This window comes from Faecalimonas umbilicata (genome assembly GCF_004346095.1).
GTDB lineage: Bacteria > Bacillota > Clostridia > Lachnospirales > Lachnospiraceae > Faecalimonas > Faecalimonas umbilicata.
The window spans coordinates 57672-173014 of record NZ_SLZV01000002.1 but is presented as its reverse complement, the minus strand read 5'-3'; the positions used below and the strand labels follow the sequence as shown (position 1 = coordinate 173014).

At 41.9% G+C, this 115343-nt stretch carries 97 protein-coding genes, 3 tRNA genes, 1 pseudogene and 3 riboswitches (1 of these 104 only partly in view); of the genes and pseudogenes, 80 read left to right on the top strand and 21 right to left on the bottom strand.

The genetic code is table 11. The features are described from left to right. The first annotated feature begins 46 nt into the window (after positions 1–46). Together EDD74_RS01680 and EDD74_RS01675 are read left to right on the top strand one after the other, a co-directional pair. On the top strand, positions 47–700 hold the full coding sequence (locus tag EDD74_RS01680) for an HAD family hydrolase (RefSeq protein ID WP_116441742.1): 654 nt from the start codon (positions 47–49) through the stop codon (positions 698–700). Between the two features lie 51 nt (positions 701–751). Continuing rightward, positions 752–1015, top strand: a complete 264-nt coding sequence (locus tag EDD74_RS01675) for a glyoxalase (protein ID WP_008976455.1) — start codon at positions 752–754, stop codon at positions 1013–1015. Positions 1016–1110: 95 nt separating this feature from the next. Here EDD74_RS01675 and EDD74_RS01670 read toward each other — a convergent pair whose 3' ends face one another. Further along, positions 1111–1542, bottom strand: coding sequence for a hypothetical protein (locus EDD74_RS01670; protein WP_008976454.1), 432 nt, complete (start codon positions 1540–1542; stop codon positions 1111–1113). Between the two features lie 135 nt (positions 1543–1677). Here EDD74_RS01670 and pth point away from each other — a divergent pair, with 135 nt between their 5' ends. From pth to aspS, 17 genes are all read left to right on the top strand, one after another. Further along, positions 1678–2256, top strand: coding sequence for an aminoacyl-tRNA hydrolase (pth, locus tag EDD74_RS01665; RefSeq protein ID WP_008976453.1), 579 nt, complete (start codon positions 1678–1680; stop codon positions 2254–2256). A 21-nt stretch (positions 2257–2277) separates the two neighbouring features. Further along, positions 2278–5619: a transcription-repair coupling factor gene (gene mfd, locus EDD74_RS01660; protein WP_116441743.1), complete on the top strand. Its 3342-nt coding sequence runs from the start codon at positions 2278–2280 to the stop codon at positions 5617–5619. 45 nt (positions 5620–5664) lie between these two features. Then, positions 5665–6726: a peptidyl-prolyl cis-trans isomerase gene (locus EDD74_RS01655; protein WP_016439355.1), complete on the top strand. Its 1062-nt coding sequence runs from the start codon at positions 5665–5667 to the stop codon at positions 6724–6726. A gap of 28 nt (positions 6727–6754) precedes the next feature. Then, on the top strand, positions 6755–7201 hold the full coding sequence (locus EDD74_RS01650; RefSeq protein ID WP_116441744.1) for a GatB/YqeY domain-containing protein: 447 nt from the start codon (positions 6755–6757) through the stop codon (positions 7199–7201). Between the two features lie 143 nt (positions 7202–7344). After that, positions 7345–7770 carry an NfeD family protein gene (locus EDD74_RS01645; protein WP_016439353.1) on the top strand — a complete coding sequence of 142 codons (426 nt, stop codon included), beginning with the start codon at positions 7345–7347 and terminating at the stop codon, positions 7768–7770. 51 nt (positions 7771–7821) lie between these two features. Then, positions 7822–7923: riboswitch (TPP riboswitch) on the top strand. A gap of 35 nt (positions 7924–7958) precedes the next feature. Continuing rightward, a complete protein-coding gene (thiT, locus tag EDD74_RS01640; RefSeq protein ID WP_016439352.1) occupies positions 7959–8624 on the top strand; it encodes an energy-coupled thiamine transporter ThiT in 666 nt (221 codons plus the stop codon). Between the two features lie 101 nt (positions 8625–8725). Then, complete coding sequence (locus tag EDD74_RS01635; RefSeq protein WP_008976447.1) at positions 8726–9274, top strand: stage V sporulation T C-terminal domain-containing protein; 549 nt, start codon at positions 8726–8728, stop codon at positions 9272–9274. Between the two features lie 87 nt (positions 9275–9361). After that, entirely contained in the window at positions 9362–9736 is a 375-nt protein-coding gene (locus EDD74_RS01630; RefSeq protein WP_116441745.1) for a TIGR04086 family membrane protein, read from the top strand. 74 nt (positions 9737–9810) lie between these two features. Continuing rightward, complete coding sequence (gene scfA, locus EDD74_RS01625; RefSeq protein WP_008976445.1) at positions 9811–9954, top strand: six-cysteine ranthipeptide SCIFF; 144 nt, start codon at positions 9811–9813, stop codon at positions 9952–9954. A gap of 83 nt (positions 9955–10037) precedes the next feature. Continuing rightward, a complete protein-coding gene (scfB, locus tag EDD74_RS01620) occupies positions 10038–11438 on the top strand; it encodes a thioether cross-link-forming SCIFF peptide maturase (RefSeq protein WP_009262924.1) in 1401 nt (466 codons plus the stop codon). 20 nt (positions 11439–11458) lie between these two features. Next, positions 11459–13600, top strand: coding sequence for a protein translocase subunit SecDF (locus tag EDD74_RS01615; protein WP_008976443.1), 2142 nt, complete (start codon positions 11459–11461; stop codon positions 13598–13600). A 62-nt stretch (positions 13601–13662) separates the two neighbouring features. Continuing rightward, on the top strand, positions 13663–15378 hold the full coding sequence (recJ, locus tag EDD74_RS01610) for a single-stranded-DNA-specific exonuclease RecJ (protein WP_008976442.1): 1716 nt from the start codon (positions 13663–13665) through the stop codon (positions 15376–15378). 87 nt (positions 15379–15465) lie between these two features. After that, positions 15466–17769 (top strand): RelA/SpoT family protein, encoded by a 2304-nt coding sequence (locus tag EDD74_RS01605; RefSeq protein ID WP_008976441.1) that lies wholly within the window; start codon positions 15466–15468, stop codon positions 17767–17769. Positions 17770–17778: 9 nt separating this feature from the next. After that, positions 17779–18402 (top strand): MBL fold metallo-hydrolase, encoded by a 624-nt coding sequence (locus EDD74_RS01600; RefSeq protein WP_008976440.1) that lies wholly within the window; start codon positions 17779–17781, stop codon positions 18400–18402. Positions 18403–18596: 194 nt separating this feature from the next. Beyond that, entirely contained in the window at positions 18597–20075 is a 1479-nt protein-coding gene (gene hemZ / locus EDD74_RS01595) for a coproporphyrinogen dehydrogenase HemZ (RefSeq protein ID WP_008976439.1), read from the top strand. Then, on the top strand, positions 20066–21313 hold the full coding sequence (hisS, locus tag EDD74_RS01590) for a histidine--tRNA ligase (protein ID WP_008976438.1): 1248 nt from the start codon (positions 20066–20068) through the stop codon (positions 21311–21313). The genes hemZ and hisS overlap by 10 nt, the downstream gene beginning before the upstream one ends. A 17-nt stretch (positions 21314–21330) precedes the next feature. Further along, positions 21331–23121 carry an aspartate--tRNA ligase gene (gene aspS, locus EDD74_RS01585; protein ID WP_008976437.1) on the top strand — a complete coding sequence of 597 codons (1791 nt, stop codon included), beginning with the start codon at positions 21331–21333 and terminating at the stop codon, positions 23119–23121. Between the two features lie 102 nt (positions 23122–23223). Here the strand turns inward: aspS and EDD74_RS01580 are convergent, their stop codons facing one another. Further along, entirely contained in the window at positions 23224–24030 is an 807-nt protein-coding gene (locus EDD74_RS01580) for an IclR family transcriptional regulator (RefSeq protein WP_008976436.1), read from the bottom strand. Positions 24031–24293: 263 nt separating this feature from the next. Between EDD74_RS01580 and EDD74_RS01575 the strand changes: the two genes are divergently transcribed. The 6 genes from EDD74_RS01575 (at position 24294) to EDD74_RS01550 (ending at position 32513) form a co-directional block, all read left to right on the top strand. After that, positions 24294–25256, top strand: coding sequence for a bifunctional 4-hydroxy-2-oxoglutarate aldolase/2-dehydro-3-deoxy-phosphogluconate aldolase (locus EDD74_RS01575; protein ID WP_008976435.1), 963 nt, complete (start codon positions 24294–24296; stop codon positions 25254–25256). A 102-nt stretch (positions 25257–25358) separates the two neighbouring features. Then, positions 25359–26384, top strand: coding sequence for a sugar kinase (locus tag EDD74_RS01570; protein WP_008976434.1), 1026 nt, complete (start codon positions 25359–25361; stop codon positions 26382–26384). A 199-nt stretch (positions 26385–26583) separates the two neighbouring features. Continuing rightward, positions 26584–27612, top strand: coding sequence for a sugar kinase (locus EDD74_RS01565; protein ID WP_008976433.1), 1029 nt, complete (start codon positions 26584–26586; stop codon positions 27610–27612). A 171-nt stretch (positions 27613–27783) separates the two neighbouring features. Beyond that, positions 27784–28767 carry an AraC family transcriptional regulator gene (locus EDD74_RS01560; RefSeq protein ID WP_008976432.1) on the top strand — a complete coding sequence of 328 codons (984 nt, stop codon included), beginning with the start codon at positions 27784–27786 and terminating at the stop codon, positions 28765–28767. A 77-nt stretch (positions 28768–28844) separates the two neighbouring features. Beyond that, the gene (locus tag EDD74_RS01555; protein ID WP_008976431.1) at positions 28845–30248 is read left to right on the top strand and encodes an MFS transporter; all 1404 of its coding nucleotides are present in this window, start codon (positions 28845–28847) and stop codon (positions 30246–30248) included. A gap of 12 nt (positions 30249–30260) precedes the next feature. Continuing rightward, positions 30261–32513 (top strand): glycoside hydrolase family 2 protein, encoded by a 2253-nt coding sequence (locus tag EDD74_RS01550; protein ID WP_116441746.1) that lies wholly within the window; start codon positions 30261–30263, stop codon positions 32511–32513. Between the two features lie 194 nt (positions 32514–32707). On the opposite strand, the gene EDD74_RS01545 is transcribed toward EDD74_RS01550, so the two are convergent. Next, positions 32708–33331, bottom strand: a complete 624-nt coding sequence (locus EDD74_RS01545) for a DUF2975 domain-containing protein (protein ID WP_116441747.1) — start codon at positions 33329–33331, stop codon at positions 32708–32710. A gap of 272 nt (positions 33332–33603) precedes the next feature. Next, on the bottom strand, positions 33604–34257 hold the full coding sequence (locus EDD74_RS01540) for a lactate utilization protein (RefSeq protein WP_016440051.1): 654 nt from the start codon (positions 34255–34257) through the stop codon (positions 33604–33606). Positions 34258–34651: 394 nt separating this feature from the next. Between EDD74_RS01540 and EDD74_RS01535 the strand changes: the two genes are divergently transcribed. Then, positions 34652–36325: a sortase B protein-sorting domain-containing protein gene (locus tag EDD74_RS01535; RefSeq protein ID WP_116441748.1), complete on the top strand. Its 1674-nt coding sequence runs from the start codon at positions 34652–34654 to the stop codon at positions 36323–36325. Between the two features lie 181 nt (positions 36326–36506). Here the strand turns inward: EDD74_RS01535 and EDD74_RS01530 are convergent. Beyond that, a tRNA-Gly gene (locus tag EDD74_RS01530) sits at positions 36507–36578 on the bottom strand. 548 nt (positions 36579–37126) lie between these two features. On the opposite strand from EDD74_RS01530, the gene EDD74_RS01525 reads away from it, so the two are divergent. Further along, positions 37127–37387 (top strand): helix-turn-helix domain-containing protein, encoded by a 261-nt coding sequence (locus EDD74_RS01525; protein WP_008976426.1) that lies wholly within the window; start codon positions 37127–37129, stop codon positions 37385–37387. 164 nt (positions 37388–37551) lie between these two features. On the opposite strand, the gene EDD74_RS01520 is transcribed toward EDD74_RS01525, so the two are convergent. Then, a complete protein-coding gene (locus EDD74_RS01520) occupies positions 37552–38958 on the bottom strand; it encodes an alanine/glycine:cation symporter family protein (protein ID WP_008976425.1) in 1407 nt (468 codons plus the stop codon). 267 nt (positions 38959–39225) lie between these two features. Then, positions 39226–39327, top strand: a riboswitch (THF riboswitch). A 69-nt stretch (positions 39328–39396) separates the two neighbouring features. On the opposite strand from EDD74_RS01520, the gene EDD74_RS01515 reads away from it, so the two are divergent. The 4 genes from EDD74_RS01515 to EDD74_RS01500 all read left to right on the top strand — a co-directional run bounded on the left by EDD74_RS01515 (position 39397) and on the right by EDD74_RS01500 (position 42264). Next, positions 39397–39954 (top strand): folate family ECF transporter S component, encoded by a 558-nt coding sequence (locus EDD74_RS01515; protein ID WP_016439341.1) that lies wholly within the window; start codon positions 39397–39399, stop codon positions 39952–39954. Positions 39955–40120: 166 nt separating this feature from the next. Beyond that, complete coding sequence (locus EDD74_RS01510) at positions 40121–40705, top strand: DUF3793 family protein (protein ID WP_008976423.1); 585 nt, start codon at positions 40121–40123, stop codon at positions 40703–40705. A 154-nt stretch (positions 40706–40859) separates the two neighbouring features. Continuing rightward, positions 40860–41708: a thymidylate synthase gene (gene thyA / locus EDD74_RS01505; RefSeq protein WP_009262905.1), complete on the top strand. Its 849-nt coding sequence runs from the start codon at positions 40860–40862 to the stop codon at positions 41706–41708. A gap of 67 nt (positions 41709–41775) precedes the next feature. Continuing rightward, on the top strand, positions 41776–42264 hold the full coding sequence (locus EDD74_RS01500) for a dihydrofolate reductase (protein ID WP_009262904.1): 489 nt from the start codon (positions 41776–41778) through the stop codon (positions 42262–42264). 93 nt (positions 42265–42357) lie between these two features. Here EDD74_RS01500 and EDD74_RS01495 read toward each other — a convergent pair whose 3' ends face one another. After that, a complete protein-coding gene (locus EDD74_RS01495) occupies positions 42358–43209 on the bottom strand; it encodes an AraC family transcriptional regulator (RefSeq protein ID WP_008976420.1) in 852 nt (283 codons plus the stop codon). 217 nt (positions 43210–43426) lie between these two features. On the opposite strand from EDD74_RS01495, the gene EDD74_RS01490 reads away from it, so the two are divergent. From EDD74_RS01490 to bilR, 3 genes are read left to right on the top strand one after another with little or no spacing between them, the layout of a single operon-like run. Further along, positions 43427–44794, top strand: coding sequence for an MFS transporter (locus tag EDD74_RS01490; RefSeq protein ID WP_116441749.1), 1368 nt, complete (start codon positions 43427–43429; stop codon positions 44792–44794). Further along, positions 44795–45547 (top strand): alpha/beta hydrolase family protein, encoded by a 753-nt coding sequence (locus tag EDD74_RS01485; RefSeq protein ID WP_016440054.1) that lies wholly within the window; start codon positions 44795–44797, stop codon positions 45545–45547. Between the two features lie 23 nt (positions 45548–45570). Then, entirely contained in the window at positions 45571–47496 is a 1926-nt protein-coding gene (gene bilR / locus EDD74_RS01480; RefSeq protein ID WP_116441750.1) for a bilirubin reductase, long form, read from the top strand. 111 nt (positions 47497–47607) lie between these two features. Here bilR and EDD74_RS01475 read toward each other — a convergent pair whose 3' ends face one another. Then, positions 47608–49773, bottom strand: coding sequence for an extracellular solute-binding protein (locus tag EDD74_RS01475; protein ID WP_116441751.1), 2166 nt, complete (start codon positions 49771–49773; stop codon positions 47608–47610). A 313-nt stretch (positions 49774–50086) separates the two neighbouring features. Here EDD74_RS01475 and EDD74_RS01470 point away from each other — a divergent pair, with 313 nt between their 5' ends. From EDD74_RS01470 to EDD74_RS01440, 7 genes are all read left to right on the top strand, one after another. Continuing rightward, positions 50087–51154 carry an extracellular solute-binding protein gene (locus tag EDD74_RS01470; protein ID WP_116441752.1) on the top strand — a complete coding sequence of 356 codons (1068 nt, stop codon included), beginning with the start codon at positions 50087–50089 and terminating at the stop codon, positions 51152–51154. Positions 51155–51183: 29 nt separating this feature from the next. Next, positions 51184–52200, top strand: a complete 1017-nt coding sequence (locus EDD74_RS01465) for an ABC transporter ATP-binding protein (protein WP_116441753.1) — start codon at positions 51184–51186, stop codon at positions 52198–52200. 12 nt (positions 52201–52212) lie between these two features. Next, complete coding sequence (locus EDD74_RS01460; protein ID WP_242990133.1) at positions 52213–53928, top strand: ABC transporter permease; 1716 nt, start codon at positions 52213–52215, stop codon at positions 53926–53928. 17 nt (positions 53929–53945) lie between these two features. Then, complete coding sequence (locus EDD74_RS01455) at positions 53946–54806, top strand: glycerophosphodiester phosphodiesterase family protein (protein WP_165851590.1); 861 nt, start codon at positions 53946–53948, stop codon at positions 54804–54806. A 145-nt stretch (positions 54807–54951) separates the two neighbouring features. Continuing rightward, positions 54952–55632 carry an MgtC/SapB family protein gene (locus EDD74_RS01450; RefSeq protein ID WP_116441756.1) on the top strand — a complete coding sequence of 227 codons (681 nt, stop codon included), beginning with the start codon at positions 54952–54954 and terminating at the stop codon, positions 55630–55632. 12 nt (positions 55633–55644) lie between these two features. Continuing rightward, entirely contained in the window at positions 55645–56739 is a 1095-nt protein-coding gene (locus EDD74_RS01445) for an ElyC/SanA/YdcF family protein (RefSeq protein ID WP_116441757.1), read from the top strand. A gap of 143 nt (positions 56740–56882) precedes the next feature. Further along, positions 56883–58250, top strand: a complete 1368-nt coding sequence (locus EDD74_RS01440; protein WP_116441758.1) for an MATE family efflux transporter — start codon at positions 56883–56885, stop codon at positions 58248–58250. Positions 58251–58312: 62 nt separating this feature from the next. Here the strand turns inward: EDD74_RS01440 and mgtE are convergent, their stop codons facing one another. Then, positions 58313–59647 carry a magnesium transporter gene (gene mgtE, locus EDD74_RS01435; RefSeq protein WP_008976415.1) on the bottom strand — a complete coding sequence of 445 codons (1335 nt, stop codon included), beginning with the start codon at positions 59645–59647 and terminating at the stop codon, positions 58313–58315. Between the two features lie 128 nt (positions 59648–59775). Beyond that, positions 59776–59945: riboswitch (M-box (ykoK) riboswitch) on the bottom strand. A 167-nt stretch (positions 59946–60112) separates the two neighbouring features. Between mgtE and EDD74_RS01430 the strand changes: the two genes are divergently transcribed. The 4 genes from EDD74_RS01430 to EDD74_RS01415 are packed head-to-tail and all read left to right on the top strand — an operon-like array spanning position 60113 to position 64509. Further along, complete coding sequence (locus EDD74_RS01430) at positions 60113–60886, top strand: hypothetical protein (RefSeq protein WP_016440058.1); 774 nt, start codon at positions 60113–60115, stop codon at positions 60884–60886. Continuing rightward, on the top strand, positions 60887–61648 hold the full coding sequence (locus EDD74_RS01425) for a class I SAM-dependent DNA methyltransferase (protein ID WP_016440059.1): 762 nt from the start codon (positions 60887–60889) through the stop codon (positions 61646–61648). It begins immediately after the preceding gene. Between the two features lie 47 nt (positions 61649–61695). Beyond that, positions 61696–62577 (top strand): Hsp33 family molecular chaperone HslO, encoded by an 882-nt coding sequence (gene hslO / locus EDD74_RS01420; RefSeq protein ID WP_008976412.1) that lies wholly within the window; start codon positions 61696–61698, stop codon positions 62575–62577. A gap of 18 nt (positions 62578–62595) precedes the next feature. Beyond that, positions 62596–64509, top strand: coding sequence for an NAD(+) synthase (locus tag EDD74_RS01415; protein WP_116441759.1), 1914 nt, complete (start codon positions 62596–62598; stop codon positions 64507–64509). Positions 64510–64625: 116 nt separating this feature from the next. Here EDD74_RS01415 and rd read toward each other — a convergent pair whose 3' ends face one another. Further along, complete coding sequence (gene rd / locus EDD74_RS01410) at positions 64626–64784, bottom strand: rubredoxin (protein ID WP_008976410.1); 159 nt, start codon at positions 64782–64784, stop codon at positions 64626–64628. A 144-nt stretch (positions 64785–64928) separates the two neighbouring features. Next, positions 64929–65261 carry a helix-turn-helix domain-containing protein gene (locus tag EDD74_RS01405; protein ID WP_008976409.1) on the bottom strand — a complete coding sequence of 111 codons (333 nt, stop codon included), beginning with the start codon at positions 65259–65261 and terminating at the stop codon, positions 64929–64931. A gap of 301 nt (positions 65262–65562) precedes the next feature. On the opposite strand from EDD74_RS01405, the gene EDD74_RS01400 reads away from it, so the two are divergent. From EDD74_RS01400 to EDD74_RS01390, 3 genes are all read left to right on the top strand, one after another. Next, positions 65563–68367, top strand: a complete 2805-nt coding sequence (locus tag EDD74_RS01400; protein WP_116441760.1) for an Ig-like domain-containing protein — start codon at positions 65563–65565, stop codon at positions 68365–68367. Positions 68368–68479: 112 nt separating this feature from the next. Continuing rightward, positions 68480–69034: a hypothetical protein gene (locus tag EDD74_RS01395; protein ID WP_242990135.1), complete on the top strand. Its 555-nt coding sequence runs from the start codon at positions 68480–68482 to the stop codon at positions 69032–69034. A gap of 125 nt (positions 69035–69159) precedes the next feature. After that, the gene (locus EDD74_RS01390) at positions 69160–69921 is read left to right on the top strand and encodes a polysaccharide deacetylase family protein (RefSeq protein WP_116441762.1); all 762 of its coding nucleotides are present in this window, start codon (positions 69160–69162) and stop codon (positions 69919–69921) included. On the opposite strand, the gene EDD74_RS01385 is transcribed toward EDD74_RS01390, so the two are convergent. Continuing rightward, entirely contained in the window at positions 69922–70500 is a 579-nt protein-coding gene (locus tag EDD74_RS01385) for a cupin domain-containing protein (protein WP_116441763.1), read from the bottom strand. It lies immediately after the preceding gene. A gap of 264 nt (positions 70501–70764) precedes the next feature. On the opposite strand from EDD74_RS01385, the gene EDD74_RS01380 reads away from it, so the two are divergent. The 14 genes from EDD74_RS01380 (at position 70765) to EDD74_RS01315 (ending at position 84067) form a co-directional block, all read left to right on the top strand. Beyond that, a complete protein-coding gene (locus EDD74_RS01380) occupies positions 70765–71676 on the top strand; it encodes a trans-4-hydroxy-L-proline dehydratase activase (RefSeq protein ID WP_116441764.1) in 912 nt (303 codons plus the stop codon). Between the two features lie 2 nt (positions 71677–71678). Beyond that, entirely contained in the window at positions 71679–74051 is a 2373-nt protein-coding gene (gene hypD / locus EDD74_RS01375; RefSeq protein ID WP_008976402.1) for a trans-4-hydroxy-L-proline dehydratase, read from the top strand. 42 nt (positions 74052–74093) lie between these two features. Next, on the top strand, positions 74094–74903 hold the full coding sequence (proC, locus tag EDD74_RS01370; protein WP_016439328.1) for a pyrroline-5-carboxylate reductase: 810 nt from the start codon (positions 74094–74096) through the stop codon (positions 74901–74903). Positions 74904–74941: 38 nt separating this feature from the next. Then, positions 74942–75946, top strand: coding sequence for an L-glyceraldehyde 3-phosphate reductase (mgrA, locus tag EDD74_RS01365; protein ID WP_116441765.1), 1005 nt, complete (start codon positions 74942–74944; stop codon positions 75944–75946). A 136-nt stretch (positions 75947–76082) separates the two neighbouring features. Continuing rightward, on the top strand, positions 76083–77408 hold the full coding sequence (gene glnA, locus EDD74_RS01360) for a type I glutamate--ammonia ligase (protein ID WP_116441766.1): 1326 nt from the start codon (positions 76083–76085) through the stop codon (positions 77406–77408). Positions 77409–77450: 42 nt separating this feature from the next. Next, positions 77451–78011, top strand: a complete 561-nt coding sequence (locus EDD74_RS01355; RefSeq protein ID WP_016440071.1) for an ANTAR domain-containing response regulator — start codon at positions 77451–77453, stop codon at positions 78009–78011. Between the two features lie 23 nt (positions 78012–78034). Then, on the top strand, positions 78035–78868 hold the full coding sequence (dapF, locus tag EDD74_RS01350; protein ID WP_016440072.1) for a diaminopimelate epimerase: 834 nt from the start codon (positions 78035–78037) through the stop codon (positions 78866–78868). A gap of 233 nt (positions 78869–79101) precedes the next feature. Then, positions 79102–79172 (top strand) — tRNA-Gln (locus EDD74_RS01345). 36 nt (positions 79173–79208) lie between these two features. After that, positions 79209–79282: transfer RNA gene (locus tag EDD74_RS01340), tRNA-Pro, on the top strand. Positions 79283–79429: 147 nt separating this feature from the next. Continuing rightward, the gene (locus tag EDD74_RS01335) at positions 79430–80278 is read left to right on the top strand and encodes a radical SAM protein (RefSeq protein ID WP_116441767.1); all 849 of its coding nucleotides are present in this window, start codon (positions 79430–79432) and stop codon (positions 80276–80278) included. Between the two features lie 37 nt (positions 80279–80315). Beyond that, positions 80316–81386, top strand: coding sequence for a hypothetical protein (locus tag EDD74_RS01330; protein ID WP_116441768.1), 1071 nt, complete (start codon positions 80316–80318; stop codon positions 81384–81386). 180 nt (positions 81387–81566) lie between these two features. Further along, entirely contained in the window at positions 81567–82589 is a 1023-nt protein-coding gene (locus tag EDD74_RS01325) for a methionine ABC transporter ATP-binding protein (RefSeq protein ID WP_008976394.1), read from the top strand. Then, on the top strand, positions 82567–83232 hold the full coding sequence (locus tag EDD74_RS01320; protein WP_008976393.1) for a methionine ABC transporter permease: 666 nt from the start codon (positions 82567–82569) through the stop codon (positions 83230–83232). Before EDD74_RS01325 ends, EDD74_RS01320 begins: the two co-directional genes overlap by 23 nt. A 4-nt stretch (positions 83233–83236) precedes the next feature. Then, positions 83237–84067, top strand: coding sequence for a MetQ/NlpA family ABC transporter substrate-binding protein (locus EDD74_RS01315; protein ID WP_116441769.1), 831 nt, complete (start codon positions 83237–83239; stop codon positions 84065–84067). Between the two features lie 125 nt (positions 84068–84192). On the opposite strand, the gene EDD74_RS01310 is transcribed toward EDD74_RS01315, so the two are convergent. Together EDD74_RS01310 and EDD74_RS01305 are read right to left on the bottom strand one after the other, a co-directional pair. Next, a complete protein-coding gene (locus EDD74_RS01310; RefSeq protein WP_116441770.1) occupies positions 84193–84693 on the bottom strand; it encodes a GNAT family N-acetyltransferase in 501 nt (166 codons plus the stop codon). A gap of 80 nt (positions 84694–84773) precedes the next feature. Next, entirely contained in the window at positions 84774–85094 is a 321-nt protein-coding gene (locus tag EDD74_RS01305; protein WP_008976390.1) for a helix-turn-helix domain-containing protein, read from the bottom strand. Positions 85095–85457: 363 nt separating this feature from the next. Here EDD74_RS01305 and EDD74_RS01300 point away from each other — a divergent pair, with 363 nt between their 5' ends. Genes EDD74_RS01300 through EDD74_RS01285 form a run of 4 tightly spaced genes read left to right on the top strand, consistent with a single transcriptional unit; the run spans position 85458 to position 89019 of the window. Further along, positions 85458–86279, top strand: coding sequence for a MetQ/NlpA family ABC transporter substrate-binding protein (locus EDD74_RS01300; protein WP_008976389.1), 822 nt, complete (start codon positions 85458–85460; stop codon positions 86277–86279). Between the two features lie 18 nt (positions 86280–86297). Continuing rightward, positions 86298–87263 carry a methionine ABC transporter ATP-binding protein gene (locus tag EDD74_RS01295; RefSeq protein WP_116441771.1) on the top strand — a complete coding sequence of 322 codons (966 nt, stop codon included), beginning with the start codon at positions 86298–86300 and terminating at the stop codon, positions 87261–87263. Further along, a complete protein-coding gene (locus EDD74_RS01290; protein WP_008976387.1) occupies positions 87253–87912 on the top strand; it encodes a methionine ABC transporter permease in 660 nt (219 codons plus the stop codon). The genes EDD74_RS01295 and EDD74_RS01290 overlap by 11 nt, the downstream gene beginning before the upstream one ends. 12 nt (positions 87913–87924) lie before the next feature. Beyond that, complete coding sequence (locus tag EDD74_RS01285; protein WP_116441772.1) at positions 87925–89019, top strand: uroporphyrinogen decarboxylase family protein; 1095 nt, start codon at positions 87925–87927, stop codon at positions 89017–89019. 92 nt (positions 89020–89111) lie between these two features. Here the strand turns inward: EDD74_RS01285 and htpG are convergent, their stop codons facing one another. The 3 genes from htpG to EDD74_RS01270 form a co-directional block, all read right to left on the bottom strand. Then, positions 89112–91202: a molecular chaperone HtpG gene (htpG, locus tag EDD74_RS01280; RefSeq protein WP_116441773.1), complete on the bottom strand. Its 2091-nt coding sequence runs from the start codon at positions 91200–91202 to the stop codon at positions 89112–89114. A gap of 215 nt (positions 91203–91417) precedes the next feature. Further along, positions 91418–91918 (bottom strand): DUF5721 family protein, encoded by a 501-nt coding sequence (locus tag EDD74_RS01275; RefSeq protein ID WP_008976384.1) that lies wholly within the window; start codon positions 91916–91918, stop codon positions 91418–91420. A gap of 66 nt (positions 91919–91984) precedes the next feature. Beyond that, complete coding sequence (locus EDD74_RS01270) at positions 91985–93313, bottom strand: MATE family efflux transporter (protein WP_008976383.1); 1329 nt, start codon at positions 93311–93313, stop codon at positions 91985–91987. Positions 93314–93549: 236 nt separating this feature from the next. Here EDD74_RS01270 and EDD74_RS01265 point away from each other — a divergent pair, with 236 nt between their 5' ends. From EDD74_RS01265 to EDD74_RS01210, 12 genes are all read left to right on the top strand, one after another. Then, entirely contained in the window at positions 93550–94845 is a 1296-nt protein-coding gene (locus tag EDD74_RS01265; protein WP_116441774.1) for a M18 family aminopeptidase, read from the top strand. Positions 94846–95079: 234 nt separating this feature from the next. Next, positions 95080–95835: an SGNH/GDSL hydrolase family protein gene (locus EDD74_RS01260; RefSeq protein WP_116441775.1), complete on the top strand. Its 756-nt coding sequence runs from the start codon at positions 95080–95082 to the stop codon at positions 95833–95835. After that, positions 95832–96341, top strand: a complete 510-nt coding sequence (locus EDD74_RS01255) for a DUF4358 domain-containing protein (RefSeq protein ID WP_008976380.1) — start codon at positions 95832–95834, stop codon at positions 96339–96341. Before EDD74_RS01260 ends, EDD74_RS01255 begins: the two co-directional genes overlap by 4 nt. 97 nt (positions 96342–96438) lie before the next feature. After that, entirely contained in the window at positions 96439–97845 is a 1407-nt protein-coding gene (locus tag EDD74_RS01250; RefSeq protein ID WP_116441776.1) for an MBOAT family O-acyltransferase, read from the top strand. A 10-nt stretch (positions 97846–97855) separates the two neighbouring features. Next, positions 97856–99016 (top strand): DHHW family protein, encoded by a 1161-nt coding sequence (locus EDD74_RS01245; protein WP_242990136.1) that lies wholly within the window; start codon positions 97856–97858, stop codon positions 99014–99016. Continuing rightward, entirely contained in the window at positions 99009–99776 is a 768-nt protein-coding gene (gene rluF / locus EDD74_RS01240; protein WP_008976376.1) for a 23S rRNA pseudouridine(2604) synthase RluF, read from the top strand. The genes EDD74_RS01245 and rluF overlap by 8 nt, the downstream gene beginning before the upstream one ends. 3 nt (positions 99777–99779) lie before the next feature. Beyond that, positions 99780–101741, top strand: coding sequence for an NAD-dependent DNA ligase LigA (gene ligA / locus EDD74_RS01235; protein ID WP_116441777.1), 1962 nt, complete (start codon positions 99780–99782; stop codon positions 101739–101741). An 83-nt stretch (positions 101742–101824) separates the two neighbouring features. Beyond that, positions 101825–103279 (top strand): ATP-dependent Clp protease ATP-binding subunit ClpX, encoded by a 1455-nt coding sequence (clpX, locus tag EDD74_RS01230; RefSeq protein ID WP_008976373.1) that lies wholly within the window; start codon positions 101825–101827, stop codon positions 103277–103279. Positions 103280–103355: 76 nt separating this feature from the next. Continuing rightward, complete coding sequence (locus EDD74_RS01225) at positions 103356–105065, top strand: S8 family peptidase (RefSeq protein ID WP_116441778.1); 1710 nt, start codon at positions 103356–103358, stop codon at positions 105063–105065. A 79-nt stretch (positions 105066–105144) separates the two neighbouring features. Continuing rightward, a complete protein-coding gene (locus EDD74_RS01220) occupies positions 105145–105747 on the top strand; it encodes a zinc ribbon domain-containing protein (protein ID WP_016440085.1) in 603 nt (200 codons plus the stop codon). Then, the gene (lspA, locus tag EDD74_RS01215) at positions 105734–106225 is read left to right on the top strand and encodes a signal peptidase II (protein WP_320885775.1); all 492 of its coding nucleotides are present in this window, start codon (positions 105734–105736) and stop codon (positions 106223–106225) included. Before EDD74_RS01220 ends, lspA begins: the two co-directional genes overlap by 14 nt. A gap of 158 nt (positions 106226–106383) precedes the next feature. Next, positions 106384–107238 (top strand): YitT family protein, encoded by an 855-nt coding sequence (locus EDD74_RS01210; RefSeq protein ID WP_116441780.1) that lies wholly within the window; start codon positions 106384–106386, stop codon positions 107236–107238. Positions 107239–107351: 113 nt separating this feature from the next. On the opposite strand, the gene pepT is transcribed toward EDD74_RS01210, so the two are convergent. From pepT to EDD74_RS15590, 3 genes and pseudogenes are all read right to left on the bottom strand, one after another. Next, positions 107352–108569: a peptidase T gene (gene pepT / locus EDD74_RS01205; RefSeq protein WP_116441781.1), complete on the bottom strand. Its 1218-nt coding sequence runs from the start codon at positions 108567–108569 to the stop codon at positions 107352–107354. 129 nt (positions 108570–108698) lie between these two features. Continuing rightward, positions 108699–110393, bottom strand: coding sequence for an FAD-dependent oxidoreductase (locus tag EDD74_RS01200; protein WP_116441782.1), 1695 nt, complete (start codon positions 110391–110393; stop codon positions 108699–108701). A gap of 1 nt (position 110394) precedes the next feature. Continuing rightward, positions 110395–110493 (bottom strand): annotated as a pseudogene (locus tag EDD74_RS15590) (rhodanese-like domain-containing protein); the annotation flags it as partial. Positions 110494–110663: 170 nt separating this feature from the next. Here EDD74_RS15590 and clpB point away from each other — a divergent pair. Beyond that, positions 110664–113261 (top strand): ATP-dependent chaperone ClpB, encoded by a 2598-nt coding sequence (gene clpB / locus EDD74_RS01190; protein ID WP_116441783.1) that lies wholly within the window; start codon positions 110664–110666, stop codon positions 113259–113261. A 208-nt stretch (positions 113262–113469) separates the two neighbouring features. Then, positions 113470–114702 (top strand): DNA polymerase Y family protein, encoded by a 1233-nt coding sequence (locus tag EDD74_RS01185; RefSeq protein ID WP_116441784.1) that lies wholly within the window; start codon positions 113470–113472, stop codon positions 114700–114702. Between the two features lie 21 nt (positions 114703–114723). Here the strand turns inward: EDD74_RS01185 and EDD74_RS01180 are convergent, their stop codons facing one another. Continuing rightward, a protein-coding gene (locus EDD74_RS01180) for a VanZ family protein (protein WP_116441785.1) crosses the window boundary here: on the bottom strand, positions 114724–115343 show its 3' portion. Its footprint extends 256 nt past the window's final position; only the last 620 of its 876 coding nucleotides appear in the window; the start codon falls outside the window, past its right edge; it ends in the stop codon at positions 114724–114726.

Genomic DNA, 115343 nt, shown 5'->3' with positions numbered 1-115343 from the left:
ATTTGAGCCTATTCATACTATTATATGGATATAAAGGAGAGAGACAATGTATAAAGCGTGCATATTTGACTTAGATGGAACATTGACAAATACGCTGGATTCCCTTGTAAGATCCGTGAATCTGACGTTGTGTGAGATGGGACTGCCAGAGATTACAAGAGATCAGTGCAGGCAGTTTGTAGGAAATGGAGCAAGAGTGCTGATGGAGAAAGCATTGATGGCTTCCGGGGCAAGAGATCTTTCAAGAATAGAAGAGGCGATGGAGATTTATGGAAGAATATTTCATGAGAACTGTATGTATCATGTAGAACCATATGCGAAGATCCGAGAGCTTCTGGAAGGATTAACGGAACATCAGATTGAGAGGGCGGTTTTATCGAATAAACCGCATGTCCAGACGGTTCAGGTAGTGCAGGATGTATTTGGGAAAGAGTTATTTTCCTACGTGCAGGGGCAATGTGAAGGGTATCCGAAGAAACCGGATCCGACGATGGTATTTGCGATTGCCAGAAAGCTGGGAAGGAAGATAGAAGAATGTGTCTATATCGGAGATTCCGAGGTAGATATCAGAACCGGAAGTGCAGCGGGAATGCGGACGATCGGAGTTACATGGGGATTTCGTTCTAAGGAAGAATTGCTGGAAGCAGGAGCCGTGGAGACGGTGGATGATCCGCTGGAAATATTGGAACTCATATCATAAGAAAAACATGCATAGAAATACAAAAAGAGGAAATGAAGGAGGATATATGCGATGTACGAATATGATGAGGATTGTTTAAAGGTGTTTTTAAAGAACCAGTCACAATTATTTGATGAGCCGGTGGCAGAGACACTGGAGGAAGCAGAAGCGTTTTTAGAGGACTGTATGGCAGTAATCGTAGACTCTTTGCAGGAAGTAAGAGAGTATTTTGAAGAGAATGGTGCAGACGTTGATGGAATGTCAGACGAAGAGCTTGAGGAGGCTTCTGAAGTGTTTGCATTGCCGGGCGGACAATATCTTGTCGTAGAAGGGTAGCATATTGGTCTGTTTATATGGAAAAATAACTGCTTTGTTGATTGATAAGATCGTACAAGACCAACTAAGAGGGCAGAACATTATAAAAGCCGCAGTCATTTGACTGTGGCTTTTTTGAGTGCTTCTTCGATGGTATCTAAGATGACTTGGGAAGTATAGGGATTCTCTTGCGGCAGAGAAATATTTTCAAGAGACTGTGTGTCGTATACTTGCTCTGCAATATCTTCGATCGCCGGTTGGATCAAAGGAAACATAGTAGTTACCGTGTCATCTAGATTTGAGAAACGGATAGAATTGATGTGGGAGGCGTCGACGGCGACTTCCACTTCCAGATCGGTGTTGTTCAGTGTCAGTGTGGAAGTGTATATGCCGGGTTGATATTGCTTAGCTCCAGGACTGCCCTCTTTCTTTTCAGGAAGAAACATAAAAAAGAGAAGGAGCAGAAGCAGGATGCCAAGTACAATGAAAATAGTAGTGTAGATGATTTCCTTCATGTGAAGGACGACGATTTTTGTTTTCGAACTCATATATGCCTCCTGTGAATGTATGCTTGAAAAAGAACTATGAAATAATTGTTTTAATATACTTTATGATACGGCAGAAGGAAATATGCGTGACAAACAGGGGCGTATCCTGTAAAATGGGAACGGAGGTGACAATGTATGTATATTATTATTGGATTAGGAAATCCGACAGCACAGTACGAAGGAACAAGACATAATGTCGGATTTGATGTGATAGACCGACTGGGAGAGAAATATAATATAGCTGTGGATACAAAGAAACACAAGGCATATATCGGGAAAGGTATGATCGATGGTCAGAAAGTGATCCTCGTAAAACCGCAGACCTATATGAATCTGAGTGGAGAGAGTGTGAGGGAACTTGTAGACTATTACAAAGTGGATGCAGAAGAGGAAGTTCTTGTGATTTACGATGACATCAGCCTGGATGTCGGACAACTTCGAATTCGGAAGAAAGGAAGTGCGGGAGGACACAACGGAATTAAGAATATTATCGCACATCTCGGCACACAGGTATTTCCGAGGATCAAAGTAGGAGTTGGGGAGAAGCCAAAGAATTACGATCTGGCAGATTATGTGCTGGGACACTTTTCCAAGGCAGAGAGAGCGCAGATGGAAGAAGGGTATGATCGTGCGACAGAGGCTGTCCGTCTGATTCTTGCAGGAGAAATTGATGCTGCGATGAACCAGTATAACAAAAAGCAGACGACGGTATAAAAATGAAAGGAGTAGGTGTGTATGGAAGCTCTTTTGGAGCCTTTGAGGGAACTGGCAGAGATTGAAGAGATTCAGAACGAAAAGAAAAAAGAAGTAGGATTGATTCAGATTACAGGATGTGTCGGTTCACAGAAGACACATCTGACCTGTGCACTTGGCAGCGACTGCAAGTATAAGTTGATTGTAACTTCCGGAGAATCAAAAGCAAAGCAGATGTATGAGGAGTATCGTTTCTTAAAGGAGACTGTATATTTATATCCCGCAAAAGATTTGCTGTTTTATCATGCAGATTTGCGAGGAAAACAGCTTGTCAGCAGCAGGATGGAAACAATTCAGGCACTTCTCCTTGGGGAAGGGTGTACAGTCATCACAACATTTGATGCGTTTATGGATTCTCTTTTGCCGATTGAGACGATCCGGGAGAGAATTTTTTCTCTGAAGGTAGGAGATATTATTGATTTTGAGAAAGTTCAGAAAGATCTGGCGCTTCTTGGATATGAAAGGGAAGTGCAGATTGAAGGGCCGGGACAGTTTGCGGTGCGTGGGGGAATCTTAGATGTCTACCCGCTCACTGAGGAGGTTCCGGTCCGCATAGAACTTTGGGATGATGAGATTGATTCGATCCGCACATTTGACGTGGAGAGTCAGAGATCGATTGAAAATCTAGAAGAGATTACAATCTATCCGGCGTCCGAGTTCATGGATGAGAAGACAAAGCGCGTTTCATTTCTAGACTACTTTCCGCGAGAAGATACTCTTTTATTTTTGGAGGAGCCGGCACGGCTGATAGAGCAGGGGGAAGCAGTCGAAGCAGAATTTATCGAGAGTATGAAGAAGCGTGTGGAGACCGGGTGTGAAGTGTCAGACGAAGAAGTGAAGCTGTTTGCACCGAAGGAGATTGCATCGAAGATGAATCAGTATCCGGGAATCGGGCTGTCGATTCTGGAAGGAAAAAGAAATTTGTTTCATGTAAAGAAAAGTATTCACCTTCAGGTAAAGGGAGTGAATCCGTACAACAATAGTTTTGAGACACTTACGAGGGATCTGGCGCGGCTGAAACGGAGCGGCTACAGAGTGATCCTTCTATCTGGATCCAGGACGAGAGCAAAGCGTCTGGCAGAAGACTTGAGAGATTATAGTTTGAGCAGCTTTTACAGTGAAGAGATGGATCGGGAAGTGCAGCCGGGAGAGATCATGGTCGCCTATGGGCATGTAGATGAGGGATACGAGTATCCACTGTTAAAGTTTATTGTAATCTCGGAGACAGATATTTTTGGAAAGAAAAAGAAGAAAAAGAAACGGAAAACTTATGAAGGACAGAAAATCCAGAGCTTCTCGGATCTGAAGGTCGGAGATTATGTCGTTCATGAGAATCACGGACTTGGAATCTATCAGGGAATTGAGAAGATTGAAGTCGATAAAGTTGCAAAAGATTATATGAAGATTTCTTATGCAGATGGAGGGAATCTTTACATTCTTGCGACACAGCTGGAACTGATCCAGAAATATGCAAGTGCCGATGCAAAAAGACCTAAGCTGAATAAGCTCGGGGGACAGGAATGGGCGAAGACGAAGACGAGAGTCCGCGGGGCAGTCAAAGAAATCGCAAAGGAACTTGTGGAATTGTACGCAGCAAGACAGAAGGAAGAAGGGTATGTCTACGGAGAAGATACTATTTGGCAGCGTGAGTTTGAGGAAATGTTTCCGTTTGAGGAGACCGATGATCAGTTAAATGCGATCGAGGCAACTAAAAAAGATATGGAAAGCAAGAAGATCATGGACCGCTTAATCTGCGGGGATGTCGGATATGGGAAGACAGAAGTGGCAGTCCGCGCCGCGTTTAAGGCAGTGCAGGAAAGTAAGCAGGTGGTGTACCTCGTTCCGACGACGGTGCTTGCCCAGCAGCATTATAATACGTTTGTACAGCGGATGAAGGATTTTCCGGTGAGAGTAGACCTGCTGTGCAGATTCCGTACTCCGGCACAGCAAAGAAAGACAATCGATGATGTGAGGAAAGGTCTTGTAGATATTGTGATCGGGACGCACCGCGTACTTTCGGATGATCTGAAATTTAAGGATCTTGGCCTGTTGATCATCGATGAGGAGCAGCGGTTTGGGGTACAGCACAAAGAGAAAATCAAGCAGATGAAAGAAAATGTAGATGTGCTGACACTGACAGCAACTCCGATTCCGAGAACGCTTCACATGAGTCTGATCGGAATCCGTGATATGAGTGTGTTAGAAGAGCCTCCGATGGACCGAATGCCGATCCAGACATATGTCATGGAGTACAATGACGAGATGGTACGTGAGGCGATCGAGCGGGAACTCGCAAGAGATGGACAGGTGTATTATGTGTACAACCGGGTGCAGGACATCGATGAAGTCGCAGACCGGATTCAGAAACTTGTGCCTGAGGCAAATGTGGCATTTGCACATGGACAGATGAGGGAACATCAGCTGGAGCGGATCATGTATGATTTTATCAACGGAGAGATCGATGTATTGATCTCGACGACGATCATTGAGACCGGGCTTGATATTTCCAACGCAAATACGATGATCATACACGATGCAGACCGGCTTGGACTTTCTCAGCTGTACCAGCTTCGCGGGCGTGTCGGGCGGTCAAACCGGATGGCATATGCTTTTTTGCTCTATAAGAGAGATAAGCTGTTAAAAGAAGTGGCAGAAAAAAGGTTGTCCGCGATCCGTGAATTTACAGACCTCGGTTCTGGATTTAAGATTGCCATGAGAGATTTGGAAATACGAGGAGCGGGAAATCTTCTTGGGGCAGAGCAACATGGACATATGGAAGCGGTTGGATACGATCTGTACTGTAAAATGTTAAATGAGGCAGTGAAGCATCTGAAGGGCGAAGTAGAGGAAGAACCATATACGACAACGGTTGACCTAAATGTGGATGCATATATTCCTGCATCGTATATTCCGAATGAATATCAGAAGCTGGATATCTATAAGCGGATCGCAGGAATTGAGACAGAGGAAGAGATGGATGATATGATCGAGGAACTGATCGATCGCTTTGGAGATATTCCAAGAAAAGTTCAAAAGCTTCTGGCGATTGCGAACCTGAAAGCGATGGCACACCGACTGTATATTACAGCAGTAGAACAAAAGGGAGAAGAGTATCGATTTACCATGTTTGAGCATGCCAGAATTCGGACAGAAAAAATTCCGAAGCTTTTGGAACTGTACAAAGAAGAGTTGCATTTCAAAATGGATACGCCCCCATATTTCCTCTATCATAAGAAGAACAGAAACCGAAAAGGCAAAGAGGAAGATCCAATTGAAGTTGTGAAAAAAGTGTTAATTGATATGAAAACATTGCTAGAATCATAGTCAGAGAGTATAATGAGAGAGTTAGAAACACGAAGGAGGGCAATTATGAGAAGGACAGGAAAAAAAGCGGCAGCGCTTGCTGTGACAGCAGCACTGGCAGTTTCCGCTGCCGGCTGCGGGTCTGTCAAAGACAGCGATGTGGTAGTTACGATTGGTGGAGAAAAAGTGACTGTAGGTGTTGCCAATTTTTTTGCGCGCTATCAGCAGGCAGAATATGAAACATACTACTCAGGAGTGATGGGAGAGGACATGTGGTCTACAGAGATTTCCAAAGGGAAATCCTATGAGGAGACGGTGAAAAATCAGATCTTAGAGACACTGGAAAATATGTATGTACTCGAAGACCATATGGGCGATTACAAAGTCGAGATCACCGAGGAGGAAAAGAAGAAGATCAGTGAGGCAGCAAAAGCGTTTGATGAGGCAAACGGACTGGAAGAAAAGGAAGCTGTTTCCGGAACAACAGAAAATGTAGAGCGGATGCTGACACTTGTGACGATTCAAGAGAAGATGCAGAAGGCGATGGTCGCAGATGTGGATACAGAAGTGTCTGATGAAGAGGCGGCACAAAAGAGTATGCAGTATGTCAACCTTTCTCTGACAAAGACAAAAGAAGACGGAAGCACAGAGCAGATGACCGAGGAAGAAAAGGCAGAGGCAAAGAAAAAGGCAGAAGCATTCCAGAAAGCAGTTAAGGAAGGGGCTGACTTTGCAAAGACTGCAAAGGAGAAGGAACTGGAAGTAAAGACAATGACTTTTGACGAAGAGACGACAACTCCGGACGAGGGATTGATGACGAAGGCGAATAAACTTGGCGAAGGGGAAGTCTCAGAAGTGATCGAGACGGACAGTGGCTACTATGTGTTGAAAGTGACAAGCCTTCTTGACCGGGAAGCGACCGATGCAGAAAAAGAATCTATCGCAGAAGAGCGAAAGGAAAAACAGTACAAAGATCTGTGCGAAGAGTGGAAAAAAGATGTAAAGATTGAAGTCAATGAAAAGGTATGGGATAAGATCAGTTTCGAGAAAAAAGGGATTAAGATGAAACAGCAGGAAGAGATTCCATATGCAGAAGGATCTGACACAGATAAAAGTGACCAGGAATAATCGAAAATAGGAGAATGGAGGAGATTTGATGAGTAAGATTGAAGAAGTAAGAAGTGCGATGGTAAGTGCGATGAAGGCAGGGGACAAGGAGACGAAGGAGTCCTTATCACTGCTTTTATCTGCGCTGAAGAATAAGGCGATTGACAAAAAAGGAGATCTGACACCGGAAGAAGAGACACAGGTTATCCTAAAAGAGATCAAGCAGACAAAAGAGACGTTGGAACTTGCACCGGCAGACCGAAGTGACATTGTGGAAGAATGCCAGAAGAGAATTGCAGTGTTGGAACAGTTTGCACCAAAGATGATGTCAGAAGAAGAAATCCGCGGAGTGATCAAAGAGGTGCTTGCTTCTCTGGCGCTGGAGACACCGACAGTAAAAGACAAAGGAAAGATTATGAAAGAACTGATGCCGAAAGTAAAAGGAAAGGCAGATGGAAAGCTTGTAAATGACATCGTACTGTCTTTTCTGAACTAGTTCGGGAAAACGGAAGATCTCCCGAAAAAGCGATGAGAGAATGTGCTAAAAAAGTTCTGAAAAAGATGTAAAAAAAGATTGTTTAATTGCAACGGCTGATATAGTATAGAGGTAACAAAAAGGAGAAAGGGCGGAGGTATATGATGAGCATTGTATGGTTGGCGTTGATTGTGATTTTTCTGATCGTTGAGATCGCCACAGTAGGACTGACTTCCATCTGGCTTGCAGGAGGTGCACTGGCGGCACTGGTGGTAGAACTTCTTGGACTTGGAATCGTATGGCAGATCGCAGCTTTTCTAATCGTGACTTTTATACTGTTATATTTTACGAGACCTTGGGCGCAGAAATATTTGAATGCGAAATCAGTGAAGACAAACTATGAGAGTCTGATCGGACAGAAGATTAAGATGACAGAGCGGGTAGATAATTTGAGTCAGACGGGGAAAGCAGTCGTCAACGGACAGGAATGGACGGTCAGAGCGGAAGCAGATGGAGACATTCTGGAACCGGGCGATTTCGGAGAGGTACTCAGGGTCGAGGGTGTAAAGCTGATCGTAAAGAAAATTTGACAAAAAAAGAAAGTATGGTACAATGCTATATGAAATGACAAATTTCATATAGCATTTTGCTAGGGGAGCCCAGGGCTGAGAAATCACATTGCGTGATGACCCTCACTACTTGAACCGGTTAGTACCGGCGGAAGGAAGCAGTACCAGAATGGTTCCTCCTGTAAAAAAATAATAAAGGAGGTTTTTTTATGTCATTTTTTGTAACAAAAGCAGATGGGGCATACAGTCTGACAACGGCAGGTTATGTGGCAGTTGCTGTGATTCTTGTGGCGTTGATCGTTGTAGCTGCGCTGTTTGCAAAACGGGAGAAGAAAGAAAAAAAGAAAATTGGAACAAAACAGCTTGTCGTATGTGCGATGGCAGTTGCACTTGCGATGGTGACATCGATGTTAAAGATTTATTCTTTTCCATTTGGTGGATCGGTAACATTATTCAGCATGTTGTTTATCTGTTTTGTTGGCTATTTATATGGACCGGCGACGGGGATGCTGACTGGGGCGGCATACGGGGTACTTCAGCTTCTGATCGAACCATATATTTATTTCCCGCTTCAAGTACTTGTAGATTATCCGCTCGCATTCGGGGCACTCGGACTTTCAGGATGTTTCAGCAAATCCAAACATGGTCTTGTAAAAGGATACTTGTGTGGCGTTCTTGCAAGATATGTATTTGCGGTAATTTCCGGATGGCTCTTTTTTGGAGAATATGCGTGGGACGGTTGGGCGGCGCTTCCATATTCGCTTGTATATAACGGATGTTATATTTTTGCGGAGGCAGCGCTTACAGTTCTCGTTTTATCGATTCCGGCAGTCTCCAAAGCGATGAAGAAAGTGAAGATAACAGCGGTCAACTAATCAATCGGATAGAATTAAAAATAAAAATGTCATAAATTCCTTCATTTTACAGATACTATTTCCAGAAATGGAAAACAAAGTAAAATGGAGGAATTTTTTATATGAAAGCAACAGGAGTCGTAAGAAGAATTGATGATCTCGGGAGGGTTGTAATCCCAAAGGAAATCCGACGGACACTCAGGATTCATGAAGGAGATCCACTTGAAATCTTTACCGATCGAGAGGGAGGTGTCATTTTAAAAAAGTATTCTCCAGTCGGAGAAATGACACCGCTTGCCATACAGTATGCGGAAAGTCTTGCCCAGGTAGCAAAATGTACTGTCTGCATCACCGATCATGAGACGGTAGTCGCAGCGGCGGGAAATGGGAAAAAAGAATTTGCGGGGAAACGAGTCAGTGAGGCATTTCAGACCTGTCTAAGTGACAGAAAGGAGAGATGTGCAGCCAGAGGGGAGAAAGGATTTGTTTTATTAACAGAAGGACAGAGCGCAGTCTTTACGGAGGAAATCATCAGTCCGATTGTGGCGGAGGGAGATGTGATCGGTGCGGTTGTACTTTTGATGAAAGAGGAAACAAAGAGGACGGAAGATGGAGCAGAAAAGCTTGCACTTGCAGCGGCAGCTTTTCTCGGGAAACAGATGGAATTTTAAGATGGTCATAAAACATTGTGGACGGGCATAGATTAGAGTGTACTTATTATTTGGTGCAAATACGCTTGAAATCTGGGAGGGACGACAATGGAGAAGACAATCAGACAGGAAATGAAAGTCACATGGGTGTTAAAGGCGCTGATGGCAGCTTACGTTGTGACCGGCTTACTTCTTTTGCTGCTGACGCTGCTTGTATACAAGATGGAGTTCAGTGAGGAAAAGGTGACGGCGGGGATTACAGCGATCTATGTGCTGTCCACATTTGTGGGCGGACTTGTGATCGGGAAGCTTTCCAAAATGAGAAAATTTTTGTGGGGACTTGTGGTCGGAATTTTATATTTCGGGTTATTGCTTTTGATTTCCTTTGGGATTTATCGTACCTTACAAGGAAATGGGACGAATATTTTGACGTCGTTCCTGCTCTGTGCGGCAGGTGGAATGGCGGGTGGAATGATTTCTTAAAAGAAAGTCTTTTAAATCTTACATGCATGTGATATAATAAGCTAAGTTAATGCTAATTTAAGGAGGAATGTAAGATGAAGCACATTAAAACATTAAATACTCAGACATTAAACAATACAATGAAAAAAGGCGGATGTGGAGAATGCCAGACATCTTGTCAGTCAGCATGTAAGACATCTTGCACAGTTGGAAATCAAACTTGCGAACAAAAGAAATAAGCTAACATCGCACAGATTGAGATCAGGCAGCGGCTTCGGTCGCTGCTTTGTCTTTGCGTTAAGAAGAAAGGAGCAGAACACAAGTGATTCATCAGTATGTAAATAATGGGTATCACATCGTGCTGGATGTCAACAGCGGTTCCGTTCATGTTGTGGATGAACTTTGCTATGATGTCATTCAGGCGCTGGATACAATGGGAATAGATCAGGCAGAAAATCCTGTGGAAGAATTAAAAAAAGAAGAAACAGCAGCAGGGCTTTTGGAGAAGCTTTCAGCAAAATATGCAGAGAGTGATCTGAAAGATGCCTATGGAGATATCGTGGAACTGACAGAAGCAGGTCAGTTGTTTACAAAAGATATTTATGAACAGTATATCGGGGAAGTGAAGCAGAGAAAGACAGTGGTAAAGGCGCTCTGTATGCACATCGCACATGACTGTAATCTTGCCTGCAAATATTGTTTTGCAGAAGAAGGAGAATATCATGGAAGAAGAGCGCTGATGTCCTATGAAGTTGGAAAGAAAGCGCTGGATTTCCTGATCGCAAACTCTGGAAACAGAAGAAATCTGGAAGTAGACTTCTTTGGAGGAGAGCCTTTGATGAACTGGCAGGTTGTCAAAGACCTGGTGGCATACGGACGTGAGCAGGAAAAGATACATAACAAAAATTTCCGTTTTACGATCACAACAAACGGTGTACTTTTAAATGATGAGGTACAGGAATTTGTCAACAAAGAGATGGACAATGTTGTCTTAAGTCTTGATGGAAGAAAGGAAGTCAACGATAAGATGCGTCCGTTCCGCAATGGAAAGGGAAGTTATGATCTGATCGTGCCGAAATTCCAGAAGCTTGCAGATAGCAGAAATCAAGAGAAATACTATGTGCGTGGGACATTTACAAGAGATAACCTTGATTTTTCTAAAGATGTGCTGCATTTTGCAGATCTTGGTTTCAAGCAGATCTCTATTGAACCGGTCGTAGGGGAAGATTCAGATTTCTATTCTATTAAAAAAGAGGACCTTCCAAAGATCTTTGAAGAGTACGATGCACTTGCAAAAGCACTTGTAGAGAGAGAGAAGGAAGGAAAAGGAGTGAATTTCTTCCACTTCATGATCGATCTCGACGGTGGTCCGTGCGTTGCAAAGAGATTGTCCGGATGTGGTTCAGGCACAGAGTATCTTGCAGTGACGCCTTGGGGAGATCTTTACCCTTGTCATCAGTTTGTAGGAGAAGAAGAGTTCCTAATGGGAAATGTAGATGACGGAATTGTGAAGCCGGAGATCGCAGAGGAATTCCGGGGATGTAGTGTATACTCCAAGGAAAAATGTAAGAATTGTTTTGCGAAGTTCTACTGCAGCGGTGGTTGTATGGCGAACTCTCAGAAGTTCCACGGATCGATCCATGACACATATGACATCGGATGCGAGATGGAAAGAAAGCGTGTAGAATGCGCGATCATGATGAAGGCAGCATTGGCAGAGTAAGGGAAAGAAGGTAACAGGACATGAAAAAATCAAGAGGAGTATGGAGCCTGATTGCGACTACACTTCTGATCGTTTTGCTCGGATTTACGACAATCGTCGGATTCGGAAAGGGAAAGATTGGTTCTGCAAAGAACATCACACTGGGGCTGGACCTTGCCGGTGGTGTGAGTATTACCTATCAGGCGAAGGATAAAAATCCTACTTCAGAGCAGATGAGTGATACAATCTACAAGCTTCAAAAGCGTGTGGAGCAGTATAGCACAGAGGCGACAGTTTACCAGGAAGGTGACGATCGGATCAACATTGAGATTCCGGGTGTGACAGATGCAAATAAGATTCTCGATGAGCTTGGAAAACCGGGGTCATTGGTATTCCAGGATTCAGAAGGAAACGTTGTCTTAGAAGGAACGGATGTGAAAACAGCTTCTGCAAAGACAACGCAGGATGAGATGAACAATAAAGAATATATCGTGGAACTGATCCTCACAAAGGACGGTACAGATAAATTTGCCAAGGCGACAGCGGAAAATCTTGGAAAACAGATTGCGATCGTCTATGATGGAAAGACGATCAGCAATCCGGTTGTACAGTCTGAGATTGATGGCGGACAGGCCTATATAGACGGAATGGCTTCCTATGAAGAGGCAGAAAATCTGGCATCTACAATCCGTATCGGAGGACTTCAGCTGGAACTGGAAGAACTTCGCTCTAATGTAGTCGGAGCGCAGCTCGGAGAAGAGGCAATCAGCACAAGTCTTCTTGCAGGAGCGATCGGACTTGCGATCGTGCTTGTATTTATGTGTATTGTCTATCTGCTTCCGGGATTTGCATCCAGCATTGCTCTGATCATTTACACAGGACTGACACTGGTACTTTTAAATGCATTTAATATCACATTGACTCTGCCGGGTATCGCTGGTATCGTGCTGTCTATCGGTATGGCGGTCGATGCAAATGTCATTATTTTTGCGAGAGTCAGAGAAGAACTGGCAGCAGGAAGGGCTGTGAAATCAGCGCTTCGCATCGGATTTCAGAAAGCATTGTCTGCAATCATTGATGGAAATATCACAACATTGATCGCAGCACTGGTACTTGGATTAAAAGGAACAGGAAGTGTCAAAGGTTTTGCACAGACACTTGCACTTGGTGTAGTTGTGTCCATGTTTACGGCACTGTTCATTACAAGAATCATTATCTTCTCGCTGTATGCGATTGGTTTCCGAGATGTGAAGTTTTATGGAGCGAAGAAGACAACGAAAGTTCGTAACTTCCTCGGAAAGAAAGCAGTCTGCTTTGCTATCTCCGGAGTGATCATCCTCGGCGGACTTGGAATCATGGGATACCATGCAGCAAAAGGGCAGGGGGCATTTAAGTACAGCCTGGAATTTATGGGCGGTACTTCCACAAATGTGACATTCAATGAGGATTACTCAATCAAAGAGATTGATTCCAAAGTGGTTCCGGTTGTTGAGAAGATTACAAAAGATGCAAATGTGCAGACACAAAAAGTTGATGGTTCCAATGCGGTCATTATCAAAACGAGAAGTCTTGACTTAGAGGAGCGTGAAGCATTTAATAAAGCAATGGTAGACAATTTTGATGTGGACGAAAGTCTGATCACTTCTGAGAATATCAGCTCTACCGTAAGTTCCGAGATGAGAAGCGACGCAGTTGTTGCGCTTTTAATCGCGACAGCCTGCATGCTTCTGTATATTTGGTTCCGCTTTAAAGATGTGCGCTTTGCAACAAGTGCAGTCATCGCATTGTTAAATGACGTACTGTTTGTTGTAGTTTTCTATGGAGTGGCAAGAATTTCTGTCGGAAATACATTTATCGCATGTATTTTGACAATGGTCGGATATTCGATCAACTCGACGATCGTTATCTTCGACCGTATCCGTGAGGAATTGAAAGTGCAAAAACGTAATGAAGATTTGGCGACACTTGTCAACCGCTGTATTTCTGAGACACTGACAAGAAGTATCTATACGAACTTTACAACTTTTGTTATGGTTGTAATTCTCTTTATTCTCGGAGTAAGCTCTGTGAAAGAATTTGCGGCACCACTGATGGTTGGAATCGTAGGAGGAACTTTCTCTTCAATTACGATCACAGGTGCACTTTGGTACATTATGAGGACAAAGATTCAGAAGAAAAAATAGAAAAAGACAGGGGCGGGAGAACGAGGAGGTTCTTCTGCCCCTGTTTTTCGATGAGGTATATGATGGAAAAATGGTTTATTATGCGGAAGGGTGCACCGTTTCAGGAAATTGCACAGAAATTTCACATCAGCCCCATTCTCGCAAGACTGATCCGGAACCGGGAGATCACGGATGAGGAAGAGATCAGACTTTATTTAAACGGAACGATCGCAGAACTCCACGATGGAATTCTGATGAAAGATATGGACCGTGCAGTGGAAATTTTAAGTGAGAAGATCCGGGAGAAAAAGCCGATCCGGGTGATTGGGGATTATGATATTGACGGGGTGAATGCAACATATATCCTTTTGGAAGGAATAGAAAAGCTTGGTGGAGTTGTGGACAGCGACATCCCGGATCGTATGAAAGATGGATATGGACTGAATCAGGAATTGATCAACCGTGCGCTGGAGGCGGGGATCGACACAATCATCACTTGTGACAATGGAATTGCGGCGGCAGAAGAGATTGCCTATGCGAAGAAGATGGGGATGACGATCATTGTCACGGACCATCATGAAATCCCATATGAAGAAAAAAATGGGGAAAAAGTGTATGAACTTCCACCGGCAGATGCGGTCGTTGATCCGAAGCGGATCGACTGTGAATATCCGTTCTCTTCCCTATGTGGTGCGGCAGTGGCTTATAAGCTGGTAGAAACACTCTTCAATGTGATGGGGCAGGACGTGGAAGACGTAGATTATCTGATGGAAAATGTGGCGATTGCGACGGTAGGGGATGTGATGGATCTTGTCGGAGAAAACCGCATTTTTGTAAAGCAAGGACTGGAGATGCTAAAGTGTACAAAAAACTATGGACTGGATGCGTTGATCGAATGCACCGGCGTTGACCGGGCACATTTGTCTGCATATCATATTGGATTTGTCATCGGACCATGCCTGAATGCGGGAGGAAGGCTTGACACGGCGAAACGGGCATTGGAACTTTTGCGAGCCTCTAGCCGGAGGGAGGCAGATCTGCTTGCGGGGGATCTAAAAGCATTGAATGACAGCCGAAAAGAAATGACACAGGCAGGGGTCGAGGAGGCGGTGAAGATGGTAGAGACAACAGCGCTTCAGGAAGACAAAGTGCTTGTGATTTTTCTTCCGGACTGCCATGAAAGTCTGGCCGGAATCATTGCCGGACGGATCAGAGAACGGTATCACAAGCCGGTATTTATTCTTACAAAAGCAGAACAGGGAGCAAAGGGCTCTGGCAGGTCGATCGAGAATTATGATATGTACGAGGAGATGAGTAAGTGCAAAGCTTTGTTTACCAAGTTTGGAGGACATAAGATGGCAGCAGGATTATCGCTTCCGGAAGAGAATATCGAAGTATTTCGCAGACAACTGAATGAGAAAACAGTGCTGACAGAAGAAGATTTCTGTGAGAAAGTATCGATCGACATGCAGATGCCACTCCGATATGTGACAGAGGAACTGGTAGAGGAACTGGAACTTCTGGAACCGTTTGGAAAAGGAAATACGAAACCGGTTTTTGTAGAAAAAGATATGCTTGTCCTAAATAGCCGGATCCTAGGAAAAAATCAGAATGTGCTGAAGATGCAAGTGAAAGACTTGGGAGGAACGGTGATGGATGCGATTTATTTTGGAGAGGCACAGGAATGTCTGGAAAAAATCAGGAGAGCAGGGGGAAAAATCACAGCGACGTATTATCCATCGGTCAATGAATTCCGTGGACAGAAGACACTTCAGATCGTGATACAAAATTACAGGTGATTCGATATGATATAAATGTTGTTTCAAAGCAAAAAAAGTGATATACTAAACAATATCGTTTGAAGCAAAGGAGAAGGAGGGATCGAGATGTCAGAAACACTGGAAATCAGACCAAAAGAATTTAAAATGGTGGACGGCCACGCAGTTAAGGAGCCGGAAGACTATCAAGATCCCGAACTGTTGTACCAGTCATTAATCAAGAGGATAAGAGAGTATCATCCATCGGCAGATATCTCTATGATCGAGAAGGCATACCGGATTGCAAAGCAGGCTCACGAAGGACAGAAGAGGAAGTCCGGAGAGCCTTACATCATCCATCCACTTTGGGTAGGAATCATTCTGGCAGAGCTTGAGATGGATAAAGAGACGATCGTTGCAGGAATTTTGCATGATGCTGTGGAAGATACGATCATGACGAGGGATGATATTGAGAGGGAATTCGGCGCGGAGGTAGCACTTCTTGTGGAGGGGGTCACAAAGCTTGGACAGTTATCTTATTCAAAAGATGTCGATAAGATGGAACTTCAGGCAGAGAACTTAAGGAAGATGTTTCTTGCGATGTCCAAGGATATCCGTGTGATCATCGTGAAGCTGGCAGACCGTCTGCATAATATGCGTACGGCACAGTTCTGGCCACCGCACAAGCAGAAGGAGAAGGCGAGAGAGACGATGGATATCTACGCTCCGATCGCACAGAGACTTGGAATTTCTAAAATCAAGAAAGAACTGGACGATCTGGCGCTGAAGTACTATCAGCCGGAAGTGTTCTATGATCTTGTGAAGCAGATTAATGACCGGAAGACAGAGCGGGAGGAATTTGTACAGCAGATTGTAGATGAGGTGGCAAGCCATATGAAGAATGCGGACATTCAGGCAGAAGTCTATGGCAGAGTGAAGCATTTCTTCAGTATCTATAAAAAGATGGTCAATCAGGATAAGACAGTAGATCAGGTCTATGATCTGTTTGCGGTCCGCATCATCGTAGATACGGTGAAGGATTGTTATGCCGCGCTTGGTGTGATACATGAGATGTACACACCGATTCCGGGAAGATTTAAAGATTATATTGCGATGCCAAAGGCAAATATGTACCAGTCTTTACATACAACGCTGATGGGACCTGCAGGACAGCCGTTTGAGATCCAGATCCGAACGAAGGAGATGCACAAGACGGCCGAGTATGGTATTGCAGCACACTGGAAGTACAAAGAGAGCGGGGATGGCAAGAAGAATATTGCCATGCAGGAAGAGGAGAAGTTAAGCTGGCTCAGGCAGATTCTCGAGTGGCAGCAGAATACGGACAATCGTGAATTTTTAAGTCTGTTAAAGGGCGGTCTGGATCTGTTTGCCGAAGATGTTTACTGCTTTACGCCGAACGGAGACGTGAAAAATCTTCCAAATGGTTCGACACCGATTGATTTCGCCTATGCGATCCACTCGGCAGTCGGCAACAAGATGGTCGGGGCGAGAGTCAACGGAAAGCTTGTGACGATTGATTACAAGATTCAGAACGGAGACCGCATTGAGATACTGACATCACAGAATTCTAAGGGGCCGAGCCGTGACTGGTTGTCGATCGTCAAGAGTACGCAGGCAAAGAATAAGATCAATCAGTGGTTTAAGAAGGAGTTCAAAGAGGAGAATATCATCCGCGGAAAAGAGATGCTTCAGGCTTATTGCAAGGCAAAATCTCTCGTGTTGAGTGACCTGACAAAGCCAAAATATATGCAAGTTGTGCAGAAGAAATATGGATTCCGAGACTGGGATGCAGTGCTTGCGGCGTTGGGACATGGAGGACTCAAGGAGGGACAGATTGTCAATCGCCTTGCTGAGGAATATCAGAAGGATCACAAGGAAGAGATCACGGATGAGACGATTCTTGAGAAAGTGTCAGAGGCGTCCAAACATAAAGTGCACATCGCAAAATCAAAGAGCGGAATTGTCGTAAAAGGAATCGATGATATTGCAGTCCGTTTTTCAAGGTGCTGCAATCCGGTGCCGGGAGATGAGATCGTGGGATTTGTGACAAGAGGAAGAGGAATGTCGATTCATCGCACAGACTGTGTCAATATTCTTCACTTGTCTAATGCAGAGCGTGCACGGCTGATCGATGCAGAGTGGGAACAGACAGAAAGCGATGCATCCAATGGACAGTATATGGCAGAGATTAAGATGTATGCGACAGATCGGCAGGGAATGCTGATGGAGATTTCCAAGATCTTTACGGAGAATAAGATTGATGTCAAGTCCATGAATGTGCGTACTAGTAAGCAGGGAACTGCGACCATTGAGATGGGATTTATTGTGCGCGGTCGTGAGGAATTGGCAAGACTGATTGAAAAGATGCGTCAGTTAGAAGGCGTGATCGATATAGAACGTAGTGTGGGGTAACAAAAAGAGATGAAAGTAGAACGTTTTTTAACTGGAATATTAAGTACGAACTGTTATGTTGCATGGAATGAACAGACGAAGGAAGCCGTAATTGTAGATCCGGCGGCATATTCCAAGAAGTTGGCAGAATTTCTCCGAGAAGAGGGATTAAAGCCGCAGGCAGTGCTTCTGACACATGGACATTTTGACCATATTATGGGGCTGGATGCATTGCTTGAGGAGTATCCGGTTCCGGTATATGTCCATGAAGCAGAGAAAGGACTGATCGCAGATCCGAAGACAAATCTTTCTTTGACTTATACAAACGGGTACGTCTTTGAGGATGCAACCTATGTGACGGATGGTCAGAAGATTGCGGCTGCAGGAGTGACATTTGAAGTATTATTTACACCTGGACATACATCAGGCGGATGTTGTTATTACGCGGAGACAGAGAATATGTTGTTCAGCGGGGATACACTGTTTCGGTGTTCCGTCGGAAGGAGTGATCTGCCGACGGGGGATGAGACGACATTGATTCGTTCTATCAAGGAGAAGCTTCTTGTTCTGCCGGAAAATACAGTGGTATATCCAGGGCATATGGCAGCGACGACTATTCAGACAGAGAAGACAGCAAATCCATTTCTGGCGTAAGTGGTGAAAAGATAAAACCAATTCTGTTCAGAAAAATGTCAGAATCATACAAGGATCAGAAAAGGTGTTTTGTGTAAGGTAACTGAGGGCGGGGAAGCATTTTCCCGTCCTTCCTTCGTAAGAGAGAAGAGGAGTGCTGTCTGTGGCAGTGGTGTAAAAAACACAGTGAGAGAATAAATGAGGAAGAGAAGAGAATGATTCGATTACGGATAAAAGACAAAAGTTATATCTATGATGTATTTCATATTGTAAAAGCATTTTTCCCAAATGAGACAGTAGAGCAGGAAATCGATGAGGATCAGGGAATGTTTCTAGAGCTGGAGGTGTGTGTACAGGAGCGCATTTGCAGAATCTGTGCGGAGATAAAGGAACTGGATGCATATGAGACAAAAAAAGAGAAAAAGCAGTATCTGGACCGAAAGATTTACCGGGCGCTTGCAGAATATTCCGGGAAAACGCTGGCATGGGGAATCCTAACGGGGATCCGCCCGACAAAAATCGCAATGAAGATGTTAGAGGAGCAGATGGAGGAAGCAGAGATTCAGAGAACTCTTATGGAACAATATCTGATGAGTGAGGAGAAAGCACGCCTTGGAATCGAGATTGCAAAGCGCGAGAAGGCCCAGCTGGAGCAGCTTGATTATGAAGATGGATATAGTCTCTATGTGGGAATCCCATTCTGTCCGACCACCTGTGCGTACTGTTCGTTTACCTCATACCCGATCGAAGCATGGAAGACGAGGGTGGAGGAATATCTCGATGCACTCTGCAAGGAAATCAGCTATGTCGGGGATATTTCAAAAGAGAAGAAATTAAATACCATCTACATTGGTGGAGGAACCCCGACCACATTGGAAGCAGATCAGTTAGATCGTCTGCTCACACATTTGGAAGAGACATTTTCTTATGAGGAGATAAAGGAGATTACCGTGGAGGCAGGACGGCCTGACAGTATTACAAGAGAAAAGCTGGAAGTGCTGAAGCGCCACAAGATTCCGCGGATTTCGATTAACCCGCAGACGATGCAGCAGAAGACTTTGGATCTCATCGGGAGAAAGCATACCGTGGAGGATATTCTCCGCGTGTATGGGATGGCGAGAGAATTGGAGTTTGAAAATATCAACATGGATCTGATTGCCGGACTTCCGGGAGAGACGGTGAAAGATGTCAAAGACACGTTAAGGCAGATTGAGGAACTTTCTCCTGACAGTATTACGGTGCACTCGCTGGCAGTTAAGCGTGCGTCGAGGCTGGCACAGATGCCGGAATTGAAAGAGGCTGCGCTCCAGGAGGAAAGAGGACGGCAGATGGAAGCGATGATAGATCTCGCAGCGGAGAGTGCTGCGCGGATGGGAATGAAACCGTATTATCTGTATCGCCAGAAAAATATTGCCGGAAATTTTGAAAATGTTGGCTATGCAAAGGTTGACAAAGCAGGAATATACAATATACTTATTATGGAGGAAAAACAGTCTATCGTAGCAGTGGGAGCAGGAGCCTCCACAAAGGCTGTGTTTTCGGCGGCAGAAGACCAGTTAAAGAACGGTCAGCCGGGAAAAGAAGTAAAATTAGAAAAAAGGATTGAGCGTGTGGAAAATGTCAAAGATGTGGGACAGTATATCGCACGGATCGATGAGATGATAGAGCGAAAGGGAGAACTATTATGGCATTAAAGAAAAAGCCCGTAACCGGGATGAAAGATATGTTACCGAGAGAGATGCAGATCCGGGATTATGTGATCCGTCTGATCAAGGAGACATATGGAACATTTGGATTCTCTTCGATTGAGACACCATGTGTGGAGCATATCGAGAACCTGTCGAGCAAGCAGGGGGGAGAGAATGAAAAGTTGATCTTTAAAATTTTAAAACGTGGAGAGAAGTTAAAGCTGGACACAGCAGAATGTGAGGCAGATCTCGTGGATGGTGGACTCAGATATGATCTGACTGTTCCGTTATCCCGTTATTATTCCAACAATGTCAGTGAGCTTCCATCTCCGTTTAAAGCGCTGCAGATGGGAAATGTGTGGAGAGCTGACCGTCCGCAGAGAGGGCGCTTCCGTCAGTTCATGCAGTGCGATATTGACATCTTAGGAGAACCAAATAATCTTGCGGAGATCGAATTGATCCTTGCGACGACGACACTGCTTGGGAAACTGGATTTTAAAAACTTTACTGTTCGTATCAATGACCGGAAAATCTTAAAGGCGATGGCAGCTTACAGCGGATTCGAAGAGAAAGACTATGATGATGTATTTATCATCCTGGACAAGATGGATAAGATTGGTCTGGACGGTGTAGAAAAAGAACTGCAGGAGCATGGATATCCGAAAGAAGCGGTTGAAAAATATCTTCAGTTATTCAAGGAGATTACAAATGATATCGAGGGAGTACGCTACTGCAAAGAGAAATTAGAGGGATACCTTGAGGAAGCGACTGCAGATGGGCTGGAGATGATCATCGCAAGTGTGGACAGTGTGAAAGAAGCAGATTTTAAGTTAAGCTTTGACCCGACACTGGTGCGGGGAATGTCTTACTATACCGGAACAATCTTTGAGATTGCGATGGATGAGTTCGGCGGCTCTGTCGGAGGCGGCGGAAGATATGATGAGATGATCGGAAAATTTACCGGACAGCCGACACCGGCATGCGGATTTTCAATCGGATTTGAGCGGATCGTCATGCTGCTTTTAGAGAGAGGATATGAGATTCCGGACAACAAAGAGAAGCTGGCGCTCTTGATCGAGAAAGGAATGCCGCAGGAGAAGATGCTGGAAGTGCTGGCATTTGCAAAAGAGCAGCGCGCTGTAGGGAAGCAAGTAATGCTCTCGATCATGAAGAAAAACAAGAAATTCCAGAAAGAACAACTTTCTCAGGAAGGTTACACAGAAATTAAGGAATTTTTTAAATAAATATGGAGGAAAAGAACATGGCAGAATCAATGCAGGGCTTAAAGAGAAGCCACAGATGTGCAGAGTTAAGCAAAGCAAATATCGGCGAGACTGTGACCGTGATGGGATGGGTGCAGAAGAACCGTAATAAAGGAGGAATCGTTTTCGTAGATTTAAGAGACCGCTCCGGTCTGCTACAGATCATTTTTGAAAATGGTTCCATCGATGAAGCCGGATTTGAAAAGGCAGGAAAATTAAGAAGTGAATTTGTAATCGCAGTAGTGGGAACTGTGGAGGCACGTTCTGGTGCAGTCAATGAGAATCTTGCAACAGGAGAGATCGAGATTCGCGCAAGAGAGATCCGAATCTTATCCGAGTCAGAGACACCGCCGTTTCCAATCGAGGAGAACAGTAAGACAAAGGAAGAACTTCGTCTGAAATATCGTTTCCTTGACCTGAGAAGACCGGATCTTCAGAGAAATCTGATGATGAGAAGTAAGGCTGCTACACTGACACGTCAGTTCCTTGCAGAAGAAGGATTCCTTGAGATCGAGACACCGATGCTGATCAAGAGTACACCGGAAGGCGCGAGAGACTACCTTGTACCAAGCCGTGTACACCCAGGGAATTTCTACGCACTGCCGCAGTCACCACAGATTTTCAAACAGCTTCTGATGTGTTCCGGATATGATCGTTACTTTCAGATTGTAAAATGTTTCCGTGACGAGGACCTTCGTGCAGATCGTCAGCCGGAATTTACACAGATCGATATGGAGCTTTCTTTCGTAGACGTAGATGATGTCATCGATGTCAATGAAAGATTGCTGGCAAAATTATTTAAAGAAATCTTAGGTGTAGAAGTAAGCCTTCCGATTCCGCGCATGACATGGCAGGAGGCGATGGATCGCTTTGGTTCCGATAAGCCGGATATCCGCTTTGGAATGGAACTTGTGGACGTATCTGAAGTCGTAAAAGACTGTGAGTTCGTTGTATTTAAAAATGCACTGGAAAACGGAGGAAGTGTCAGAGGTATCAATGCCAAAGGGCAGGGAGCGATGCCGCGTAAGAAGATTGATAAACTGGTAGATTTCGCCAAAGATTTTGGTGCAAAAGGGCTTGCTTACATTGCAATCCAGGAAGACGGTACGGTGAAATCTTCCTTTGCAAAATTTATGAGCGAAGAAGAGATGCATGCATTGATCGAGGCGATGGGTGGAGAGAACGGAGACTTACTTCTCTTTGCTGCTGATAAGAATAAAGTTGTATGGGATGTGTTAGGAAATCTGCGTCTGGAGATCGCACGTCAGTTAGAGATCCTTGACAAAGGAGATTACAGATTCCTCTGGGTAACAGAATTCCCGTTATTAGAGTGGAACGAGGAAGCCGGAAGATATACAGCAATGCATCATCCATTTACAATGCCGATGGAAGAAGACCTTGACCTTCTTGATACAGATCCGGGAAAAGTCCGTGCAAAAGCATACGATATCGTATTAAACGGAACGGAACTCGGAGGCGGAAGTGTCCGTATCTTCAATCAGGAGATCCAGAACAAGATGTTTGAAGTGCTTGGATTTACAAGAGAGCAGGCAGAAGAACAGTTTGGATTCCTGTTAAGTGCATTCAAATATGGAGTGCCGCCGCACGCAGGATTAGCATACGGACTTGACCGTCTGATCATGTTGATGGCAAAAGAAGACAGCATCCGTGACGTGATCGCGTTCCCGAAAGTCAAAGATGCCTCCGATCTGATGACAGAAGCGCCGGCAGCAGTTGACAGAAAACAGTTAGAAGAACTTGGACTTGAGATTGCAAAGATAGAAGAGTAGATCGTATTTAAAATTGCAAAGAAAAGAGAGCGCTGTGAAATAGGGAGAGGATTCCTTATTTCGCAGCGCTCTTTTTTGAGTACAAATCAGATTTATGTGGGCCTATGAATGATAACCAAGCTCTTCTTCCAGTTTTTTCTTTGTCTGTAGCATCAGCTTGGAGAGTTCCAGGATACGCTCATCTGTCATGCGGACAGTCGGGCCGGAGATACTGAAAGCATATTTTGGCTTGCCGCTGTAATCCATGATCGAGGAGGCAATGCAGCGAACGCCGTTTTCATTTTCTTCATTGTCAAGTGCATAACCATTTTCCCGCGCTTCTTCCAAAATAATAAATAGTTCATCCAGATCGGTGACGGTATACTCTGTCAGTGCCTCGATCTTACTGTCGCCCCAGATTGTACGCACTTCCTCTGGACGCATCATGGCGAGCAGTGCTTTTCCGACACCGGAACGATACATTGGTGTGCGGCTTCCGACACGGGATACCATTCGCACAGAGTTAGAGCTGGATTCTACCTTGTCGATGTACACGACGTCCAGTCCGTCACGTTTGACAAGATGGACGGTCTCTCCGCTGATATCTGCGAGCTCCTTTAAATAAGGGTGAATGGTAGATAACACATCAATATGCCCTAAAATCCGGCTGGAAATTTCAAGCAGTTTAAAAGAAAGGGAATATTTTCCACTCTCTTCATCTTGACGCACATAATCCATATACATGAGTGAGGTTAGAAGTCGGTGGGTCGTGCTTTTATGTAAACCAAGCGTATTGCTCAGTTCAATCAGTCCGGTCGGACCGGACTTGGAAAGTTCTTCAATGACTGCAAACAGTCTGTCTGCGACCTGAATCGGATTTTTTTGTTCTGCAGTCTGAGTTGTAGTTTGGTTCTCTTTTTTATCGTACACAATCATTTCCTCCTAGAATCTGTGGACTATTGTAACATTTTATGAAAAGAGAAGCAATCCCCTTTCCAGATTCAGGGAGAATGGAAGGAGGTTTCGGGTGATCGGAGAATAAATCCTGCATTTGTTGGAGAAAATCGAAAGAAACATCTTGACTTTCTTACAAGAAGTAGTATAATGCAAATAAAGAGTATTGCATTATGAAACTGAGTTTCACAATGTGAAACAAAATGAAACGTAGAGAGATCCAGTCAGGAGGAAGTTAAATGAACGAAGTATTAGAGAAAATCCAGAAGATCGGAATCGTTCCGGTTGTTGTATTAAACGATGCGAAAGATGCAGCACCACTTGCAAAAGCACTTTGTGATGGTGGACTTCCATGTGCAGAAGTAACATTCCGTACAGATGCAGCAGAAGAGTCTATCAGAATTATGGCAGAGCAGTTCCCGAACATGCTTGTAGGAGCAGGAACCGTTCTTACAACAGATCAGGTAGACCGCGCAGTGGCAGCAGGAGCAAAATTTATTGTCAGCCCTGGATTGAATCCAAAGATTGTAAGATACTGTGTAGAGAAGAATATCCCGATCACACCGGGTACAACAAACCCAAGTGATATCGAGCAGGCAATTGAGTGCGGACTGGAAGTTGTAAAATTCTTCCCGGCAGAACCAGCAGGCGGAATCAACATGATCAAAGCGATGGCAGCTCCATACACAAACATGAAATTCATGCCGACAGGTGGAATTAACGCGTCTAACTTAAAATCTTACTTAGACTTCCCGAAGATCATCGCATGCGGCGGAAGCTGGATGGTAAAAGGAGATCTTGTAGCAGCAGGTAAATTTGATGAGATCGAAAAACTGACAAGAGAAGCAGTACAGTCTATGTTAGGATTTGAACTTGCACATGTAGGAATCAATGCAAATAGCGATGATGAAGCTGGAAATACAGCAAGTGCATTTGAAAAGATGTTCGGATTCACATCCAAAGAAGGAAACTCTTCATACTTTGCAGGAACTGGTGTAGAAGTAATGAAGACTCCATACAAAGGAACAAACGGACACATCGCAGTTTCCACAAACTACATCGACAGAGCAGTGAGCTATCTGGAAATGTTGGGATATGAATTCGATATGTCCACAGCAAAATACGATGCAAAGAACAATTTAAAAGCAGTTTACTTCACAGGAGAAGTTGGCGGATTTGCAGTGCATTTAGTACAGAAATAAGAAATGCTTACAGCTGCACGACATTGCAGCGTATCCGTTAGAAGTTTGTAATATTGATTATAGAAGATAAAATTACAATTTATGATTAAGAGGAGATTAAACATGGCAAAGAAAGTAATTACATTTGGAGAGATTATGTTAAGACTTGCACCGGAAGGATACTACCGTTTCGTACAGGCAGATACATTCGGAGCAACATACGGCGGAGGAGAGGCAAACGTAGCTGTTTCTCTTGCAAACTATGGATTTGATGCAAAATTTGTAACAAAATTACCGGCACACGAGATTGGACAGGCTGCTGTAAACTCTCTTAGAAAATATGGAGTAGACACATCTTACATCACACGTGGTGGAGACAGAGTAGGTATCTACTTCTTAGAGAAGGGTGCTTCCCAGAGACCTTCTAAAGTAATCTACGACAGAGCAGGATCTTCTATCGCAACAGCTACAAAAGAAGATTTCAACTGGAAAGAGATCTTTGACGGAGCAGAATGGTTCCACTTTACAGGAATTACTCCAGCATTAAATGATGAAGTAGCAGCAATCTGCTTAGAAGCTTGTAAAGCAGCAAAAGAGAATGGAGTGACAATCTCTTGTGACTTAAACTACAGAAATAAACTTTGGTCAAAAGAAAAAGCCGGAGAAGTGATGGGAGAATTATGTAAATACGTTGACGTATGTATCGCAAACGAAGAAGATGCAGCAGACGTATTCGGAATTCACGCAGCAAACACAGATGTTACAACTGGTACAGTAAACCACGAAGGATACAAAGATGTAGCAAAACAGTTAGCAGATAGATTTGGATTCAGCAAAGTAGCAATCACATTAAGAGAGTCTATCTCAGCAAACGACAACAACTGGTCTGCAATGTTATATGATGGAAATGACTACTTCTTCAGCAAAAAATATAAAATGCACATCGTTGACCGTGTAGGTGGCGGAGATAGCTTCGGAGGCGGACTGATCGCAGCTTCCTTAAACGGATTTGACTCACAGGCAACAATCGAATTTGCAGTTGCAGCTTCCTGCCTGAAACACTCTATCGAAGGAGATATGAACTTAGTATCTATGGATGAAGTGTTAAAACTTGCAGGTGGAGACGGTTCAGGCCGTGTACAAAGATAGTATATAATTTATTTTTAATTATATAAACCTGTATTTGCCAGTACAGGAAACGTCCAAACAGCTTATACCCATTTGAGCTGTACCTAAAATTATTTATATATTTTTTACCGTAGGGAATACAGGCAGAGGTGCATTGTATTCCCTATTTTCAAATCAGAGAGAATCATAATTGCAAAATGAATTAAAAGAGGTGTACCTTATGGAAACAAAAAAAGAATTTGATCTGCTTGCACTTGGAGAATTACTGCTTCGGCTGTCCCCGCCGAACAATGAGAGGATTGTGCGCGGAGAGACCCTTCAGAAACAGGCGGGCGGCGCAGAATTAAATGTGGTATCTGGTGTTTCCCTTCTTGGGTTACGTACCGGAATCATTTCCAAGCTTCCGGCAAATGACATTGGAACTTATATCAAAAATCGAGTGCGTTTCTGTGGCGTCAGCGATGACTATTTAGTATATGACAGCGAGAAAGATGCACGCCTCGGGGTATACTATTATGAAAACGGAGCATATCCGCGAAAACCGGGAATCGTCTATGACCGGATGTATACGTCTATGACAAAGATTGATGTGGAGGATTTTGATGAGAGTCTGTTTTCGTCAGCAAGATGTTTCCACACGACCGGAATCACACTGGCACTTAGTGAGAAGACACGTGAAACTGCAATAGAGATGATCAAACGGTTCAAGCAGGCAGGAGCAATGATCTCCTTTGATGTCAACTTCCGTGGAAACTTGTGGACAGGAGAAGAAGCGCGGGCGTGCATCGAGAGAATTCTCCCATATGTGGATGTATTTTTCTGTTCTGAGGAGACGGCGCGGCTTACGTTTGGAAAAGAAGGGGATGTCCGGACGATTATGAAGAGCTTTACGGAGGATTACCCGATTTCCATCGTAGCCTCTACACAGAGGATCGTCCACAGCCCGAAACGCCACACATTCGGTTCAGTAATCTACAATGCGAAGACGAATGTTTACTATGAGGAAGAGCCTTACCGAGATATCGAAGTCGTTGACCGGATCGGAAGCGGGGACGCCTACATTTCGGGTGTGCTGTACGGATTGCTTGCACACAATGGTGATTGCCAGAAAGCGCTGGAATATGGAAATGCTACAAGTTCGGTGAAAAACACGATACCGGGAGATCTGCCATCCTCCGACTTAAGAGAGATTGAACGTATTATCCGAGCACATAAGAGTACGGGAAGACAAAGTGAGATGGATCGATAAGAAAGAAAAAATAGAACATATCGTTTTATGCAGGTGAAAAGCATGAAACGATATGTTTTATTGCTTATATGAAAAAATATTGCAAGGGACTATACTTTTGGAAAATAATCTTGTAATATAGTGTCATACACGCAAATGGAAGCAAATGAGACATCAGAACGTGGAGGCAGCATGGAAAAGAATTACGAAGTGTTGAAGCATTATCTTCAAAGTGAAAAGCAAGCAGGAAATATGAAGAAGCGTCATAGTGTGCCGCAAATGCATAGAGATGAAGACCAGATTGTCATTTCGTATCCGAATGAAGAGGTATGCAAAGAGAGGGTTGTAATCCGTCAAAAATATAAAAATGTTCCGATTCCTAATCACAGACATGAGTATATCGAACTTTCTTTTATGATGGAGGGAGAACTTTCGGTGCAGATAGAAGGAAAGGAAATTCGAATGAAATCGGGAGATATCTGTCTGATGAATCGAAATGTAAGTCATTCTTCAGAGCGGGCAACAGATGATATTTGGATGTTTAATATATTAATGACGGCTGATTTTTTTGATACCATTTTTATGTATTTGTTTTCAGAAGATAAATACATTTCTAACTATATCATTAATAGTCTGTATTCGGAAAGTAAAAAGAAAAATTACATTTTTTATCATCTTCCGGAGGGAAGCTTTGAAGAAAAGGTTATGGAACAACTTATTTGTGAGTATTTTCTGGAAGAACAAAAGAATATTGGAAAGATTACCGCATGTCTGCTCTTACTTTTTACGGAAATATCGAGAGCGGTTGGAGCAGAAGATGAGGCAGTCATTACACAGAAAAGCATCAAGATCCAAAAAGAGGTAATTGAATACTTAAAGAAAAATTATCGAAATGCAACTTTGAATTCAGTGGCAAAAGAGTTGTGCTTCCACCCCAATTATCTTAGTGCGCTGTTGAAAATGGATGGGAACCGGGGATTTAAAGATATTTTGTTTGACATACGTATGGCAGAAGCATCTAATTTATTATGCAAAACAGATAGGAAGATAGAGGAGATTTCATCTGAAATCGGATATGCGAATGAAGGGTATTTTTATAAATGCTTTAAACAAAAGTATGGCGAGTCTCCGGACAATTACCGAAAAAAGCATAAAAATCTTAATAAAAGACAGTAAAAGCTTTATTTTCTATATGAAAGGAAGGGAGGAAAAGAGATATAATTTTTACCTGAGAAAAGTATTTGGAGGGTAAGATGAGTACAAAAGTAAAAAATTCAAAAATGGAAGCCACACGTGTTATTATGACACCACTTGGTTCCGCGGCATCGAATGTATTCAATATGTTGAATATGTCGTTTTTCCTTGTGTTTAGTACAGAAGCACTTGGATTAAATATTATGATCATGGGGCTTGTAATGACTGCGATGAGAATCTTTGATGGGATTACAGACCCTGTTATTGGTTCGATCATTGATAGAACAGAGACAAGATTTGGTAAGTTCAGACCATTCTTAGTGATCGGATCTCTGATTATGCTTCTGGCAAGCTTTATGATCTATCTGTTTTCATTTGATATTCCACAGTCCTATCGTATGGTATGGGTAATTCTGTGGTATGCGGTATGGGTAGTTGGATATACCTTTATGACAACGGTAAATAAATGTGTATTGTCCATCGTAACAAAAAATCCAAAATATCGTCCGCTTTCAGGCGTGGCAGGAGGATGCTATTCTACGCTGCTTAGCTTGATCATGACAACGGCTATTATTCCGATTTTACAGAAAAATGGTGGACTCGGATCGCAAAAAGGGTGGATGCTTATTATCATCAGTGCGTTTATCTTACATGCAATTCTTTTAGTAGGTTGTTTGTTTGCGATTTCAAGTTCTGATAAGCCAGAGTTTTACAGACAAGATCCTAACAAAAAGGAAGAGAAGATCACAATCAAAGACAGTATCAATGTGCTTCGTCTGAATCAGCCGCTGCGAATGTTGATCTTAGCTGCATCCACAGATAAGATTGCGTCAACAATCCAGACTTCAGTCATGACATACTTTTATATTTATGCGGTAGGAAACATTGATTTACAGCCGATCGTAGGGGGAATCTCTACGCCGATGTCCCTTGTAGGTGCATTTGTTGCAGGTTCTGTTGCAGTAAAATTTGGATGTAAGAAAGCATCTCTGATCGGAGCTGTGGCAAACTTGACTTTAGAGGCTATTTTAATTATTTTCCGTCCTTTTGGAGAGGGAACACTGTTTGTCTTTGTGGCATTGATGGCATTGAATATGCTCTTTAGAAGATTCTCTGCTCAAAATGTAGATCCAATGATCGCAGAGATCATCGACTATCACAAATTAAAAACAGGAAAGTTTATGCCGGGATTCATCGGTGCTACATTTTCACTGGTAGATAAGGTGATCAGTGCATTTGGTTCTTCGATTGTAGGTATCCTTATGGGACTTGCAGGATACAGCGCAGGAGCAGAACCGACAACTACATTGTATATCGCAACAATCGCAATGTACCTTGGAGCTCCGCTGTTGGGAGATTTGGCGAGTGTGATCGCTCTGAAGCGGTATCATATTACGGCAGAAGAGTACAAAGAAATGTATGGAGATAAAGCAATTTTAAGTAAAAAAGAAGCTAACAAATAAGAGGTGAATAGGTTGAAAGAAATTTTATTGAATGACAACTGGCTTTTTCACAAAGAAAATGAAGTGGAAAGCTGTGTGACATTGCCTCACACATACAATGCTGTCGATGGTCAATCAGGAATTTCGATGTGGAGAGGAAAAGGCTTTTACAAAAAAGAAGTTCTTTTTTCAGAAGAGGACTTAAAAGAAAAGATTTTCCTGGAAATCGGCGCATCTGCGATGAAGAGTACTGTGTATATGAATGGAAAAACTATTTGTCACAATACTTGTCCATACGCAATGTACAGAATTGCGTTGAATGAGCACATCATTGTTGGAAAAAACTTGTTAGAAATTGTAACAGACAATACGGCGACGGATGAAGTGTATCCGCAGATGGCAGATTTCTCGTTCTATGGAGGCGTCTATCGGGATGTAAAATTAGTGTTCGTGCCACAACAGCTTCATTTTGACTACTTAGATGGCAGCAGAGATGGTGTGCAAGTCAGAACACAGAAGTTGGATGGACAAAAGTGGGAAGTCACAGTAACCGGTTGTGTGATCAACGAAGGAAAAGATTGCGAAGGAGAAGTCAAAGTATCTGTTTTAGATAGACAGGGAGTAGTCCTTGAAAAGACTCTTAGCATGTATTTCTCTGAGAAACAGGCATTTACGATCCGGACAGAAATAGATCACCCACATTTATGGATGGGAGTAGAAGATCCGTATTTATATCAAGTACAGGTTGAAATCTGCACAAAAGATGGAGTGGAAGAAACACGCAGTATTGCAACAGGATTCCGTGAAATCAAGATTGATCCGGAGAAAGGAATGTTTTTAAACGGAAAACACATCAAGATTCGAGGAGTTGCTCGTCATCAAGATTTTGGCGGTGTGGGAAATGCAGTTTCCAAAGAGCAAATGGAAGAAGATCTTTCTCTTGTAAAAGAAGTGGGAGCAAATTCCGTTCGTCTTTCACATTATCAGCACGATGATTATTTTTATCGCCGCTGCGATGAAGAAGGAATTCTTGTATGGGCAGAAGTACCATTCATCAGTATTTTATCAGAAAGCGAAAAAGCAGATGAAAATATCAGACAGCAGATGGAACGTTTGATCAAACAGCGTGGAAATCACATCTCGATTTATTGCTGGGGTGTGCAAAACGAGATTACAATTGCAGGAGAGACGGCAGAGATCCACGAAAAGGTAAAAGCGATGGCAGCGTATACAAAGCAGTTAGATCCGAGCAGGTATACAGCAGAGGCAAATATCTATTCCGTGACAAATGAAAGTCCTTTGAATCGAATGGCAGATTTAGTTGGGTATAATCTGTACTATGGATGGTATTATGATAAGATGACAGGACTGCAGCAGCGTCTGGATGAGTTCCATATGGCCTGTCCGGATGTTCCGCTGCTTGTGACAGAATATGGTGTAGATACCAATCCAGACTATCACTCTTATGAACCGAAGACGAAAGATTATTCGGAAGAGTATCAGTTGTTGTTCTCGGAAAATGCGCTGAAAGCTTTTGAAGAGCGGGATTACTTTGTCGGAAGTTATGTTTGGAATCTGTGTGATTTTGGAAGCGCCAACCGTGATGAAGGCGGAAAGCAGGGACAAAATCAGAAGGGACTTGTGACGATTGACCGAAAGATCAAGAAAGATGCATATTACTTATACAAAGCAAACTGGTCAAAAGAAAGCTTTGTAAAATTAGCTGGCAGCAGATTTGTAAATCGTCATCAGGAAGAGAACACAATTACAGTATTGTCCAATCTTAAAAAGCTTGAAGTATATGTCAATGGAAAGCTTGCTGGTGTGAAAGAACAGCCAGAACCAATGACGAATTTCACGGTAGTACTTCCGATGGGAGAAAACAAAATTACTGTAAAAGGGTTTGACCAAGCAGAGACAGTATATGAAGATGAGATGGTGCTTCATCGAGTGACAGAGCCGGATAAGAGCTATGAATATGTACAGAAAGATCAAGGCGGAAATGTCATTAACTGGTTTGAAAAGTTTGACTTGGAAGATGCCGGTACAGAGGAGATTGCATTGGATCCGGAGTGCTATTCTAGTATGGATAAGCTTGGAGAGATCATGAAGCATCCAAAAGGTGAAGCGATTATTTTGAAATATTTTGGAGAAATGGTAGATCACCCTAAATTTGCAATGATGAAAGTAATGACATTAGATGCGATGAGCAAATTAAAGAATTTGGGAATTCCGAAAGAATTAATTCTTGTCATTAACCGCGAATTGCAGCAGATAAAAAAATAAGTAAAAAAGAAAAATAGAAAATGCCAGACAGAAAGTCTTTATGAGGGAATCTCATTTGGAATTACTGTCTGGCATTTTTGGATCTTTGTTAAGAGGTGGAGTGAAATATTTTTGGAAATATAGGAGGCTTATCCTGTAAGGAGAAATTGGGAAGATTCCTCTTGAAAAGCTAGGTAGCCAATCGTGATGAAATTCTATAAAGTTTCATCTGATTCTTTCTGAAGCATACAGCCGTGTCTGAAAATGTTTGCAAGAATCAGTGCGATACATCCGGCAAGAATCCATGAAAATCGTAATGGATTGTTGAAATAAAATGTTTGATACGCGATTCGAAATACAATCATCTGTAACAGAAACTGGCTGAAAATACCGAGAAATAGCATACTGTATGCAATCCGGTTGATATAGAATATAATTTCAGGAAAGAAAGGGGTTGAAGTTATCTTTAATTTCCGGAAAATTTTCTGAAACTGTACACAGATCAGAAGTTTGGGCAGGTATTCTAGAAGAATATCCAGGATGGTCAGAGGGATACCAAGTAACTGTGCAGAAGTATTCATATAATTTGGTGGAAGATAGCTTTCAGAAAGCCTCAAAAAACCGAAAAGAAGCTGAATCTTTATGCCGTTTCCGGTATCAATCACGGAGATACTGTCTGCTGGTGAACCGCAGAGGAAAATAGTATTACAGACAGAACATGCAATCATAAAAAATAAGTAAAGCGTATAGAGGAAGAGAATCCACTTGCAAAGAGCAAGGGGCTGCTGAACCTGATCATTTGACCGTGGGTGAGAAAGGGAATCCGATATTGCCTTCATAGAAAGACCTCCTTTAATAAGGTAAAAAAGTACCGTTTGCTAGTATTATCTTTGTAAAAATATTATAGCAAGGGTATATACATATATCAATAATAAATTAATGATAAACATTAAAAATGCAGTCGTAAAGAAAAAGACAACAGAATAGGAAAATACCAGGGAGGACATCTTAGTGAGAGGAATTCAGTTCGATGTCCCGGTATTTTCTGGTTACGTCTTATTGTATAGAAAATTCCTTTTTAGGGGAAATTTTTGTGGATATTTCTTATTGTTTAATATCCTAAATCTTCTCCAATCAAAATGACCTTGATACGACCGGTATGTCTGGAGTGCCTTGTGACAACGACCTGACAGCACATACAGTCCGCAGAATGGCAGTCTGCACATGTGCCTGTTACTTTACAAGGTGTGTTTGTCTGAAGTCTTGCAGCATTTGCAGGAGTAGCAATATTTTGAACGCGTGCGATTCCAGATGGAACATCTGTGACAATTTTATTCATTCCTGCAAGGATGATAACATGCTCTGGTCCGTGAATCAGACAGGCAAGTCGATTTCCGTTTCCGTCGATATTGATCAGCTCACCGTCAATGGTAATGGCATTGGAACTCATAAAGAAGAAATCAGAAGCTGCACTTTTTAAGTAAACTTCTTTTCGCTCTTGCGGAGTGCGGGCGAGCCCTCGGTCAATGAGTGTGATATCTGCTTCGCGGAGCGCCTGGAGCATACCGCTCTCTTCCAGTGTGACAGACCCGCCAAAGCTTACTGAAGATTTTGCTGGGATAAAAGAAAGAGCTTGCTGAACGGCTTCAGAAGCAGTCGGACAGTAGTACCCCTCCATATTTCGTTTTGCCAGTTTTTGAATGATCGTATTGGCCAACGCTGCGCGTGCCTGTTGTTTTGGTGTTGTATCAGTTGCCTGTGTCATAAAGAATACCCCCTTATAAAAGTGTGTGGTCAGAGTACTGCAAAATGAAAGCTGTTATTTCTTTTGCAGCAGCCTTATTTTTTGTATTATCATACCGCAGTTTTTTTGCATGGGCAAGAGAAAATCGAAAAGCAAACTAGTTTAGTGAGCGTGCACGCTTAAAAAATTTGTGCATGCAATACGAAAAAGCTCTCGCATAGGTGATGGTAGAATAAGAAAATTGTGAATAATAACGAAAAAATACAGAATATTAATTAAAAGTAGATAAAAAAACTGAAATATAGTATGATAAAAAAAAGAATACCTAAATCTCAAGTGCAAGCGAGTATTCACTTCTATGTAATTGCAACATCTGGAAGTGATGCGGTACATGGATTCGGAAGGAGGGGATTTTATGAAGACAATCAAAAAATGGATGGCATATTTTGTGGCAGTTCTGATGTTATGCAGTATGTCTCAGGTGAGAGTATTAGCGGAAGATGCCTTGCCGACAGCGGACACTCCTAAGATTACAGAATTTAAGATTCAGGGAGTAAAAGGAACGGTGGATGATCAACAGCAGAAAATTAATGTGGAAGGGCTTCCGTGTAATACAGATCTTACAAGTCTTACCGCAGAGGTTACCTGTGATCCGGCAGATGCTATAGTACGGTTTGATCCGTTGAAGCCGTCAGCAGATGATGGGCAGAAGAAGCTGGAGCAGGGAAATGCATTGCAAACAGAAGACTTTTCAGTACCGAGAATATGTAACGTAGAGTATCAGGGACAAATAAATTCTTATACAGTGACAGTGAGTACCCTTTCGCATGCGGGAGATCCAGCGACTTGTACAAACGATTCCGTATGTAAAACATGTGGAATGTTACTGGAAGAAAAATGGGGGCATGATCTTTTAGCGGCAACTTGTACCGAAAAAGCAAAATGTCAGAGGAGTGGTTGTAGTTATACAGAACCTGCCCTTGGACATGATCTCTCTAAGGCGACTTGTACGGAACCAGCAAGATGTCAGAGAGAAGGCTGTGACTATACAGAAGGCGAGGCGCTTGGACATGATCTTTCAAAGGCAACCTGTGCGGAACCAGCAAGATGCCAGAGAGAAGGTTGTGATTATACAGAAGGCGAAGCGCTTGGACATGATCTCTCTAAGGCAACCTGTACGGAGCCTGCAAGATGCCAGAAAGAAGGCTGTGACTATACAGAAGGCGAGGCTCTTGGTCATGATCTTTCCAAAGCGACTTGTACGGAACCAGCAAGATGTCAGAGGGAAGGCTGTGACTATACGGAAGGCGAGGCTCTCGGACATGATCTCTCTAAGGCAACCTGTACGGAACCTGCAAGATGCCGGAGAGAAGGCTGCGACTACACAGAAGGAAAAGCCCTTGGACATGATCTTTCCAAGGCAACTTGTACAGAGGCAACAAAATGTCAGAGGGAAGGTTGTGATTATACAGAAGGAAAGCCGCTTGGACATGAGATGAATGGCTGGACTGTTACAAAGAAAAGTACAACGACAGAGAAGGGAGAACGGGCACGAAATTGTAAGCGCTGCGACTATCGAGAGACTGAACTTATAGAACGACTGAGCCGGAAGGCAGATGCCGGGAAAAATCAGATTGCAGATTTAAGGACAGATATCAATTATCCTTTGGATGAGACGATCACATTTCATCTTTACGGAGCTGGACAGGATAATACAGAACCAGTAGACGGCGATACCAGATACGTTCCGGAGAGCTGGAAAATTGAAAATCAGTTTGATTGGAGAGAGACCGATGGAGAATCTGGATTTCAAATACACAAAGCAGGATTTTATAAGGTGATGGCATCTTTCCGGCAACAGAAGTTTGAAAGTGGAACGTGGCAGAATACAGATCAGACAGATATAAAAGAAGTGACGATCAAAGCGGGAACAGAGGCGCAGCGGGAAGAACAGGCGAGAAAGGATGCAGCAAAGAAAGCAGCGAAGACGGGAGATACGAGCCAGATGTTTGTTTATATTCTTCTTCTGCTTGTGGCAGCAGGACTTGCAGTATTTGTGATTGTTCGAAATAAGAAGAAACAACAATAAGCCATTGGATATAGAATTGTTGAAAACAGATAATATTTGAAATTTTAAAAGGGAGGCTGTTTGTAACAGTCTCTCGTTTTGAATGTGGGAATTTTAATAGATGGGATACAAAAGAAATTTGCATGTACCTATATTATATAGATAATAAAAAGCTTTACAGTAATCTGTAAAGCTTCTGAAGAGCACGAGACGGGATTCGAACCCGCGACCCTCGCCTTGGCAAGGCGATACTCCACCACTGAGCCACTCGTGCATGTCATTTAGTTGTTTGTGTTCCCTTGAACAATACATACTATACAGGATAAAAAAGGATTTGTCAACAGAAAAATTAAAAAAATTTATTTTTTTTAATTTTTCTGTAATTTACCATCAATTACGAACAAAGTATTCTCGCAATGGAATGGAAGGTGAGTTGGACAAATAGAATCGAATATGGTAAATATCGGTGTGAAGGTCATAATTGATTTCTTTTTGTTTGGAAAGAATGGAGTTTTTTAAAAGAGCGAGTCTTTGTTCCGAATAGTCTTTGGGGATAGAGACATCGATTGTAAGCTCAGAAAGATTATAGCACTCTGAACGATGTTGTCTGATGATATGATAGGTTGGATGAAGATAATTCCAAATGATTCCGAAAAGAACCAGAAGGAGAAGAAGTCGCAATGATTTTTTGCCTTTCAAAGATTTACACCCCCTGCATATATAATATATCCTACAAATAACACACCTGTCAAATCTATAGCTTATTTATTTAGGATTACTTGGATATAATAACAGTCAGATAAGTACAGGGAGTGAATCGAAATGGGAGATGTAGGATATTTAAAAGTCAAAATTGAGGAGTTGCTGAAAGAGAGAAATATTTCTAAAAATAAAATCTGTTTTGATCTGCGGATACAGAGAACACAGTTGAACCGTTACTGTAAAGGAGATGTACAGAGGCTGGATGTAAATCTTTTATGCAGAATCTGTGATTATACGAATTGTAGGATTCAGGATGTGATCGAATATATTCCAAGGACAGAGAAGGTGCTGGAGGAAGATGGAGAAGATACAGTACACTAGAAGGAATTGTGAAATGGCAGGTGAGTAGAGGGGAAAATTTTTCTGAACAGATGCCAAATAGAAGAGAAAGCTGGTAGGAAGCAATAGCAAAACAGAAGTTTTGCAATATTGTGTCTCTACCAGCTTTCCTTTTTATCAGATAAGAAATTTATTTGAAACCATTCTTAGTTCCAAGCATCTGTGTCAGTCAGATTGAGACTAGATGCTTGAAAGACAGGGTCTTTGCCCTGCTTTTTTTGTGCACGGTAATCGTCAAGCACGCGGAATGCAATATTTCCAAGAAGCAGGATAGCAAAAATATTGACGAGAGCCATAAGTCCCATCAGAACATCGGCGAGATTCCACACAGTTGAAAAATTTGCCTGTGCGCCGAAAAAGATGGCAATGAGGCAGGTGATACGAAAAAGATTCAAAAGAACAGGACTGTTTTTGATAAACAGAATGTTGGCTTCTGCATAATAGTAGTTTCCGACAAGGCTTGTGAATGCGAAAGCAAAAATGGAGAAGGTAATAAAGTGGATTCCCCATGTTCCTACACTGCTCTGCAGGGCTGCCTGTACATATGGAATGCCGTCTAATGTTCCCGGAACTCCTTTGACATTGGAAAGCAGCAGGATGAAAGCAGTTGTGGTGCAGATCAGAAGTGTGTCGATAAACACAGATAAGATCTGTACGAGTCCCTGCTTGACTGGGTGGGAAACAGCGGCAGAAGCAGAAGCATTTGGCGCACTTCCCATTCCGGCTTCATTTGAGAATAATCCCCGTTTAATACCGATCAACACAGTGCTGCCAGCAAAACCTCCGATGATTGACTCGATATCAAAAGCTTCGGAAAGAATCGTTTGAAACATTTCCGGAACGGACGACAGGTTTGTTACAGTTACATAAACTCCTACAAGAATATAAATTCCCGCCATGATTGGAACAAGCACAGAAGTAATGAAACTGATCCGGTGAACTCCACCGAAAATGACAACTGCCGTAAGCAGGGCAAGAACTGCTCCGACAACTGCCGGAAGCATTGTGTTGGAATAGTCTTTGACATAGTATTCGAGGGAGGAAGAAATATTATAAGCCTGGAGTCCATTGAATCCATAGGCAAAGCAACAGATCAAAAGGACAGAAAAGAGGACGCCCAGCCAGCGCTTTTTTAATGCGCGCTCAATGTAATAGGAAGGTCCTCCGCGGAAAGAATCTCCGTCTTTTACTTTATATACCTGTGCAAGCGTACTTTCCACAAATGCGGAAGCTCCGCCGATCACTGCCATGATCCACATCCAGAAAATGGCTCCGGGACCGCCTGCTGCAAGTGCAGTTGCGATTCCGGCAATATTTCCGGTTCCGACTCTCGAGGCCGTAGAAATCATCAGAGCCTGAAAGGAAGATACTGGTTTTCCGGAGGCATTTTCTCCGTCAGAAGATTTTTCTTTCAGTGCAAGGAATGCATCTTTTAAAAGTGTGAGCTGGACAAACCGTGTCCGGATAGAAAAATAGATTCCGGCGCCCACTAACAGAAAAATTAGAATATAGCTGTACAGAAAATCATTTACATGTGATAAAAAATTGTTCATAGTCATCTCCTTTGTTCTAGAATGTCGTAGAGTACTGCGTATCAAAGTATGGACATTCTTTTATAAAATAGCATTTCCAGTAAAAAAATATTTAGTAATATTGCTTGGAAGGCAATGATCTGAAAAATAAGAAATACGCTTTAGAAGTTTAATATAAAAATTTTTCAAAGTCAATATAAGAATCAGAATCCTGGAAAAAGAAAACAAAGAAAGTATTGCATCAGGAAAATGGATATGGTAGAATTGGGGCGAAAATAAATATAGAAAAGCAGAGTAGAGATGTGTGCGTTAAGTGCCAGACGGACGGGGAGTTGCCGGCTGGACGAAGAGCAGAAGTAGCTTGCGGTACATATTTCGCATCCCGCTGCTGCACATAGAAATGATATGTGAATACCTTCTATGCGTGGCTTCTGGACTACTGCAAAGGAGGTATTTTTTATGAAACAAATGAAACAACAGTTTGTAGACTCCTGGCATGAGTTAAGACACTTGAAGACAGTTGTTGTGACAGCGATGCTGATTGCGGTTGGAATTATTCTGGGATATTTTTCTATCACAGTGACCCCGTATCTGAGAATCGGATTTTCGTTTATTGCAAACGAATTGACAGCACTTCTTTTTGGGCCGGTGGTCGGTGGTGTCATGGGCGGAATTGCAGATATTATCAAATATCTCATCAAGCCAGACGGGCCATATTTTTTTGGATTTACACTGAGTGCAATTTTAGGTCCTGTGATCTATGGAATCATGCTCTATAAGAAACCGCTGAGTTTTCCGAGGATTTTTATAGCTAAAGTGCTTGTCGCAGTTTTCGTGAATCTTCTTCTTGGAACTTACTGGCTGTCTATGCTTTATGGAAAAGGATTTCTTGCATTGCTTCCGGCAAGAGCGCTCAAGCAGGTGTGTTCGGTTCCGGTAGAAGCGGCATTGTTTTATATCATCGTAAAGACATTGGGGAAAGCACACTTTTTCTCTGAGGTTCGTGCAAAGCGATAACGTATAGTATTAGAAAAGCAGTCAGTCATTGCGGCGGGCTGCTTTTCCTGTTCCATATTTTGGGAGACTAAATCCAATCCAAAAGGGATAAAACTGTGAAAAGGGATAGAGACTAAAAAAGATATCAACAAGTATTTTTGGGAAAAGGTGCAAAAGGGGAGAAATCATGGAGGCGGAAGTAGTTCAATATCTTCTGAAAGAGGAGAAAGGAAAACGTGCAGTACTTGCGAGACTGGTATTGTACTGTGCGCCATTTTTAAAGCGATTGAAGATTTCAGCCATGATCTGGATGCCGGAAGAACTTTTAGAAGAACTGGAAACGCTTATAGACGAGATGGGGATTTTGTGTGAGAGGATGGATCAAAAGTCGGGGAAAATTTTGATCTTTCTTTATCGGGAAGAAACACTTTGCAGATATCTGATGCGGGAAAGTCAGGAAGCATTTCTTTTGAATTGTGGTTATCAAAAAGGAAATCTGAAAGGGAAGATCAGGCGGTTTGCGGAGCGTATTTCTATTGAAAAAGAGAAGGGGAGATTTCCGCAGGAGGCGGGGATTTTTCTTGGCTACTCTTTTGAGGATGTGGAAGGATTTGCCGGCATTTCCGGAAAAGAATGCATGATGACTGGGTATTGGAAAGTGTATGGGCACAGAGCAGAAAAAGAAATGCTGTTCATGATTTATGATCAGGTGAAAGTGTGGGCTGTCAATGAATTTCTGGCAGGAAAAACAGCGGGAGAAATCTGTCGCTAAAGCGGATCAGGAGCAAAGCGCAGGACAGAAAGTGTTGGATTTCGTTTCAATTCATGTTACAATACGAAAGAGGTTCTGAAAGAAGATTTCAGGCGGTCGAAAGTGAAAAATAGATTCTAACATAGAAGAAAAAGAGAAAGAAGAAGGTGGAAATATGAGTTATGCAGATAAAGTGTTTATAGAAATGTGCCGTGATATTATTGATAATGGAACAAGCACAGAAGGAGAAAAAGTGCGACCAAAGTGGGAAGACGGGAGTTATGCGTATACGATCAAGAAGTTTGGAGTAGTAAATCGCTATGATCTGTCAAAGGAATTCCCGGCACTGACACTCCGCCGGACAGGAATCAAGAGTTGTGTAGATGAGATGCTCTGGATTTGGCAGAAAAAATCAAATAATATCCATGACTTGAATTCTCACATATGGGATAGTTGGGCAGATGAGGATGGTTCGATCGGGAAAGCTTATGGGTATCAGATGCAGGTAAAGCATCAGTACCGGGAAGGAATGATGGATCAAGTAGATCGTGTAATCTATGATCTGAAAAATAATCCTTACAGCAGAAGAATTATGACAAATATTTATGTACATCAAGATCTTCATGAGATGAATCTTTATCCATGTGCATACAGCATGACTTTTAATGTGACGAAGCGAGAAGACAGTGAGAAACTTGTGCTAAATGGAATTTTAAATCAGCGATCCCAGGATGTATTGGCGGCAAACAACTGGAATGTCTGCCAGTATGCAGTACTTCTGCATATGTTGGCTCAGGTATGTGATATGCAAGTGGGAGAGTTTGTTCATGTAATTGCAGATGCACATATCTATGACAGACACATTCCTTTGATTGAGGAACTGATCAAACGAGAACCACTTCCGGCTCCGAAATTTTGGCTGAATCCGGACATTAAGGATTTCTATGCATTTACACCGGAGGATGTGCGTTTAGATGATTATCAGACCGGACCACAGGTCAAAAATATCCCGATCGCTGTGTAGAGAGTTAAAGTCATACAGTATATGGATCATGTAGTCAGAGAAAAAACAGAGTTTTGGAGGAAGAAAGATGAATATTATTGTTGCAGTAGACAAAAACTGGGCAATCGGAAAAGATAACAAGCTTCTTGTCAGCATTCCATCTGATATGAAGTTTTTCCGGGAGACGACAACCGGGAAAGTGGTTGTCATGGGAAGAAAGACATTAGAAAGTTTTCCGGGCGGACAGCCGTTGAAGAAGCGGACGAATATTGTGCTGACTTCTGATAGAAATTATAAGGTAAAAGATGCGATTGTCGTGCACACTGTGGAAGAGTTGCTGCAGACACTGAAAGCATATAAACAGGAAGATATCTATGTGATTGGTGGAGAGAGTGTGTACAGACAACTGCTGCCTTACTGTGATACAGCACATATCACAAAAATTGATCATGTCTATGAGGCAGACACTTATTTTCCGAATCTGGATACGGATGAGGAATGGGAGATTACAGGAATTAGCGAAGAACAGACTTATTTTGATCTGGAATATGAATTTGTAAAATACGAGAGAAAATAAAAAATAAAATCGGTTGCCGTGGATGGCACAGAAGTAAATCTGTGAAAATCTACGGCAGCCTTTTTGTTCAGGAGAAAGGAGTGTAAGTGACTGTCAGGATCTATCGGAAATTTCCGAAGTGTGTTCCTGGATTTGTCTGACATATTCTTTTGGAGTCATTCCGAATTCTTTTTTGAATGCACGGAACAAGTGATTGTAGTTTCCGAGTCCGCAGATTTTGTAAATCTCGATCATCGGGTAGCCTTTTTCCAGCAGCCGTTTACAAAGATCCAGTTTGGATTTGACGATGTAGCGGTGGACAGTCATCCCGGTCTGCCGTTTGAATTCCCGGCAGATGTGGTATTTACTGATGTAAAATTCCTTTTCCAGTCGGTCAAGGGAGATTTCTTCGTGCAGATGATGCTTGATGAAAATGAAAATATCATCGAGAGAAAGGCGGGGGCGCACTTTTGTGTTTGTCTGGAATTCTGTACGGATGCAGGCGCGCAGGACAAGCACGATCAGCATTGTGAGAATGCTGTCTTCAAAGAGCCGGTGGCCGAAATCTGTCTGTTCCTGAGGGAGAGTCAGGAGCTTTTTGGATAGATTTTTGATCAACATAGTAATCTCTGAAGAAGAGTGGACACAAGTACACTCATACGGTACGACATGAAAACAGGATTCCAGATCAGTATTCTCATCGGAGAGACGGGTGAGCAGTTCACTTGTAAATCCGACTTGAAGAAATTTCAGAGGGATTTTCGATGGTGTATATTCTAAGAGAAAAGTAGTGTTTGGGTTTACAAGCAGGATGTCTTCGGTGGCACATAAAAAAGTCTGGTGATCATAGGTGTAGCTGCATTTTCCGGATGTGACAAATAAAATCATATAAAAATTACCGGAGGAAAAGGTTTTCTTTTTCGCATTGGTGTATACATATTCTTTTGCAAAGTATTCTTCACGCATCAGTTATCTCCTAAAATTTGTATTCAAAATACACAAAAAATAAAACTTATTTTTATCTATAATGACTAATATAGATAATATATCAATTTTTGAATATTTTCAAGCAAAAAACGGATATGTTTTCTTATTTCAGAAAGCTATAATACTTTCTAACGACAGCGTTCTGTCAAAGAAATAACAAAGATACAATAAGAAAACATGCGAGGAGGAAATTATTGTGAGAGAGTTTTCCATGAAAGACAAAATTGGCTACACCCTCGGGGATTTGGGGTGCTGCTGTACGGAGCAGTTCAGAGCAATGTTTTTGACAGTGTTCTACACGCTTGTACTGAAAGTAAATCCTGTCCATGTCGGAATCATCCTGCTGATTACAAAAATCTGGGATGCAATCAATGACCCGATCATCGGTGCGATCATCGACTCAAGAAAGTCGACAAAGGGCGGAAGATTTATTCCGTGGATCAAAGCATTCTGTGTTCCGATGGGTGTGCTGTGTGTGATCGGATTTTTAGATGTCAGCAGCTGGGACTATAAATTCAAGTTGGCATATATTTTGATCACCTATATTTTTTATGAGGCGATGTATACTTGTGTAAATGTTCCGTTTGGTTCACTTTCCAGTGTCATGACAGATGATGTCAATCACCGGACAGATTTATCCCGTTACAGAAGCCTTGGCGGAACGATTTTTATGACCGTGATCGTAATTGTAGGGCCGCTTGTACTTTATAAGGACAATAAGCCAGTTGCGTCCAGATTCACTCTGATGGCACTTCTCTGTGCGACAATCGGTGTGTTCTGCCTGATCGTGACAAGCTCCTGGTGTAAGGAACGTATCGAATGGAAGGTGCAGGAAGGCAAGAAATTCAACTATTTAGATGCGCTGAAAAATGTTATCAAGAACAGAGCATTGCTTGGACTGATCTTTTCAAGCCTTGCAGGAATGATTGCAGCAAGTGTTGTAAATGGATTGAATACTTACTTATTTAAAGACTATTTCGGGGATGTGAAAGTAATGTCAATCTCTGGTATGTTAAATACTGTGTATGCAATCATCACATTTATCGGAACAAAATATGTTTCCAAGAAGCTTGGAAAAAAAGAATGGTGTATGTACGGAGCGGGATTTGCAGCACTTGTCTTTGGTATTTTATTCTTTGTACCGGTGAAAAATCCACTTGTATTTATTGCGATCAACGGAATCTGTTATCTCGGAGCAAGTGGTTTTCAGGTGCTGATCTGGGCAATGGTAAATGACGCGATCGATTATCAGGAGTTGATGACAGGAGAAAGAAATGAAGGTATGGTATACTCTACTTACTCTTTCTTCCGGAAGCTGTCATCGGCAGTCAGTGCAAGTCTTAGCAGCTTTACACTTGCAATGATCGGATATAATGTAAATGAAGTAGTACAGACAGCGGCAGTAAAAGCAAATATATGGAAATCTTACACCGCAATCTATGCAGTGGGATATTTGATCGCAGTATTGATTTTATTCTTTGTATATCCATTGTCAAAGAAAAAGACAGAACAAATGTTAGAAGAGCTTGCAAAAAGAAGAGCAAAGGGAAAAGGAGGCAGATAAATGGTCCGTTATATTGAAGTTGAAAATAGAAAAGGAAAAATTCTCCGTGGATTTTTAAATCTTCCGGACGGAGTAGCGCATCCGCCGGTTGTCTTAAATCTACATGGATTTGGAGGAAGTCTGTCCGGGTACAAATATGCACATACACATTTGGCTAGAACACTGGAGGCGGAGGGAATCGCATGTATGCGATTTGACTTCTACGGATGTGGGGAAAGTGACGGAGAGTTTGATGAGATGACATTTACCGGACTGCTTGAGGATGCGGAGGATGCCTATGCATGGCTGAAAAGTCAGTCATGCGTAGACGGGGAGAAAATTATTTTATCCGGTCAGAGTATGGGGGGATTTGTGGCGGCAAGTGCGGCTCCACGTATTCAGCCGTACGGTTTGGTTCTGATGTGTCCGGGAGCAGGAATGTGGTATGGATGCAAAGAGCGCGCAGATTACTTTAAGAATCTCGGAATGACTTTCGCAGATATGGAAGGACTGAGATTCGGTCTGGAGTTTAACTATGACCTTGCAAAGTATTCACCATTTGAAGACGCAAAAGGATATGAGGGCAGTGTGCTGATCCTGCGCGGAACAAAAGATGAACTTGTCGATGATAAAACTTGTGAAACATATATGGAATGTTATACCGGAGCGAAAAAATTCGTGAAGATTGAAGGCGGCAATCATAATTTTGCAAGTATTCCGGCAAGAGAAGCGTGTGAGGCAGAAATTGTAAATTATGTAAAAGAGATTATCTGATTTCAGAAAGGCAGGAGAACAAGATGAAATTATTAGAGAGCATTCAAGTAGGGAATACAACACTGAAAAACAGAATTATGTTTCCACCTCTGACGACAGGATATGAGGCAAAGGATGGAAGTATTACTCCGCAGAGTCAGGCGTTTTATGAGAGACTTGCGGAGGGCGGAGTATCGTATATCGTTCTCGGAGATGTGGCGCCGATCAAGACGTTTACACCGGTTCCAAAGTTATGTGAGGACAGTCAGATCGAAAGTTTCCGTAAGCTGGCAGATGCAGTGCATAAACATGGTGCCAAGATCGGAGTACAGATTTTCCATCCAGAATATGATACAGCAAGCATTACAGAACTGTTCTTAAAAGGAGATTTTGAAGGACTCCGCGCAAAAATGAAACATGATATGATGCATTTCATCGATGAGGTATCAGAAGAAAGCCTGCAGGAGATCATTAAAAAAATGTGTGAATGTGCAAAGCGGGCACAGACAGCCGGAATCGATGCCATCCAGGTGCATGGAGACCGTCTGGTCGGAGCACTTTCCAGCACAATTTTAAACCACAGAACAGATAAGTATGGTGGAAGTCTTGAGAACCGTACAAGATTTGCCATCGAGCTTGTGACAGCGCTCAGAAAAGCAGTTCCAGATATGATCATTGATTACAAGTTGGCTGTTGTTACTCCACAGAGAGGAAAGGGCGGAGTGATCGCAGAGGAAGCGGTTATATTTGCAAAATGGCTTGAGGAAGCCGGAGTAGATATGCTCCATGTGGCACAGGCAAATCATACTGGGAATATGGCAGATACCATTCCACCGATGGGTGTTCAGCCATATGCATTCTTTGCTGACATTGCAGGAAAAGTGAAAGAACAGGTCAACATTCCAGTCAGCACTGTTGGAAGAATCGTAAGTCCGGCGCTTGCAGAGAGTATCCTGGAAAGTGGAAAGGCAGATATTATCGGACTGGGTAGACCGCTTCTTGCAGATCCGGATTGGGGCAAAAAGCTGGAAGAAGGTAATGGAGATCAGATCCGCCAGTGCATCATGTGCAACAAAGGATGTACAGACCGGATCCAGAACAGACAATTCTTAAGCTGTATTTTAAATGCAGAAAACGGATATGAATTAGAGAGAAAGATCACACCTGCAGAGACACCAAAGAAAGTTGTTGTAGTCGGCGGAGGCCCGGCAGGACTGGAAGCTGCGAGAGTTGCGGCATTAAAAGGACATCAGGTGACCCTGTTTGAAGAGAAGACAGTTCTCGGAGGACAGATTCAGATCGCTAAAGTTCCGCCGAGAAAAGAAGAGCTGGAACGTGCGCTTGTTTACCTGACAAATGCAGTAAAAGAGGCCGGTGTGGAAATTTTCTGTGGAAAGAAAGTGACAGAGGATGATCTGCTTGCTTATGGAGCAGATGCAGTGATCGTTGCGACCGGAGCTTCTAACATGATGCTCCCAATCCCAGGGGCAGACCGCACACGCGTATGCAGTGCATGGGATGTGCTGGAAGGAACTGCACAGGTATATGGAAGAGCAGCTGTGATCGGTGGTGGAATGGTAGGATGTGAAACCGCAGAATATCTGGCAGAGAGAGGGTGTGAAGTAAGTATCATCGAAATGCTGGATAAGATTGCAAACGGAGAGAGCAGTACAATTCTTCCTACTTTGATGGAAAATTTTGAAAAAAATCACGTTGCTCAGTATGTATCTCATAAAGTAGAGAGTATCGGAGAGAAGTCAGTCGTATGTAAGACAGGAGATGATGAGACGAAAGAAATCCCTTATGATTTTGTTGTGATGGCAGTAGGAGCAAAAGCAAATGCATTTGAGACGGAGAAATTAGAGAAAGCAGGCATTGCAGTGACAAAGATCGGAGACTGCAAAGACCGTGCATCGGATATCGAAAATGCAATAAAATCAGGATACGATGCGGCAAATGCGATTGCATAGAAGAAAATAGAAAATTATTCAAAGACGAAAGATCAGAAGTTGATAAAATGAGAATAAAAAAGCCAGTGATAGTGGACAGAGAAAAAATCTCTGCCCGCCATTACTGGCTTTTTAAAATGTATTCTGAATCCATTCGCATGCTTCATTTGGAGAAATATTTCCTAAGAGAAGATTTCGGATGGAAGTACCTATAGAAAATTCAAACTGCTGGATGGAACAACTAGATTGTTTTCCACAGCCTCTAGAGCCCAGGTCGAAACTTTTTTTGACGGCATGGAGCCATGGAAAGAGGTCAAGATTTCGCAAACCAGTGTAAGAAGTGGTGAGCGGGGAAGTACCTCCCAGCTTCATCATAAGAGAGGACACTTCTTCGGAATAGTACCATTGGAAGAATTGACGGCAGGCATCTATTTTTTTTGAGTATTTAGAGATTCCGATGACACCTCCACCAATTAAAGGATGTTTTCCGGGAACAATAGAAGCACCGACTTTTCCTACTACATCTGAATGTTTGGAATTGATGATGTATGGGGCATAATTCGAATAGATGATAGTAGTTGCTGCGTTTCCGTTGATAAATTGTGAAACACTGTCAAGCCACCATGGCTGCTGGGTGGCATAGTGAGTCATTTGGAGATATTGTGTCATTGCCGAGAGCAAATGTTCTTTATTCTGACATAAGTTTGTGAGAGTTTCTCTGGTATTTTCTGAAAAAAGGTAGGGCATGAAATCACTGGCAATGATGGATGCGGCGCCGGAAGTCATGGTTGTCCCGTATAAGGTTGGTGACAGCGTGTTGTATGATTTTGTAAAAAATTCAGCGATTTTCAGAAAATCCCTGCAGTTAGAAGGAACAGTAAGTTTTTCGTGAAAATGTTCATAAAAAGCCCGGCAGATCGTAGCATCTTCAAATAAGTCCTTTCGATATAAGAAGATTTGTGTACTTAGATCGAAAGGAAGTGTGTAAGAGGCATAGTTTGGAAAGCCGTTGTCTGTATAACCAGTTGAGATCAGCGAAGAAAAATCAATATCAGAAGGTGAAAGACAACTTGTCAATGGAAGGTAAGTGCTTTCGCCAAGTGTGTCCAGCATTGCAATATCAATTCGGATTAAATCATAGTGATGCTGCTCTGTCATCAGAGAAATCTGCTGATGAAGGTCATTGTAAGGCATACTGACTACTTTCAGATGAACTCCACTGATGGCTTCAAACAGAGGAGATAATTTTTTTAAAGCCTCTGTGGAAGGAGCATCTAAAGTGAGGATAGAAAGAGTTTCTTTCTCGGCCTTTTTTATATTGGTGAATAAAAAAGGGAGCCCTTTGGGCTTTAAAATATGATTGGAAGCAGTTCTCTCGCTTTGAGAAGAAGGGGAAGAGAGAAGTTCATAAATTTTCATTCCAATTTTAGTATAATCCAATTCGTACACATGAAAATGACCATGCGGAATCCTGGCAAGGGATGCAAATGTCATAATATGCGGCATGTTGCAATGCGTTAGAGAAACCGCATTGATTACAGCGTCGGCACGCAAAATACTTGTGGTAATCACTAAATCATAAGGAACTTCCTCCTGAAGGAGATCAAAAGCTTTTGTCAGTGACAAGTTCATATCAGAAGAGAAGTGCTCCAGTGTGACGGAAGTGTTTGAAAGAGCATTCCGCAGGTGATCAAAAAGCTGTGTTTCACAATGATTAATGCCAGAAGCGGAAAAAAAGGCAATCCTTTCAAAGTGATTATGAGAAATATAATTAGCAAGGTCAGCGCTGATCTGCTTTTTGTCGAAAGAAATGTAATGGTCTATATCTCTGAGTTCAGCAGGGGAGCGGTCTATATAAAAAACAGGACAAGGAAGTGACTGATACGGATTTCTGGAAAGAGAAATTCCTTTTAAGGAGGAAACAGTCACTACTAATAAAATGTTGGAAACAGGAAGCCTATCTAAGATGGAAAGTTCGTGTTCACAAATATCATCAGTTGTATAAACATGTACACTATAATCAGCAGTCTTTTTGGAAGAGGCAAAGGCAATTTGAAGAGAGGTATAGAGATCCATATATAGGTCTTCGCGGAGTGACGGTACGATCAAGGCGATGACCGTAGCATTTCCCTGCCGGAGAAGCTGAGCCTGGGCATTTGGAACATATCCAAGCTTTTTGGCAGCAGCTTCTACTAATTTTATTTTTTCAATACTGACCTTCCCTGTCTTGTTTAGCACATTGGAAACCGTTCCGTGGGAAACGCCAGCTTCTTTTGCGATGTCTTTCATTGTTGGCATAATAATGTACTCCTAAAATTTAAATCTTTCAATATAGTATTAGATTAGCAAAAGACTATAAATAATTCAAGAGAGAAAAAGAAGAGAATGATACGTTCCAATATTGATCACCTGAAAAAGGTTAAAACAAAACTAAAAAGGTAAAAACTAACAAAAATCAACATCTTCTTTTGTTAAAAATGTGTAAAATGACGTTAAAACAAGTTTGAAATATTGACACGTTCCAATTTATCAAATATAATGAGGACACGATACAAGAGAAGTGTAAAAAACTTCCTAAGACAATAATTTAGAAAAAGTGGAGGATTTTCTGATGAAAAAGAAACTGATTAGCATTTTGCTGTGTGCAGGTATGGTGATTTCATTAGCTGGATGTGGTGAGACAGGAAAAGAAGAGAAGGCAGAAAATGAAGCAAAAAAAGGAGAAACATTGACAATTTATACAAATTCAGGTTCGGATGGTCGAGGAGAATGGCTGGAAGAGAAAGCGAAAGAGGCTGGATTTGATATTCAATTTATCGATGCAGGGGCTGCAGAGACACAGAGTCGTCTGATTGCAGAGAAAAATGCTCCTGTGGCAGATGTAGTGTTTGGATTGAATTCCATCATCTGGTCTTCTTTGAAAAGCGAGGATATTTTGACGGAATATGTCCCGAAGTGGGCAGGAGAAGTTGAATCAGAATTAAATGATTCGGATGGATTTTATCATGCTACAGTAAAACAGGCAATTTTACTTTGTTATGATGAAAACCAGATATCAGAGGAGGAAGCGCCGAAGGATTGGCCGGATCTGTGGCAAAAAGAAGAATTCCATGGCAAATATGAATATCTGACAGGACTTTCAGGCGGAACAGTAAGAAATGTATTGGCAGGTATTTTGACAAGATATGCGGATCCGGAAGGAGAGCTTGGAATTTCTGATGAAGGTTGGAAAGAGATTGAATCTTATTATAAAAATGGATCACCAAATGAGTCCGGAGTTGATCTCTATGCGAGAATCGCAGATACGAATAATCCAATTGTTTGTGGACAGATGTGGTCAAGTGGAATTGAGTCACGTGACGAGCAGTATGGAACAAAAACGGCATATGTTGTGCCGGAAGTTGGAGTGCCGTATGCAGTGGAAGCAATCGGAATTGTAAATGGAACGAAAAAATTAGATGAAGCAAAAGAATTTGTAGATTGGTTTGGAAGTGCGGAAGTGCAGGGAGAATGGGCAGAAGAATTCTCTACATTACCAGCAAATGAAAAAGCAGTAGACAAGGCAAATGAATTTAATCAGGAAATTGCAAAAATTCCGGCACAGGATATCGACTGGGATCTTGTGGCAGAAAATATAGATGCATGGTGTGAGAAAATTATTCTTGAATATATGCCATAGGAAGTGAATTGAGCAAAGGAGAAAAAGCCATGATTAAGCTTGAAAATATTGATGTATGCTTTGGAGATTTTAAAGCATTAAAAAATATTAATATCCATGTGAAGGAAGGGGAATTTTTTACTTTTCTCGGACCTTCAGGGTGTGGGAAGACAACGACGCTTCGTACGATTACAGGATTTATCAATCCGGTCAATGGAACGGTCAGTGTCCGTGGGAAAGACATTACCAATACTCCTGTTGAGAAAAGAAATATTGGAATGGTATTTCAAAGTTATGCGTTGTTTCCGACGATGACAGTATATGAGAATATTGCATTTGGTTTAAAAGTACAAAAGATGAGCAAAGAAGATATTCGCCAAAAAGTATATTCTATGGCAGAAAAAGTAGATTTGAGTGAGGAGCAGCTTCAAAAGAAGGTTTCAGAATTGTCAGGAGGGCAACAGCAGAGAGTCGCGATAGCGAGGGCGCTTGTAACATCTCCGGAGATCATCTGTTTGGATGAACCATTGTCAAACTTAGATGCAAAGCTCCGAGTGCAGCTTAGAAATGAATTAAAAGATCTGCAGAGAAGATTTGGGATTACAAGTGTTTATGTCACCCATGATCAGGAAGAAGCTTTGACGCTATCTGATAAAATTGCAGTATTTAATGAAGGAGTCATTGAACAGATTGGTACACCGGATGAAATTTATAATCACTCTGCAACGGAGTTTGTATGTAATTTTATCGGGGATATCAATCGTCTTGAAAAGGAGTTTTTGATTGCATCAGGGCTGGATGCTTCCAATAAATCCATTGTGGATGTAGATAAAAAGTGTTATATCCGTCTGGAGCGAATCCATGTGAATGATGTTTTGGATGGGGACACGCTTAAAATCGGAGCGGAAGTAGAAAGTGCGGAGTTTTATGGACTTTATATTAAATATATTTTGAAAGCCGGAAATGAGTCGCTTAAAGTGATCGAAAAAAATAGTGGACGTCCGCTTTATAAAAAGGGAGAAAAAGTAACATTAAGCTTTAATCCGAAGGATATTATGCAGTATTAGAGGAGAAGGATGATGAAAAAGAAAAAGATGAAATTTGATTCCGGTCAATTGCCTAAATATTTGATTTATGCATTTTTTGTGTGGTTTATTTTATCCTGTCTTGTAATACCGAATATCAATACGATTTTTACTGTGTTTTTTGAAAATGGAGAGTTTACACTGGAACCGCTTCAGAAACTTTTGAGTTCGGAAAAAGCAATGAAAAGTCTTAGAAATAGTTGTATTCTTGCACCGGCACTTTCGGTGACGGTAGGATTTGTTGGAATCAGCCTTGTACTTATCACGGAATATTTTGATATTCGGGGAGCGAGAATGTTACGCATTGGTTATATGACAACACTGATTTATGGTGGAATCATTCTGGTGTCAGGATACAAATTTATTTACGGAAACAATGGATTTCTTACAAATATTTTTGCAAAGGTAATTCCAAATTTCCCAACAGACTGGTTTCAGGGGTTTTGGGCAGTTTTGTTTGTCATGACGTTTGCATGCACATCAAATCATATGATTTTTTTGAGGAATGCAATGCGTGCAGTTGATTTTCAGACAGTGGAAGCGGCGCAAAATATGGGGGCATCCCAGATTCGGATTTTGTTGCGAGTAGTTCTGCCGGTTTTGACACCATCACTTCTGGCGGTTACCATTTTAACATTTATTACTGGGTTGTCAGCGACTTCTGCTCCGCTTTTGATTGGTGGAAATGATTTTCAGACAATTACACCGATGATTTTGACTTTTTCTAAAACAGTAAATTCAAGACCATTGGCAGCTTTGCTCGCATTGTTTTTAGGAATTGCGACAATTTTACTGCTTACAGTGATGATGAAGATTGAAAAGCGCGGGCATTATATGTCGATTTCAAAAGTAAAGACGACTATTAGAAAGCAGAAGATCAGAAATCCAATTATCAATGTGCTTGTACATATTTATGCGTATATCCTGTTTTTGATCTATGTACTGCCGGTTGTTTTAATCGTGCTGTTCTCATTTACAGATGCAAAAACAATTGCGACAAGAAAGTTAAGTTTGTCAGCATTTACTTTGGATAATTATAAGACGATTTTAACAGAGGCTTCAGCGTACAGACCGTTTATTGTCAGTGTTATTTATTCATTGCTATCTGCAGTGGCAGTTGCAATCCTTGTATTAATGGCATGCCGCATTATTCAAAAGAATAAGAATAAGGCATCGGCAGCATTGGAATATGGGCTTTTAATCCCGTGGCTGCTTCCGACAACATTGATTGCGATCGGATTGATCACTACATATAACACTCCAAGATTCTGGATGTTTAACAAAATATTGACAGGGACATCTGTTATTATGTTCATCGGATATGTGATCATTAAAATCCCATTTACACTTCGTATGACAAAGGCGGCATTTTTCTCATTGGATGATTCGCTGGAGGATGCAGCAAGAAGTCTTGGGGCCAAAGGGTTTTACACTTTCAGAAGAGTGATCCTGCCAATCGTTCTGCCGACAGTTCTTGCAATTTTTGCACTGAATTTTAATGGTCTGCTTGGAGATTATGATATGTCTGTATTTATGTATCATCCTTTGAATCAACCGCTTGGAGTTTATATCAAATCATTGACAGATGCACAAACAAATGCGGATAATTCGGCATTGTCATTTGTCTATGCGGTGCTTATGATGATAATCTCCGGGACAGTTGTTTACTTTGTCTATGGAAGAGGAGATAAAACAAAAGTAAAAAAATAGTAGTAATGAGGGAAAATATGGTAGGTAAGGAAAAGTTTAAAGAAATAAATAGGCTTTTAAATCAGAAACTAGAAGAAAAAAAGGTGTTAATTGCTGTTCATAGAGGGTGTGGCTGTGGCAATATTATAGAAAATACGATTCCGGCGTACCGGGCAGCATTGCAAATGCATGCGGATATGTTTGAATGTGATTTGATTTCATCTACGGACGGAGTTGTCTATGCATTTCATGACGGATATGAGATGCGTCTTCTGCGGAAGAGACGAAATATTAAAACTTATACTTCTAAAGAGATTGACGCATTTAAATACAAAAATATTATTGAAGAGCCAGCTGAATATGGTGTTGAAAAGTTCGAAGATATTTTGCAGTCTTTTCAGTCAGGAGAATTGTTTAATATTGACAGGGCATGGGATATTCTTCCGGAAGTGATAAGTCTGTTAGAAAAATATCCACAGGCAATTCATCAGGCAATTATCAAAACTCCCGTAAAAAAGAAATATTTAGACTATCTGGAAGAATGCAAGATGAAAGTGATGTATATGCCAATTGCATATAATTTGGAGGAAATCAAGACGGTGTTGGCTTATGAGAATATTAATATCGTAGGAGTTGAAATGATTGCAAAAAATTCCGAAGAAGAACTTTTTCAAGATTGTAATATTCAATGGGTCAAGGAACAGGGACTATTTTGCTGGGCGAATGCAATTACACTTGGAGGATCTCAGAAATATGACCTTTTTGGAGGCCTTGACGATGATATGGCAATTAAAGAGTCCCCTAAAAAGGCATGGGGAAAGCTGATTGATAAGGGAATCAATGTGATGCAGACAGATTGGCCTGGGATTATGAGTGATTTCATTGAGAAGTATATTTGATCTGAAATGATGAGAAAATTATAAAAAGAGCTGTTGCAAATGTGGTGATATGCAAAGGGGGAAAAGATCCTATAGAAATGCATCTTGCTGCAAAAGCAGCAGCTTTCTCTAACTAAGAAATGTTGCAGGAGAAAGGAAAGAGAAGATGTTGGCAGGTTTTCGGGAAGTCACATTACAGGCGGTAGTTTTCAGGCTTGTACTTTCGGTTCTGATCGGAGGAATTTTAGGGTTTGAGCGTGGCTTAAAGAATCGGCCGGCAGGGTTGAGAACCTATGTCCTTGTATGTGTTGGAGCAACAATTGTGATGCTGACCAATCAGTATATTTATCAAAATGCCGGGACAGGCGACCCTGTAAGGATGGGAGCTCAGGTGATAAGCGGGATTGGTTTTTTGGGAGCGGGGACAATTATGGTTACACCCCACAATCAGATCAAGGGGCTGACAACAGCAGCGGGATTATGGGCATCGGCGTGTGTTGGACTGGCGCTTGGAATTGGCGCTTATGAAATTGCAATGATTGGTGGTGTAACTATTTTTATTGTTCTTACATTGCTTCAGCACTGGGATTTTTTAATGAGAAACCGACTTCATATTTTGGACGTTTATGTAGAACTTGACAAGAAGATTCCGATTGGAGAATTTATCAGAAATTTGCGTGACAGAGATATGGAATTAAGTAACCTACAGATAGAGCGTGACAGTTATATGGGGAATGATGTGATTTGCTTTACGGTAACGCTTGCGGGGAAAAAGGCCCTATCAAGGGAAGTATTACTTCGGACGGTGACAAAGCTGGAAGGAGTACGTTTTGCAGAAGAAATATAGAGGTGAGGTAAGATGAAAGAGAGAAAGACAAGAAAATATTTGATCATCCTGCTGAGTATTGTGATGATATTGATCGGCGTGGGGAGTTATTTCTATATGAAAAAGATGCCGAAAGTGACATTGACAGAGAAAGTGGATATGCCGATTCCTGAAAAGTCGGGAAGAGGGAAAGAGATGGAAGATCTTGTTCCGATGTATGCTGAAGAATATGTGGATGATCCGATATTAAAACAGGCAGTAACGTATTTTCGGAGATGGGAATGGACTCAGCTTTACAGAGAGTTGGATGAAATTGTCACAGAAGATCCAGACTATCTGGATGCATACCGACTTCAGGCGGAAGCTTATATGATCAATAAAGATTATGAGGCAGCGTTGTCACAACTGGATAGAATATTGGAAAGAGACAGAACAGATGTGCATGCACTGGGAGTTACGACAGTATTGATGCATATTTTAGAGAATGAAGAAGGAGAGAAAGAGCGACTGTTAGCTTTGGAGAAGGTATCCGGACAGGCGGCGGATGCTGTAAGAAATGTTCTGGAAGAAACAGATGAACTTTTAAAGCAGCCATATGGAAGTGAACCGCAAACGGATATGATTCCGCAGGCCATTGCAGTATTTGGACAGACACCAAAGGAAAATGGAAAGCCGTCCGCAGGACTTTTGAGCAGATTGGAGTGTGCATTAGAGTTGGCGGAGCGGTTTCCAGACGCAAAAATCATTTTGAGCGGAGGCGATGTCAAGACAAAATTTACAGAGGCATCGGTGATGAAAGAATGGCTTCTAGAACAGGGGGTAGCAGAAGACAGAATATTGTTGGATGAGAGGGCAAGAGATACCTATGGGAATGCAATCGGAATCCTCTCTATTTGCAAAGAAATAAAAGTACATAAAGTCATGGTGGTTGGAACGATTTTACATTTACCGCGCGCGGTGACAACTTTGACACTTTATGCCAAAGCAGAAGGATATGACATGAAGATTGATTCGGCAGGAGGCGGGGAACATGAAGCATCAGATGAGGGAGAAAGACTTTATACTTATGTAAATGCTTCTAGAGCAGCTGGAATATTTTCTAAACAGGATTATGAAAAATTTCAGTAAAAATGGGGATGTATAAAAATGGAAGAATGATTCAAACAGGAAAAAGTTATAAGCATAAAAACAGTTGCTTTCTTGTGTGAGTATGGTAAAATTGTGACGGTATTGTTATAACACAGAAAAGAGAACAGGAAGGAACAAAAGAGATGAAAAAGAGTGTAAATTTGTTAGAGGGATCGATTTTCCCATCACTGACCAAGCTTGCTCTTCCAATCATGGCGACATCTCTTGTACAGATGGCGTATAATATGACGGATATGATCTGGATTGGAAGGATCAGCAGTGATGCGGTGGCAGCGGTCGGCGCAGCAGGAATGTATATGTGGCTCGCCAATGGGCTTGCAACACTTGCGAAAATGGGCGGGCAGGTAAAGGTTGCACACGCAATCGGAGCAAAAGATTATGAGGAAGCGACGGTATTTACAAAGAGCGCACTGCAGCTTGGAATTTTATTTGGAATCATTTATGGGTTGGCAGCGGTACTTTTTGCAAGACCTTTGATCAGTTTTTTCCATTTGAATAGTCCGCAGGTCATTGCGGATGCGAGGATTTATCTCCAAGTGACTTGCGGGGGAGTGATCTTTTCCTTTTTAAATCAGATATTTACCGGGATCATGACTGCTATGGGAAATAGCAGGATTTCTTTTATGGCAACTGCAGTAGGACTTTTGATCAACATTGTTTTAGATCCACTGTTGATTTTTGGAGCCGGACCGATTCCTAAAATGGGGGTGCTCGGAGCCGCTGTGGCTACGGTTCTTGCCCAGACAGTTGTAACAGCAATGTTTATGTGGGCAGCATTTCATGAGGAGACCGTCTTTCAGAAAGTGAGGATTTTATCCGGGATCCATAGAGAGCATATGCTGCTTTTGATCAAAATTGGTCTGCCAAGTGCAGTACAGAGCATGATATTTACAGGGATCTCGATGATCATTGCACGTTTGATTGCAGGATTTGGGGATTCCGCTGTGGCAGTGCAGAAAGTCGGATCGCAGATTGAGTCCATCTCCTGGATGACTGCAGAAGGATTTGCAGCTGCAGTCAATTCGTTTGTAGCGCAGAACTATGGAGCAGACAACATCAAACGTGTAAAGAAGGGATACCGGATTGCAATGGGAGTTGTCACTGTTTGGGGGATTTTCTGTACGATTCTTCTGATTGGATGTCCAGAGGTGATCTTCCGAATTTTTATCCCAGATGACAAGATTTTGCCGATGGGAGTTGATTATCTAAGAATTTTAGGGTATTCACAGTTGTTTATGTGTGCGGAAATTACGACTGGGGGCGCTTTTGCGGGGCTTGGGAAGACATTGCCGCCGTCTATTGTCAGTGTAATCCTGACTACTGCAAGAATTCCGATGGCGATGCTCTTGACTGCAACTGCACTTGGATTAAATGGAATCTGGTGGAGCATTACAATCTCAAGTATTCTAAAAGGAATTTGTCTGTTGGTAGGGTTCCTTATTTATATGAAGAGATTGAAACCACGAAAAACGTTATTGGAAAGTCAATAGTAAAGAGGTGTAAAATGCCATCATGAAATGCAGCGGCAGATCATGATGGCAAATAAGAAACATTAATTCAGATGGAATACCTGTGTGGCAATCGAAAAATAGATAATGATCGAGCAGGTATCTACAAGTGTTGTGATCAGAGGTGCAGCCATGATTGCTGGATCCAAGTGAACTTTTTTAGCAGCAAGCGGAAGCACACAGCCGATCAATTTGGATAAAATCACGGTTGCAATCAGGGAAAGGCCGATGACAACAGCAAGTTTCATGTCGTGGTAGACAAGGAAAATCCGAAGTCCATTTGCAAAGGCGAGGACGACACTGACGATCAGTGCAATCCGGAATTCTTTGAAGATGACTTTGAAAATGTCCCGGAAACGTATTTCATTCAGCGCCAGACCGCGGATGATCAGTGTAGAACTCTGGGAACCACAGTTTCCGCCGGTATCCATCAGCATTGGAATGAAGGAGACAAGGAGCGGGATTGCGGAGAAGGCATCCTCGTATCTTGTGATGATGGCGCCTGTAATGGAGGCGGAGAGCATCAGGACAAGGAGCCACACGATACGGTTTTTGGCGTGAGAAAATACGGAAGTTTCAAAGTAAGATTTCTCACTTGGGTTCATTGCCGCCATGATCGTGATATCTTCGGTAGCCTCTTCCACCATGACATCCATCGCATCATCGACTGTGACAATCCCCACCATCAGACCGCCGGTGTCAAGAATCGGAATTGCAAGCAGTCCATATTTGGAAAACAGTTGGGCAACTTCCTCCTGGTCTGTGTGAGTGGTAGCGGAAATAATCTCGGTCTCCATGATTTCGGAGATGACAGTATCGTCATTCATCGTCATCAAGTCTTTCGCAGAGACGATTCCAATCAACTTTCTGCGCTCCAGAACATAGCAGGTATAGATGGTTTCTTTGTGGATGCCGACCTGTTTGATGTGTGCCATAGCCTCTTTGACAGTCATGGACTGGTGGAGGGAGACATATTCGGTTGTCATAATGCTGCCGGCGCTGTCCTCAGGATAATTCAACAGAAGATTAATGCTGTTTCTCTTGCTGCTGTCCACTGCATTGAGAATGCGGGTAACAAGATTGGCCGGAAGCTCTTCGAGAAGATCCACAGTATCATCCATATATAGATCGTCGAGGATTTCTTTCAATTCTTTTTCGGTAAACATTTCTACAAGGTTTGTCTGCATTGTATTAGACATATTGGAAAATACATCAGCAGCCTTGTCTTTTGGGATCAGACGAAAGGCAATCGCAAGTTCTTTTTCGTTGAGCTCTTCTAATAAAAGAGCGATATCGACCACATTCATTACATCTAAAATACTATGGACGGCTTTGAAATCACCTTTGATTAGAAGTTCTGTAAAAATTTTAGCATTCATAAATATACACCCCTTTCTGGAAGTTGATAGAAATTCAGTAAAAACAAGAAAGTATATGAAATAAAAAAATCTCCGACATGCCTGAAAGATGTCGAAGATGGAAATACAAATATACCCTATATTTCTGTCTGAAAAGACAATCGTTCAAGCTTTAGCATCATAGGGCGTAAAAATTGCATTAGGTTATGCCTTATTACGACATAGCCTGCTAACCAACTAATTGTGTCTCCACAATTTTGCGGCAGCAATCTTAGGAAAATCCAAATCCCTATGGTAGCCTCACCTACCGAATTTCTCATATTTTTTGTTCGGTTTCATTGTAGTTGATTATGATTATAATGTCAAGAAAAAAATATTGAGAAAATCTTTCTGGAAATTTTTGAAATGGAGCTGCTTTTTTTCGTGTATTTAAAACCGAGATATGATATGATATTTGTAGTAATGAATTTTAGAAAGGAGCATGTTATGTATCACTATATGTATCATTATGGAAGTCCGGCAGGGATGGTTTTGCCAACTGTTTATTTGCTTATATTCGCAGGGGCCCTTTTTGTGGCGGCAGTAGAATACATTTTTCTTGGAATGGGTTTGTATCGTATGGCGGCAAATAGAAACCATCCTTCTCCGTGGATGGCATTTGTTCCATTTGCAAGAACTTATTTAAGAGGTGAATTGTCAGGAGATATTTATCTGAAGAAACGCTCTGTGAAAAATCCGGGACTCTTGCTTGTGCTTATGCCGATCGCTTACAGCGTCATTGTCAGCTGCCTGCTTCTGGTGTGTTTTATGTTCGCGATATTTGGTGCGAGCGTGATGATAAACGGAGGAGTTGAGACAGTCGTTTCGGTTCTGTTATTTGCCTTCGCTATACCGGTCCTGGTCATTTCGATTGTTTATCAAGCGGTGATGAGTGTATTGAATGTACTGGTGGATTATCAGATTTACAGCCGGTATATGCCGCTGCATCTTGCAGTAATCCATGCGGTTTTAGGCATTTTTGTGCCGCTTTACAGAGGAATCTACCTGTTTTATATCAGAAAAACACCGTGTTATGGAATGGGGCAGCAGAGAACGGACAGGCAGGAACGCGCACAGACAGTTGTAAAGGATGCTGTGCAAAAAGAGGCGCAGGCAAATGCGGATGTGCCTGCGGGAAATACAGAGGTCCCTTCAGAAGAGCAGTCTGTCGAAAAAAATGAGGCTGCTTGTGGCGAAGGTGCTGGAAAGGAAGAAAAGTAATTGGAAGCGTATACAAGTTTTGCGTCAGTCTATGATACCTTTATGGATAATATTCCATATGAAGAGTGGGCAGAATATCTGTCAGGGTTGTTGGCCGAGTATGAAGTGACAGATGGAATTGTATTAGATCTTGGATGTGGAACCGGAACTCTGACAGAACTGATGGCTGCGCGTGGATTTGACATGATCGGTGTGGATTATTCGGAGGAGATGCTGGAAATCGCGATGGAGAAGCGGGCAGAATCTGGAAGGGATATTTTGTATCTGCTTCAGGATATGAGGGAGTTTGAACTGTATGGGACTGTCCGTGCAGTGATCAGTATCTGTGATTCTCTTAACTATATTACAGAGGAAGAGGAGTTGGAAGAAGTTTTCAGGCTTGTCAATAATTATCTAGATCCGGAAGGTGTATTTATATTTGATTTTAATACGGTATATAAATACCGGGAGATCCTGGGAGATCAGACAATCGCGGAGAGCCGGGAAGACTGTAGCTTTATCTGGGACAATTATTATTATGAAGAGGAGCAGATCAATGAATATGAGTTGAGTCTGTTTCTTCAGGAAGAGGGAAATTTATATCGAAAATATGTCGAGACACATTACCAGAAAGGGTATGAGCTGGAGACAATAAAAAGCCTGCTGGAGAAGTCCGGCATGAAATTTGTCACTGCATACGATGCATTTACGAGGAATCCACCGACAAAAGAAAGCGAGCGAGTCTATGTGATCGCAAGGGAATCTGGAAAGTGCAGGGAATAGATCAGAGACAGATCGGAAACAGAAAAAAATGAAAGAGGAAGAAATTTATGACAGATTATATTGTAAGAGCAACAGCAGCAAATAATCAGATTCGTGCATTTGCTGCAACGACAAAAGAGACTGTGGAGGCAGCGAGACAGGCACATAATACAAGCCCGGTCGCAACGGCTGCGCTTGGAAGACTTTTGACGGGCGGCGCGATGATGGGAAGCATGATGAAAAATGACAGCGATATGTTAACGATCCAGATCAAAGGAGATGGCCCGATCGGAGGGCTTACGGTCACTGCCGACAGTAAAGGAAATGTAAAGGGATATGTGGAACACCCGGAGGTCATGCTTCCACCGAATGCACAGGGGAAACTCGATGTGGCAGGAGCGCTTGGGATTGGTTTGATTTCTGTGATCAAAGATATGGGATTGAAAGAGCCATATGTAGGGCAGACAATTCTTCAGACGAGTGAGATCGCGGAAGATCTGACTTATTATTTTGCAACTTCTGAGCAGGTGCCATCTTCGGTAGGACTTGGTGTGCTGATGGAACACGACAATACCGTGAAGCAGGCAGGGGGATTTATTGTACAGCTGATGCCATTTGTAGATGACGATGTCGTAGACAGACTGGAGGCAAATATTAATAAAATTTCTTCTGTGACCTCTATGTTGGACAGAGGAATGACACCGGAGGAGATTTTAGAAGAAGTGCTGGATGGATTTGAAGTAGAAGTAAAAGATACAATGCCGGCACAGTTTTACTGTAACTGCACAAAAGAACGTGTAGAGAAGGCAATCATCAGCATTGGGAAGAAAGATATTCAGGAGATGATCGAAGATGGAAAGCCGATTGAGGTCAACTGCCATTTCTGTGGGAAGAGTTATGAATTTTCTGTGGAAGAATTAAAGACATTGATCAAAAAAGCAACTAGATAATCAGAAGGAGCAGAGGGTATGAAGCAGGGATTTGTAAAAGTGGCAGCTGTCACACCGAATATGCGTGTGGCAGATGTTGAATATAATGTAAATGAAATCTGCAGAATGATTGATGAGACGACAGAGCAGGGAGCAAAGGTCATTGCGTTTCCAGAGTTATGTATCACCGGATATACGTGTGGAGACCTGTTCTCGCAGGAAATTCTTCTGCGTGAGGCAAAACAAGGATTATATCGGATTGCAGAGTATACAAAGGAGAAAGATGCACTTATTTTTGTGGGAGTCCCTTATGAAGTCGCGGGAAAGCTTTATAATACAGCAGCGGCACTAAACCATGGAAAGGTTTTAGGATTGGTGACGAAGACATTTCTTCCTAATTATGGAGAATTTTATGAAATGCGCCAGTTTCAGGCAGGACCGCAGTCTGTACAGATGATTGAGACGGAAGGACACAGGATCCCGTTTGGTCCGAGGCTGCTTTTTCAGGCGGAGACGATGAAGCATCTCATTGTATCTGCGGAAATTTGTGAGGATGTGTGGTCTGCCGTACCGCCAAGTATCGAGGCAGCGGTTGAGGGTGCGACATTGATCGTCAATTGTTCAGCGAGCAATGAGATTGCGGGAAAAGAAGAGTATAGAAGGAGTCTGATCGCGGGGCAGTCTGCACGTCTTCTTGCCGGATATGTATATGCAAATGCGGGAGAAGGGGAGTCTACGACGGATCTTGTGTTTGGAGGACATAATATTATTGCAGAAAATGGAGCGATTTTAAAAGAATCCAAGCGTTTTACGAGTGGTGCAATTTATTCGGAGATCGATGTGGAGATGCTTCTTGGAGAGCGTAGAAAGAATACTACTTTCCAGAGAAAGGGAGAGTATTCGATTCCTTATATTCCATTTGAGATTGAGAAGGAAGAGACTATGTTGACAAGGAAGATTCCGATGTCTCCGTTTGTTCCGGAGAATAAGGTTACGCGCAGCAGACAGTGTGAGGAAATTTTGATGATCCAGGCAGTCGGTCTGAAAAAGCGGATGCTGCACACGAACTGTCAGCGTGCAGTAGTTGGAATTTCAGGGGGGCTCGATTCTACTCTGGCATTGCTTGTTACTGCAAAAACGTTTGATCTTCTCGGAATTGACAGAAGTCAGATTCTGTCAGTGACGATGCCTTGTTTTGGGACAACAGACAGGACTTATCAAAATGCATGCAGATTGACGGAAAAGCTTGGAGCTACGTTGAGAGAAATTCCGATTCAGAATGCAGTTAGGGTACATTTTGAAGACATCGGGCAGTCCGAGGAAGAGCATGATGTCACCTACGAGAATGCGCAGGCGAGAGAGCGGACACAGATTCTCATGGATCTGGCGAACAAGACAAATGGGATGGTCATTGGAACCGGGGATATGTCAGAACTTGCACTTGGATGGGCAACTTACAGTGGGGATCACATGTCTATGTATGGAGTCAATGCCTCTGTGCCGAAGACGTTGGTATATCATCTTGTAAGGTATTATGCTGAAGAATGTGAAGATCCAGAATTAAAGGGACTACTCTTTGATATTTTGGATACGCCGGTAAGCCCAGAGCTTTTGCCGCCTAAGGATGGGGAAATCGTGCAGAAGACAGAAGAAACTGTGGGACCGTATGAACTACACGATTTCTATCTCTATTATGTTTTGAGATTCGGTTATGAACCGTCGAAGATATATCGTTTGGCAAAATATGCGTTTGGTGGGATTTATGAAGATGAGATAATTTTGAAGTGGCTGAAAAAATTTTATTGGAGATTTTTCTCTCAGCAGTTTAAACGATCTTGTCTTCCGGATGGACCGAAGACAGGAACAGTGTCGCTTTCGCCAAGAGGCGACTGGCGGATGCCGAGTGATGCATGTGTGACACTTTGGCAGAAAGATTTGGATGCACTAGAATAGACTAAGAAGAGGATTTTACAGAGATTTCTCATTTGGAATAAAATAGTTTCCCCTAAGTCTTGATAAAGAGTATAAAAATAGGATGGAGAGTAGTCAAACTCACCATCCTTATTTTTTTACGCTTCTACAAAAACATCTTTTCCAAGACCGCAGAGTGGGCATACCCAATCTTCTGGAAGATCTTCGAATGCTGTTCCAGGTGCGATTCCGTTATCTGGATCACCGATTTCTGGATCATATTCATATCCGCATGGTTCGCAAATATATTTTTTCATAAAGTCACCTCCTAACTGAATGGTTATAAAAATATAAAACACATATCAGGAAATCCTGAATATATTATGATCATATTTCTGCAAGTTATTCTAGCAGAAAATCAGGAAAAATACAATAAAAAAACGGTGAAAAATGTATAAAGCTTATTGGGTGCCGAGATATTTGGACAAGGCTTCTAGTTGGACAAGGAATTCTCGCTGCCTTTCTTCGGACAACGAATGAAATACTAATAACATCCGGGTTTCCAGACGGGAAAGGGATAATGAAGCATGTCCGGGCTTAATTTCTAATACCTCATCGGCAGAAAGATCGTATAATCTTGCCAAGGTTGCAAAGGTATTCAAATCTGGTTCTGCAACATTGTTCTCATATCCCGACAAAGATTTTCGATTAATTCCAGTTAATTCCATGACACGTTTTTGTGTATAGTCTTTATTTTCCCGCGCATTTTTAAGGGTAAGTCCAATATTTTTCATGAAATTCTCCTTTTTTGATTAATATAAACCAGGGCTCTATGAAAATTCATGAAAGTCCGATAAAAATGGCGTTTCACGGTTGACGTCTTAAAAACTAAGACTTATAATGAAAATGCAATAAGTATCAGAACGGACTGACTGAGAATGGGAAATGACAATGATTAAGTTTCTGATAAAGGAAAAGTGTGTCAAATTTTAATGAGTTGTCACAAAAACAGGTAAAATGTCTGGGAGATAAAAAATACCTGATTATCTTTTGGGCTTTTACAATAAAATTCAAACCGGTGAGAGGAGAAAGAGCATGAAGAATAAGTATGTAATGAGCAGATTGCTTGCATTAGGTATGGCTGCTACTTTGACTGCAGGCAATCTTCCGATGGTTGCAAATGCAGCAGATGAAACTGTAAAGGTTTCAGAAGCAACAGAGCAAAAAGCAGAAGACACAGAAGTTGAAACACAGGAAACAGAAAATCCACAGGCAGAGAATGTGGAACAAGTAGAAACTCCAGAGACAGAGACACCTGAACAAACAGAAAATCAAGGAACAGTAGAGAAAACTGAACAGACAGAAGCGGAAAACGTTCAGAATGCTGCAGTGCCACAGTTGAATACAGGTCTGATGCAGGCAGGAAAATATGACGCGTCAGGAAATTGGGTTGCGATGTCAGGAACAGAACTGTTGACAAATGATCAGATTATTTTCAACTTGAGAACAATGGTACCGGAGGGATTTAACTACAATTCTGCAAATATTTTAGTGGATGGTGAGTGGATCAGAGCTGATGAAGGTGGTTATGCGGTTGTAAATAAGACTTCAACAGTAACAAAAGTAGGAATGTGGTTGGAACAAAATGGTCAAGTAGTGCAAGAACCAGTGATGGCAGATGTAAATTATCACATTACAGTGGACCAGACAAAGCCGACAATTGATGAATTCCATATGTGGACAATGGAAGCAAATGGAAAGTATGAAGATTTTGAAAGTGGCGTAACAAACAAAGATGTTATGGTAGATGTTGTTGCAAATGATGATGTGGAAGTAGATTACGTCTTTTATACATCGTCAACTGGATCCACACCAGTTTTTGAAAAGATTCCAAATACAAATGAAAATGCATATCGTTACATTTTTAAAGAAGACGGAGTATATAATGGTGTAATCAGTGTAAAAGATAAAGCAGGAAACTATACAGAAAAAGCAGTGTCATTTACTATTGATAAAACAGCTCCGACTCTGGATGAACTCCATATGTATGCAATAAATGAAGATGGAACATTTGCAGATCTTGCAGATGGTGGAAAAACAGATAAAAAGGTTATGGTGGACGTTGTTGCAAATGATAATGTAGAAGTAGATTATGTTTTCTATACATCAGAGGCAGGGGCTACTCCAGTATTTGAAAAAGTTCCAAATACAACAGAAAATGCATATCGTCATGTATTTGAGAAGCCGGGCACATACAATGGTGTGATTAGTGTAAAAGACAAAGCAGGAAACTACACAGAAAAAAATGTATCTTTTACAATTCAGGAAAAAAGAGATACATTGATGGTAATTAGCTTTGAAACACGTGATGGCAAAAAAGTTGGACAAGAAGTTGTAAAGAAACAAGGAATTGACGGAGAAGATGTTAATTTTGAACTGGGAAAAGATTTTCAACTTCCAACGGGTTATAAACTAGCAGAAGAAAATAAGGTAGAAACTATTACAGTACCAGCAGGAACAACTGGGGGACATGTAGTTCTTGTAGATAAAGGTGGTAATTCTTCTATTGCAAATGTTCAGTTTGTAGATGCAGAAACAAATGAAGTGATAGGTGGAGGAGACTACTTTGTAGATGGAGATGGCGATGGAATCTTCACACACAGGGAAGTAGTAGAATATGTACCGGAAGGATATGTATTGACAGAGGTTGGAGATTTCCAGGTATCAGAATCACCATTACAGCTCAGCGTAGTGAAAAAAGAGAAAGAGTCAGTTGTAAAGATCCAGTTTGTAGACTCTATCACAAATGAAGTGGTAGCAGGAGGAGACTATTTCGTAGACAAAGACCGTGACGGAATCTTTAATCACAGTGAAGTAGAGCAATGGGTGCCGGAAGAGTACAGATTAGTAGAGTTTGGAGATTTCCAGGTATCAGAATGTAAGGAAACACCATTACAGCTTACAGTAGAAAAGGTAAATAAATCTTCTATTGTAAATGTTCAGTTTGTAGATGCAGAAACAAATGAAGTGATAGGTGGAGGAGACTACTTTGTAGATGGAGATGGCGATGGAATCTTCACACACAGGGAAGTAGTAGAATATGTACCGGAAGGATATGTATTGACAGAGGTTGGAGATTTCCAGGTATCAGAATCACCATTACAGCTCAGCGTAGTGAAAAAAGAGAAAGAGTCAGTTGTAAAGATCCAGTTTGTAGATTCTATCACAAATGAAGTGGTAGCAGGAGGAGACTATTTCGTAGACAAAGACCGTGACGGAATCTTTAATCACAGTGAAGTAGAGCAATGGGTGCCGGAAGAGTACAGATTAGTAGAGTTTGGAGATTTCCAGGTATCAGAATGTAAGGAAACACCATTACAGCTTACAGTAGAAAAGGTAAATAAATCTTCTATCGTAAAGATTCAGTTTGTAGATGCAGAAACAAATGAAGTGAGGGGTGGAGGAGACTACTTTGTAGATGGAGATGGCGATGGAATCTTCACACACAGAGAAGTAGTAGAATATGTACCGGAAGGATATGAATTGGCAGAATTTGGAGATTTTCAGGTAGCTGAGTGTAAAGATACACCGTTACAGCTTAGTGTAGTAAAAATAAAAAATGATGTCAAACCAGATCCGGAGAATCCAGATAAACCAAATCCAGAAAAACCAGATTCAGAAAAACCGGGTAAACCAGATCAGGAAAAACCGAATAACCCACATCCGGAAAAACCGAATAAGCCAGATACACAAAAACCAAATAAATCAAATAAGAATAACACAAATGCAGATAAGAAGACACCGAAGACAGGTGATGATCTTCAAGCAGCAGGAGCATTTTCTGTTTTAGGAGCAGGAGCGCTTGCAGCTATTGCAGCGTTGCTGAAGAAAAGAAAATAATTCTCAACAATCTGTATAAAATAACATGTAACTTGTATTGCCAAAAATGCGGAGACTGCTTCTGCGTTTTTGGCAATCTTTTTGAAAAGAAAGAAGAGTGGATCAGGAAATTATGAGGAGAATCGTTCGAAAAATAGGAATTGTAATGGTGCTTTTTTGTTTGACTGTAATGTCAATGGCAGGGTGTAAGAAAGGAGAAATGAAAGAGGAAAATCAAGAAGTGGATAAATTCTTTTATAGTAAACTCCCAAAGACAAATCAGAAAGTATCTGAAGAGGAAGAAAAGAAAATTCAGAAAGGAATTGAAAACTGGGCAAAAACAGTTCTGTTGGCGGATAGTTCTGTTGGGAAACAAAATCAAAAATTGATTGAAAAGAGTTTTTATCAAAGTATTGCAGATGAGAAACAGAGGGAACAGGTTAAAAAGGATCGAGATAAATTTTATAAGGGAAACGATGTAAAAGTGCAAAGTGCAGAGGCGAAAATTGAAAATGCTTATGCAACCGAGTATGACGGGAAAAGTATTGGAGATGTAACCTGTGATGTTGTTATCAAAGGGAAGAAAGATGGAAAGCCATTTTCTCGTACCTATCATTTAAAGCTTGCGGTGAGTTATGTGAATGAAGTGGTATCGGTATATGAAGTGGGAAGTATTTCATGGAAATAAATGAAAGCAGGAGCAAGGAAAGAGAACGTGCTGAATGACGAATGGTACATTTGATAGGAGAGCTTAAGAGAAATAACAGGAGTAGAATAGACATATAGTATAGTAAGAAAAAATAAGGAGCCAGTATGAGAAAAAATAGAACATATAGTTTACTGGTTGCGGGAAGTTTATTGTTGTTTATTGGTGGGCTATTTTGCCTTCCGGGAGAAATTACTGTAAGCAACAATGTTTACGGAAAAGAATTACCGATTCAGTCGGTGGAAACAGAAGAGAAGAAGGCAGTGCTGACATTTGAGTGTGCATGGGATCACAGTAGTATAAAGGACATACTGGAGATTCTTGAGGATCATAATGTTCGTGCTGCTTTTTTTGTCACTGGGGACTGGGTGAAACAGTATCCGGAAGATGTTCGGAGGATCGTTCAAGGAGGGCATGATATCGGGAACCATTCGGCGACACATCGGAACATGGTACAGCTTGAAAAAGAGGAGATAGAGAAAGAATTAAAAGAGACACATCAGGCAGTAAAAGAATTGACAGGGAAAGAGATGAAGTTCTTCCGACCACCTTATGGTGCATTTAATGATACAGTGATTTTGACAGCAAAAGAAGGAGGCTATCTTACTGTGATGGGAAATATAGACTCCATGGACTGGAAAGATTATGGAGCGAAGACAATCTTACGGACAGTGATGGAAGATAAAGAACTGCAAGGGGGCTCAATCATCCGGCTAAACAGTGAGGCAAAATATACGAAAGAGGCATTGCCAAAGCTCATTGAAAGTCTGGAGAGAGAAGGGTTCCGGCTGGTGCCGCTTTCACAGCTGCTGTATCAGGAAGCATATCATTTAGATGTGAAAGGAAGGCAGATCCCAGATGACAGGTGATCAGCCTTCTTTTTTGAGAGGATTTGGACTGTGGACAGTCAGGATTTTTGTAATATGATTTGTCTTGTTGGACCAGTTATGAGGAATGCATGATGGGATGTGGACGGAATCACCGGGATAAAGCTGATAAGTGATACCATCAATATTCATCGTGAGGATTCCTTCTAAAATATAAATGAATTCTTCGCCGGTGTGATTGTAGAGTTCCAAAGTCTCTTTTTCTTCAGGAAGAGGAGGCATGATATCTACAAGGCGCGGAAGCAGATCGAAACTGGTCAGATGGTCAGTCAATGCATATTCAATGATTTCTGAGTTGACGAGGGTAGTCTCCTTTTCATAGCTTCGCACGACATATTTTGTCTCCTGTGGTGAGGAGAGATCAAAAAAGGACGAGAGTTCAACTTCCAATACCTTGGCAATCTTTTCCAAAGAATCGATCGCAATACTGGTCAGTCCACGCTCAAACTGTGACAAAAAGCCGATGGAAAGACCGGTCTGTTCACTGAGATATTTTAATGTATATTTTTTTTCTGTTCGCAGTTCTTTGATGCGAAATCCGATGACAGCACTTTTATTCACATTGGATGCTCCATTTCTTTTTATTTCTGTTTCTATGATAAAGGATTTGCAGGAAAAAATCAATTCACGAGATATGAATTTTATAAAAAGTTAAAAAGCTTTTTATGAAAGAAGTAATTAAAAATGTGAAATAATTTTATGACAAAATAAAAATACTGTGATATAATATGAAAAAATGATAAAAATTTCATTTTTATGAAAATGTAGGGATGAATTTTAGCTATAAAAAGAAGAATCCTGACGGAAGAAAAGGTGGAGGGGATTATGAAATATCCTGAGATTATGAATATTCAGAAATATTCCATACATGATGGAGATGGAATTCGAACGACGGTCTTTTTTAAAGGCTGCCATTTAAAGTGTTGGTGGTGTCACAATCCAGAAAGTCAGAAATTTACGCCTCAGCTGATGTTCCATGCGGACCGGTGCGGCGGGTGTCATGCATGTGAACAGATCTGTAGTCACCATGCAGTGACGGTTCGGGATGGAATTGCGTGTACGGACCGGACAAAATGTGAACTTTGCAGAGAATGTCTGGATCATTGTGTGAATAATGCGCGAGAGATTGTGGGGAAGGAATACACGATTTCGGAATTGATGAAAGAAATTGAGAAAGACTGTATGTTCTATGAGGAGTCAGGAGGAGGCGTAACATTATCTGGCGGTGAGGTCATGGCGCAGGATATGGACTATATCGAGCAGTTATTAAAGAAGCTTAAGAGAAAGGGATACAATGTGGCAATTGACACATGTGGGTATGCACCGCAGGAGAATTATGAGCGCGTGCTGCCTTATGTGGATACATTTTTATATGATATCAAGACAATGGATCCGGAAAAGCATGAAAAATATATGGGGAAAGACAATGAATTAATTTTGTCAAATCTTCGTTTCATCAGTGAACGTGGGGCAAGGATTTATATTCGTATTCCGGTCATCGGTGGAGTCAATGACACGGAAGAAGAGATGGAAGCAATGATTACTTTTCTGAAACAATCCATTTCTGTCAGCCAGATCAATCTGCTCCCGTATCATAATATTGCCGGGGGAAAATATGATAAGCTGGATATCAAATATAAGGGGGAAGCATTTACGATTCCGCCGAAAGAACAGATGGAAGCATTTCAGAGACAATTTATCCAAAATGGATTTGCAAATACAAAAATCGGAGGTTAATTATGAGAAGAGGTATGAACGAAAGAATTCAGAAACTGAGAGAACAGAGTGTCAATGCAGTTCCGCACATTTATATGGAGCGTGCCGATCTGGAGACAGATGCGTACATGAAGTACGAAGGCTCTGTCAGTGTACCGGAGATGAGGGCACTGGCATTTAAGCACTTTATGGCAAATAAGACACTTTGTATTAATGAAGGAGAACTGATTGTTGGAGAGAAAGGGGACAGCCCGCAGTCGGCACCGACATTCCCAGAACTTTGCTGTCATACATTGGAGGACATGCATGTGATGAATGACCGGGATCTGATCAGTTTCAAGGTAACAGAGGAAGACTTAAAACTTCAGAAGGAAAAGATCATTCCATACTGGGAGAATCGTTCTATCCGTCATAAGATCCTTCACAATATGAGCAGACAGTGGAAAGAGTGCTATGAGGCAGGGATTTTTACAGAGTTTATGGAGCAGAGAGGACCGGGACATACAGTCGGTTCTGAGAAAATCTACAAAAAAGGATTTCTCGATTACAAGCAGGATATTATCGAGAGCAGAAACCGTCTGGATTTCCTCAATGACAAGGAAGCACTTGACAAGCGTGCACAGTTAAATGCGATGGAGATCGCCTGTGACGCGATCATTATCCTTGGAGAACGTTATGCAGCGCTTGCAAGAGAACTTGCAGAGAAAGAGGAAGATGAAGTGAGAAAGCAGGAGCTGCTACAGATCGCGGCAAATTGTGATGTGGTTCCGGCACATGCGCCACAGACATACTGGCAGGCGATCCAGATGTACTGGTTCGTGCATCTTGGTGTGACAACGGAGTTAAATCCATGGGATGCGTATAGTCCGGGAAGACTGGATCAGCATTTGAATCCATTCTATGAAAAAGATACAGAGGCAGGCATTTTAGATGATGAGAAAGCGCTGGAACTTTTAGAATGCCTCTGGGTGAAATTTAACAATCAGCCGGCTCCTCCAAAAGTGGGAATCACATTAAAGGAGAGCAGTACTTACACAGATTTTGCAAATATTAATACCGGAGGGATTACACCGGATGGACAGAATGGAGTCAATGAGGTCAGCTATCTAATCTTAGATTGTATGGATGAAATGAAGCTTTTGCAGCCAAGTTCGAATGTACAGATCAGCAAGAAGACACCGATGAAGTTCCTAAAACGTGCCTGCGAAATTTCTAGAAAAGGATGGGGACAGCCGGCATTTTATAATACGGAAGCGATCATACAGGAATTGCTAAATGCAGGAAAATCTATTGAGGATGCAAGAAGAGGCGGAACGAGTGGATGTGTGGAGACTGGTGCATTCGGAAATGAAGCATATATTCTGACAGGATATTTCAACCTTCCGAAGATTCTCGAGATCACACTGCACAATGGTTTTGATCCGGTCAGCAAAAAGCAGCTTGGGCTTCAGACTGGGGAGGCAACAGACTTCCATTCTTATGAAGAATTGTTTGAGGCTTATAAGAAGCAGGTAGAATATTTTGCAGACATCAAAATGGAAGGAAGCAATATTATTGAGAAGATCTATGCAGAATATATGCCGGCGCCATTTCTATCTGTCATCACAAACGACTGCATTTCCAACGGAAAAGATTACAATGCCGGAGGAGCTCGTTATAATATCAACTATTTGCAGGGGGTAGGAATCGGTACGATTACAGACTCTCTGACAGCGATCAAATACAATGTGTTCGATGAGAAGAAATTTACGATGGAAGAGTTAATGGAAGCCATGGAACACAACTTTGAAGGATACGAGAAGATTGCAAATCTTGTACGCAACAAGACACCGAAATATGGAAATGACGATGACTATGCAGACGATGTGATGCAGGCAGTCTTTGACTTCTACTATCATACAGTGACAGGCAGACCGAACATGAAAGGCGGTACTTATAGGATCAATATGCTTCCGACTACCTGTCATGTGTACTTTGGTGAAGTGATGTTAGCAAGCCCGAACGGAAGACTTGCACACAAGCCTGTATCAGAGGGAATCTCGCCGGAGAAAGGTGCCGATATCTGTGGTCCGACAGCGGTAGTAAAATCTGCATCTAAAATGGATCATGTACGGACAGGGGGAACGCTTCTGAATCAAAAATTCACACCGAGTGTTGTTGCAGGGGAAGAAGGATTGACGCAGATGGCAAATCTTGTGCGGAGTTATTTTAATATGGATGGACATCATATCCAGTTCAATGTCATCGATAGACAGACGCTGATCGATGCTCAGAACAATCCGGAAGAGTATAAGGATCTGATCGTGCGCGTAGCAGGTTACAGTGATCACTTCCGCAATTTGAGCAAAGCACTTCAGGATGAAATTATTGAACGTACAGAACAGTCATTTAATTAGGAAAGATGCTTTTGAAAGCTTTTGTGAAAGGAGAAAGAAAACATGGAGAAGAAATTAGGGTTTATCGGTGCCGGAAATATGGCAAAAGCGATGATGGGTGGAATTTTGAAGAACGAGATTCTGTTACCGGAGGATGTGATCGCATCCGATCTTTATCAGCCGGGATTGGAGCGGACGAAAGAGGAGCTTGGAATCGCTGTGACAACAGATAATCAAGAAGTGGTAAAGAAAGCAGAGGTAGTCGTTCTGTCTGTGAAACCACAGTTTTATGCAGCTGTGATTGAAGAAATCCGGGAAGTGGTGTCAGAGGGGCAGATTATCGTTACGATCGCGCCGGGACAGACACTGGAACATTTGCAGGAATTATTCGGAAAACCGGTGAAGATTGTTCGCACAATGCCAAACACACCGGCGCTTGTGGGAGAAGGCATTACAGGTGTCTGCAAAAATGAACTGGTGACAGAGGAAGAACTTTCTTATATTTGCAAAATATTTAGTGGATTTGGAAAAGCAGAAGTATTAAGTGAGAAGCTGATGGATGTTGTTGTGTCTGTAAGCGGAAGTTCTCCGGCATATGTCTTTTTATTCATCGAGGCGATGGCAGATGCGGCTGTTGCAGATGGAATGCCGAGAGCGCAGGCATATAAATTTGCAGCGCAGGCAGTTTATGGGAGCGCGAAAATGGTGTTGGAGACAGGAAAACATCCAGGAGAATTAAAAGATATGGTATGTTCTCCGGGAGGGACAACCATCGAGGCGGTGCGCGTACTAGAGGAGAAAGGATTCAGAAGCAGCGTCATCGAAGCGATGAAAGCGTGCGTAAAAGTTGCAAAAGAGCTTGGAAAGAAGTAAAATAGAAAAAAGTGCAGCAAGAAAGGGGTTACGCAGCGATGAAATACCATGCAGATGAAGAGAGATATAATAGGATGAAGTATCACAGATGTGGAAAGAGCGGGCTGAAGCTTCCGGCGGTGTCACTTGGACTTTGGCACAACTTTGGCACAATGGACGATTTTGAGACGATGCGTCAGATGTGTTTTACTGCTTTTGATCTTGGAATCACACATTTTGATCTGGCAAATAATTATGGTCCGCTTCCGGGAAGCGCAGAGACGAATTTTGGAAAGATCCTAAAAGAAGATCTTGGAAGTTACCGTGATGAAATGATCATCAGCACGAAGGCGGGATATGATATGTGGGAGGGCCCTTATGGCAGTGGCGGAAGCAGAAAATATCTGCTGGCAAGTCTAGATCAGAGTCTGCAGCGCATGGGGCTGGAGTATGTAGATATTTTCTATCATCACTGTGTAGACCCAGAGACGCCTGTGGAGGAGAGTATGATGGCGCTTGATGCGGCAGTGAAGCAGGGAAAGGCATTGTATGCGGGAATTTCGAACTATGATCTGGAACATGCGATGCAGGCGATGGAGATTTTAAAGGAATTAAAGTGTCCTTTCGTGATCAACCAGATTCGCTATTCGATCCTGGATCGGTGGATTGAAAATGATGGCCTGAAAACATTTGCGAACAAGAGTGGCTGCGGACTGATCGCATTCAGTCCGTTGGCACAGGGACTGCTCTCCGACAGGTACTTGCACGGAATTCCGGAAGACAGCCGTATTCGGAAAAGCGGAAGATTCTTAAAGGAGAGTGCAGTCACAAAAGAACGGTTAGAGCAGCTGGAGGCGTTGAATGAAGTCGCAAAAGAGCGTGGACAGACACTGGCACAGATGGCTCTGTCCTGGGTGCTTCGCGATGGAGATGTGACAAGTGTCCTGATTGGCGCATCCAAGCCGGAACAGATTCGGGAGAATGTAAAAATCGTTGAAAAAACAGAGTTCAGTGAAGAAGAGCTTAGAAGAATTGATGAATTGTCAAAAGCAGTCACAAAATAGCGGTGATTTCGTTGACAAATAAAATAGGGATTGTTATGATAAAAAACAGACGAGGGCGTTTTCCGTGCAGGAACGCCCTCTTTCTGGATTGCATAAAAGTAGCAGCAGAAAACTCGGTTTTGTCGGGGAGGAAGTTATGAGAACATATACGAAGGACGATATTATACAAATTGTGGAAGAGGAGGATGTAGAGTTTATCCGCCTTCAGTTCACAGATATGTTAGGAACATTGAAAAATATAGCGATCACAGCAAGTCAGCTTCCAAAGGCTTTGGAGTACGCATGTACATTTGATGGATCCTGTATGGAAGGATTTATCTGGTTGGAGGAAGAGGATATGTATTTACACCCTGATCCATCTACGTTTGAAATATTTCCATGGCGGCCACAGCAGGGGAAAGTTGCCAGGTTGCTCTGTGATGTCTATAAGTGTGATGGGACACCGTTTGAGAGCGATTCCCGCCAGATTTTAAAGCGGACGATCAAGCGGGCGCAAGAGAAGGGATACACGATGGAAGTTGGAAGTGAGTGTGAGTTTTTCCTCTTCCACATGGATGAAGAAGGAAATCCGACGACAGTGACACATGAGTGTGCAGGATATTTTGACATCGATCCGATGGATTTTGGAGAAAATACAAGGAGAGATATCGTACTGACACTGGAGGAGATGGGATTTGTGATTGAGTCTTCCCACCATGAAGTGGCTCCGGCACAGCATGAGATCGTTTTTCGGCACAGTGAGGCACTGTCTGCGGCAGATGATATTCTGACATTTAAGATGGTTGTGCGGACTATTGCGAAAAAGCATGGACTGCATGCAACATTTATGCCGAAGCCGAAAAGTGAGAGCGCCGGCTCGGGGATGCACTTGAATTTGACACTTCAGAAGGAGGGAAGAAATCTATTTTTCGATGAGAAGGATCCTTATGGATTAAGCAGAGAAGCCTATTATTTTATCGGAGGATTAATGAAACACATCGGCGCAGTGTCTCTGTTTACCAATCCGATCGTCAATTCGTATAAAAGGCTGATACCGGGATTTGATGCGCCGATTTATGCAAACTGGTCAGTCAAGAAGAAAAGTGCTCTGATTCGCATTCCATTTGAGAAAGAAGGAAAAAAATGGATAGAGTTAAGGAGTCCGGATGCATCCGCGAATCCATATCTGGCACTCGCAGTCTGCCTGGCGGCAGGAATGGATGGAATTGAGAGGAAAATCCTTCCGCCATCCTGCATCGACGAACAGGAATACAGGGGACGGAGTCAGAAACTGGAAGAAACATGCAGGCTTCCGAAGAGCCTTTTGGAGGCGGTGGAAGCGTTTGAGCAAGATGAACTGATGCAAAGTGTGATCGGGAAAGAATTATCGCAAAAATATATTCAGACGAAGAAGAAAGAATACCGGGAATACTGTGCACAGGTGACTGCGTGGGAGCTGGAACAATATTTGTATCGGATATAGGAAGCTATTCTGTCAAACGAAAAGATGCAGGGAGGGGTGAGCGTGAGCAGGATCATAGTGGCAATTCCGAAAAGGGAGACCGGAATACAGATTCGGAATCTGCTTGTCCGAAATGGATTTGATGTCATCGGAGTCTGCACTTCCGGCGTGCAGATATTAAACTATGCGGATGTTCTGGAGGAGGGGATCGTCATTTGTTCCTGCCAGCTCAAAGATATGATGTATGGAGAATTACGAGCGGATTTGCCGCAGTCGTTTGAGATGCTGGTGCTTACAACAGGAAGGTATCCGGTGGAGGAAACGGCACATATCAGGACGCTTTCTTTGCCTCTGAAAGTGCAGGAATTGTTAGAGCAAGTGCGGGCTATGGAAGAAATATTTGAGTGGCAGAGAAGAAAAAGGCGCGGCAGAAAGAGTGAACGAAATGAGAGACAGAATCAGATTATTTCCAGAGCAAAGGCGCAGCTGATGGAAAAGAAAGAAATGTCAGAAGCAGAGGCACACCGATATTTACAAAAATACAGTATGGAGAGTGGGAACAGCCTGACAGAGACAGCGCAGATGATATTAGAGATGATGGAAGAGCGTCCATCAGAAAAATAAAAGAGAAAAGAGAGGAAATGCAGATGAAATTTACAAAAATGCAAGGATTAGGAAACGATTATGTCTATGTAAACTGTCTGAAGGAAAAAGTAGAATCGCCTTCGGAAATGGCACGAAGAGTCAGTGACAGACATTTTGGAGTGGGATCGGATGGATTGATTTTAATCTGTCCGTCTGAATGTGCGGATTTTGAGATGAAGATGTATAATGCGGATGGATCCAGAGGTGAAATGTGTGGCAATGGGATTCGCTGTGTTGGAAAATACGTCTATGATTATGGCCTGACAGATCAGACAGAAATATCTGTAGAGACACTTGGAGGGATCAAACATTTAAGTCTGACGGTAGAAGAGGGGAAAGTTGCACTTGTAAAAGTGGATATGGGATCCCCGATTTTTGTGCCAGAGCAGATTCCGGTAAAAGTAGAAGGGGATCATGCGGTAAATGTTCCGATCAGTGTGGATGGGGACGAGTATCGGATGACCTGTGTCTCAATGGGCAATCCGCATGCAGTCGTATATCTGGATGATATCCAAAATATGGAGATCGAAAAAATTGGACCAAAGTTTGAGCATCACCCATGTTTTCCGAATCGAGTGAATACCGAGTTTGCCCGCGTGCTTGATCGCGAGACTGTAGAGATGCGTGTATGGGAACGGGGATCTGGAGAGACGTTGGCATGTGGAACGGGAGCATGTGCGGTGGCTGTGGCAAGTATGGTAAATGGTCTTACAGAGGACTGTGTGACTGTGCAGCTGCTTGGAGGCAATCTGAAGATTGAGTGGGACAGAGAAAAAAATGTCGTATATATGACCGGACCGGCGACGGTTGTATTTGATGGAGAACTTTATGAATAGCAATTCGGAGGCGGGATCTTGCAGCACAAGATCCCGGTTATCAAACGACCTGGAGCTTCGAGTTTTTAGTGGGAAGGGAAAGTGCCAAAATCCGTTGAAAAATATACAAAATGAAAAAAATTAAAAAAAATAAAAAAATTTCAAAAAAGGTGTTGACTTTTTCTGTAACTCTGCTATAATAGGTTTTGTTGAGTGAGGGACACAAAACAAACACAAAAAATAATAAAGAATAATGCGGAATGGTGTAATGGTAGCACAGCAGACTCTGACTCTGTTAGTAGGGGTTCGAATCCCTTTTCCGTAGTTTGAACTTCATTGAATACAGTGAAGTTTTTATTTTCGGAGTGTGGCTCAGCTTGGTAGAGCGCTACGTTCGGGACGTAGAGGTCGCAAGTTCAAATCTTGTCACTCCGATTTTTTTATATCCATACCGGGAATCTTTGTTGATAAGATTTCCGGTATTTTTTTGCTGTCAAGACGCGCTTCCATTTTTTTTCAGAAGGAAGTATAATTTTATTAACAAAAGTTTCCGTTTGGCTTATAAAAAGAGGAGGATGTAGTATGAGTGAATCTAGAAATATTTTTTATCCACAAACAGAAATCACAACTGTTTTAGTTCCCGTAACACGAGGCTGTTCATTTAATCAGTGTGCATTTTGTTCCATGTACAAAGAGGAAACATATGAAGAGGTGACGCTTCAGGAGATCGAATTTGAATTGATGAATGGAGAAACTTATACCGAACGTGTATTTTTGACAGGAGCAGATCCTCTTTCTGTTGGATATGAAAAAATGATGCGTATTTTAAAACTGATTCAAAAGTATTATCCGTACTGTGGATGTGTGGCTATGTATGCAGCTGTCCGAACAATAAACAATTATACTGTGGAAGAATTGAAACAGCTTCATGCGGCAGGGCTTAGACTTCTATATATAGGGTTTGAATCGGGAAGCGATGAAGTTTTGAAGAGCATCCGAAAGGGACATACCGTAAAAACAGCGATTGCTGTAGGGAAAAAATTAAATGAAGCAAGACTGCCATTCAATGCGATTGTCATGTATGGGATTGCAGGGGAAGGAAATTCAGAAGAGAACGCAAAAAAGACTGCAGAGATGTTAAATCAGTTTTCGGCAAGTAAGATCATTACTATGAATTTAACAGTATTTGCAAGTACAGAACTTGCAAAGATGGAACAGGAAGGGATGTTTGTGCAGGCTAGTATCAAAGAAAAAATATCCGAGGTGAGAATTCTTTTAGAAAATCTTGATATGAAAAAAAGAACTGAATTTGATACGACACATGCCACAAATATTATAAAGTTATTGGGAACTCTGCCGGACGAAAAAGAAATACTGTTAGAGAAAATCAAAAATAGTACTATGAAAAAACTTAAGGATGATAAAAAATAGAGAAAATGGATAGAAGCGGATGAAGAGGAGGGAACGGATGAGAAGAAAAAGATGTACGCTTTGTGGTGGGAAGCTGGTTAATGGAATTTGTCAGGAATGTGGACTGGATAACAGAAAGTCAGACAGTAGATATCAGACCCGAAATGGGACACCGCATTGGGGGAACGAAACGAACGAGAGAGGAAAGGTTCAAATTCCAAAAGAAAAGACTGGGAAGAAAACAGAGTTACAAAAGGCAAAATCTTCTACGATTGTCCAGGCAGAAAAGAAAACTTCCGGGAAAAAAGGTCCAAAGATATTTGCGGGGATCATTCTTTTTTTATTTCTGATCAATATAGTCTCCTCGCTTGTAGGAGAAATTCAGAAATTTTTTATGGAAAGAAATTATCAAGTGAAAGATGAGTCTGATCCATCTGCACAGACCGATGCAGTACTGAAAGAAAAGGGCGCATTTTATGAAAATCAGCTGGTACAAGGGGAGTATGTTGTCGGAGTGCATATTCCGGAAGGAAAATATACCATAGAATTGATGGAAGGGTATGGCGGAATGCAGGTATTGGACATGGAACATAACATCTATGTCTACGAGTTTTTTTCAGAAGAGTATGAAGCGGGAACAGATTTTATTACAGAGTGTGAGGATGTGAGGTTATTTGCGGGAGCGACAGTAAAGATCCTATCTTCTGGAGTACGGCTTCGCTTTTCATCAGAAAATGCACAGATAGAGGAAATGACCGGAATCAAAAATCCACTGACCGAACAAGTGCATCTGAAAGCAGGGGAGAAGCTGAGGGCAGGAAAAGACTTTGAAGCGGGAGTTTATAATTTGTATTATGAAGGGACCAAAGAGAGCGAATATGGGACGTTTGCGTGGCTGGTTCCCGGCACAGTTACCGAGGAGGCGAGAAAAGAGTATGATGCCTATACGGAAGTTGTGTTTGTAGAAGACAGACTGAGTGAGGTTGGAGGACTTCATTGCTGCAATATTGTACTTCCGGAGGATACGGTCATCTATTCCAAAGGAGTGGGCGTACGTCTTGTTCCAAGTGAAGTGATCGTGTCAGAAGATTATGCATCAGCTTATGAATATATTGATACAGAAGAATAGAAATAGAACAGAAACTTGCAGATAGGGAAAAGAAGGGAAACTCTGGGATAAACTCAGACATTGCTTGACAAATATCTTTCCAGCCAATAAAATAAGACGTATGTTTGTAAAACATACAGGAAGATGCTGATATGCAGGCATTTGCAGCATCATTATTTATTTTTTATGAGGAGGAGCAGGATGAATCCGATTGTAGAATTTAAAAATGTCAGCAAGACATTCTATACAAAAAATGGTCCGTTTCAGGCGCTGAATCAGATTAATCTCGCAATCCAGGAAGGAGATATTTTTGGCATTATCGGTCTGAGTGGTGCGGGAAAAAGTACGCTTGTCCGGTGTATCAATTATCTGGAAGTACCGACAGAGGGAGAAGTACGGATTGCAGGACGCGATCTTGGGAAAATGAATCAGAAGGAACTGCGGAGACAGAGGCAGGAAATCGGGATGATTTTTCAGAATTTTAATCTTCTGATGCAGCGCAATGTGCTGGATAATATTTGTTTTCCGCTGGAAATTGCAGGAGTGAAAAAAGCAGATGCAAGAAAGCGTGCAGAAGAGCTGTTAGAGATTGTAGGATTAAGCGATAAGGCGAAGTCTTATCCATCACAGCTGTCAGGAGGACAGAAGCAGAGAGTGGCGATTGCCCGCGCGCTTGCGACAAATCCAAAGATCTTACTCTGCGATGAAGCAACAAGTGCACTCGATCCGACGACAACAAAGGCAATCCTTGCACTGTTAAAGGAGATCAACCAGAAATTTAAGATTACAATTGTGATCATTACCCATGAGATGGCGGTTGTAGAAGAAATCTGTAACCAGGTTGCAATCGTTGATGCGGGAAAACTTGTGGAGACAGGAAGTGCGACAGATGTATTTTCCAAGCCACAGACAGAGATTGCAAAGCAACTTGTATATAAGGAAGAGGCAAATCAGCTTGAGGTAGGCGGAAAGAGATATGTCCGTGTTGTATTTGACGGAAATTCTTCGTTTGAACCTGCCATTGCGGATATGATCTTGAATTGCAGAGTCCGCGTCAATATTATGGGGGCGGATATGAAGAATATCGATGGGAAAGCATATGGTCAGATGATCTTACAGATGCCAGATGAGGATGTGAAAGCGCAGCAGGCAATTCATTATCTGGAAGAGAGAAATATTATTGTAGAGGAGGTCACCGCACATGGAAACACAGGAACTCATTAAAATGCTCGCGGAAGGTTCGGTTGATACACTCTATATGACACTGGTATCAACGGCACTTGCATATGTGATTGGATTTCCGATGGGAATTGCTCTGATCGTGACAAGAAAGGATGGCTTAAAACCAATGCCGGCGGTGAATCGGATTTTGGATATTTTTGTAAATATTTTAAGATCTATTCCATTTTTGATCTTGTTGATCGCAGTGACCCCTCTGACAAAACTGATCGTCGGAAAAAGTTATGGATCTACCGCTACAATTGTCCCGCTCGTTATTGCAGCGGCACCATTTATTGCGCGTATGATCGAATCTTCTTTGTTGGAAGTAGAACACGGTGTTGTGGAGGCTGCATTAAGTATGGGAGCTTCCCCGCTTAAAATCATTGTGAAAGTATTGATCCCGGAGGCGAAGACATCATTGATCGTAGGATGTACAATCGCACTTTCAACGATCCTCGGGTATTCTGCAATGGCAGGAGTTGTTGCTGGAGGTGGACTGGGTGATATTGCGATTCGATACGGATACCATCGATATCAGACAGACATCATGTTGATCACAGTCATTGTACTTGTATTGATCGTGCAGATTTTACAGGAAGTCGGAATGCAGATTTCCAAACGGACAGATAAGAGAGTGAGAGGATAAAGACATGAAGAATAGAAATGCAAAGAGAATATTGGCAGCAGGAGCAGCTGCTGTGCTTGCAGTTGGATTGACTGCATGTGGAGGAAAAGAAAACAAGGCAGATGATAAGACAATCACGGTGGCGGCTTCCCCGACACCACATGCTGAAATTTTAGAGGCGGCAAAGGATCTTTTAAAAGAGAAAGGATATACACTGGAAATCAAGGAGTTTGATGATTATCCGCAGCAGAATGTTGTTGTGGATGAGGGAGAGTTTGATGCAAATTATTTCCAGCACCAGCCGTATTTGGATAATTTTAATGAAGAGAAGGGATCGGATCTGGTAAGTGCTGCAAAGATTCATTATGAGCCGCTGGGGATTTATCCAGGAGCATCCAAAGACCTTGAGAATATAAAGGACGGAGCAAAGATTGCTGTTCCAAATGATGCGACAAACGAGGCGAGAGCGCTTCTGCTTCTGGAAGAAAATGGAATCATCACATTGAAGGAAGATGCGGGATTGAATGCAACTAAGAAAGATGTGGAAGAAAATCCTCATAACATTGAGATTGTAGAGCTGGATGCCGCACAGATCGCGAGAGTGGTAGAGGAGCTGGATTTTGTCGTATTAAATGGAAATTATGCGCTGGATGCAGGATTTAATGTGCAGACAGATGCAATTGCAAAAGAAGAGGCAGATTCTGAGGCTGCTCAGACTTATGCGAACATTATTGCAGTGAAAAAGGAAAACAAAGATAGTGAGAAGATCAAAGCACTTGTGGAAGTACTTCAGAGTGAAGAGATTGGAAAATTTATCACAGACACTTATGAAGGTGCCGTGGTACCGATGAAATAATAGTGAATACAAGAGAGGACAGTGTTTCCGGCAAATAGTAGGACTGTTCTCGAAATATTAAAAAGCTGCCTGCAGCATGGGAAACGTTCCATAGTTGCAGGCAGCTTTTCTGTTAATGAATCCTGCTATTTAACAGGATATTCTAGGATATAATCATCCATTACAAACCCGCCGCCGATCTCGCTGACTTGTTCTCGTGTCTGAATGAATCCAAAGTGTTTATAGATGGCGAGAGCAGACTCATTGCCACGGTTACAGGTCAGCCAGATTTTATCAAGGGAACGGACTTTACAAAGTTCTATCAAATTTTTCATAACTTTAGAACTGATGCCATTTCCACGAAAATCTTTGTGAATGTAAAGTTTGCTGAGGAAAAGACTTCCATTTTCTTCATGTACCCCAGCAAAACCTGCGAATGTATAGTCGTGAATCAGCAGAAAATATTCATATCCATTTTGGATCTGCTCAAAAATAGAGTCAAAAGAAAGAAATTTCTCAAGCATATAATCAATCTGCTCTTCGCTGATCAGAGCTGGAAAATATTCATGCCAGATTTCTTCCGCCATTGTTGCCACATTTAAAATAAGTTCTTCATTTGTTACCGGTAAAATTCTTAAATCATCCATTGAAAATATTCTCCTTTATCCATATCACATATAGCGATTATAACATGAAATGACAAAAGATGCATCGCACATTTGTGAATTTATTCATCTTTTGTCAAAAGATCATCGATCAGAAAGAGAAGATGTTCTTGCTGTTTGCTTGTCAGGTTCATGAATTTTTGTGTAAGTTCCTGAGAAGTTGCAGGATTTTTATCAGATTCATCGAAAAAATCTCTCGGATGAATTTTCAGAAAATCACAGATATAAAAGAAAGCACTCATGGAAGGAAGAGCTTTTCCGTTTTCGATTTTATTGATATAACTTTCGCTCTGCCCGAGTGACAGGCTCATGTCCCTTGCCGAGATTCCCTGTTTGTTTCGTAGTTGTGTCAGTCGTTTGTAAAATAATGTGAAATGATCCATAGCTCTAAATCTCCTTCGTAAAAATGTATGTTATCGTTTAGTAGAAAACCACATCTGACTGAAAATGATTTCCAGATTTTCTCTATACTGGAGTTCCATGCAAAATACCTGTCTTTAGAATTATAATCTATAGAAAGTTGAAAAATAAAGAATTAAAGTATGGAAATAGAATGAAGTGAGGAATTGAATTCTATTTTATGAGAAGGTAGATGGAACAAGATAATAGAAAAAAACTATAAAAGCATACAATTATAGAAAATGTCGAAAAATATAACTGAATTATATAAAAGTGTTGAAATATATAATATAATTCCCTATACTTAAAAAGGATATATACTATCGAATTTTGAGGAGGAAAAAAGAATGAAAAAAAGAATGATGAGCATTTTGCTTGCTACTGTATGTATCTTCAGTATAGGTTTGACAGGATGCAGTGGGAAGGAAGAAAAGAAAGAGGAGAAAAAAGAAGTAACAACTTTAAAGATTGGGGCATCACCAAATGTGATAGAAGTTGTTCATGCTATGGAAGACAGTTTAGAAAAGGAAGGATACAAATTAGAAGTAGTAGCATTTGATGACATTAAGCAGCCAAATGTGGCATTAGATGAAGGGTCTTTGGATGGAAATCTTTATCAACATAAGCCATTTTTAGATTCCTTTAATAACGATAATGGAACAAAATTAAAATTTGTAGAACCGTTATTTGGTGGGTTTACTGCATTATATTCAGAAAAATGGAATTCTGTGGAAGAAATTCCTGAAAATGCTAAGATAGGTATTTTCCAGGATGCAAGTAATCAGCATAGGGCGTTGGTATTAGGAGAAGAGGCAGGATTATTTACTTTGGGGGAACCTTCTAATAATGGAATGTACACGTTGTTGGATATTAAAGAAAATCCAAGAAATCTTGAGTTGGTTCCGTTAGATACTGGTGGATTGAATCAAGGACTTACGGATTTGGATGGGTGCTTTAATCAGGGAACATCTATGTTTCTCGCAGAAAAGGATCCTACATCATATATTGCCATTGAAAAAGATAATTCTAAATTTGCAATAGGTCTTGTTGTCAGAGAGGAAGATGAGAATGCAGAGTGGGTTGAGCCGTTTTTGAAAGCATTTCGAACAGAAGATACAAAAAAGAAAATCGATGAATACTATCAAGGAAGTTATGTATATTTTGACTAAACGAATGGACAAGAGAATATGATAGAAGTTTCGGGATTAGAAAAGAAATACGGTAAACTTCAAGTATTGGAAAATATTGACCTGGAGATTAAAAAAGGTGAAATTTTTGGGTTGGTTGGCTTGAGTGGTGCCGGAAAATCGACACTTTTAAGATGTATCAATGGGTTGGTACCTTATGATGGAGGAAGTCTTAAAGTACAGGGGATTGAAATACAGAAATTAGGAAAAGCGCAATTAAGAAATTTTAGAAAAAATATTGGGATGATTTTTCAAAACTTTTCATTACTGGAACGGTGTAATGTGTATGAAAATGTGGCTTTTCCTATGAAAGTATGGAAAAAGAATTCGGTGGAAACGGATGAGCAGGTAAGAAAAATGGTTCGGTTAGTAGGACTAGAAGACAAAATAGAAAGTAGACCGAGACAGTTATCTGGTGGGCAAAAACAGCGTGTTGCCATTGCAAGGGCAATGGTGACAGAGCCTGAAATTTTGCTCTGCGATGAGGCTACGTCTGCTTTGGATCCGAAAACAGCTACTTCCATTTTGAATTTATTAAAAGAGATTAATCAGAAAATGGGAGTCACGATCATTATTGTCACTCATCAAATGGAAGTAGTAGAACAAATATGTGACAGGATGGCTCTTTTACAAGCTGGAAAAATTATATTGAAGGGAGAAGTAAAACAGCTGTTTTTGGAAAATTCAGAACCATTAAGAGAGTTGCTTGGAAGAAAACTTACTTTTGAGCCAGGGGTGTTTATCAGAATATTAATAGAAAACAAATCGAATTATAGGAAGTTTTTTTACGAACTATCTAGTGAGATGAAAATTGCATATGAAATATGTGATGGAGGAATCAGAAATTTTAAAGATGGTTCTGCGTTCTTGGGCACATTAAAAATTGAAACCAAGGACAGTGATGAGTTTATGCGATACTTGAAAAAGAAGAAAGTTTTGTTTGAGGTACAGGAAAATGGGGCATAGTTTTGTTGAATTGGTGGAACAAATTATCTATCCAGCAGTAAAGACAACACTGTATATGGTTACAATTGCGACAATATTTTCGGCAATATTCGGATTCATGATTGCCATACTTTTATATGTGACAAGGAAGTCAGGTCTACATCCTAATGTAGGGGTATTTACTGTGATAAATACGATTGTCAATGTAATCAGGTCATTCCCATTTGTTATTTTGATGGTCTCGATTATTCCATTTACACGATTTTTGGTTGGAACAAGTATCGGTAAAAATGCGGCTTTAGTGCCTCTTACAATCGCATCGGCACCATTCATGGCAAGACTATTTGAAACAAGTTTTGAAAGTGTGGATGAAGAGGTAATAGAGGCGGCAAAAGCTTGTGGAGCTTCCAATATTCAAATTATATTCTGGGTAGTTATAAAAGAATCCTTTCCGCTTTTAGCACAAAATCTTACGTTGGCTATGATTTCTATTCTTGGGTTTTCAGCGATGGCGGGTGCTGTGGGAGCAGGAGGATTAGGCTCGGTTGCATTGATGTATGGATATCAGAATTTTAATGATTCTATCATGTATGGGACGGTTATCATCTTAATTATACTTGTACAATTCATTCAGTTTGTAGGAAATAAGTTATGTGATTATTTGAAATAGTGGAGAAAATTTATGGAGCAGATAAAAGAGATACCAAAGGAAATGCTGACTCCAAGAGAACGGAGTGTTCTATATGGAATAGGGAAAGAAGTAGACCATATTCCATATTCTTTGATTGGTACAGAAGCGGCGGCCGAATTGTATGGGGTGGATATTCGAAAGACATATACGGATATAGAAACGGTGATTGCCCTGGAAAAAAAGATGGTGGATGATTTTGGAATTGGATGCATGAGTATAGGACCACGTTTAAAGGGAATTGCCGAGGCATTAGGAGCTAGCATGAAATATCCGAAAAATAATATGTATTTAATTGAAGAGCCGTTAATTTCAGATTATAAAATGCTAGAGAACATGCAGGTTATCAACCCTTATACTGATGGGAAAATGCCTATAATGCTCAAAATGATGGAGCAGCTACAAAAGCAATTTGGAGATTATGATATTTTAAAAAGTGGTGTTTGTGGTCCTATGACATGTGCGTTATCTTTAAGAGAGGCAGGAATGTTTTTAAGAGACTTAAAAAAACAGCCTGAAGAGATGCATCATTTGTTACAGTTTAGTTTAGAGTGCATAAAGGCTTGGATGAAGGTTGTATACGATGAATTTGGATGTGTATGCAGCATTGCAGATCCAGCTTCCTCTATGAATTTGATAGGAAAAAAGCATTTTGAAAATTTTTCTAAACCGTATTTAAAAGAATTGGTGGTATGGGCAAAAAGTTATATGGGAAAGAGTCCTTCGATTCATATTTGTGGAAAAAGTAGAAAAGTATGGGATGATTTAAAAGAAATTGGTTTTTCAGCTTTTAGTGTGGATAATTGTGAGGATCTTTTCGAATTGAAATTACATTTAGGTGGAGAAATGGCAATATCAGGAAATGTTCCTCCGGTAGATGTATTGAAAAATGGAGATATATTTTCGGTAATACAAAGTGTGAAAGAATGTATTGAAAAGGCTGCGAATAGCCCTAAAGGATACTTGTTGAGTGCTGGCTGTCAAATTCCTTTAGGAACCCCAAAAGAAAATCTTTTAGCATATATTTATGCAGCAAGAAAATATGGGAAAGATGCAGTGAAAGGGAAGGGATGTAGAAAGATACCTTAAAGGGAATTAACTTATCTGGGCAACGAGCACTATAAAAAATAGCGCCTCACTCTATGAGCGGCGCTATTTTTTATGGTATTTGGACTTGCTTTCTATTTTGTAAGCAACATCATAATTTCATTGCTTCTGTTGATGAATGCTGTCATCTCTTCTGGATTTAACGGCTTGTTGCTCAGCATTGCAAGATCAAATAACTGCTGGCAGAACAGATTTACATGTTCTCCGTCTTTATTATTTAAGACATATTGTACCAGTGGATGGTTTGCGTTTAACACGAGGGTCACATCTGTGCCGAACATGCCAGCATCCATACCGTACATGTTGTACATTTTCATCATTTCCTGCATACGACGAGACTGTTCAGAAAGTGTCACCATAGAAGCGACATTTTCATTTTTCAGTTTTTCCACTTTGACTTCCAGTTTTTCGTTATTCAGTGCCTTGCGGAAGATGTCTGTCAGTGTTTCAGTGTTTGACTTAAAGGTTTCTTCCTCTTCTTTGGCAACCTCTTCTTTGAAATGGTCAGTCAAATCTGCATCGATACGCTGGAACTGGACATTTTCATTACGCTGTTCTAACTGTGTAATGAATGGAGAGTCAATATTGTGAGTCAGGAGTACCGCATCAAGACCTTCTTCCTTGAACATATTGATGTACTGGCTCTGCTGTTGCTCATCAGTTACATAGTAGATAGTCACTTTCTCAGGTTCTTTTGCATCTGCATCGTTGTCAGAGTGATTAGAAGTATTTTCCTCTGCGGTTTCTGTGGAAGTTGTTTCCTCTGTCACTTCTTTTGCAGGGCTGTTTTTCTCAATACATTCTTTTAAAGTGAGGTAGTCATGGTCAATGTTTTTGAAAAGAATGTAATCGCTCATCTTATCGCAGAATTTCTCGTCTTTTAAGCAGCCGAATTTAATAAATGGACTGATATCATCCCAGTACTTGATGTAGGATTCTTTGTCTGTCTTACACATTCCGCTTAATTTATCTGCGACTTTCTTTGAAATATAATCAGAAATCTTGTGTACAAATCCGTCATTTTGCAGTGCGCTTCTTGACACATTCAGAGGAAGATCCGGACAGTCGATCACACCTTTTAACAGCATTAAGAATTCTGGAATGACTTCTTTGATGTTGTCTGCGATAAATACCTGGTTGTTATATAATTTGATCGTACCCTCAATGGATTCGTACTCTGTGTTGATCTTCGGGAAGTAGAGGATACCTTTTAAGTTAAATGGATAATCCATATTTAAGTGGATCCAGAATAAAGGTTCCTTGTAATCCATGAATACTTTACGGTAGAATTCGATGTAGTCTTCTTTTGTACAATCATTTGGATGTTTGGTCCAAAGCGGAGTTGTATCACTTAAAGAAACCGGACGTTTGTTGATCTTTACTTTGTCAACAGCAGGGGAAACTTCTACCATTTCTTTCTCGCCGTTTTCATTTTCTTTTTCTTCCATTTTGGCTTCTTCGTGGATCCGTTCTACGATGACATCGTCTTCTTTTAATTCTTCTTCTAAAATAGTCTCATATTCCTGCTCTGCATTTGCGTTGGATAAGAAAATCTCTACCGGCATGAAAGAGCAGTATTTTTCGATAACTTCACGGGCACGGTATTCATTTGCAAATGCAAGGCTGTCTTCGTTTAAGAACAGTGTAATCTCTGTGCCGACTGTTGTTTTATTGCCATCTGTCAGATCGTATTCGGTTCCACCATCGCATGTCCAGTGTACTGGTGTAGCCCCTTCCTTATAGGAAAGTGTGTCGATGTGTACTTCGTCTGCTACCATAAAAGCAGAGTAGAATCCAAGACCGAAATGCCCGATAATCTGATCTTCATTTGTCTTATCTTTGTACTTTTCTAAAAATTCTGTTGCGCCGGAGAATGCAATCTGTGTGATATATTCTTCGACTTCATCAGCAGTCATACCAATACCGTTGTCGATGAATTTTAAGGTTTTTTCTTCTGGATTTACAATTACCTGAATAGTGGCTTTATAGTCATCCGGGAAAGTATATTCGCCCATGACTTCCAGTTTTTTTAGTTTTGTGATCGCATCACATCCGTTGGAAATCAGCTCACGAAAGAAAATATCGTGATCGGAATACATCCATTTCTTTATAATTGGAAAAATGTTCTCACTGTGAATAGAAAGATTACCATGTTTTGCTGCCATGTATAACACTCCTTTTTTATGATTTTCATTTGATATCTATGTTCGATTCCGGGAAATTCCCGCGATAACTACATATTAATACTGGCAAATTGAAATGTCAATAGAAAATTAGCACTCTTTAAAGAAGAGTGCTAATAAAAATATAAAAAAGATAAAGTTTTTATAAAATGACGAAAATAGATCTGGGAAGCAGGTACAGTTTTTTGACTGCTGTGTTACAGCACTTCAAATGGCATTTGTTTTTGTTTGAAAAATCGCTGTACCATCGTATCCCAGGCATGTTCGAGTGATTTGTCCATCATAAACGTATTCATGGAAGTTCCGGTTACACAGTGGAGTGTACTGCCGTCAAAGGATAAGTTCAGGTAAAGTCCGCGGACATCTTCTGGAGAAAATGAAAGTCCTTCCTGTACAAGAAGACGAGAAGTATTTTCGCCCGAAAGGCAGAAAACAAATTTAAATCCGAGCGGTGTCTTTTTCCCTTTGATGATAGTGTAACAGAGTGTACGCACTTCTTTCCACAGGGAGTACTCACGGGAAGAGAAGCGGGAGAGGGCTTCTTCGGTATCAAAAAAATCTTTTTTCAAGTATCCATCGAGGTGGAATGTATTAAAGGTTGTAATGTCTCCTTCTATAAAAAGGAAGGCATCGAAGATGTCCGAGAGGAGCAGTTTGCTCATGCAATCCCGGACTTCCAGCATATGTAGTGCGATCATAAAATAAAATCACCTCCTGAGTAAATTTGTGTTTTGGGTAGTATCTGCATCAAAAAGCAGAGGGTATTAAGTTGTTTTCTTAGCCATCGATTTTTTCAACAACAGGATTCCAGTAAGTAATGTGAATAGTTCGGCAAGCGGGACAGAAATCCAGATTCCGTTCAGACCTAAAAAAATCGGTAGAATTTTCACAAAAATAATACTTAAGACACATCCACGCATCAGGCAGAGTGTGAGAGCATAAACCGGTCTTATCGTTGACTGGAAGTAACCGATGAGAAACATGTTCACTCCAGTGATCAAAAATCCGATAAAGTAAAGGCGAACAGCAGCCGGCGCCAGAGCAAGTACTTGTGAATCTGGATTCAGGAAAATGTAAGTAAACAGATTCGGGACAGTAAGACCAAGCAGTGTTGGTATAGCACAGATGAACAGTGCTGTACGCAGTCCTAATTTACGGACATGATCGATCCGTTCCTGGAATCCTGCGCCGAAATTTGTAGAGATGATCGGCTGTGCTGCCTGACAGATTCCGTTTGAGAGGCAGGTCACAACAATTGCAGTGTTGGAAATAATACCATAGACACTGACACCGAGATCTCCCTGATAGCGCAGCAGCTGTTGGTTGAAGAAAAAAATTACGATTCCTGAAGACAGGTCGATCAGAAAGCTGGCAAATCCACTTTTGAAAATATCGGAACCGAAAGAACTTCGGATTTCTGAAAAACAGAAATGTAAGTGATTGTGTTTTCCGAAAAAATGGATCAGCAAGATCAACACGGTCAGAATAGAGCCGCACACAGTGGCAATCGCAGCTCCTGCCATTCCCATCTGGCATGGATATACAAGAATATAGTCAAAGATGACATTAAAAATTCCTCCGGAAACAACAGCGGTCATTGCAAGTTTTGGCGCTCCATCGTTTCGGATAAAGGTTTGCAGAAACGAAGAAAAAGCAAAGACCGGAAGACTCCATGTAATATAAGGAAGATAGTCCATCACATAAGGCAGTGTGACATCGGTTGCTCCGAGAAAGAGGGCAATCTCTTTTGTAAAAGTGTTGCAGATGATCATATAGATGATGCAGGCAAGAACATTTAACAGAAAGGAAAGAGAAAAATAGGCATTTCCTTTTGAATGTTCCCCGTGCCCGCGGCAGATGGACATCATGACAGATCCGCCAACACCGAACAGGAGACCGGTGCCAAAGAAAAGATTGTAGACGGGGAGTGCAATATTTAATGCTGCCATCGCGTCGGTTCCGATTCCTTTGCCGATAATAATAGTGTCTGCCAACACATAAATAGACGTTACCATTGTACCGCAGATCGATGGAACAAGGTAACGGAAAAAGAGCTTGGAAATAGGCTCTGTCGTAAAATTGTTTAGGTTCATGTGCAGGTGTCTCCTTTGTAAAATTTTGCCGGAAACAAAGCAGTGTCCGGCATCACTAACAGTATAACATAATTGAAGAAAAAAGCTACCAGAGATTTGACTTTTAAAGAAATTGCCAGTATGATTAAAGTATTGCGAAAGACATCCGTATGGATGTCGGAAGAGTCATAGATGATCCGCGTCAGAAAGATGCACATACAGAGGATCATCTGTGCAGAAAAAGGAGGAAAACAGACATGGAACAGAACAAATATGTGGATAAATTACTGAAATTGACAAAAAGTGCAACATCGCAGTTCCATACGGTGTTGGAGACAAAGAAACAGCTTGAGGAAGCTGGATTTGAGGAAGTGGCTTTAAGAGAAAACTGGGATCTGAAGCGAGGCGGAAAGTATTTTATGGTTCATCATGATTCTACGATCTTTGCATTTACGATCGGGGAAGAATTTGAAGGTGAAGATGGGTTCCGTCTGGCTGCATGTCATGGAGATTTTCCAGGATTTCGTATCAAACCAAATCCAGAGATCGTGACAGAGGGATATGTGCAGCTGAACACAGAGGTATATGGTGGAGTGAACTTAGCAAGCTGGCTGGACCGTCCTCTCTCTATCGCGGGAAGAGTGGTATTGCGCTCAGAGGATGTTTTCCATCCGGAAGTCCGTTTGGTTGATTTTAAGCGTCCGTTGCTTACAATTCCGAACATTGCCATTCATTTACAGAAGGAGATGAATCAGGGGGTAGAACTGAACCGTCAGACACAGATGATTCCGCTTCTTGGAAAACTTGCAGAAGGTGAGAAAAAAGAAGGATATTTTGCAAATCTGCTCGCAGAGGAGATGGGCGTGAAAGCAGAAGATATCCTGGAATATGAACTGAATGTTTATAATTTTGAAGAAGGCTGTCTGACAGGGGCGAAAGAAGAGTTTATTTCTGCGCCGAGGTTAGATAATCTGACTTCTGTACAGGCACTTGCAACTGCGATCATCGATGCAGACAGAACGAAAGGAATCAACTGTGCGATCGTCTATGATCATGAAGAAATTGGAAGCAGAAGTAAGCAGGGAGCACAGTCTACGCTGATTGTGACAATTTTAAAGAAAATCTATGCAGCTCTTGGATATTCTGAGACGGCGTTTTCTAATGCGATTATGGATAGTCTTTTGATTTCAGCAGATGTGAGTCATGCGATACATCCAAGCTATGCAGCAAAGAACGATCCGACAAATAAAGCAAAATTAAATGAAGGATTTTGTATCAAGGAGGCATGTTCTCAGGGATATGCGACAGATTCTGAGGCGATCGCAATCGTGCAGCAGATCTGTGAAAAAGAAGGAATTGCTTATCAGAAATTTGTCAATCGTTCTGACGGAAGTGCAGGAGGAACATTAGGTTCTATCGTTTCTGCAATTCTTCCGGTGCGTACAGTGGATATGGGAATTCCGATGTTTGCAATGCACTCCAGCAGAGAGTTTATGGGGAGAGAAGATCAGGAGAGCCTTGTAAAATTTATGACAGCCTATTTTTCACTGTAAAAAAACACATGAAAGAATGTTACATAATTGTAATAGAAAGAACAGACATTTGTAATATTATAAATTTATAATACTATTCTAGAGCGTGTGTTCGGAGGACAAAGAGTAGTAGACAGATTTTGACAGAGTGTGTCTGGAGATGGATTTTGCAGAGTCGTGCATGAGCGTTTTCGGGCACATTTTGTATGTCTAAAACGGAATAGCGCTAGAAGATAAAAGATAAGGGGTAATCAGATGAGAAAGGATGTAAGAAAAATTGCGATCGGAGGCGTGTGCGTGCTTACCGGTGTGGTTCTCATATTTGGAATCAAAAAGGGGATAACTGTTCTGAAAACGGAGAAGACAGAGACAAAAAAAGGTGTGGAAGTGATCAGGAAACTGGAGCAGGCAGATATTTCACAGATCGAGGGGAAGATATTGGAGTTGGAGAGAAGTGAGATGGAGGCGAATCCGGAACTTTACAGTCAGTCAATGAAAGCAAGATTTTCCAATGCACTTGTGTTAGGGGATTCGATCACAGAAGGATTTGTGGAATACGATTTTCTGAGAGAGTCTTCAGTCATTGCAGAGCTTGGAATGAAAGTGACAGATGTGACAGAGAAACTTGATACGATCCGAACACTGAATCCACAGACTGTTTTTTTATCTTACGGAATGAATGATATTGCAGTAACCGGTGGAGATGCGAAAGTATTTAAGGAGAATTATAAAGAAGTACTGGAGGATATCAGGGAGATCCTTCCAGGTGCTGCAATCTATATTAATTCTATCTTTCCGGTACAGCAGATGAAGATAGATGAGTCGCCTGTGTATGGATCATTAGATACATTTAATCAGACTCTGCGGGAACTGGCAGAGGAGGAAGGCGTGACATTTATTGATAATACAGAGATTGTAAAAGAAGAATATTATGAGCCGGATGGGGTACATATGACTTCTGAGATCTATCCGCTGTGGCTTGTAAATATGGCGGAGGTGGCAGGCCTATGATGAGGAAGATTCACAGCAGAGAGAGAAAGAATGGACTGGATGCTATTTTTATTACGCAGATGATACTGATCGGAATATTGGTTTTGTACGTTGCGGTACTGCTTTTTAGAAAAGGTGAGAGTGATACCCCGTTTGCAGAGATGGAGCAGGCGGTGGAAGGAGTACTGGATAATTCTGATATGAAAGAAGCCGATCATAAAATGTTCCGGCGCAATTATCGGTTAAATGCAAATGATTATGATGGAGTAATGCTCTGGTTTCGAGAGGGGACAATGGAAGTCGATGAGATACTTGTCGTGAAACTGAAGTCCAAAGAGCAGTCCGATACCGTTGTCGAAGCTATCGAAGCGCGAAAAAAATCCAGGAAGGAGAGCTTTCAGGGATATGGGGCGAGTCAGACAAAACTGATTGAAGATTCTATTATAGATGTAAGGGGAAATTATATTCTTTTTGTGATCAAGGAAGATGCAGAAAAGATCGATCAGGTATTTCAAAAAGCTTTGTAGAAGCGAAAACTTTCTGTCGGATGGGGACGAAGGTACTTTTCAGGAGTTTCTGAATAAGAAGATGGGATGAAAAAGAATATAAAAAGGGGACAAAAGAATGTTATTTAGTAGTATCGTTTTTCTATTTACGTTTTTGCCGGTCACGCTGCTTGTGTACTATCTTGTACCAGGCAGGCTGAAAAACATCGTGCTTCTGCTTGCAAGCCTTGTTTTTTATGCGTGGGGAGAGCCGGTATATGTGATTTTGATGGTGCTATCCATCTTGTTTAATTATGTGTCGGGAATTGATATTGAGCGGAATTTGGAGAATCCGTTTAAGGCGAAGCAGAGTCTGGTTATCGCAGTTGCAGTGAATCTGCTGATTCTTGGATTTTTTAAATATTATGGATTCCTGATAGAGAGTCTGAATGCGGTATTGCCGGTGGAACTACCTTATAAAGAACTGGCACTTCCAATTGGGATTTCATTTTATACATTCCAGACATTGTCTTATATTATTGATGTATATCGCGGCAAGGTACAAGTACAAAAGAATCTGATTTCCTTTGGCGTGTATGTGACGATGTTTCCACAGTTGATCGCAGGACCGATCGTAAAGTATTCAGATGTGGAGATGCAGCTGCGGGATCGAAATATTACGATGGAAAAATTTGGAGATGGTGCCATCTATTTTGTGCGGGGACTTGCAAAAAAAGTGCTGATTGCAAATATGACAGGGCTGGTCTTTACGAAAGTATCGGCAATCACATTTTCGGAGATGTCGGTTCTGACTGCATGGATTGGATGCATTGCTTATACATTTCAGATTTATTTTGATTTCAGCGGGTATTCGGATATGGCAGTTGGTCTTGGAAAGATGCTCGGCTTTGAGTTTATGAAGAATTTTGACTATCCATATCTGTCCAAGAGTATTACAGAATTTTGGCGCAGATGGCATATTTCCCTTGGGACATGGTTCCGGGAATATGTGTATATCCCGTTAGGTGGCAATCGGAAAGGAAGAGAACGGACGATTATCAATCTGATGATCGTATGGTTTTTAACCGGCCTGTGGCATGGCGCGAGCTGGAATTTCGTGATGTGGGGAATGTATTACGGAATACTTTTGATCATTGAAAAGTTTATGATCGGGGATCGGCTTGAGAAAGTTCCGGGGATGTGCAGACATTTGTATAGCCTTTTGTTTGTGATGATCGGCTGGGTATTCTTCTTTAGTCCGACACTTGGATTTGCGTGGAAGTATCTCGGCGTCATGTTCGGAGTCGGGGCAAAGACTGTAGTGGATTCTATGGGGATTTATCTGCTTATTACCAATCTTGCATTGTTTGCGATCGCAGCAGTCGGCTCTACGGCGAAAGTGCATGAGATCTTTGGTCGGATCGTCTATGGAGGATATAAGGTGCGGGCAGTTCTTGCATGTGCGATCTATGCAGGAATGTTCCTGCTATCCATCGCGTATCTTGTGACGGAAACCTACAACCCATTTTTGTATTTCAGATTTTAAGGGGAGACGGATGAATAGAGTAAACAGAAAGAGAAGAAAGGTCAGACTTTGGATGGCGCTTGGATTTATTTCCTGTATAGCGCTGTTAGTTCTGGCGGATGGGATTACAAAGGAAAGAAAATTTTCTGAGGAAGAGAACCGGATGCTTGCAACAAAGCCGAAGGCATCGGTGGAGACTGTCATGAGTGGAAAATTCATGAGTCAGTATGAAAAGTACAAATCAGATCAGTTTCTTGGTAGAGATTTCTGGGTAAGCCTGAAGACAAAGGCAGATCTGCTCCTTGGGAAAAAAGATTCCAACGGGGTTTTTAAAGGAGCAGATGGGTATCTGCTAGAGGAGATCAGCGTGCTTGATGAAGCCTCTTACAAGGAAAATATGGATGCAGTGACAGCATTTGCTGCGCGCTACCCAGATTTGAAAATGCATATGTTGATTGCACCGAATGCGGCAAATATTTTAAAGGAGAAACTTCCGGCATTTGCAGCAACAGAAGATCAGAATGCACAGTTAAAGAGGACAGAGGAGATTGTTTCAGCGGCGGGCATTCAATGGATTGATGCAGCAAAGACGTTAAACCAACATAAAAATGAAGAAATTTATTATCGTACAGACCATCACTGGACAACAAAAGGGGCATATTATGCATTTCAGGAGGCGGCAGGAGACCTGGGGATTTTGCAGGAGGAGATGACAGCATTTGTACCGCATACGGTCACAGAAGAGTTTAATGGGACACTGTCGGCTACAAGTGGTTATGAGCGGTCAAGAAGAGAGAACATCGATATTTATCTTCCAGAGAAAAATGATACAGAGGTTGTTGTCAACTATGTGGAGGAGAAGGAAAAGAGTGCTTCCATGTACAGTTCAGAGAAGCTGGAAGAGAAGGATAAGTATGGAATGTTCTTAAATGGGAATCATGCATTGGTAGACATTAAGACAACTTCGGAGAAGAATCGGAGACTGTTGATCTTAAAAGATTCTTATGCGAACTGTTTTGTGCCGTTTCTGACACCATATTACAGGGAAATCGTGCTTGTAGATCCGCGGTATTATTACGGGGATCTGGATGATCTCATTGAAGAAGACAGGATTACAGATGTACTGTTTTTATACAATGGAAATACGTTTTTTACAGACAATAATTTAAGTGGAGTGTTAGCGAGTGAGTAATCAGATAGAGAGAGAATTTGACGCGCCGAAAGAGTCGGTGCGGTTAAATAAATTTTTAAGTGAGGCAGGTGTCTGCTCGAGGAGAGAAGCAGATAGATTGATCGAGAGTGGAAGAGTCACTGTCGATGGCAGACGGGCAGAGATGGGAATGCGTGTCACGAAAGATCAGGAAGTGTGCGTTGGAAAGAAAGTGATACAGAAAAAAGACCGGATGGTCCTGCTTGCAGTCAATAAACCGACCGGAATCGTCTGTACAGAGGAAAAACGGGAGAAGAAAAACATTATCCGTTTTTTAAATTATCCAACGAGGATCACCTATATTGGAAGACTTGATAAGGATTCCGAAGGGCTTCTTCTTATGACAAACAACGGCGATATTATTAACAAGATGATGCGTGCGGGCAACTGTCATGAGAAAGAGTACAAGGTGACTGTCAACAAGGAAGTGACAAAAGAATTTGTTCGGAAAATGTCAGAAGGGGTACCGATCTTAGATACGGTGACAAGACCGTGCAAAGTAGAAAAGACTGGAAAATATAAATTTCGCATTATCCTGACACAGGGATTGAATCGACAGATCCGTAGAATGTGTGAATATTTTGGATATCAAGTGACAAGGTTGGAGCGGGTACGGGTGATGAATATCGAACTTGGAAATCTAAAAAGTGGAGAATACCGCGAAGTGACCGGAAGAGAACTGGACGAGTTATATGAACAATTGAAAGGTTCTTCCAACAACACAGTATATGAGGAGCAGTAGAGTATGGAACAGAAAAAGCAGAGAATGCAGGAACTGGTACAGCTGTTAAATCAAGCGGGGAAAGCTTATTATCAGGATGCAAAGGAAATTATGAGTAACCATGAGTATGACAGGCTGTACGATGAGTTACTTGTACTGGAGCAGGAACTAGGAATTACGATGGCGAACAGCCCGACCGTCAATGTTGGGTATGAAGTATTGAGTGAACTTCCGAAGGAGCGGCACGAGAAGCCGATGTTATCACTTGATAAGACAAAGGAGACAGACAGACTAAAAGAATTTGTCGGAGAGAAAAAAGCAGTGATCTCCTGGAAACTTGATGGACTTACAATCGTGCTGACTTATGAGAATGGAGAACTGAAAAAGGCGGTAACGCGTGGCAACGGTGAGGTCGGAGAAGTAATCACAAACAATGCAAAAGTGTTTCAGAATGTACCGCTTCGGATTGCTTACCGGGGAGAATTAATCCTTCGAGGGGAAGCGGTGATTGGTTATCGGGATTTTGAGAAGATCAATGAAGAAATCGAAGATGTAGATGCAAAATATAAAAATCCGAGAAATCTGTGCAGCGGCTCAGTGCGTCAGCTGAACAATGAGATTACAGCGCGAAGAAATGTACAGTTTTACGCATTTTCCCTTGTCAAGGCGGAGGGAGTGGACTTCCAAAATTCAAGGAATATTCAGCTTGAGTGGCTGAAAGAGCAGGGATTTGATGTAGTGGAACACTATGAGGTGACAAAGGATACTCTTGAAGAACGTGTTCGATTTTTTGCGGAGCATATTGAAGAGAATGATATTCCGTCCGATGGACTTGTACTCACTTACGATGATATTGCTTACGGACAGTCTCTTGGAAGTACAGCGAAGTTCCCAAGAGATTCTTTTGCGTTTAAATGGGCAGACGAGATTCGGGAGACAACTTTGCGGGAAATAGAATGGAGTCCGTCAAGGACCGGACTGATCAATCCGGTGGCAATTTTTGATCCGGTGGAACTGGAAGGAACTACAGTCAGCCGTGCGAGTGTCCACAACTTAAGTATTATGGAAGAGTTAGAGCTTGGGATCGGTGACACGATTCAAGTATATAAGGCGAATATGATTATTCCGCAGATTGCAGAAAATCTTACGCGGAGTGGAATGGCTCCGGTGCCGGAATGCTGTCCGGCATGTGGCGGTGAGACAGAGATCCGTCAGGTCAGCGATACGAAGACATTGTACTGCACGAATCCAGACTGTGGGGCGAAGCATATCAAGGCGTTTTCCCTGTTTGTAAGCAGAGATGCGATGAATATTGATGGGTTGTCTGAAGCGACACTCGAGAAATTTATCACACGCGGATTTATCCGCCATTTCTCGGATATTTTTCATTTGGAGCGATATGGAGAGGAAATTCGGTCGATGGAGGGATTTGGGGAAAAATCTTACAAAAACCTTCAGGATAGTATTGAGAAAGCGCGGACAACTACACTGCCAAAGTTGATCTATGGGCTTGGCATTGCGAATATCGGGCTTTCCAATGCAAAGATGATCTGTCGTGCATTTGATTATGATGTAGAGAAAATGCTTCAGGCAGATGTAGAAGCGCTGAATGAGATCCAGGGAGTCGGTGATGTGATCGCGAGAGCTTTTGTTGATTATTTTGCAGTGGAAGATCATCGGGAGGAATTTTTCAGACTACTTGAGGAAGTGAAGATTCCAGAGGAAGAGACGACTCAGGAAGAACAGATCTTCGCAGGAATGAACTTTGTGATCACAGGAAGTGTGGAGCATTTTGCAAACCGGAATGAAGTGAAAGAGGTCATTGAGAGCAAGGGAGGAAAAGTGACCGGGTCTGTCACATCAAAGACGAACTGGCTGATCAACAATGATGTGGAATCAACATCTTCAAAGAATAAAAAAGCGAGGGAACTTGGGATTCCAATCATTTCCGAGGATACATTTTTGAAGATGATTGGAAATAATTAAGGAGAATTTATAGATTCTTAACTTGTTTCAGCGAAACGACTACGATATAATAGACCCATATATGGTAGAAAGAAGGAAAAAGTATGTCAGAAAAAGATTTGACGATAGACAGTGAGATCATAGATGAGATTACAGAAGGAAAAGAAGACAAACATGTGGAGAAGCATGGAAAAGAGCATCCGGATGTGCCGGACGATGCAGGATATGAAAAGTATTGTTCGCTTTGCAACCGCCCGGAGAGCATTGCGGGGAAGATGATCGAGCTTCCGAACAATATTACAGTATGTTCTGATTGTATGCAAAAGAGCTTTGATCTAATGTCGAATAGTAATTTTGATTATAGTAAGCTGATGAATATGCCGGGCGTGCATATTATGAACATGGCAGAACTTGAGAATATGATGCCAAAGGCGAAGCCGGTCAAGAAGAAAAAAGAAGGCGAGAAGAAAGAGCCTGCGCTGAATCTTAAAGATATTCCGGCACCGCATAAGATCAAGGCAAAATTAGATGAATATGTGGTAGGGCAGGAGCATGCGAAGAAGGCGATGGCAGTTGCTGTCTATAATCACTATAAGCGGGTAGCGACAGATACGATGGATGATATCGAGATTGAGAAGTCCAATATGTTGATGATCGGGCCAACCGGAAGTGGTAAGACGTATCTTGTAAAGACACTTGCGAGACTTCTGGATGTACCGCTTGCGATTACAGATGCGACTTCTTTGACAGAGGCCGGATACATTGGTGACGATATTGAAAGTGTTGTCTCAAAGCTTCTGGCAGCTGCAGACAACGATGTGGAGAAGGCAGAGAGAGGGATTATCTTTATCGATGAGATTGACAAGATTGCAAAGAAGAGAAATTCCAGCCAGAGAGATGTCAGCGGGGAATCTGTACAGCAGGGAATGTTAAAACTTTTAGAGGGAAGTGAAGTGGAGGTTCCGGTAGGAGCAAACAGCAAAAATGCAATGGTGCCACTTACGACTGTGAATACGAAGAATATTCTGTTCATCTGCGGTGGAGCATTCCCAGATCTTGAGGAGATCATCAAGGAGCGTCTGAACAAGCAGGCGTCAATTGGGTTTACAGCTGATTTGAAGGATAAGTGGAATCACGATAAGAACATCCTTGAGAAAGTGACTGCCGAAGATCTTCGAAACTTTGGAATGATCCCGGAATTTATCGGACGTCTGCCGATCATCTTTACACTTCAGGGATTGAATGAAGAGATGTTAGTCAAGATCTTAAAGGAGCCAAAAAATGCAATCTTAAAGCAGTATCAGAAGCTGCTTGCGCTTGACGAAGTCAAGCTGGAGTTTGACGAAGCAGCATTAGAGGCAATCGCGAAACGTGCCATGGAGAAGAATACTGGTGCCCGTGCGCTTCGTGCGATCATCGAGGAATTTATGTTGGATATCATGTATGAGATTCCGAAGGATGATAACATCGGACAGGTGACGATCACAAAAGAATATATCGAAGGAACCGGAGGTCCTGTCATCACACTCAGAGGACAGGCACTGCTTACGGGAGAATAGAGAATTCAGGACATTGAAGCATATTCAGTGTCCTGTTTTTATATGATGTAAAGATTGACAAAATTTGGAGGTTATGATGCCGGAAACGATAGAAATATGCAGAAGCAGAGCGCTGTCCGAAGAATACCGGGATTTTATTTTTGAAAGTAAAAGACCATATTTTCTTAATGGAATTTCAGGTGCAGAACTCTGTGAGCAGTATGTCGGGTATGAATATCACGTTGTATATATTGATAAGATGTTTGCAGATCCTATGTCTTTGGATCGGTTTACGTATGGGGCAATTCCGAAGTGTTATACTCTTTTGGATACAGAAGCGCTAAATGAGGCGGGGATCAGTCAGATTCAGAATTATCCTACACTGAAACTGACAGGAAAGGGCGTGATGATTGGGTTTATTGATACTGGTATCGATTATCAGAATCCAATTTTTCGAAATGTTGACGGAACCACAAGGATTGCGGGAATCTGGGATCAGACGATCCAGGAGGGAACTCCTCCCCAGGGGCTTGTCTACGGAACAGAGTATACAGAGGAGAAGATTAATGAGGCGTTACAGAGAGAGAATCCTCTGGAAGCTGTTCCATCCAAAGATGAGAACAGCCATGGGACATTTCTTGCGAGTATTGCGGCAGGAAGTGAAAACATTGAAAATCGATTTAAAGGAGCTGCGCCGGAAGCCACACTTGGCATTGTAAAGTTAAAAAGAGCCAAACAATATTTAAAAGATTTCTATTTGATCGGGGACGATGCAGAGTGTTATCAGGAGAATGATATTATGCTTGGAATCCGGTATCTGACCGATCTGGCAAAGAAGAAAAAAATTCCACTGGTTTTGTGCATTGCCCTTGGAACTAATATGGGAGACCATAATGGGACGTCTCCGCTTTGCAACTTGCTGGAGGTATCTTCCTACACTGCCAATATGGGAATTGTGATTGGGGGTGGAAATGAGGCGAATCAAAGACATCATTATTATGGGTTAATAGAAAATATGGCGGACAGTAAAAATGTGGAGATCCGTGTGGCGGAAGGTGTAAAAGGATTTTCGCTGGAGTTGTGGACCGAGATTCCGAATATCTTTGCGGTTTCCATTGTTTCGCCTGCCGGGGAGAAAATCCCCCTTGTGCCGGTGAGACAGGGAATCGGAACGGTCCTAAACTTTGTGTTTGAGAGAACGAGTGTCTATTTGGATTATAGGCTGTTGGTGGAGCGGACGAATTCCGAATTGATTCTGATGCGTTTTGCGGATCCATCCCCGGGAATCTGGAGAATTGTGGTGGAACCACAGCAGCTGGCGGATGGGATTTTTCATATGTGGCTTCCGGTTGCAGAATTTTTGACCGGAGATGTATATTTTCTGCAGTCAAATCCAGATACTACTATTACAGAACCTGGAAATACATCGGATCCGATGACGGTTGCAAGTTACAATGGGGCAGATAAGAGTATTGCCATCGACTCGGGAAGAGGGTATACTAGAGGTGGAAGACTCAAGCCGGAATTTGCGGCGCCCGGAGTAGATGTGACGGGTGCAGTAAGCCGTGGGCAGTTCACAAAGAGGACTGGATCCAGTATTGCGACAGGGATCACTGCCGGAGCGACAGCACTTCTGTTTGAGTGGATAGTTTATCAATTGGGCAGAACGAATATTGACTCGATCCAGCTGAAGAATCTGATGATTCTCGGTACAGAGCGTAAAGACACGGAAGTGTATCCAAACAGATCGTGGGGATATGGCAGCTTGAATCTCTACAATACGTTTGAACAGCTTCGGACATTTTAGGATGCAGATTGCACAAACTACATGTGTGACTGCATTCCAATACAGAAAAGAAGAGCAAAGGACAGAAAGGAAGAGCGCGATGAAAGAATTTTTTGAAGATTTAGGAAAATTTATTACAGAGACAGCAGGAAATGTAGGGAAAAAGACAGAAGAGGTTATGGAAGTACAGAAGCTGAAAAGCCAGATCCGCAGTCTGGAGCGCAGCAATCAGGGAGATCTGACAGATCTTGGAAAGATCATTTATGAACGCTTCCGAAAAGAAGAGGCTGTAGATGGAGAACTGGAAGTAATCTGCGAGGAAATCAGGAAGAGAAGAATGATCATCGCTGCCTTTGAGAAGAAACTTGCGGATATGAGAGGCGTGAAAGAATGTGAGAATTGCCAGGAACTGATTGAGAAAGATATGAAGTTTTGTCCGCATTGTGGAGCAGAGGTGAAGAAAGAAGAGATGCCGCAGGAATGTGAAGATATTTTTGCGGAGAGTGATGTATCGGAACGTGCTAAAATGGAAGAGACAACAGAAGAAGTGATTGAGGATATTATGGAGAAGGCGGCAGATGTGACGAAAGTATCCGTAGAGCATGTAAAAGATGCAGCATCTGAGATTGCTGAGGATGTCAGAGAATCTGTTCATGAGGTGAAAGAACATATAAAGGAGAGCGTGGAGGATATTCGAGAATAGAGACACGCAGAGGGAAATTATGATTTATTTACTCATAGCAGGTAGTTTGCTTGCCCTGGATCTGGGAATAAAATGGTATGTGGAGAATCATTTCACGGAAACGGATATCAGAAAGGCGGCAGGTGGGAGAATCCTGCTCAGAAAAAGCTATAACAGTGGGATGGCAATGAATTTGCTGGAGAATAAACCGGGATTCGTAAAGTGGTTGACGGCAGGGCTTGGATTGTTTCTTTTGGTGTATGAGCTGTGTTTGTTGGCAAAGGACGGAAGAACAGTGGAAAAGACCGGATGGGCGCTTGTTCTTGGAGGCGCATGCAGCAATTTATATGATCGTTTTCGGAGAAAGTATGTTGTCGATTACTTTAGTTTCCGGTGCAGATGGAAAAAAATACAGAATATTGTGTTTAATTTAGGAGATCTATTTATTTTTACAGGAAGTATTCTTGTAGTATTTGCACAAATATTCCGGAAGAAGTAAATTGACTTTTGGAATTTACCGCGTTATACTGAATAACAGAAGAGCATTTGCGAATGATAATTTTTATGATTTGCAAATGCTTTTTCGGGTATTGGGGGATTTGGTAAAAGAAAATAAGATCATATCGACAGGGAAAGAAAAAGCAGGAGGCAGAGATCATGAAGAGAATAAATGGAAAAGAACTGGCAATTGATATTTTGATTGATTTTGTAGGAGGGTTTTTGATTGCCGTTGGGATTTATAACTTTGCAGCAAAAGCACAGTTTCCGATGACCGGGTTTTCAGGAATTGCATTGATTTTTTATCATCTATTTCATATACCGATCGGTGCAATGACTATTTTGCTGAATATTCCTGTAGTCTTTCTCTGTTATAAATTGCTTGGGCGTACATTTTTTCTTCGTTCGCTAAAGACAATGCTCATTTCTTCGATATTGATGGATGTGGTAGCACCGATGCTGCCGGTATATGAGGGAGATCGAATGTTGGCAGCAATCTGCACAGGTGTATTAGCCGGGCTTGGATATGGAATGATTTATATGAGAAACTCTTCCACGGGAGGTGCGGATTTTGTGATCATGTCGGTAAAAGCATGGAAACCTCATGTATCTATCGGTCAGATTGCATTTGTGATGGACGTGCTGATCGTTTTGATGGGAAGTTTTATTTTCCGGGACGTAGAAGGGATCATTTATGGCTTGATTGTGACTTATCTTCTGTCTGCGGTAGTCGATAAAGTAATGTATGGAATTGATGCTGGAAAGATGACATTGATCGTGACAGATTATCCTCATGAGATTGCAGCGAAGATCGATGAGTATACTGGAAGAGGTGCTACTTTTCTCAGAGGAAGGGGAAGCTATTCTAAAGAGGAGAAAGAGATTGTAATGTGTGCCTGCAATAATAAACAGATGTACACAATCCGGAAGATGGCAAAAGAGATTGACCCGAAGGCATTTATTGTGATCATGGAGTCAAATGATGTGGTCGGGGAAGGATTTAAGGAGAATTAGACTAAGAAGAAAATATATTTACATCCGAAAATGGACGAGGTTTGTAAAAAAGAAAGAACGCATTGCAAATGAGAAGTTTCATCTTGCAGTGCGTTCTTTTCTACATCAAAATATTATTCGGCATATTTCTGAATTAATTTTACGATCATATCTGTGGCAAGATCCATGCCTTCGGCGGTGATATGTTCATATGGTCCGTGATAGCCGTAGCCTCCGGTTCCAAGGTTCGGACAAGGAAGTCCCATGTAGCTTAAACGACATCCGTCAGTTCCCCCGCGGATTGGTGCGACATCTGGTACGATATTGGCAAGTTTGGCAGCTTCCACTGCATTATCGATCAGGTGCATACAACCCTGGATCACTTCTGACATATTCCGATACTGGTCATGGATTGTCAGTGTGACAGTATCCTCTCCCCACTTCGCGTTGAGTTGTTTTGCAATCAGATGCATAGTATTTTTACGCGCCTCGAAAAAGTGAGGATCGTGATCACGAATGATGTATTCCAGTTTTGCGTTGGCAACATCTCCGGACATTTCACAGAGATGATAGAAACCTTCATATCCTTCGGTACCGCGCGGTGTCTCGCAGGATGGAAGCATTGCATTGAATTCCATTGCAACCAGTGCGGCATTGATCATGGTATCTTTACTGGAACCAGGGTGGACATTGAATCCTCTGATCTCAACAATGGCTTCACATGCATTGAAATTCTCATATTGGATCTCTCCCTCCGGACCGCCATCCATCGTGTAGGCAAATTCTGCATCGAAGTCTTTTACATTGAAATGGTTGACACCGGATCCAGCCTCTTCATCAGGAGTAAATGCGACAGAGATTTTTCCGTGAGGGATCTCTTCTTTCTGGATCCGCTCTAACATGGTCATAATCTCAGCAATCCCTGCTTTGTCATCTGCACCGAGTACAGTCGTGCCGTCCGTTGTGATCAATGTGCGTCCCTTCAGGGATGGAAGATGCGGGAAGTTTTTTACAGACAGTGTGCGGCCGCTTGTACCGAGCACAAGGTCTTCCCCGTCATAATTTTCTGTCACGATCGGGGTGATGTCATGGTCGCAGAAGTCTGATACTGTGTCCATGTGTGCGACAAATCCAAGCTTTGTCTTCTCTTCATATCCTTTTGTTGCAGGAAGAGAAGCGTATACAAAGCACTTTTCATCGACAGAGGCATCCGTAAGCCCCAATTCTTTTAATTCTGTTACGAGAAGATGTGCCAGGTCAAACTGGCAGGAAGTAGTTGGAACCGTTGTGCTTGTATGATCACTTGGTGTACGGACAACTACATACTTTAATAAACGTTCATATGCTCTCATGTTAAAAAATCCTTTCTGTGTGATTGGTCAAAAAGGCACCGAAGGCAGGAAAGTGCCTGCGATGCGACTTGACCTTGCATAAGAACAGTATAGCAAGTAGGGAAAGAGAAGACAAGTAAGAATGAAACTTTATGCTTGATCCATACCGCAGGCGGCAGCGGATGCAATGAGGCAGCGATCATTCATAACGGCATCATAGAAGCGGAATCCACCGGAGAAGTTGTAAGCACGATATCCATTTCCTTCCAGAATTCTGGTGGCGATATAGCTTCTAAGACCACTTTGGCACATGACATAAACTGGTTTCTCTTTTGGGAGTTCTTTTAGGTGTTCGCGCAGAACATCTACAGGGATATTTACAAATCCATCCACATGTCCTCTTTCGTATTCCTCAGGGGTTCGTGTATCCAGAAGAATAGCGCTGCCATCCAGGGGAAGCGTTTTTATATCTTCCAGATGGAATTGCTTTAACGTACCATCAGAAATATTTTCTATCATAAATCCAGCCAGATTGACAGGATCTTTGGCAGAAGAATAAGGAGGTGCATAGGCCAGATCTAATTCTGCCAGATCTGAAGCTCTCATCCCGGCATGGATGGCAGTAGCAAGTACATCGATTCGCTTGTCTACACCTTCATATCCCACAATTTGTGCCCCAAGGATCCGGTAGGTTTTTTTCTCAAATACTACTTTCATCGTCATAACTTTCCCTCCGGGATAATAGCCGGCATGGCTCATAGGAGAGAGAATCACTTTGTCTACAGCCAGACCGGCTTTTCTGGCATTGGTTTCATTTACACCAGTGACAGCGGCAGTCATATCAAATACTTTAATCACAGAACTACCTTGGGAGCCAGGGTAAGAACTGTTTTTTCCACAGATATGGTCTGCTGCAATACGTCCTTGCTTGTTGGCAGGTCCGGCAAGAGAAATTAAAGCATCTTGTCCGGTGACGAAATGTTTTATTTGTACGGCATCCCCTACAGCATAAATATCGGGTGCAGAAGTTTGCATATGCGCATTGACTAAAATGCTGTCTTTTATACCAAGTTCCAGACCGGCATCTTTAGCTAGTTTTGTGTCGGGAGTAACACCAATAGCTAATACTACCATGTCTGCACAAAGAGGTTCCGCTTCTTTTAAAAGAACACGGACACTATCTGCAGTTTCCTGAAATCCTTCTACCGTATGCCCAAGAGCCAGTTTTACTCCATGTTTCCGCATTTCATTATGGAGAAAGGCAGCCATATCTGAATCAAACGGATTCATCAGCTGCTTTGGTTGCTGCACAATGGTGACCTCCATGCCAAGCTCACGGAGATTTTCGGCTAATTCTAATCCGATGAAGCCTCCTCCTGCCAAAACAGCAGACTTTGGTTGGGTTTTCTCAATATAGGTTTTGATCCGCAGGGTGTCTTCTACGGTTCGCAGTGTAAAGAGTTTGTCGATATCTGTACCAGGAAGTTTGGGCTGGGTTGGCTTGGCACCAGGAGAAAGGATGAGCTTGTCATAGGTTTCCTCAAATTCTTCTCCTGTTTCCAGATTCTTTACAGATACTGCATGACGTTCCGGATGTAGGGAGGTAACTTCGTGATGTACCTTCATGGATACGCGGAAACGAGAAAGGAAGCTTTCTGGTGTCTGTAAAGTAAGAAGGTCTGAATCTGTAATTACATCTCCAATGTAATAAGGAAGTCCACAGTTTGCGTAGGAAATAAGTCCAGAGCGCTCAAAGACAATGATTTCTGCATGTTCGTCCAATCTGCGGAGTCTTGCGGCAGCAGTTGCACCGCCAGCTACACCGCCTACAATTACAATTTTCATTTTATTTTTCCACCTTTCCTGTATAGGAAGCGATGCCTCCTATATTTTTTACATTCGTATACCCCATTTTTTGGAGTAAGATAACTGCGCATCTGTTTCTTTTTCATAATAAAACCTTTAAAAGTTGATAAAAATACTATAATACAGGAAAAAGAAATATTCTGTGATGAGATTACAAAAAAATATTAAAAATGTTAGCACTCGTCTATTGACATGGCTAACAACATATGTTATATCTATTATAGAACAAAAAGAAAGAGAGGTAACAAGATGAACATTAATAAATTTACCCAGAATTCATTGCAGGCGGTACAAGGATGTGAAAAAGTTGCCTATGAATATGGCAATCAGGAGGTAGAGCAGGAACATCTGCTGTATGCTCTTATCATACAAAATGACAGTTTAATCGCAAATCTAATCGAGAAAATGGGGATTCAGAAACAGTTGTTCAGTAATCGCGTGGAAGAAGGATTAAGAAAACGCACAAAGGTACAGGGCGGACAGCTCTACATTGGCCAGGATTTGAACAAAGCTTTGATCCATGCAGAAGATGAGGCAAAACAGATGGGAGATGAGTATGTTTCGGTAGAGCATATTTTCTTATCTCTGTTGAAGTATCCAAACAAGGAATTAAAGGCCATTTTCAGAGAATTTGGAATTACGAGAGAAGGATTTCTTCAGGCACTTTCTACTGTCCGAGGAAATCAGAGGGTGACAAGCGATAATCCGGAGGCTACGTATGATACTTTGAATAAATATGGAAGCGATCTTGTAGAACGAGCCAGAGAACAGAAGCTAGATCCGGTGATCGGGCGTGACGCAGAGATTCGGAATGTGATCCGGATCCTTTCAAGAAAGACAAAGAATAATCCGGTATTGATCGGAGAACCAGGTGTCGGTAAGACTGCAGCGGTAGAAGGCCTTGCACAGAGAATCGTCAGAGGAGATGTGCCGGAAGGTCTGAAAAATAAAAAGATTTTTGCGTTGGATATGGGGGCACTTGTAGCTGGAGCCAAATATCGCGGGGAGTTTGAGGAACGTCTGAAAGCGGTACTGGAAGAAGTGAAGAACAGTGATGGGAATATTATTCTTTTCATTGATGAACTTCATACAATTGTCGGTGCAGGAAAGACAGATGGTGCGATGGATGCCGGCAATATGTTAAAACCGATGCTGGCGAGAGGTGAATTACACTGTATTGGTGCGACAACGTTGGATGAATACAGGCAGTATATTGAGAAAGACGCGGCTTTAGAGAGAAGATTTCAGCCAGTTATGGTAGATGAACCGACGGTGGAAGATGCCATTTCTATTCTTCGTGGATTGAAAGAACGCTATGAAGTATTTCATGGTGTGAAGATTACAGATAGCGCACTTGTGGCAGCTGCAACACTCTCCAACAGATATATTACAGACCGTTTTCTGCCAGATAAGGCTATCGACCTTGTAGATGAGGCATGCGCTTTAATTAAGACGGAGTTAGATTCTATGCCGACGGAGATGGATGAACTGCGAAGAAGGATTATGCAGTTAGAGATTGAGGAGGCTGCATTGAAGAAGGAAAATGACAGACTCAGTCAAGAGCGTCTTGTTCATTTGCAGCAGGAACTGGCAGAGATGCGGGATGAATTTGCCGGAAAGAAAGCGCAGTGGGACAATGAGAAAACATCTGTGGAACGTTTGCAGAAGATCCGAGAGGAGATAGAGCAAGTCAATCAGGAGATACAGAAAGCACAGCGTTCTTACGATTTGGAAAAGGCGGCAGAACTTCAGTACGGAAGATTACCGCAGCTGACAAAGCAGCTTCAGGAGGAAGAAGAACGTGTCAAAGGAAAATCGATGACACTTGTGCATGAAAGCGTCACAGAGGATGAGATCGCAAGGATCATCTCACGCTGGACGGGCATCCCGGTGGCGAAGTTAAATGAAAGTGAGAGAAGTAAGACCCTTCATCTGGACGAAGAACTTCATAAAAGAGTGATCGGACAGGACGAAGGTGTGATGAAAGTGACGGAGGCAATTATCCGTTCCAAAGCAGGAATCAAAGATCCTACAAAGCCGATCGGTTCTTTCTTATTCCTTGGACCGACCGGTGTTGGTAAGACAGAACTTGCAAAGGCACTTGCGCAAAGTCTGTTTGACGATGAGAGCAATATGGTTCGGATTGATATGAGTGAATATATGGAAAAATATTCCGTGTCACGTCTGATCGGAGCACCTCCGGGATATGTCGGATATGATGAAGGAGGACAGTTGACAGAGGCGGTGAGAAGAAAACCATATTCTGTTGTACTGTTCGATGAGATTGAGAAAGCACATCCAGATGTATTCAATGTGTTGCTTCAAGTATTGGATGATGGTCGGATTACAGACTCACAGGGACGTACCGTTGATTTCAAAAATACGATTTTGATCATGACATCGAATATCGGTTCTACGTATTTGTTAGATGGAATTGATGAGAATGGGGAAATCAAAGAAGAGAGTGAGACTCTCGTTATGAATGATCTGCGGGCACACTTCCGGCCGGAGTTTTTAAATCGTCTGGATGAAATTATTATGTTTAAGCCACTGACGAAGAAAGATATTTACGAGATTGTTGAGTTGCTGATTCAGGATTTAAATAAAAGATTGCAGGATTCTCAAGTGAAGATAGAACTGACAGAAGCTGCAAAGCAGTTTGTTGTGGATGGCGGATATGAGCCAATGTACGGTGCAAGACCACTTAAGAGATTTTTACAGAAAAATGTAGAGACACTGGCAGCGAAGTTGATTCTTTCCGGAGAAATCGGAGCGGAGGATACAATCTTGATCGATGTAGAAGATGGAGCACTCAAGGCGAGAGTCAAGGCGTGGGTAAGATCCTAACAAAGTGAATTCAATCAGCGGAAGCGATTTGTGGAAGCAGTCTGCATGTGAAGCCGTTTTTCGTTGACGAAAGAGGACATTTGTGCAATGATAGAAACAGTACAGATGTTCTCTTTTTGTTGCGCGGAATATTTTTTGAAATCCCAGATGATAAAGAGATCAGAGATGGAAAAAGTGTACTTTTAATAGGCTAGGGAAAGGAGCAGACATGTCATCCATTATTTTTCATATTGATGTAAATTCCGCTTACTTAAGCTGGACTGCGGTGGAAAAATTGAAAAACGGGTCAGAGATTGATCTGCGAAAGATTCCTTCTATTATAGGAGGAAATCAAGCATCCAGACATGGGGTTGTTCTGGCAAAATCAATCCCTGCAAAAAAGTATGGAGTGAGAACCGGGGAACCAGTAGCAAACGCGCTCAGAAAGTGTCCGACACTGGTGATTGAACCGCCGGATCATAAGATGTACAGACAGTATAGTCAGAGACTGATGGAATTCTTGAAGGGCTATACACCAGAGATTGAGCAGGTCAGTGTGGATGAATGCTATATGGATTTTACAGGGATTGCTTATCGATTTTCCGGTCCGGTTGCGGCGGCAGAGGAAATCAAAGAGCGGGTACGAGAGACCTTTGGATTTACAGTGAATATTGGAATCTCCTCGAATAAACTTCTTGCGAAGATGGCATCAGATTTCGAGAAGCCTGATAAGGTGCATACGTTGTTTCCAGATGAGGTGAAAGAAAAAATGTGGCCACTTCCGGTTTCAGAACTTTATATGGCGGGAAGAGCAAGCGTTGAGGTGTTGGAAAAGCTTGAGATCCGCACGATTGGGGATCTTGCCAGAATGAATCCACAACTTTTGGAGCTGCACATGAAAAGTCATGGGAGGATGCTGTGGGAATTTGCAAATGGGATTACGCATTCCAAGGTGGAAAAGGAGCAGACACAGGCAAAAGGAATCGGCAATTCAACGACACTGTCTCAGGATGTGGTAAGTGAGGAAGAGGCTCAGAAAGTACTTCTGATGTTGGCGGAAAGTGTCGGTGCAAGACTCAGAAAAGCAAAGCAGCAGGCGGGCATGGTCAATGTGGAAATCAAATATGCTACATTTCAAAGTGTTTCTCATCAGAAGCAGCTTAGGATGCCGACCAGTTCAGATAGTATTCTGTATGAGAATGCCTGCAGTCTTTTCCGAGAATTGTGGGATGGAAGACCGATTCGTCTGTTAGGAGTCCGGACATCAAAGCTGGTAGATGAGAGTGCACCGCGGCAGATGAATCTATTTGATTATCAGATGGAGCAGGAGGTTCAGAGAAAAAAGAAGGATGCCCGCAATACAAAATATGAAAAGCTTGAAAAAGCAGTAGATGAGATTCGGAAAAAATATGGGGAGCATGCAGTGATGAGAGGAGTGCTGCTCCCGCCAGAAAAAGAATAGTAGAAAAAGGAAAACAAAAGATCAATGCTTTTCTGTAAATTTTTTTACTTCATTGCCAAGCTGCTCTTCAAAATGGTCTCCAAACCATTCGTTTTCCAAAGAGATGTTTCTTGAGGAAGAAGAGGTTGTTCTTCGTTGCCTGGAGGAGCGCATGGCTTCTCGGTAATCTTCCTCTTCGTAATCGTCCTCATAATAATCATTGTAATCGAATGTATCATCGTATTCATCATCGAGCACATCATCATAGCGACGGCGCTTTCTGGAAGAGGAATATTCCCGAGGTTCTGGAGAGTTGTATCGGTAATGATTTGCCGGAGCAGAACGGCACTCGTAGGAGCCGTAAGATCTTCGGGGAGTGCGGCTGCGTCTGGCATTTTTTCGTTCCAGGCGGCGCCGTCTCCGTTCCAACATGCGTGCAGGTGCAAGAAAGATAAAGCAGACGATCCGCACAGTTAAAATTCCGAAGAATACACCGATACTGTCGATGCCTACATCAATCACAGAAGGTCCTCGCCCGTCTACGAAGGATTGATGATATTCATCCCCTGCGGCAAATCCGACACAGATCAGTCCGGCGACGACCATAAGCGGAAAACCGCGCAAACCGTAGACGTAAAACGGGAAGGACACTGCGACAGCGA

Coding starts and splice junctions, on each gene's coding strand:
- recJ (WP_008976442.1), top strand. CDS start 13,663: ATGGAAAAATGGTTTATTATGCGGAAGGGTGCACCGTTTCAGGAAATT.
- mfd (WP_116441743.1), top strand. CDS start 2,278: ATGGAAGCTCTTTTGGAGCCTTTGAGGGAACTGGCAGAGATTGAAGAG.
- EDD74_RS01445 (WP_116441757.1), top strand. CDS start 55,645: ATGAAAGAGAGAAAGACAAGAAAATATTTGATCATCCTGCTGAGTATT.
- EDD74_RS01655 (WP_016439355.1), top strand. CDS start 5,665: ATGAGAAGGACAGGAAAAAAAGCGGCAGCGCTTGCTGTGACAGCAGCA.
- EDD74_RS01465 (WP_116441753.1), top strand. CDS start 51,184: ATGATTAAGCTTGAAAATATTGATGTATGCTTTGGAGATTTTAAAGCA.
- EDD74_RS01560 (WP_008976432.1), top strand. CDS start 27,784: ATGGAAAAGAATTACGAAGTGTTGAAGCATTATCTTCAAAGTGAAAAG.
- EDD74_RS01570 (WP_008976434.1), top strand. CDS start 25,359: ATGGCAAAGAAAGTAATTACATTTGGAGAGATTATGTTAAGACTTGCA.
- EDD74_RS01335 (WP_116441767.1), top strand. CDS start 79,430: ATGAGTGAATCTAGAAATATTTTTTATCCACAAACAGAAATCACAACT.
- EDD74_RS01645 (WP_016439353.1), top strand. CDS start 7,345: ATGAGCATTGTATGGTTGGCGTTGATTGTGATTTTTCTGATCGTTGAG.
- EDD74_RS01315 (WP_116441769.1), top strand. CDS start 83,237: ATGAAGAATAGAAATGCAAAGAGAATATTGGCAGCAGGAGCAGCTGCT.
- EDD74_RS01630 (WP_116441745.1), top strand. CDS start 9,362: ATGGAGAAGACAATCAGACAGGAAATGAAAGTCACATGGGTGTTAAAG.
- EDD74_RS01275 (WP_008976384.1), bottom strand. CDS start 91,918: ATGATCGCACTACATATGCTGGAAGTCCGGGATTGCATGAGCAAACTG.
- EDD74_RS01615 (WP_008976443.1), top strand. CDS start 11,459: ATGAAAAAATCAAGAGGAGTATGGAGCCTGATTGCGACTACACTTCTG.
- EDD74_RS01405 (WP_008976409.1), bottom strand. CDS start 65,261: ATGAAAAATATTGGACTTACCCTTAAAAATGCGCGGGAAAATAAAGAC.
- thiT (WP_016439352.1), top strand. CDS start 7,959: ATGTCATTTTTTGTAACAAAAGCAGATGGGGCATACAGTCTGACAACG.
- EDD74_RS01380 (WP_116441764.1), top strand. CDS start 70,765: ATGAAATATCCTGAGATTATGAATATTCAGAAATATTCCATACATGAT.
- pth (WP_008976453.1), top strand. CDS start 1,678: ATGTATATTATTATTGGATTAGGAAATCCGACAGCACAGTACGAAGGA.
- rd (WP_008976410.1), bottom strand. CDS start 64,784: ATGAAAAAATATATTTGCGAACCATGCGGATATGAATATGATCCAGAA.
- EDD74_RS01265 (WP_116441774.1), top strand. CDS start 93,550: ATGGAACAGAACAAATATGTGGATAAATTACTGAAATTGACAAAAAGT.
- aspS (WP_008976437.1), top strand. CDS start 21,331: ATGGCAGAATCAATGCAGGGCTTAAAGAGAAGCCACAGATGTGCAGAG.
- EDD74_RS01500 (WP_009262904.1), top strand. CDS start 41,776: ATGAATATTATTGTTGCAGTAGACAAAAACTGGGCAATCGGAAAAGAT.
- EDD74_RS01300 (WP_008976389.1), top strand. CDS start 85,458: ATGAAAAAAAGAATGATGAGCATTTTGCTTGCTACTGTATGTATCTTC.
- EDD74_RS01220 (WP_016440085.1), top strand. CDS start 105,145: ATGAAAGAATTTTTTGAAGATTTAGGAAAATTTATTACAGAGACAGCA.
- hisS (WP_008976438.1), top strand. CDS start 20,066: ATGGCATTAAAGAAAAAGCCCGTAACCGGGATGAAAGATATGTTACCG.
- EDD74_RS01475 (WP_116441751.1), bottom strand. CDS start 49,773: ATGCCAACAATGAAAGACATCGCAAAAGAAGCTGGCGTTTCCCACGGA.
- EDD74_RS01670 (WP_008976454.1), bottom strand. CDS start 1,542: ATGAGTTCGAAAACAAAAATCGTCGTCCTTCACATGAAGGAAATCATC.
- proC (WP_016439328.1), top strand. CDS start 74,094: ATGGAGAAGAAATTAGGGTTTATCGGTGCCGGAAATATGGCAAAAGCG.
- EDD74_RS01285 (WP_116441772.1), top strand. CDS start 87,925: ATGGAGCAGATAAAAGAGATACCAAAGGAAATGCTGACTCCAAGAGAA.
- thyA (WP_009262905.1), top strand. CDS start 40,860: ATGAGTTATGCAGATAAAGTGTTTATAGAAATGTGCCGTGATATTATT.
- EDD74_RS01310 (WP_116441770.1), bottom strand. CDS start 84,693: ATGGATGATTTAAGAATTTTACCGGTAACAAATGAAGAACTTATTTTA.
- EDD74_RS01495 (WP_008976420.1), bottom strand. CDS start 43,209: ATGCGTGAAGAATACTTTGCAAAAGAATATGTATACACCAATGCGAAA.
- EDD74_RS01460 (WP_242990133.1), top strand. CDS start 52,213: ATGAAAAAGAAAAAGATGAAATTTGATTCCGGTCAATTGCCTAAATAT.
- EDD74_RS01600 (WP_008976440.1), top strand. CDS start 17,779: ATGAAAGTAGAACGTTTTTTAACTGGAATATTAAGTACGAACTGTTAT.
- EDD74_RS01555 (WP_008976431.1), top strand. CDS start 28,845: ATGAGTACAAAAGTAAAAAATTCAAAAATGGAAGCCACACGTGTTATT.
- EDD74_RS01510 (WP_008976423.1), top strand. CDS start 40,121: ATGGAGGCGGAAGTAGTTCAATATCTTCTGAAAGAGGAGAAAGGAAAA.
- EDD74_RS01390 (WP_116441762.1), top strand. CDS start 69,160: ATGAGAAAAAATAGAACATATAGTTTACTGGTTGCGGGAAGTTTATTG.
- EDD74_RS01525 (WP_008976426.1), top strand. CDS start 37,127: ATGGGAGATGTAGGATATTTAAAAGTCAAAATTGAGGAGTTGCTGAAA.
- EDD74_RS01540 (WP_016440051.1), bottom strand. CDS start 34,257: ATGACACAGGCAACTGATACAACACCAAAACAACAGGCACGCGCAGCG.
- EDD74_RS01290 (WP_008976387.1), top strand. CDS start 87,253: ATGGGGCATAGTTTTGTTGAATTGGTGGAACAAATTATCTATCCAGCA.
- EDD74_RS01430 (WP_016440058.1), top strand. CDS start 60,113: ATGTATCACTATATGTATCATTATGGAAGTCCGGCAGGGATGGTTTTG.
- EDD74_RS01185 (WP_116441784.1), top strand. CDS start 113,470: ATGTCATCCATTATTTTTCATATTGATGTAAATTCCGCTTACTTAAGC.
- ligA (WP_116441777.1), top strand. CDS start 99,780: ATGGAACAGAAAAAGCAGAGAATGCAGGAACTGGTACAGCTGTTAAAT.
- mgtE (WP_008976415.1), bottom strand. CDS start 59,647: ATGAATGCTAAAATTTTTACAGAACTTCTAATCAAAGGTGATTTCAAA.
- bilR (WP_116441750.1), top strand. CDS start 45,571: ATGAAATTATTAGAGAGCATTCAAGTAGGGAATACAACACTGAAAAAC.
- EDD74_RS01535 (WP_116441748.1), top strand. CDS start 34,652: ATGAAGACAATCAAAAAATGGATGGCATATTTTGTGGCAGTTCTGATG.
- hemZ (WP_008976439.1), top strand. CDS start 18,597: ATGATTCGATTACGGATAAAAGACAAAAGTTATATCTATGATGTATTT.
- EDD74_RS01305 (WP_008976390.1), bottom strand. CDS start 85,094: ATGGATCATTTCACATTATTTTACAAACGACTGACACAACTACGAAAC.
- EDD74_RS01515 (WP_016439341.1), top strand. CDS start 39,397: ATGAAACAAATGAAACAACAGTTTGTAGACTCCTGGCATGAGTTAAGA.
- EDD74_RS01470 (WP_116441752.1), top strand. CDS start 50,087: ATGAAAAAGAAACTGATTAGCATTTTGCTGTGTGCAGGTATGGTGATT.
- EDD74_RS01485 (WP_016440054.1), top strand. CDS start 44,795: ATGGTCCGTTATATTGAAGTTGAAAATAGAAAAGGAAAAATTCTCCGT.
- EDD74_RS01520 (WP_008976425.1), bottom strand. CDS start 38,958: ATGAACAATTTTTTATCACATGTAAATGATTTTCTGTACAGCTATATT.
- clpB (WP_116441783.1), top strand. CDS start 110,664: ATGAACATTAATAAATTTACCCAGAATTCATTGCAGGCGGTACAAGGA.
- EDD74_RS01295 (WP_116441771.1), top strand. CDS start 86,298: ATGATAGAAGTTTCGGGATTAGAAAAGAAATACGGTAAACTTCAAGTA.
- htpG (WP_116441773.1), bottom strand. CDS start 91,202: ATGGCAGCAAAACATGGTAATCTTTCTATTCACAGTGAGAACATTTTT.
- EDD74_RS01250 (WP_116441776.1), top strand. CDS start 96,439: ATGTTATTTAGTAGTATCGTTTTTCTATTTACGTTTTTGCCGGTCACG.
- hslO (WP_008976412.1), top strand. CDS start 61,696: ATGACAGATTATATTGTAAGAGCAACAGCAGCAAATAATCAGATTCGT.
- glnA (WP_116441766.1), top strand. CDS start 76,083: ATGAGAACATATACGAAGGACGATATTATACAAATTGTGGAAGAGGAG.
- EDD74_RS01545 (WP_116441747.1), bottom strand. CDS start 33,331: ATGAAGGCAATATCGGATTCCCTTTCTCACCCACGGTCAAATGATCAG.
- EDD74_RS01200 (WP_116441782.1), bottom strand. CDS start 110,393: ATGAAAATTGTAATTGTAGGCGGTGTAGCTGGCGGTGCAACTGCTGCC.
- hypD (WP_008976402.1), top strand. CDS start 71,679: ATGAGAAGAGGTATGAACGAAAGAATTCAGAAACTGAGAGAACAGAGT.
- EDD74_RS01650 (WP_116441744.1), top strand. CDS start 6,755: ATGAGTAAGATTGAAGAAGTAAGAAGTGCGATGGTAAGTGCGATGAAG.
- EDD74_RS01680 (WP_116441742.1), top strand. CDS start 47: ATGTATAAAGCGTGCATATTTGACTTAGATGGAACATTGACAAATACG.
- EDD74_RS01325 (WP_008976394.1), top strand. CDS start 81,567: ATGAATCCGATTGTAGAATTTAAAAATGTCAGCAAGACATTCTATACA.
- dapF (WP_016440072.1), top strand. CDS start 78,035: ATGAAATTTACAAAAATGCAAGGATTAGGAAACGATTATGTCTATGTA.
- EDD74_RS01455 (WP_165851590.1), top strand. CDS start 53,946: ATGGTAGGTAAGGAAAAGTTTAAAGAAATAAATAGGCTTTTAAATCAG.
- EDD74_RS01260 (WP_116441775.1), top strand. CDS start 95,080: ATGAGAAAGGATGTAAGAAAAATTGCGATCGGAGGCGTGTGCGTGCTT.
- EDD74_RS01330 (WP_116441768.1), top strand. CDS start 80,316: ATGAGAAGAAAAAGATGTACGCTTTGTGGTGGGAAGCTGGTTAATGGA.
- pepT (WP_116441781.1), bottom strand. CDS start 108,569: ATGAGAGCATATGAACGTTTATTAAAGTATGTAGTTGTCCGTACACCA.
- EDD74_RS01395 (WP_242990135.1), top strand. CDS start 68,480: ATGAGGAGAATCGTTCGAAAAATAGGAATTGTAATGGTGCTTTTTTGT.
- EDD74_RS01245 (WP_242990136.1), top strand. CDS start 97,856: ATGAATAGAGTAAACAGAAAGAGAAGAAAGGTCAGACTTTGGATGGCG.
- EDD74_RS01415 (WP_116441759.1), top strand. CDS start 62,596: ATGAAGCAGGGATTTGTAAAAGTGGCAGCTGTCACACCGAATATGCGT.
- clpX (WP_008976373.1), top strand. CDS start 101,825: ATGTCAGAAAAAGATTTGACGATAGACAGTGAGATCATAGATGAGATT.
- EDD74_RS01565 (WP_008976433.1), top strand. CDS start 26,584: ATGGAAACAAAAAAAGAATTTGATCTGCTTGCACTTGGAGAATTACTG.
- EDD74_RS01605 (WP_008976441.1), top strand. CDS start 15,466: ATGTCAGAAACACTGGAAATCAGACCAAAAGAATTTAAAATGGTGGAC.
- EDD74_RS01635 (WP_008976447.1), top strand. CDS start 8,726: ATGAAAGCAACAGGAGTCGTAAGAAGAATTGATGATCTCGGGAGGGTT.
- EDD74_RS01270 (WP_008976383.1), bottom strand. CDS start 93,313: ATGAACCTAAACAATTTTACGACAGAGCCTATTTCCAAGCTCTTTTTC.
- scfA (WP_008976445.1), top strand. CDS start 9,811: ATGAAGCACATTAAAACATTAAATACTCAGACATTAAACAATACAATG.
- EDD74_RS01255 (WP_008976380.1), top strand. CDS start 95,832: ATGATGAGGAAGATTCACAGCAGAGAGAGAAAGAATGGACTGGATGCT.
- EDD74_RS01450 (WP_116441756.1), top strand. CDS start 54,952: ATGTTGGCAGGTTTTCGGGAAGTCACATTACAGGCGGTAGTTTTCAGG.
- EDD74_RS01440 (WP_116441758.1), top strand. CDS start 56,883: ATGAAAAAGAGTGTAAATTTGTTAGAGGGATCGATTTTCCCATCACTG.
- EDD74_RS01225 (WP_116441778.1), top strand. CDS start 103,356: ATGCCGGAAACGATAGAAATATGCAGAAGCAGAGCGCTGTCCGAAGAA.
- EDD74_RS01575 (WP_008976435.1), top strand. CDS start 24,294: ATGAACGAAGTATTAGAGAAAATCCAGAAGATCGGAATCGTTCCGGTT.
- EDD74_RS01400 (WP_116441760.1), top strand. CDS start 65,563: ATGAAGAATAAGTATGTAATGAGCAGATTGCTTGCATTAGGTATGGCT.
- EDD74_RS01320 (WP_008976393.1), top strand. CDS start 82,567: ATGGAAACACAGGAACTCATTAAAATGCTCGCGGAAGGTTCGGTTGAT.
- mgrA (WP_116441765.1), top strand. CDS start 74,942: ATGAAATACCATGCAGATGAAGAGAGATATAATAGGATGAAGTATCAC.
- EDD74_RS01210 (WP_116441780.1), top strand. CDS start 106,384: ATGAAGAGAATAAATGGAAAAGAACTGGCAATTGATATTTTGATTGAT.
- EDD74_RS01675 (WP_008976455.1), top strand. CDS start 752: ATGTACGAATATGATGAGGATTGTTTAAAGGTGTTTTTAAAGAACCAG.